Consider the following 114,551-nt stretch of genomic DNA (forward strand, 5'->3'; position numbering starts at 1 on the left):
CTGGAACGGGGCACCGGGAACCGACATGCCGGTCAGGGACTCGTTCACCAGGCCCTTGTCGCCGAGCATGATGATCCAGCCGTAGGTACGCACCAGGGCGCTGATGAAGTGCGGGACGACGACGATCAGCATGGCAAGGCCGGCCCACAGGGGCTTGAGCCGGGTGATCGCGTTGGCCAGGACGAAGCCGAGGACGAGACTGAACAGCGCTGTCTCTGCAGAGATCCGCAGCGTGGTGAACAGGACGGCGAGATTGACCCCCGTCAGCGCGTCGGCGTACCAGTGCAGCGTCAGCGATCCGTCGGGGTTCTTCAGGCTGAGGAGCAGCGTGCTGAAGATCGGGTAGACGAACAGCACCAGCAGATAGACGACGACCGGCAGCGCGTACAGGATCCCGACCCGGGTCTTGCGCGAAGCCAGGAGCTTGCGCGGACGGGCGGGGGCGGTGGCGGTGAGGGCGGCCATGGCTCACCCTCCCTGTTCGTCGGCGAAGAGGTTGACGTCGTCCGGGTCGGCGGTGATCCCGACCCGCTCGCCGGCGACGGGGCCCCGGCCGGCCGGTACTTCCAGGCGCAGCAGCGGTGCGTCACCGCCGTCGATCCGTACGCCCGCGCGGACCAGCGTGCCGACGTAGGTGGCGTTCTCCACCGTGCCGCTACAGAAGCCGTCGTCGGTGGCACAGGCCCGCAGTCGGCCCGGCTGGACCGCGACCTTGACCTGGGTGCCGGAGGCGAGGCCGTGGCGGCGCGCCTTCAGCAGGCCTCCACTGTTGTCGAGGCGGACCAGGGTGTGCTGGTCGGTGTGCTGCTCCACGCGGCCGGGCAGGAAGTTGGCCGCACCGAGGAAGTCCGCCACGAACGGCGTCTTCGGCCGCTCGAACAGCTCGCGGGGGGTGTCGAACTGCTCGATCAGGCCGTTGCGCATGACCGCGATGCGGTCGGACATGACGAGCGCCTCTTCCTGATCGTGCGTCACATAGATGACGGTCAGGCCGAGTTCCTGCTGGATGCTCTTGATCTCGACCTGGAGCTGGTCGCGGAGCTTCTTGTCCAGGGCGCCGAGCGGCTCGTCCATGAGGATGACCGGCGGGCGGTAGACCAGTGCCCGGCACAGGGCGACACGCTGCTGCTGACCGCCCGACAGCTCGCGCGGCTTGCGGTTGCCGAACCCGGACAGGCCGGCGATTTCCAGCGTCTCCCCGACCCGCCTGCGGATCTCGTTCTTCGGCACTCCGCGCAGGGTGAGCGGGAAGGCGACGTTCTCCTGCACGGTCATGTGCGGGAAGAGCAGGTACTGCTGGAAGACGAAACCCAGGCCCCGCTTCTGCGGCGCGAGCCGGGTGACGTCGCGGTCCCCGACGGTGATGGTGCCGGAGTCGGGTTCGCAGAAACCGGCGATCATCATCAGGGTCGTGGTCTTGCCCGACCCGGAGGAGCCGAGGAAGGTGACGAACTCCCCGGCCGCGATCTCCATGGACGCCTCGTCGACGGCGACGACGTCGCCGTAGGTCTTGCGCAATGCCACTACCGACAGCGATTTGCCGGTCGCGGTGGCCGGCTTGCCGCCGGCCACCCTGACGGACGGTGTGGCGACACCGAATTCAGCCACGAGCCCACTCCAACCAGCGCTTGGTGACGGCCGATTCGTTCTTCAGCCACCAGTCGACATCCGTGTCAAAGCCCTTGTCGTAGTACTTCGGCGCACCCGCGAGCGCGTTGCGCTCGTCCTCGGTGAGCTTGGCGTACGCCAGCGGAGAAGCCGGGTTCAACGGGAAGGCCTTCGCCAAGGCGGCCTGGCTCTCGGCACGCAGCGCGAAGTCCATGAGCTGGTAGGCGCCGTCCACGTTGGCCGCGCCCTTGGCGATGGCGTAGCCCGAGAACTGGCGGCGCATGCCGTTGAGCTGCCGCTCCACCGGAACGCCCTGCTTCTGCAGATCGGCGATCCGGCCGTCCCAGACGGTCGACATCGTCACCTCCTGGCGGCTGAGCAGCACACCGGGCAGCGGGCCGCTGTCCCAGAACTTCTTGATGTCGCCCCGCAGTCGGGTCAGCACCTTGAAGGCACGGTCCACGTCCAGCGGGTACAGCTTGTCCATCGGCACGCCGTCGGCCAGCAGCGCGAACTCAAGCTCCGGCAGGTCACCGTCCGGGCTGCACATCGAACGGCCACCCTGGAACCCCTTCGTGTCGAAGAAGTCCGCCCACGACTCGGGCTTCTTGCCCCCGAAGGCATCGGTGCGGTACGCGATGCACTGCCCGTAGAAGCCGTAGCCGATGGCATGGTCGGTGATCTGGGCCGCGGGGGTCTTCGCGCTCTTCACGCTCTTGACCCGGTCCAGGTCCAGCGCCTCCAGCGCGTCCTGCTTCACGTACTTGGTATGGGACATCATCGAGTTGTTGATGAGGTCGCACTGCGGGCGGCCCTGCTTGATCTGGGCAAGCAGCGGGGCGTCGTCGAGGTTGAGCACCTTGACGGAGATCCCGGTCTCCTGGGTGAACGGCGTGTAGATCGCCTTCTGGAGGGCCGCGCCGTAGGAACCTCCGCTGTCGCGGACGACCACCGTCTTGGAGCCCTTGCCGCCGCTGCCGGCGACGGACCGGCTGGTGCCGGTACCGCAGGCGCTGAGGGTGGTCGCGGCGGCGACGCCCGCCGTGACCCCGCCTATTCCTCGCAGGAACAGTCTGCGGTCTATTCGGGCATCTTTCATCGTGTGCCTCCTGGTGGTGCCGGCCGTGAGAAGGGGAGCGGCTGGGGATGTGAAGGGAAAGGGGGGCGGCTGCAAGGGGGGTCTAAGGGCGGGGGCTAGGGGCGAGGGCCCGCCTCGTCGGATCCGGCGCCCGCACCGGGGGTCCGGAGGGTGTCGGCTCGCGCGGCCGTGTCGGGGTCCCACGGGACGGCGAGGGCGGCGAGTTCGGTGCCGGGGGCGACGGTGAGGCCGTGCATGCCGTAGAAGATCCGTCCGTCGGCCGGGGCGTGGACGGTGTGTTCCGTGCCGTCGACCGGGTCGACGATGCGGCCGAGAAGGTCGCCCCCGGCGACTTCGCCGATGACGTCGGCGTCGAAGGAGAACTCCGGGTACCACAGGCCGGTGGCCTCGGCGGTGACGCCTGCGGACCAGACCCACTCGCGGATCGGTGCCGGGGCGGAACCGTCCTGGTCGAGGACGCCCAGATGGCGAAGTGCCTTCAGCAGGCCGTCGACACGGCGGAGGGCAGTGGCCTCGTCCCGCTGGCCGAGCTGGCCCACCTCGACAAGGACCGCCGAGACGCCCCGGCGGGCGGCGGCCGCGTGGCTGTTGCCGCCCTCGGGCGTCAGCCCGAGGATGACGTCCTCGATACCGAAGGCGCCTGCCAGTTCGGCCGTCGCCTTGTCCAGGTCCGGGTCACCGGTGAGGCGGTAGCCGACGAAGTCCCGCAGGACCTGGTCGATGCCGCCGCAGTGCAGGTCGATGTAGACGTCGGCGGCGTCGAGCAGGTGGGTGAAGAGCCAGGCGGCCAGCCGCTCGGTGGGTCCGCCGGCCGGGTCGCCGGGGAAGACGCGGTTGAGGTTCACGCCGTCGACCGGGGAGATGTTGAGCCGGCCCTGGTACACGGCGGGAGGGTTGGCGACCGGACAGATGATCAGCTGTCCGTGCACCTCGGCGGATTCCAGCCCGTCCGCCAGGCGCACGACGGCGTCGATGGGCGGGAACTCGCCGCCGTGCACACCCGCGGTGATGACGACCCGGGGGCCGGGGCGGGTCCCGTTCACGAGGGTCAGCGGGATGTCCGCGATGAGGGTGCCGAGGTCCGCCTGGACCGTGCCGCGGACCTTGGTGCCGGGCCGGGCCTGAAGGGAGCCGACGGAGAGGGTGGTGTCGTTCATGGTCATGCCTCCGTACGGCCGACGGTGGAGAGGAAGTCGATGGGTTGGGGCGAGGCGCCGTCCAGCGCGAGGTCCGCGGCGATGTCACCGAAGGCGGGCGAGAGCTTGAAGCCGTGGCCGGAGAAGCCGGCGAGGAGGATGACGTTCTCGGCACCGGGCAGCGGGCCGACCAGGGGGCGGCTGCTCTCGGTGTAGCCCTCCATGTAGACGGAGAGGCGTGTCGGGTCCGGGTGCAGGTCGGGCATGTGACGCCCGATCAACTCGGAGAAGACCTCCAGTTCGTCCGGCCGTACGGTGCGGTCCAGCTGGTTGGGGTCACCGGCGAGCCGGTGCAGCGCGCGGGACAGTCCGAGCTTGACCGAGATACCGTCCGGGGAGGGCAGGCCGTAGCAGTGGGTGGGTGCCGTTCGGATGAACGCCGGGCGCTCCTCGCCGAACCAGGCGTCGGGGTCGGTGGGCACGTACCAGGCGCTGACGAGGCGGCGGACTTCCACCTCCCACGGCAGGTCGGGCAGCAGGTCGTTGACCCAGGGGCCGGGCGTGACGACGGCGGTGTCGAAGCGCTCGCTGCCGGAGTCGGTGCGGATCTCCACGCCGTCGCCGACGGGGACGATCTCCCGGACCGTGCTGTAGCGGTGGATCACGGCGCCCAACTGCTCGGCGCGGCGGGCGGCGGTCTGGATCGTCAGCTCCGGGCGGATGAACCCGGCACGTCGGTCGAGCACGGCCGCGTCGCCGTCCTCGATGCGGTACTGCGGGAAGCGCTTGGCCAGGGCATCGGTGTCCAGCACCTCGTGGTCGAGGTCGTGCTCGGCGATGGACTGAAGGACGGTGGCCATCTGCTGGTGCTCGGTCGGCCCCATGAGCAGGCATCCGGTCAGGCGGCGCAGCTCGCGGCCGGTCTCCTGCTGGAGCTGCTCCCACAGGGCGTCGGCGTGCTTGAGGAGCGGGACGTACCGGGAGTCCTCGAAGTGCGCGCTGCGGAAGATCCGGGACTCGCCGCCGGCGGCGCTGCGGTCGTGGCCGGGTGCGTAGCGGTCGTATCCGACGACCTCGGCGCCGCGGGCCGCCAGCCGCCAGGCGGCCTGGCTGCCCATCGTTCCGACGCCGACCACCGCGACGCGCTTCCTGGCAGCTGACACAGGGCTTTCCTTTCGTATCACCGAGGCGCATGCTGAGCCCTCGGCGTGAGGCTGTTCGATTCGAGATGTTTTGGGCGGGAGTCAGGCCCTTCCTGTGGACCTTCGGCTCATGACCGCCGCGTCTCGCAGTCCGGCTCACTTCGTCGGGATCTCTTGAAGTGCCGTGCCACTATGTGGAATGCTGTGCTAGAATCTGGCACAGAGAATGACAGTGGCTCCAGAGGGGAGTCAAGAGGATGTCCAGTAGAAATTTGAAGGATTAACAGGGGGAAACCGGATGGAAATGAAGAGCGTCACCAGGTCACTGCGGGTCCTGGAGGCGGTCGCCCAGCATCAGCCCGTGACCGTAGGGGAGTTGACGAAGCTCTTCGGGCTGCCGAAGTCCACCCTGCAGCGCACCCTGGTCACACTGGCGGAGGCCGGCTGGCTGCGCGCCAACCGCAAGGACACCACCCGCTGGGAGATCGGCGCCCGCGTCCTGGCCGTACGACCGGCCGCCCTGCAGGGCTCCACCCTGTTCGCCGCCGCACGTGAACCCATGGTTCGCCTTCGGGACGCCGTGAACGAGACCATCCACCTGTCGGTGCCGGACGCCCTGCAGTGCATGGTCGTGGTGGACCGCGTCGACTCCGATCAGGCGGTACGCACCTTCCACACGATCGGTGACACCTCACCTCTGCACGCCACCGCCGTCGGACGGGCCATCCTCGCCCATCTTCCGAAGCGGGACGTCGAAGAACTCATCGCGGCGGGGCTGGAGCGGTTCAGCGACACCACCCCCGTCGAACCCGACGAGCTGCGCGCCGAGCTGGACCGGATCCGCACCGACGGCTACGCGGTCAACCGCAACCAGTACCGGCCGGGAGTCTGCGCCGTCGCCGCCGCCGTGCTCGACGAGGACGGCACCCCGCTGGCCGCCGTGGCCGTCTCCATGCCCGAGGCGCGGTACGACGGCGAACGCGCACCCGAGTGGGGTCGCCTCGTCGCCGACACAGCCGCGGAGATCTCACAGCGCCGCCTGGGCGCCTGAACGGCAGACGAAGGCCGCAACCGTCAGTCGAGGGCCGGCTCGCCAGCGCGCGAGCCGGCCCTCGGTTTTGCGCCAGCCCCTCCGTGCCGCATTGTGGAACACTATGCTAGAATCCGGCACGATCGTGCCGTGACTCCGTGCTGGAGTCAGTGAGAACCAGGAATCCAGGGGTCTGAGGGGGCATCGAATGGAAATGAAGAGCGTCACCAGATCGCTGCGGGTTCTGGAGGCGGTCGCCCGACATCAACCCGTCACCGTCGGGGAGTTGACGAAGATCTTCGGGCTGCCGAAGTCCACCCTGCAGCGCACGCTCGTCACACTCAACGAGGCGGGCTGGCTGCGGGCGAACCGCAAGGACACCACGCGCTGGGAGGTCGGCGCCCGCGTGCTGGCCGTACGACCCGCCGCCCTGCAGGGCTCCAGCCTGTTCGCCGCCGCACGTGAACCCATGATGCGGCTCCGCGACGCGCTGAACGAGACCATCCACCTGTCCGTGCCGGACGCCCTGCACGGCATGGTCGTCGTCGACCGCGTCGACTGCGACCACGCCGTACGCACCTTCCACGCCATCGGCGACACCTCACCCCTGCACGCCACCGCCACCGGGAACGCCGTCCTCGCCCATCTGGGGAAGTCCGAGATAGACGAGGTCACCGCGGGGACGCTGGAGGGCTACGGCGAGGAGACCATCACCGACCCGGGGCAACTGCGCGCGGAGCTCCACCGCGTGCGAGAGCGTGGCTACGCCGTCAACCACAACCAGTACCTTCAGGGTGTCTGCGCGATCGCGGCACCCGTGCTCGACGGTGAGGGCACACCGCTGGCCGCCGTGGCCGCCTCCCTGCCCGACTCCCGCTTCGAGCCCGGCCGGCTGCCCGAGCTGGGCCGGCTGGTGGCCGAGACGGCGGCAGAGATCACCGCCCGGCACCTGGCCTGACGACGGTCCCGGCGGCTCCGTGCGCGGTTGAGCGACGCGTCACTTCACGATCACGTAGATCTTGCGCACGGTTTCGACGGTCTTCCAGACACCGACGAAGCCCGGCTTCATGACGAAGCTGTCGCCTGCCCTGTAGACCACCGGCTCGCCACCTTCCGGCGTGAGTTCGACGATGCCGGCGAGGATATGGCAGAACTCGAAGGTCTCGCCCTTGATCGAGCGCGTCTCGCCGGGCGTCGCTTCCCAGACTCCCGTATGGATCATCTCCCCACGGGCGATGTCCTGAGGCCAGGTCATGAACGCGGGGTCGCCGGAAACCAGACGTTCCGGGAGCGGGCCGGACTCGTGCGGCGCGAAGGAGGGATGGGTGTCGATGGTCTTCAGGAACGACATGTTCTTCCTTTCCTGGGCGGGAGATGTGCCGGAGGCGCTGATGGGCATGACGACGGTCAACTCACGGGCACCGCGAGGTACTGGTACTCCAGGAACTCGTCGATTCCGACCCGGCCGCCCTCGCGGCCGAGCCCGGACTGCTTGACGCCGCCGAAGGGTGCGGCCGGGTTGGACACGAGACCCGTGTTCAGCCCCACCATGCCCACCTCCAGCCGCTCGCTGACGCGCAGGGCACGGTCGAGGCCCTCGGTGAAGACGTAGCCGACCAGGCCCCAGGGGGTGTCGTTGGCCCGGCGGATCACCTCGTCCTCGTCGTCGAAGGTGAGGATCGCGGCGACGGGACCGAAGATCTCCGTGTCCATCAGGCGACTTGTGGGATCGACGTCGGCCAGCACGGTCGGCGGGTAGAAGCAGCCGGGGCCTTCGGGGGTCCTGCCGCCGACGAGCACCCGCGCTCCGCGCTGCACCGCGTCGGCGACCAGCTCCTCGACCTTGGCGCGTCCCGTCCTGTCGATCAGCGGGCCGACATCGACGCCGTCCCGGGTGCCCGGGCCGACGACCAGCGCGTCCATCCGCTCGGCCAGCCGGCGCGCGAACTCCTCCGCCACCGACCGGTGCACGAAGAAGCGGTTGGCGGCCGTGCAGGCCTCACCCATGTTGCGCATCTTGGCGACCATCGCCCCGTCCACCGCCTTGTCCAGGTCGGCGTCCTCGAAGACGACGAACGGCGCGTTGCCGCCCAGCTCCATCGACGTACGGACCACCGCCTGAGCGCTCTGGGCGAGCAGCAGCTGCCCGACGCCCGTGGAACCGGTGAAGGAAAGCTTGCGAATCCGCCCGCCGCGCAGGAGCGGTTCGCACACCTCCCCCGCACGGGAGGTGGTGACGACGTTCAGCACGCCGTCCGGCAGCCCGGCCTCCTTGAGGATCGCGGCGAGAGCCAGGCTGGACAGAGGGGTCTGCGGGGCGGGCTTGAGCACCATCGTGCAGCCGGCGGCGACCGCCGGGCCGATCTTGCGGGTGCCCATCGCCAGCGGGAAGTTCCACGGGGTGATCAGCAGGCAGGGGCCGACCGGGCGACGCGAGAGCAGCATGCGGTTGCGGCCGTCGGGCAGGGTGGCGAGGCCGCCGTCGATGCGGACGGCCTCCTCGGAGAACCAGCGGAAGAACTCGGCCGCGTACGCCACCTCTCCCCTGGCCTCGGCCAGCGGCTTGCCCATCTCGGCCGTCATCAGGTGGGCGAGCTCGTCGGTGCGCTCGATGATGATCTCGTAGGCGCGGCGCAGGATCTCGCTGCGCACCCGGGGCGCCGTACGCGCCCACTCCTCCTGCGCCTGTACGGCCGCATCCTCGGCGAGCGCCGCGTCCTTCGGGCCCGCGTCGGCCACGTGACAGAGGACCTCGCCGGTGGCAGGGTCGTCGACGGGCATGGTGGCGCCGTCCGCGGCGTCCACCCAGGCGCCGCCGATGAACAACTGCGTGGGTGTGTCGGTCATGAGTTCTCTCCTGGTTGTCCGGGTCGGTCGGCGGCGGGGTCGAGCAGTTCCGCCAGGTGCAGGGCGCGGATGCCCCGGTCTCCGGCGAGATGGTCGATCTGCGTGGCGCAGCTGAAGCCGTCGGCCACGACGACGGCCGGTGTCCGCGGGTCGATGTCGTCGAGGCGTGGCCTCAGGGCGAGGTCTGCGACGGCCATCGAGGTGTCGTAGTGCTGTTCCTCGAAGCCGAAGTTGCCGGCGAGTCCGCAGCAGCCCTCGGCCTCGTCGACCTTCCGTACGCCGAGGCGGCCGAGCAGGTCGCGGGGGTGGCGGCCCTTGAAGGTGGCGTACTCGTGGCAGTGGGTCTGCAGCACGACGTTGTCCGGCAGCTCCGGTGGCACCCACCCGGGTGCGGCGAGGTCGCTCAGGGCCCCGGTGAGGGTGTGGACGCGGGCCGCGACGCGCCGGGCGGCGTCAGTGCCGAGGAGTTCAGGCACGTCACGCTTGAGCGCCGCGGCACAGCTGGGTTCGGCCACGACGATGGGCCGGTCGTCGCCGTTGTCCAGGCGGGCGACCGTGCGGGCCATGATGCGGCGCGCGAGTGACAGCTGGCCGGTGCTCACCCAGGTCAGGCCACAGCACAGGTCGTCCTGTGCCGTGCAGGGGATACCGGCGTCGGCGAGTACGCGGCTCGCGGCCCCGGCCACCTCGGGGCGGAAGGCACGGGTGAAGCTGTCGACGAAGAGCAGGGTCTTCGCCGGTTCACCGGTCCTTGCCATGCGCAGGGCCCTGCGCAGCGCTCGCCGAGAGGCGAAGGCAGGGATACGGCGTTGGGTGGTCACGCCGCCGAGGCGCGCGAGCAGCTTGCCGAGCGGTCCGCGCAGCAGCGCGTTCACCGGGCGGGCCGCGTATCCGACGAGCTTGGACGTCAGGGGCAGCCAGCCCAGGGAGTAGTGGGAGCGGGGTCTGACTCTGCCCTTGTAGTGCTGGTGCAGGAACTCCGCCTTGTACGTGGCCATGTCGACGCCGACCGGACAGTCACTGGAGCAGGCCTTGCAGGACAGGCACAGGTCGAGGGCGTCACGCACCTCGGTGGAGCGCCAGCCGTCCTGGACGGTTCCGCCCCGCACCATCTCCTGGAGCAGACGGGCCCGGCCCCGCGTCGAGTCGTTCTCCTCCCCCGTGGCCCGGTAGCTGGGACACATCACGCCGCCGGCGTCGCTGCGGCAGCGGCCGACACCGACGCAGCGGCGTACCGCTCCCGCGAAGCCGTCCTCGTCGTGGGGAAAGGTGAACGTCGTGTCCACGAGCGGGAGTTCACGCAGCGCGAGGTCGGCATCGAGGGGCGCCGGGTCGACGATGACGCCGGGGTTGAGCAGCCTCTCGGGGTCGAAGATCTCCTTGAAGTCGGCGAACGCCCGGATCAGCCGGTGGCTGTACATGACCTCCAGCAGCTCGCCCCGGGCCCGCCCGTCGCCGTGCTCGCCCGACAGGCTTCCGCCGTGCTGGACGACCAGGGCGGCGGCCTCCGTCAGGAACCGGCGGGTGGCGGCCCGCCCGGTGTCCGTGGCGAGGTCGAAGTCGATGCGCACGTGGACGCATCCGGCGCCGAAGTGCCCGTACAGCACGCCGGTCAGGCCGTGCGCGGCCAGCAGCTTGCGGAAGTCGCGCAGGTAGGCGGCCAGGTTCTCTGGTGCGACGGCCGCGTCCTCCCAGCCGGGCCAGGACTCCGAGCCGTCGACGAGCCGGGCGGCGAGCCCGGCCCCGTCTTCGCGGACCCGCCACAGCGATCGCCGTTCGGCCGGACTGTGCACGACCCGCCCACCGGTCATGCGGCCTTGTGCCTTGAGCACGTCGAGCAGTTCGGCGGCGCGGGCGTCGACGGCCGCCTGGTCGTCGCCGTCGAGTTCGACGTACAGCCAGGCACACCCCTCGGGGAGTCCGGTGACGGAGTCCGGGCCGCGCCGGGCACGCATGGTGGCGACGATCGCCTCGTCCATGCCCTCCACGGCGGTGGGGTTCCAGCGCAGGATCTCGGGGACGTCCTCGGCGGCGTCGACCACGTCGTCGTAGCCGAGGGTGAGGAGGGTGGAAGCCTGTGCGGTCGCCACCAGGCGGACCGTCGCTGCGGTGACGACCGCACAGGAGCCTTCGGTGCCCACGAGCGCGCGAGCCATGTCGAAGCCGTGCTCGGGCAGCAGGTGGTGCAGCTGGTAGCCGGAGACCTGGCGCGGTACCCGGCCCAGCTCGGTGCGGATCGGCGCCAGATTGCCGTCGATCAGACGGCGCACGTCCGCTTCCAGAGCGGCGATCCGCTGGACGGCGTCCGTGTCGTCCGGGTCGGCGGCCCGCAGTCCGGTGCGGTCGGCGACGGCCCGCGCGCCGTCGGCGGTCACGATCTCCAGCGCCTCGATGTGCCCGCTGGTGCGCCCGTGCCGCACGGACCGGTTGCCGCAGGCGTCGTTGCCGATCATGCCGCCGAGGGTGCAGCGGCTGTGCGAGGAGGGGTCGGGGCCGAAGGTGAGCCCGTGCGGGGTGGTCGCGGCGCGCAGCGCGTCCAGGATCACGCCGGCCTCGACGCGCGCGGTGCGGGCCACCGGGTCGATGTCCAGGATCCGGTTCATGTACCGGGAGAAGTCCAGCACGACGCCGGGCCCGACGGCGTTGCCCGCCATGCTGGTGCCGCCGCCGCGTGCGGTGACCGGGATGCTTGTCTCCCGGCAGGCCCGCAGCACCGCGACGACGTCGTCGGCGCTGCGGGGAAGCACCACGGCCCGCGGCGGGACCCGGTAGTTGGAGGCGTCGTAGGCGTAGAGGCCGGTGGAGCCGGGGCCGGTCTCCACCCGCAGGCCGGGAGCGGTCTCGGCGAGCCGTACGACCAGCGGCTCCAGGGCCGTGGTGGTGTCCGTCATCGCCGTGCCGCTCCCGATGTGCCGGCCTCGACCGCGGTCGCCCACGCCTGGAGGCCCTCGTCCACCGCCGACTCGTCAATGACGAGTGCCGGGATCATGCGGACGACCTGGTTCCAGGCGCCGCACAGCAGCAGGAGCAGGCCCTCGTCGACGGCGGCGCGCTGCACGCGGGCGGCTGTCTCGGGGTCGGGGCTGCCGTCCTCGGTGACGAACTCGGTGGCGAGCATGAGGCCGAGGCCGCGCACGTCGCCGATGCCGGGCGTCCGGTCTGCGACCGTCTCCAGGCCCTGGCGCAAGCGCTTGCCCATGGCCTCGGCGTTCTCGACGAGCTTCTCGTCGCGGACGACGTCGAGGGTGGCGCAGGCCGCGGCGCAGGCCACGGCGTTGGCACCGTACGTGCCGCCCTGCGAGCCGGGCCAGGCCTTGGTCATCAGCTCCTCGGAGGCGGCGATGCCGGACAGCGGGAAGCCGCTGGCCAGGCCCTTGGCGGTGACGAGGATGTCGGGTGTGACGCCGAAGTGGTCGTGGCCCCAGAAGCGGCCGGTGCGGCCGACGCCGGTCTGCACCTCGTCGGCGATCAGCAGGAAGCCGTGCCGGTCCGCCCGCTCCCGCAGCCCTTCCATGAACGCGCGGTTGGCGGGCACGTAGCCGCCCTCGCCGAGCACCGGCTCGACGATGATCGCGGCCGTGTCGGCGGGCGAGGAGATCGTCTGGAGCGTGTAGTCGAGCTCCTTCAGGGCGAAGCGGGTGGCGGTCTCCTCGTCCCAGCCGTACCGGTAGGCGGACGGGAAGGGGGTGACGACCACGCCGCTCATCAGCGGGGAGAAACCGGAGCGGAAGCGGGTGCCGGAGGTCGTCATGGAGGCGGCGGCGACGGTACGGCCGTGGAAGCCGCCGTGGCAGACGACGACGTTCGGCCGGCCGGTGGCCTGGCGGGCCAGGCGCAGTGCGGCCTCGACGGCCTCGCTGCCGGAGTTGGTGAAGAACAGGCTGTCCAGGCCGGTCGGCAGCACCTCGCCGAGCTTGTCGACGAGGCGGCGCAGCGGCTCGTGCATGACTGTCGTGTACTGGCCGTGGATCAGCGTGCCCACCTGCTCCTGGGCCGCCGCGACGACCTTGGGGTGGCAGTGCCCGGTGCTGGTGACGCCGATGCCGGCGGTGAAGTCGAGGTAGCGGCGGCCGTCCTGGTCGAAGAGGTGGACGCCTTCGCCCCGGGCCGCCACCACGGGTGTGGCCTGGCGAAGGTGCGGCGACAGTGCGGTCATGTTCGTCTCCCGGCCTCAGTGTTCGGTCTGCTGCGGTCTCCCGAGCATCTCCGCGGGCGAGAGGTGCGCCAATGCGCGATCTGTCCGGCCTGGAGGCGACATCCGGACGATGTGTCAGCCGCATCGGGGGCATCCCGGGTGATGCTCGCTCAAGGACCGCACTTGCGCTGGTCAGCGACGCTTGTCACAGTGGCCGGGCACTTCCGGGCGCTGGGCCGTGCTCGGCAGGGACCCCCTGGAGACATGTGAACGACAACCACCCGGCCGGCCATGGGCCCACCCGTGAGGTCACCGTGGCCGACGTCCTGGCCCTTCCGGTCCTGGCCGCGGGACAGCCCCAGGTCGTCATCGGTGTGCCGCACCTGGACCGGCCGGTCAGGTGGGTCCACATCACCGAACTGACCGACCCCGCGTCCTTCCTCAAGGGCGGCGAACTCGTCCTCACGACCGGCATGCCGCTTCCGGAGGACGCGGCCGGCGTGCGCCGCTACGTCGACGAACTGGCCGGCGTCGGGGCCGCGGCGCTGGTCATCGAACTCGTACGCCGTTACCACCGCCCGCCGGATGCGCTCGTCGACGCCTGCCGCGTGCGAGGTCTCCCCCTCGTCACGCTCGCCAAGGACGTCAACTTCCTGGAGGTCACCCAGGTCGTGCACGCCCTGCTGCTCGGCAACCAGGCGGACGCGATGCGCCGCACCCAGCGCATCCACGAGGCGTTCACCGCCCTGACCCTGCGCGGCGCAGGCCCGGAGGACGTTCTGCGTGCGGCGGCGGAGATGAGCGGCCGCACGGTCGTTTTGGAGAACCTGGTGCACCAGGCCCTGATCTGCGAACCGTCAGGGCTCACCGTCGAGGAGGCACTCGCCGACTGGGAACGGCGCTCCAGGGCGACCGGGTCCGGCGACAACACAGCGATACGCGGTCCGGAGAGCTGGCTCACCGCCTCCGTCGAGTACCAGGGTGAGCGCTGGGGTCGCGTGGCCATGCTCCCGGCGCGCACCGACGGACCGGCGTTCGGGCCGGAGGACGTCACCCTGCTGGAGAGGACCGCGATGGCACTGACCGTCGCGCGCCTCATCCACCCCACCCCATGGGAACGCACCGCACACCGCAACGCCCTGCTCGACCTCGTGGAACAGCGCCACCGCTCCGCGGAGGACGCCCGCGCCCGCTGCGCCGCACTGGGCCTGCCGACTGAACGCAGCCACTTCGTCGCCGCACTGGTGGACCTACGTGCAGGGAAGGGCGAAGGAGCCGAGACCGAGTCCCGTCTGGTGCAGGAGCTGACAACGGCAGGCGTGCCGGCCCTCGTCGGCGAACTGGCCCCCGACCGCCTCGGCATCCTGCTGGCTCTGCGCACCTCCCAGCCCTGGCGTCCCGTCGTCGAGCGCCTGTCCGGCACGGTACTGGGCCTGGCCCCGGAAGCAGTCGTGAGTGTCGGCTCCGAGGTCACGGACCTCACCGACACCGCCCGCTCCTTCCGTGCGGCGGCCCGCGTCGCCGAGGCCACCCCACCCGGCCAGCCCCTCCCCCCGGACCGCTCCTTCCACGAGCTGTCCGACATCGGCCTGCGCCGCCTGCTGTACGCACTCCGCGAGGACCCCCGTGTCCAGGAGTACACCGAACGGCAGCTCCGGCGCCTCATCGACCACGACGCCCAGCACGGCACCGACCTGCTGACGACCCTGCGCCACTACCTCGACGCGGCCGGCAACAAGACCACCGCCGCCCGCCGGGGCGGCCTCTCCCGCGAAACCCTGTACCAACGGCTACGCACCATCGAGCGCCTCCTCGCCCGCGACCTGGAATCGGGCGACCAGCGCACCGAACTCCACGTGGCCCTCACGGCCCTCGATGCGTTGCGAGCCGACTGACGCAGAATCCCGGTGCGGCTGACGGCAGGGACGCTCAGTCCTCGTAGCGCAACTCGGTCGTCGCCGGCCTCGCGGTGTGCACCGTGCCGCCGAGGCCGCCGATCCGCAGTCGCCAGGGGTACGGGCTGTCGGTCGTGACGCGGAGGTGGTCTCCCGCGCGGTGGACGTCGAAGCGGGCCGTCTCACCGGGGCCGTCCGTGTGCGGGATCACGACCGTGCGTCGGGCGCCGTCGGCGAAGGCGTGCACCATCAGTTCGACGTCGTCCGCCCAGGCCGACAACCTGGCCGACGGCCTCCGAGCCGACCTTGCCCGAGGTGGTTCACGAAGACGCCGTACCCACGGTTGGTCAAGTGGAACGGGATGTTCTTGTAGGCATGTTCGCTGCTGGTGCCGCCGTCGGCCTGCCAGATGTCCACCACTTGCCCGTTCGACGTAGCGCCCCTGGACGACAGTCGAGCCGAACTGTTCGCAGACCGTGGGGGCTCGTTGGTGCCCCAGCGGTTGTTCTGCTGCGGTTTTCCATGAGCTCGGCCCTCGTGGTCAGCACGCAACCAAGACAGGGCTGCCGGCGTGCCGACTCGATGCTGACTGACCTGCAACGTGGCCCTGGCCGTCGCACTCGGCGGAGACTGCCTGGCCGGCGAGAGCCAGTCCGGTCGCCGAGAGCAGCGGCATCGTCGGCTTCGGCGTTGTACTGGTGCTCGCCCACTCCGAGAAGCAGGAGGCCATCGCGACCTGGAAGAAGACCTTCGGCCATCACCCGCTCGTCGCCTTCCGCCGACCATGGCCGGACCCCTGGGGGAAAAGCAATAGCCCTCCTGCGGCCGGGCAACGCGGGTTCCGCTACCGCAGCCGTCCACATCGCGACCGCCCAACTCGCCCTGGCACGACTCCCAAGCGCCTGCGGCTGAGACGACCATCGCCGACATGGCCCACCGCGGCACCCACTTCCTTGACACACCGTCACTCGCCGGAGGCTCCGACGCGTGAGAACGGAAGCGCCGTAGCGCATCATGCTTTGCCGGTTGTTCTGCCGGGTGAAATACTGGCGCGCTGCGGAAACAGCGGAGCATACGGGGGCGTGATGGACCAGGCGGTGACCGCAGCCATGCTGCAGGTGGCGGATGTGCATAAGTCGTACGGTCGAGGCGCCAGCGCCGTTCATGCCCTGCGGGGCGTTTCCTTCGAGGTCCCTCGGGGGGAACTCGTCGCTCTCAAGGGACGCTCGGGCTCGGGCAAGACCACTTTGCTCAACATCGTGGGTGGTCTGGACGAACCGGACAGCGGACGCGTCACCATCGACGGGCTGCACCTTCGGGACCAGGGTGAGGACGCCCTCCTCGCGCTGCGCCGGGAGCGCATCGGCTTCGTCTTCCAGTCGTTCGGGCTCATCCCCATCCTCACGGCTGCCGAAAACGTGGGCGTACCACTGCGGTTGCGCAGGGCGGACCCGCGCGAGCGGCGGGAGCGCGTCGAACTGCTGCTCTCCCTCGTGGGGCTCGCGGACCATGCCGCGCAGCGCCCGGGTGAGTTGTCGGGCGGGCAGCGCCAGCGGGTCGCCATCGCCCGCGCCTTGGCCAACAGTCCCTCGATTCTCATCGCCGACGAGCCGACCGGCCAATTGGACGCGGAGACCGGGCACTCCGTGATGGAGCTGCTGCGCGCGGTCGTCCGCAGCGAGCGGATCACGGCTCTCGTGGCCACCCATGACACGACACTTCTCGACCTTGCCGATCGTGTGCTGGAGCTGAAGGACGGCCAGATCGCCGAATCCTAGCCCGGTCGTCTGCATCACACCGCAGACGCGGGGTCCGGCATCAGGCCACGTCGGAGTGGGCGGGCCGGATGTACTCGGTTCGTCTCAGAGCCCCGGCCGCTCCTCGGCTGAGCCCTGGCCGTGACGGTCGTTGCGGGCGTCGTCCGGGCGGACGGCGATGTGGTCGGGCTCCAGTTCCAAAGCGACGCGGTCGCGCATCCCCAGGGCCCGGGTGTACTCGGCGGGGAGTTGGAGGCGGCCGGCCCGGTCGAGCATGGCGTATTCGCGGGCAACCAGGTTCTCCTGGCCGGTGGCGGAGTCGACTTCGCTGTGGCGCAGGACTTCCGTCGCCGTGCGGCCGTCCCGGATGGCGACCGTACGGCGGACCTCTGCGGCAACGGACTGATCGTGCGTGACGATCACGATGGTGGTCCCCAACTCCTCGTTGGCGGTGCGGAACGCGGCGAAGACCTGTTCGGCGGTGTGGGAGTCGAGTTCGCCGGTGGGCTCATCGGCGAGCAGGACCGCGGGATCGTTGGCGAGGGCGACGGCAAGGGCGACGCGCTGCTGCTGGCCGCCGGACATCTGGTGCGGCCGACGGTCACGACATTCGACTACGTCCAGCAGGTCGAGGAGTTCCATGACGCGGTTGGCCCAGGTTCGGCGCCGGCCTCGGGCGCGAGCCAACTGCAGGGGCAGGGCGACGTTCTGTGCGGCGGTGAGATAGGGCAGGAGATTGTGGGAGGTCTGCTGCCGGACGAAGCCGACGGTCTTGCGACGGTAGGCGAGTCGTTCCTTGGAGGACATCGTGACCAGGTCGTGGTCGGCGACACGGGTCGCGCCGGCGGTGGGTTTGTCCAGTCCGGCCAGGATGTTCATGAGGGTGGACTTGCCGCTGCCGGAGGCGCCGACCAGGGCCATGAGCTCTCCCTTGCGGACGAGGAGATCGAGGCCTTGCAGTGCCTGGACCTCCACGCCGTCGGCGGAGAAGATCCGTACCAGCCGGTCGCAGGTGATCAGGGCGTCGTGACCGTAGGCAGCGGCGTTGCGCGCGGCGAGGGCACGGTCGGCGAGCTCGTGGAAGGTCGGGCTGCTGGTCATCGGCTGCTCCTGGGTGGTCGGAGGGGCACGGGCCGGTGCCGGAGGGCGCTTGGTCTCGAGGCTCTGCTCACTGTCTAGTTGTCACCCAGCCTCAGTTCGCGCACCGAGCCACGTCGGCTGGTCCACCAGGCCTGGCCGGCGGGCACACCGATGGCCAGGAGCAGCACGGTGAGCGCCGGAACCGCGAGCGAGAGCGGATCGGTGCGCAGCACGGCCCCCTCGAGAGCGGACGGCGAGGCCAGGGCGATGGTCGTGAGGTCGATACCGGGCGACAGCAGCTGAATGCCGACCCAGCCGGTCAGCATGCCGCCGGCCGCGGCCAGGAACGCCTGTGGGAGGGCCGTGAGGATCAGAAGTCGGCGGCCCTGGGCCCGGGTCATGCCCATCGTGCGCAACCGGGCGAGCAGGGCGCTGCGTTCGGGCGCGGTGCGCAGCACGGTCAGCACGAGCGCGAGGACCGCGTACCCGGCGCCCGCGGCGACCGCGACACCGTACAGGCGTTCCGCGCCGGACTGCAGCGGTGATTCGACGTGCCGCGCGCGTTCCTCGGCACGCAGCCGGACGGCCGCCGCCGTGCCGTCCGCCACCGAGCGCAGCGCCCGGCCGTTCAAGGCGTCACCGGTCAGCAGCAGGGTCGTCGTACGCGCCGAGCCGCGGGGAAGGCCGGCGCGGTCGACGATCAGGAAGTCGTCACCGAGCACTGCCGGGGTGCGGTCTCGGACCAGGACGATCCGGACGGTGACGGAGGTGCCGTCCGGGAGCAGGACGGAGTAGGGGTCGGTGCCATACTCGTCGGCCACGCGAGTTGAGGCCAGCGCGGGCAGGGGCCGGTCGGCGCTGCCCGTCGTACCGGCGTCCGCCTGCCGGAGGCTCGCCGCGTCGAACGGCCCCAGTCCCGTGTGGTGCGACAGGTGCGCATAGGCGTCAGGGTCCACACCGGCCAGCGGTACCGGCCGGCTGCCCAGTGAGGGTTTCGCCTCGTCGGTGACGCTTACTTCCGTCATGTCCCGTACGCCGGGCAGTCGGCGTACTCGGTCGGGCAGGGCACGAGGAAGTTCACCGGTGATGGTCTCGATGCGGCCGTCGGCGCCGACGTGGAGGAGCGCGGCCTGGTCGCGGGCCGCCGTGACCCCTGCCAGGACCGAGCCGCCGAACGCGGCCGTGGTCAGGGCGCTGAGCAGGGCGAGCAGGGGCAGCACGGCGAAGCCGGGGGCACGAGCCACATGGGCCAGCGAGAGCGGAATCACCAGGCCGCGCATGCGAGTGGTGGCCTTGCTCAGCGCACGGAGCGGCAGGGGGTGGAGGCGTGCCAGCAGCAGGGCCGCGACCATGCCCGTCAACAGTGGGGCGGCGGCCACCAGACCGGTGCTGCCGGATCCCTGTCGGCGCAGTGCGGCGACCGCCACCGACGCGATCACCAGGACGGTCAGTTCCGCCACCGTTCGGCGCCGCGACGGCCGGGCGGTGGTGAGGTCCTCCCGCCCGTCGTGCATCCGTACCGTGCGGTGCGCCACCACGGCGCGCAGCGGGAGCGCGCCACAGGCGAGCAGGGTGACGGCGAGAGCGGCGGCGACTGCGGGTGCAGTGCGGGCATCGGGCAGGACGAGCAGTGCGGCGATCAGTCCTAGGGCGCCGGCCGGCACGGCCACCACCGCCGTCTCCGCCAGCAGCCGAACGGCCAGGCCGGGCAGTGAGGCGCCGCGGGCACGCAGCAGGGCCAGCTCCGCGTGTCGGCGATCGGCTGCCACGCCGCCGGCCATGGCCAGGACGATCAGGGCGAGGCTGCCGGTCCCGACGGCGGCGAGGAGGAGCAACGAGTCGATCCCCGACCGTAGTCGGGCATGGTTCGCGAGGACCTCGTCGAGATGCGTCTGGGCATCCAGGTCCCCGTCGACAACCTCCCGCATCCGCTGCAGTCCAGGCCCCGTCTCCAGGGAGGCCACGGCGGACGCCAGACGGTCGAGATCGTGGCCGCGCAGGGTGGCGACGTCGGGGGCCACATGCCAGTACCGGTGCGGTTGGCCGGGGGTACCCAGGAGTGCCGGGCCGGCATCGGCGGCGAGAAGCAGGCCACCGAGCCAGTGGACGTCCGTCGGCGAAAGTTCGGGCTGGCGGCTCAACGAGGGGGTGCGCAGCACCGGCAGTGCCGACCAGTAGGCACCCTCGGGGGCGCGCGGGACGACGATTCCGGTGACCCGGACGGCGAGCGGGGCGCGCTCCGAGCCTGGTACGTGGATCACCGAGCCCACCCGGATGTGGAGCGTGCGGGCGGTGTCCACGGTGACGGCGGCCTCGACCTGCGCGGTTGCCGCGGTCACTGGTGCGCCCGTGGTGCGTGGCAACCGGCCCGCGCTGAGCCGGGCGTGGGAGGCCAGGTCCTGCTGGGCGGCGAGCACCAGTTGGGCGGGCAGGCCGGCGGGCCGGGGAAGCCAGGGATCGGGCGCCTCCAGGGGGACGGTCGTGCGCACGCCGTACGACGACTGCGCGGGGTCGGGCACCAGCGGCGCCTCGGCGGTGGCGAGAACCTTGGCCCGCGCCGCGGTCAGCGGACCGACGCGCAGGGCGGCCTCCATCTCCTCGACCGTGTCCATCCAGGGCAGCGGGACCTCCATCTGCACGGTCGTCCGGTCGGGTGGGGCCTGCTCGACCGCCTGGCGCAGCCCCGCGTCCCCGTACCGGTCGACGGCACGCGGGTACGCGGCGGCCAGCGCCGCGGTCACGGCCACCAGGAGCGCGAGGGCAACGGACGTACCGGCGAAGGCCCTCAGCCGGGTCCGCAATCCGGCACGTACATGCGGTGGCACCGCCTTCGTCCCCCCGTCCTGCGGGGGCACCGGCTGCGTGGTCACTGTGTCACCTCGTCCCTGAGAGCCATCACGGGCTTCGCCCGCCGAAGGGCGAGGGCCACGGCCACGAGGGCGGGGCCCGCCGCGAGGGCCGCCAGCAGGGCGGCCAGACGCAGGAGCGGGAGTTCGACCTGGACCGGCGGGAGCGGTCGGGTGGCCTGCCCGGTCAGGACGACAAGGGGAACCAGCGCGTGCGTCAGTACCATGCCCAGGACCGTGCCGACCAGCAGCGCCAGGGCCACGAGGACGCCGTGCTCCATGGCGACCAGCCGGGCCAGCCGACGGCGCGGTGTTCCCAGGGCGCGCAGCACGGCGAACTCACCGTCCCGGGCTCGCATCGCCCCTGCCGCGCTCACCGCGAAGCCGAGCGCGGCGAAGAGCACCGTCACCACTGCCGCCGCGATCAGCGCTGCTTCCGGGGCGGCCCCGAACGGGTCGGCGCGCAGCTCCGCCGCTATCTCGTCGCGCACCGTCACCTGCTGCGGATCGACGTCGGGCAGGGCGCGCACGGCCGCTGCGGTGGCGCCGGGTGCGGCCGTGCTCAGCCACCACTCGGTGGGCTCCAGGCTGGTTCCGTAGCGGGCCTGCAGCGCCCGGTTGACGGCCCGGAGATCGACCAGCAGGGCCCCGCCGTCGTGCGTGGTGGCTTCCGTCGTGGGCAGGGCGCTCGCAGTGCGGACGATGCGTACGGGCAGGGAACGGCCGCCGAAGGTCACCTCCACGCGCTGGCCTTGGCGCGCACCGGACGCGGCGAGGAACCGGTCGGTGGCGACCGCGACGATCTCAGGGGCCGCGGGCTGGGCGACCTTCAGCCGGACCTCCAGCGGCAGGGCGGGCGGCGAGAGGCCGGGCAGCTGGTACCCGGTGCTGTACGTCATGGTGACGGGTGCCGTCGACGCGAGCCGGGGACGGGTCGGCCGGGCATCGTCGTCGGGTGGGGCGGCGGCCGCGTCGGCCTCGACCGCGGTCGTCCACCTCGTCGGCAGGGTCAACTGCCGGACGTCACCGTCGCCGGCTGTCGCCGTGAGCGCGCCGAGGACCAGGCGGTGCCGGTGGGGGCGGCCGGCCGGCTGCTGCGTACTCAGTTGGAGCCCGGTCAACGCCAGCGGGCCCCGGGCGCCGTTCAGATCGGGGATCAGCCGGTGCGGGCGGCCGTCGGCGGCGAGGCTGCCGGACGGTATCTCGTAGGGGGTTCCGTGACGGTCCCGCACCGTGAGCGTGACGTCCGCCTCCGACCCTGGCGCGGTGCTGTGCAGGGCAACGGTCAGCGTGAGCCGGGTGGTCCCTTTCGGTATCCCGATGCCCGCGGGTGCCCCGCGCGGCGCGAGCCCGGCGAGTAACGGACCGTTCGTCAGATCGCGCCGCGCCAGCACCGTCCCAGCAGCCTCCGTCGTGTTCAGGGCCACAACGGTCGCCTCGCGGCTCCCGGAGAGCGACACCGTGTCACGGACGGCGGGGGCGACCGCGTCCACGTGTGGGAGGTCCGCGTAGACATCCGTACGGCCCACCCCGCCGCCCCCGGAGGACAGGACGCGCACCTCGGCACCCGCGCGGAAGTCGGCCTGGTCTGCCTGGGAACGGTGCCAGGACGCGTCCTGCCCGATCGCCACCACACCCAGCGCCACGCAGATGACCAGGAGCAGCACCGGACCCGCTCCCCGCATCGGTCGGCGACTGAACTGCCAGCCGACCATGGCCGCGGTCAGTCCGGGCTCGCGGGTCAGAAGTCGCTCGCCGGCACGCGCCAGCAAGGGCAGCAGCCGCAGCACCAGAACCGTTCCGGCGAGCAGCACCAGAGCGGGCGCCACCACCAGAAGCGGGTCGACGCCGAGAACCCCCTCACGGTCGGCGGTGACAGCACCGGACTGCTGGCTGCCGAGCAGCCAGAAAGCGACACCGGCCACAGCGAGCAACCCGACATCCGCCCCGGCACGCAGCGGTGCGGGTAGCGCTCCCGCCCGCACCGCGAACGTGCCCGCGAATGTCGCCCGCCACGCCGGGACAGCCACGGTCAGCGCACACAGCGCGGCCACGCCCGCGGCGACCGCCCACACCTCGAGTCGGCCCCCGGCCGGCACGTCGACGCGCACGCCGGTCCGGCCCAGGGCACCCTGCCCGGCCAGCAGCCGCGTCAACGGCCCCGACACCAGCGGCGCGACCACCACCGCCGGCACGGAGATCAGCAGGGCCTCCAGCGCGGCCAAGCTCGCCAGCCGTGCCCGGGTGGCGCCGCGCGCACGCAGCAGCCCGGTCTCGGCCATGCGCTCGGAGTCGAGCAACCGTGCGACGAGCAACAGGGCGCAGGCCGCGAGCAGTCCGAGCTGACCGGCGACGATCAGCATGCTGGAACGCGAGACGAGCAAGGAGCGTTCGATGCGGTCCAGTACCTCGGGCAACGCGGTGTCCGCTGTGGTCGCACTGCTGAGCGCCGGCCGCTCGCGCAGCTCCGCGGTCCCCGAGCGGGCAGCCTCGCGCAGCGGGCCGATCCGTTCCGTCGTCAGCGAGGAGTAGTCGGCCGAGACCAGCCAGCCCGACGCGCCGACACTCACCCGGCCCGACGCCGGCACGCCTGCGGCGGTGAGCAGGGGACCGTACGTCATGAAATTCGACGCCTGCACGCCGCGGCCGCCCAGGTCGTCCAACTGCCAGTAGGGTGCCCGGACGTCCACCGGTTGGTACACGCCGGTGATCAGCACGCGCACCGCCGGGCCGTCCAGCCGGTCGGTGACGGTCAGCCGGGAGCCGGGCGCCACACCGAGCCGCCGGGCGGCGCTCTGCGGCAGTGCGGCCTCGATGGACCCGGCGGTCACCGCCTCACGGGGGAGCCGCCCGGCGACGGTCCGCACCTGTGTGCGGTCCAGGGCCGCGAAGTACGTGAGGTTCGGGTTTCCGTCCCGCTCGGAGGGCGGCCGCAGCGCCCCCGGCAGGGCGTAAGGCCCCGACCGCAGCAGGGTACGCACCCGCACGGGCAGCCCGGCGAAGATGCTGCGGGCCCCCTCCCGCACGGCGTCGTCGGCCGCCTGCCGCTCGTCGGCCGGCACGTCGGCCTTGATCACCAGAGCGGCCTGGGCAGCATTGCGCTGCTCTGCGAGCGACCGCCGCAGTGCCGCATCGCCTATCGCGCCCGAGTAGGCGGTGAGCGCGGCCAGCACGACCGTGGTCAGCAGCACGGTCAGCAGCACGGCACCAAGAAGCGCGCGATACGCCCACGCTCGCAGCACGACTAACCGCAACACGCCCGCAGGCACGGCTCGTTGCCTCACCAAACCCCCCGTTTTCAACCACACGGACCGGAACGCGATGCGGCGTCGGTGGCGTGCGGGTGCAAGAGGGAATTGTAGGACGGACTTTGGTCGCTTGTGATCGAATGTCGGCGGTTTTTGAGGGTCCTGCCGTCGAACAGGCCTGCCTGATACAGATGGTCAGTCGGAAGCGGCGCGGGACCGGAGTTCGTTGAGCGGAAAATCGATCACAGGTGAAGCCCTGTCTGCTCGGTCGAGGCCCTCAGGGTCGGCTCCTGGAACGAAGCGCTTCGTGCCGCCGCAGCCGCTCTCGCCCCGATCCAAACGGTCCAGCCCCGCCGCCCGAGCACAATGATCTCGGCGGTCGGTGCCGTGGGCGGCGGACAGCAACAGGGGGATGCCTCAGGCGAGGGCCCCGTCGAAGTCGTCGATCACCCCGTCCCGGCCTGCCGCGGACAGGGACTTGTCGCTGACACTGGCGATCCAGCGCGTCTGCACGGCGACCTGGTTCAGGCTTCAAACAACCCTCCACGGCGCCGAGTCGGGCCACCATCATCCCTTCGGGATCCCTCGCCGCCCATGTCCTGCGCACGTAAAAGCCCACCCGTGGTTGCACAGACCAGGACATGCGCCCCCTCAGGTCGAGCGTCACCCCGGCGGGATTCGACGCGGCCGACTCCATACACGCAGCCTTACAACCTGGGGTCCGCGACGTGGGCGGACGAACGGGGTCTTGCGCGAACTGCGCAGCTAGGCCTGTCGGACACGCTTCCGACTGCCGCAGGATGCGGCCGTCTCCCGCCGGCTGTCCGTGCCCCGACGCGCACGCGGCACAAGGCCGGCCGCCTTCTCCGCAATGTCCCGGTCGACCTCCTCCAGCAGCTCGGTGTAGGTGTCGCCGGTGAGCTGGATCGAGGAGTGCCGGAGCACCTTCTTCACCGCGAAGATGTCGCCGCCGCCCACGTGGGTGAGCGTGGCCGCCAGGTGCCGGAGGTCGCGGAGGTTGATCGGCGGCAGCCCGGCCCGCTTGCAGATGCGGCGGAACTCTTCCGACACCTTCTCCGGATGAAGCCACGTCCCGTCAGGCTCGGTCCACACCTTGCCCATGTCGACCCAGTCGGCAACCTCCGTACCCTTCGCGCGTTCCTCCGCCACATGCCGGTTCCGCTCGTCCCGCTCGGCGAGTTGCTGCGCGCGCCGCTCCCGCAACACGCCGACGTCGAGGGAGTCGAGGGCGATCGTCGAGGACGACTCCTCCGTCTTCAGGGCTGGCCCTCGCCGAGGAGAACGCTTCGGCCACCTGGGCGGATCCAACGGGTGAGGCTGCCGCGACCGCCTTTCTCGTCGCCGCCGGCGTAACACCGCAGATGGCTGCGGTCCGCGTACGGGCCGTTCTGCTTGAGTCGTACAACAACTCATTCGATCGGGGCTAGGGCCTGCGGTTTTCCATGATTCCGGCCTTCGAAGTCAGCACGGAACCAGCACGGGGTTGGTGACGTGCTGAACTCGGTGCTGGCAGGCCTACGTCGCAGCACGCTCCATTGGCCCCGACTGCATCCACACATGGTTGCTCAGTGTCACCAACAGCCTGAGCCAACAGGGATAAACCAACCTCCCAACGGCACCGTGATGGCTCTGCGCGTGCTGCCGAAGAAGGACGACGAGGAGAGCCCTGAGGGAGCAGATGCCTCCCGGGCCCCCTTGAACTATGGACCGCAGGAGACCCGCACATGAGGACCGCACGCCGCCGCACCGGAGTCGCCGTCACCCTCGTCGGTGTGCTGATCGCCGCCATCGGCCTGATCATCTACATTCCGGCGAGCATCGATTCCGACGCCGCGGATGAGGCGCCATTCCGGGCCGACGCGGACAAGCGGATCGCGGAGGAAGACAAGACATTCGGGCTCGTACTGATCGGCCTCGGTGCCGCTGTCACTGTCGGGCGATGGGCCGTGCGGCCTCAGCGGTAGCGAGTGATCCGAGAGCGACCCGGCTCAAGGACCGGTGAGCCGAAGGGTTCGGTGGGCGAGCCCGCACACTCGACGACCGGGTCCAGGACGCCAGCCCCTACTTGGGGGGTGCACCGGCTGCGGCGGACCGCAGCCGGTGAGAGGGCTCCTTCGTCGAAGTTGGGGCGCAGCCGCGTAGCCCGGTTCACAGCGAGGCGGTCTCCGACGCGGTGGTCCACGCGAAGCCGTCCGGGTCGGTGAACGGCTCGGCATCGCTGCCGATCGTGAGCCGGTGCGATCCGGTGCCGTCGGGAGAGACACCGGCGACCTTGGCCAGGCCGCGGCGCTTGTACAGCGCGAGCTTGACGGGATCGGCCCCGGTGGCGAACTCGACGTACTTGCCGCCGAAGCTCTTCGCCACGGTGAGGCCGTGCTCGACGTAGAACTGCTTGCTGGCCTTCACGTCCTCGACGCCGAGCAGGAGAACGAGCTCGTCGAACTGCCGGGTGGCCGGGCCGGTGTCCTTCTTCGACGACGACGCGACCTGCCAGATCGTCCCGTCCGGTGCCTGTACGACGCCCCCATAGCCCCAGAGCGACTTGCTGGCGGGCTTCAGCGTCGCGGCACCGGCCCCGACGGCTGCGTCGATGAGGGCGTTGACGTTGGCCGGCTGGGACACCACGAGCGACAGCGTGAACCCGCGGAAACCGGTCGACGGTGTCTCCGACGCCCGCAGGCGTACCTGGCTGCCCAGCTGGAACGCGGTGGTGTAGAAGCGGTCGGCGGCTGTGGGGTCGGCCACCTCAAGGGTGACGGATGCGATGGAAGTCATGACAAAGACGCTAGCTACGACCACGAGAACGGCGCTTCTCGATTCCTGACCAGAACGGAACCCAGGCGCACGACCGAGGGGCCGAGTCCGGCGACGCGAGTGCCTCACGTGGTCAGATCGCCATCGCTTCCTTGCGCTCGCACGGGCCAGCCAATGCCCGGGTGCAGGACCAGGACCATGACGTGTGCGTACGGCGCGATCCCGCCGGGCTTGCTCGATTCGGTGACCGGGGTCCACCATCGGCAGGCTCGCGACAGACGACGCGTGGCGGCAGGGCGTACGGCTGACGACGGCGCCGCTGATCGCGCACGCGCTCCACGCGGCGCGATCAGGTCAGGTCAGGTCAGTGGGGGTAGCTCCCCGTCGGAGGTGCGGTCACGCTCGGAGGACAGCGACTCCTTGATCGCGCGGAAAAAGGACCGCCGCTCGACCAGCTGGGCACCCCGCACCTCGGCCAGGGGCTCGGGGCGATACCCGAAACCGACCGGAAGTGAGGGCAGCCCGAGCGTGGCGAACGCCTCGTCGAGGTGCTGTCGTGGATCACCGGTACCGCGCAGTACCGCGGTGAGGGGTCGGTGGTCCGTCATGCCGTATGCAGCCGCCAGCGCGGTCGCCCGGTCCTGTGCCTCCTCCTGCGTCGGCATCTCGGCGGGGTCGGCCCACCAGGCGTGAGCGGTCACCAGGCGGCCGTCGCGGTACAGGTGGAGGGTGTAGTCAGCGCCCTCCTTGGCCGCCACCAGGACCGGCCACTTCTCACCCCGGCTGAAGGTACGGGCCAGCCGGGGCAGCCTGCCCTCGCCGAGCAGGGTCGTGCGCGTGCCCTTGCGGCGGCCCGGAGGTTCCGCTGAGGGCGCGGTCTCGACGAAAGTGGCGTTGCCGGGTACCGGGACGAGACGCATGGTCGTGCCGGTGATCAGGATTGCCTCGCGGACGTCCCGCAGTGGTGCGCCGGCCAGAGCGATGGCCATGGCCGCGGGCGGTGGCGTCGCTCGGGCCGTATCCGCAGTATCCGTCGTGTCTGCGTCCGTTGTATCCGCCGTGCTCGCAGTGTCAGCCGCTCTCGACGGGCCGACGGCGGTCGGCGCTGGTGCGGAGCCGCCGAAGTACGGTGTCCGGCGGGCGACATGGGCGCGAACCCCCTGGCGCATGAGGAGGAAGATCTCCCGCGGATCGCCCAGGTACGCCCATGGGAATGTGCGCGCGTCGGTGCCGATGAGGCGGAAGACCTCCAGGGCTTCGGCCTCGCGCCCGGAGCGGATCAGCGCGAGCGCGAGGTGGTTGCGGAAGCCCGCCGCCCGCCGGTCGCCCGGCCCGAACACGGCGGACAGCTCCAGGCCCGACTCGACAAGCCCCTCGATCCTGGACCACGCCAGCGGCCCCTGTCCGATCCCCGCCTCGTGCTCCAGCGCGTACTCGGTGACCGCGTGCAGAGGCAGTCCGCGCAGCGGTGAACCCTCAGGGGACGCCGCGGCGGCCGACTCGGCGAACTCGAACATCTCCACGTGCGAGCCGTACCACTTCTGTGCCAGGTACTGAACCGCGCGGGCATGCAGCCCCACGTGATGCGGGTCGGCTTCGCGCCCCCGGGCCAGATACTCGTCGAACACCTCGCGGGGAGCTCCGAGCCCCATGGCGTGGGCGATGAGGATCCGCCAGGGAACGGGGTCTTCGGGGTTGAGGTCGGCGGCCGTCTGCAGCACCGGTTCCGCGTCGCGCAGGACGGCGTGGAACGCCCGGAACTGCTCCTGCGACACGTGGCGGGCGCGCGCGGCGGTACGTATCTGCCAGGCCCGGTCGATCTCCAACTCGGCCGCCACCAGGCCGAGATCGGGATCGCCGGGACGCTCCTGCCGCCAGTCCTCGAGCCATCCGGTGTGGTGCAGGGCGAGTTCGGCCAGGGCGGAGCTGTACTCACCGCGCCGTTCCCAGTCGCGGGCGATGCGCGCCTGTGCCAACAGTTCCGCCGCCGGTGCCCAGGCACCTGACCGGGCCGAGGAGAGCGCTGCCCGCAGAGCGGAATCCGGCGCGTCCACCTCCACTGTGCCGTCGGGCGGCAGTCCCTCGCCGGTGGCCGCGAAATGCCGCATCATCCGAGGCACCGCGAACACTTCAGGCAACCTGCCCACAACCCACCCCTCCCCCACTGCCCCCCGGCCGCGCACAGTCGATCATCGCCGAGGCGCAAACCTTACCGACCGCCCCGCCCGGACGTGCACGAGACCGACCACGCCGAGGGGCCGTCAGGAGTAGGCTCCGCGACCGCCGAACAGACGTCCCAAGGAAGCACCCACCAGCTCCCTCGCAACCGTCAGCTCCATACACTGCTCATAAGAGCCTCGCAGCAAGGTCTCCCGGGACGACCCCTTGCGCGTGGGCCGCCCCGAGTGCAGCTCCAGTTCAATCCCCATGACCCCTCCTTCGGCTTCGGACACCGAAGCTTCGCAGAGATCATTTGTCAGACACGACCTGGCCGGAGACGATGCCCGGCACCGGCAGGTGAGCCGGTATCGGGTCTTGTCTGCCTTGGAACGGACAGAAGCCGAGAGGAGCGGCAGACAGCAGGCAGACGGCCTACCGCACCCAGCGAGTGCCGGTGGTGCGGTGCACCCCGTTGCGGTCGGCCAGATCGCCGCCTGCCGCGGCCAAAGACCCCAAAGGATGCGGCGAGATCCATCCACGGCGTGGATGAGCCGGATACGGGATGCGGATCGCGCGGAGGATGGCAACCGGTCTCCCCTGCGCGGCGAGCAAGGCGGCAATCGTCAGACGGACCCGGACGCTGGCCGGCGCGCTCGGCCTGGACATCCGGGTGAACGCGGTCGCCCCCGGCTGGATGGAGGGCGAGTGGATGGAGCACGCGCTCGGCGACAACTACGAGGGCCTGATCGCCCGACGCGCCAAGCGCACTCCCCTGCGCCGCTGCGTCACCACCGACGAGGTGGCCGCGACGATCCTGAGCCTCGCCACGGGCAGCCCATTCGTCAACGGTGAGACCGTTGTGATCGACGGCGGCTACACGGCCACTACCTGAGGACGCCCGCGATGATCGACGGAGTCGTGGCCTTCCCGGCCGAATTCGCCGCGCGTTACCGGGAGTCGGGCTACTGGCAGGACCGCCCGCTGCGGGACGTTCTGGGAGCCGCCCTGCACGAGTACGTCGAGCGGATCGCCCTGATCGACGGAGACAAGCGTGTCACCTACCGTCAACTCGACGAGGGTTCCGGTCGCCTGGCCCGCCATCTGGCCGACCGGGGCATCGGCGTGGGTGCTTCGACTACGTCCGCGTGGTCCGCCGGATCGCCGAGGACCAGGACCGGCCGCTCCTCACCCTCACGGTGGAACTCCTGGAAGAGCTGCTCGTACGAGAACCGGCGACCCCCGAACGCGTGCTCGCCTCGATCGAGATCGACCCCGACGACCCGGCCGTTCTGCTGCTGTCCGGCGGAACGACCGGCATTCCCAAGCTGATCCCGCGCAGTCACAACGACTACGCGTGCAACACCCGCCTGGCGCTGCCGGTCTGCGACGTGCGCCCGTACGACGTCCTGCTGCTCGTCCTGCCGATCGAGCACAACCTGCCGCTGGCCTGTCGTCGGACGGCATCGCGTGACCCATATCCACCTGGTGCCCTCCCTCCTGATCAGGTGGATGAGCGATCCAGGCATCACGCGGTACGACCTGTCCTCCCTGCGCGTCCTGCAGAGCGGCGGACAGCGTCTGCAGCCCGAAGTCCGCGATCGCGCCGGACAGTTGATACCGACCGCCGCCGTCCAGGAGAACTTCGGGATGGCCGAGGGGCTGCTGATGTTCGTGCGCCTCGACGATCCGGAGGAGGTGCGCCGGCAGACGTGCGGCCGCCCTGTCTGCCCGGACGACGAGATACGGCTGGTCGACGAGGACGGCACCGACGTCCCCGAGGGCGGGGTCGGCGAGCTGTGCGTGCGGGGCCCGTACACCCTGCGCGGCTACTTCCGGGCGCCCGAGCACAACGCCCGGGCGTCCACCTCCGACGGGTTCTACCGCTCGGGTGATCTGATGCGCCGCCATCCTTCGGGCAACTACGTGGGCGAGGGCCGCCAGAAGGACCTGATCACCCGCGGCGGCGAGAAGATCAGCGCCGAGGAGATCGAGAACCTGATCCTCGCCCACGCCGATGTCGACAACGCCGCCTGCGTGCCCGTTCCTGACGAAGTGCTCGGGGAGCGGATGTGCGCCTGCGTACTGCTGCGCCGCGGCGCCCGGCTGGACCTGCCGGAACTGGTGGTGTTCCTGCTGGGCTTCGAGATCGCCAAGCACAAATTGCCCGAACAGTTGGCCGTGTTCGACGAGCTTCCCCTCTCCCCCATCGGCAAGGTGTCCAGGAAGGATCTCGTCGACCGGCTCACAGCCCGGCAAGGAGCAGCATGAACGAGCAGCAGCAGCCCCGCCCCCTCGTCCACCGGGAGATCCGGGACGGGGTGGCGGTGCTCCGCATGGACGACCCGGAGCGCCGCAACGTCCTGTCGCCGCGAATGGTGGGGGATCTGGTCGACGCCATCGACGCGTGCGAGCGGGACGTCGCCGTGAGCGCGATCGTGCTCACGGGCACGGGCCCGGCCTTCTGCGCGGGCGCCGAACTGGACAACCTGCTGGCCGCCGCGCAGGGCGAGGAGCACCGGCTGCGGGAGGTGTACGCGGGATTCCTGCGCGTGGCCTCCTGCCGGCTGCCGACCATTGCCGCCGTGAACGGCCCCGCGGTGGGGGCGGGTCTCAATCTCGCGCTGGCGTGCGACATCCGGCTCGCCTCTGAAGAGGCCCTGTTCGACTGCCGGTTCGCCCAGCTCGGACTGCACCCGGGCCACACCTGGATGCTGACCCGTGCGGTCGGCCACAAGCTTGACCCAAGAAGAGCGATCTGATTTGAGGGGGGCGGGCGCGGCTCGGCATCGGCCGATTCGGGGGCAGAGTGTCGGCTGACAGCGTGCGGCGCAGTTACAGGGTGTACGCCAGCAGGACGACGCCGATGGCGAGGCTCAGTGGTGCCGCCGCGAGGGGCACGGGAATCCACGCTGATGACCAGGTAGTCGGTGGTGCCGAGACCAAGCAGGATCGCGTCAACGCCGAACCGCGGTCCATCCCCATGCAGGGCCGCCACTCGTGGAAGCCTGAGCGTGCAGCCGTACGGAGGGCCGGAGCTGAGCCTGACGATCATGAGGCCGCCTTGTGGCATCAGCTGACGCCGGATTCTCGTCACCCGGACAGACCAGTACGGCCTGACCTCGTCCCCGACCCCGAGTCAGAGAATCCTGCCTCCGGCTCGCCGGGCGATCTTGGCGTGAGTCCCGCACGATGGTGCTGGTTGCCCGGACATGGGTCGCTCAGGGCAGACGCTTCGCAGGTGCGGCGGACTGCCGCCCCTTCCTCACGCGGGAGCACCCCCATGGCAGTGATGACGGAGGAACTCGTACCGGTGCTGGAGGACGCGCGCCAGGCTCATGCTGCGGTCCTCGACCGGTTCCGGGCGGATGCGACGGTCACGCCGCCGGGCGCGTACCGGCAGATGCTCGAACGCCAGGCTGCCGAGGTCCAGGTCAGCGTGCAGCGGATTCGCCGCCAGGAGCGCGCCCTGCGGCCCCGCGGCCTGCTGAGCACCGCGGTCGGTGTGACGCGGTCCGTCTCGCGCGGTGCGGTGCGCGCGGCGATACTGCCGCTGACGATCGGGACGGCGGTCGTGAGGGGAGTGCTGCCCGGCGCGGGCCCGGCCGATCCGCGACGGCTGCTGAGGAACGCGGAGGACGAGTACGCGGCCGCGGCGCGGGCGCTGGCAGCGTCCCGGGCCGGGGAGGTCCTGGCCGAGCAAGTGGACGACCAGGTCACTGCCGATCTGCTCAGCTCGCTACGCCGCCAGGACGAGGAACTGCTGCGGGAACTGCAGGCCACCCTCGCCGAACATGCCCGCACCATAGCGGCGTCCGCCAACGGCTTCGGTCCGGACGAGAGTCGGAACGGTGGCTTTGCCGAGATGGCGGCCCACACGGTGCGGACTTCTTGGACCGGGGTGCGTGACGTGGCCCAGCGCGGCGTCCGGCGGGCCTGGGGCGCGACCCAGGGCATGGTGCGGGATACACCCCGGACCGGGCCCATGGCCGAGGAAATCCTGGGAGCGGTCAGGCGGGAAGAGGACCTGCCGATTCCCGAGTTCAGCCGGCTCAGCATGCACCAGATCGAGAGGCGGCTGCGCATGCTGTCCCAGTTGGATCTAACCGTGGTCGAGGGCTATGAGCGCGCGCACGCGAACCGGGACCGAGTCCTGGACGCCATCGAGCAGCTGCGCGGTGAGCAGCCGTGGACCGGCTACGACGCCATGGACACGGAGGACATCAGCGCGAGCCTGCAGGACGCTCCATCCGGTCAGGCCCGTCAGGTGCTGGAGTACGAACGGCGCCATCGGCAGCGGCCAGAAGTCATCACCGCCGCCGAGGCGCGCATCTCCGGTTGACCGGGCGTCGCCACGGGCGGTGAATCATTCAGCTCTCAGCGTGGCTCGAGGAACTTGCTGTACACGTCTCGTCGCCACCGATAGTGATCGGCGGCGGCAGTTGGGGACAGGGAACCGACACTGTCGGCCTGCGCTTCACCGTGTTCGCCACCAACACCAGGAACACGCCGATTGCCGCAATCGAACTGCGGCGCCGCCGACGGGCCCGCGCCGAGGACCGTATCCGCGTCGGCCGCGCCACTGGCCTGCGCAACATCTGTCTCTCCATGATGCCGCACGGGACGAACCGGACGATCACGCCCTCTGCCGATCCCGAGGAGGCCTGACCACCAAAATCCACCTCGCCTGCGACGGTCGCGGGCGGCCTCTCGCGATCCTGGTGACACCGGGCCAACGCCACGACAGCATCTGCGCACGCCCCCTCCTGGAACGCATTCGGGTCCCGCGCACGGGCCTCGGCCGACCTCGCTGCGGACCCGACGAAGTCATCGCGGACAAGGCCTACGGCTCCCGAGGCTTCCGGCCTACCTGAGCCGACGCGGCATCGCGCAGACCATCCCGGAGAAGGCCGACCAGCATCGAGACAGACGAAGCCGTCGCCCGTAAGTGCAGCCACAAGGCGCTGATGAGCCTGGCCCGACCGGCACGGGTCGCAAGAGGCGCGTCGTACTCAACAGCCGGGAACAGCCGTTAAGTTGACATACCTGTAGCTTGCGGATGGTAAGGGCGAAGAGGGACGATTAGAAGCGGTCCCTGACAGGGGCGGTCGGTCGAACACACAAGGGGTGACGGTGATCGAGCGCAATCTCACGCAAGAGGAGGTGGACGCTCTCCCATTCGAACACAACCTGTCGGATGGCCACGCCTTCCGCTCCTGGACACACGCCGAATCTGCGATCATCGCCCAATCGGCGCGCTTCTTCGCCGAGTCCGACCGCAGGGGCGGGCAGCGGGCCGAGGCCGAGTACATACGCCGCTACCTCGCGCTCGGGGGGCAGTCATACATCCCGGACTACTTCACCGGGCTGATGTCATACTCCGCCTCGATGGCCGTCGAGATCGTAGCCAATCTGCTGCGCCTCCGGAGGCTTTCCGCGGCCCTGATCGAGCCCTGCTTCGACAACATCGCCGACATCCTGCGGCGCCACCGCGTACCCCTGCAGCCCTTTCCGGAGACCGTACTGACGGACGGAACGGCCGCGTTGGAGGCGCTGCTCGAGACGCTCACAGCGGACGTGATCTTCCTGGTGAGCCCGAACAATCCGACCGGTACCGTGGTGAGTGAGGCGGCGTTCACCCGGATCGTCGAGTACTGCGTGGCCGAGGGGAAGCTGCTCGTTCTGGACGGGTGCTTCCGGGTCTATCTGTCCGACGAGGAGGTCTACGACCACTACAGGATCCTCGCTGCTTCTGGAATCGACTGCGTGGTGATCGAGGACACGGGAAAGGTCTGGCCTGCGGCCGAGTTGAAGGCACCCTTCCTCAGCGTCTCGCCGAGGCTGGTTAGCGCCGTCATCGGAATGCACTCGGACTTCCTTCTGCACCTCTCGCCTTTCACCGTCCGACTGATCACAGAGTTCGTGTGTCTCGCGGAGGCCGATGGTGGCCGCTATCTACGCGAACTGGTCGTGGAGAACAGGACGCTCTTTCAGAGCAGGATCCCTGGTTCATTTCTGAGGACGGACGACACTCAGAAGCTGGGCCTGGCATGGCTGGAGGTGTCGGCCGGCGGACTGGATGGAGAGGGCGTCCGCAGGCTGCTCGCCGAGCGAGGCGTCCATGTCCTGTCCGGCGAGAGGTTTTACTGGTCGTCACCGCACCTGGGTCGACGGCACCTTCGCATGGCCCTGTTGCGCGACCCGGACATCATCGTCCATGCCTCGGCGGTGATTGCTGATCTCTGGGACGAGCTCGGTGTGGGCTGATCACGGAGATATCGGCACAGCGGCAAGGGCCCGGGCCGAGCGCTGGGTGTCCGGGTGGTTTTCGCCCAGCACCCGGCATCGCCGCATCCAGGTGTCGCGGTGCAGTTCGCGGGCGCGTGTGTAGTCCTCAAGGGCGCACAAATCGTCCGCGAAGCTGTAGGCGGAACGGAGCGTGTCGGGGTGGTCGTCACCGTGCAGCCGTCGCCGCCGGTCCCAGACGTCCTCGTTCAGCGCCCGCGCTTGGGGATACTCACCCCTCCGGTGGAGGGTGATGGCGAGGAAGTGTTCCGTACGCAGGGTGTCCGGGTGGTCCTGGCCCAGTCGGTGCCGCCGCTGCCCCAGCACCCACCGCTGCAGCTCCAAGGCTTGCTCCAGTTCACCCAGGTCGCAGAGGTCCGAGGCGAGATGGTGCGCGGAGTGCAGTGTGTCGGGATGGTCCTCGCCGAGGACCTGCCGGCGTCGCTTCCAGACGTCCGCGTTGATATCACGGGCCCGCTCGCGCTCGCCGAGCTCATACAGGTCGGAGCCGAGGTAGTGAGCCGACTGCAGTGTGTCGGGGTGGCTCTCGCCGAGCAAGCGGCGGCGATGCCGCCATCCCTCCTCGTCCAGGGCGCGCGCCCCGGCAAAGTCCCCCAGGTCGCAGAGGTCGGCAGCGAGCTGGTGCGCGGAACGGATGGTGTCCTGATGGTCCCTACCGAGGACCCGGCGCCGCCGATCCCAGACTTCCTGGTCAACATCCCGGGCTTGTGCGTATTCACCGAGCTCGAACAGGTTGGACGCGAGGTTGTAGCCGGAGTGGAGCGTGTCGGGATGGTCGGGGCCGAGCCGGGCCATCCATGAATCCCGGGTGATCCGGCAGATGTCGACCGCGGACCGGGATTGGCCGGAGAAGTACAGATACCGTTGCACCTTCAGGACCAGGGCACGGAACGCCTCTGCGTCCAGCTGGATTCCGGGTAGGGCTGCGGCGGACGACAGGAGCTCCCTGACGTGCGGGACGATCAGCCCGTACTCCGGCCAGGATTCGGGCGTGTCCGGGTCGCCCAGAGTGATCGTGGCGAGCAACTCCTCAGCGGCGTGGTGAATCCCCCCGTGCTCGGCGAGCGGAAGCCTCGCCCGGAGCAGAGTATGAACGAGGCGGTGCATCTGCAGGGCGTTGTCGGCGTGCCGGGCCAGTCCGAGGGTGACGATCTTGCGGACGGCCAGAGCGGCCGTCGCCGTGTCACCGAGCTGGACGCCGAACCGAGGTGGCCCGACAGTGGGATCGGAGCCCAGCGGAATCGGCTCCGGAGCGAGAAATGCGAGCCGGTCGAGCAGAGCAGCGGCAGCCGGCCCGGCAGTCGTCACCAGCCGGTCACGACTGGTGACGACCACTGACACCAGGCCGGGGTGGGCAGAGACCGTGCGGTCGTCCAGGCCGCTCGCCGTCGGCTGGGATTTGAGGAGCGTGAGGTAGTCGGCGGTCTCCAGGCCGGTCTCGTCCAGGAAGCAACCGACTTGCTCGACCGAGAGGGGCAGATCGCCCACTGCTGCGGCGACCCGGTCGGCGTCTTCGGGGGACAGGGACGGACAGCGGCGCGACAGAAGCGTGATCGACTCGTCTCGCTCGAACTCGGTAATGTCGATGCGCGTACCGATTCGTCCGATGCGGGGATCACGACCGGTGATGAGTAGCCTCCCTCCGTCGGGAGGGAGGAGATCGTTCATGCCGCCGAGATCGTCAAGGTTGTCGTACACCAGCAGCCAGTCCCTCCTGGCCGCCAGTTCCACCCAGAGGGCCCGTATCAACAGGGACGGCTGCACGGCGGTGAGCCCCAGCTGGGAGGCCAGGGCGGTGAGGCTCGCCATAACCGCGGCGGGCTGGTCGGCGCCCACCCACCACACCAGCCCGTAGTCATCGGCGTGGCGATGGGCGTATTCGAGGGCTAGTTGGGTCTTGCCGATACCGCCCATCCCGATGAGCGACACCCAGCCATGTTCCTCGGCGCCGCCTTCTCCTGCGCGCCGCATGTTGTTGCTGACGCGCTTAAGGAGGGCGATCCGCCCGGTGAAGGCCTGATTGCGCGACGGAAGCGCGTGGATGGGCCTCGAGCCGGTGATCGGTCCGTTCGACGGCGGGGGCGCCAGGTGCACGTGGTCGATGCGCGCGGCAACGACTCCGGCGGCGATCGCCGCCGTTCCGGCCGCGATCGTCGGGTGGGCGGGCGTCTCTCCGGAACCGCTTAGCCCTCGTGCGGTCCCGGGGGCGAAGGGTGGTGCCCGGTCGTCACTCCTTCCGCGACATTCCCTCCGACAACGACGCCACCAGTTTCGACCTGGAGGCCAAGCGTCAGGCTGCCGCCGCTCTGATGCGCCAGGCCGGCCTCGTGGCGTTGCAGGCGGTCGACGGATGCGGCCAACTCAGCGGCAAAGCCGGGATCTTCCTCCGCCACGTCGGCGATCGCGTCCGTCGCCCGCCGCGTCGTGCGCTCAGTCACCTCGCCGTCGACGGCCTGCACCAGCAGCCGCGTGACGGCGGGATCGTCGCCGACGACCCCACTGACCAGCTCGTGCAGGGCGTCCATGCTCTCGTCGAGGACCCGGTCGATCTCGGCATCGGGAGGGCTGCCCACTCTCCGAACGTTCCTGACGAGGTAGCCGACCGTCGCCCCGGCCACTAGTTCCAGTCCGGGTGTAGGCACTGTCCCTCCCCGCTGTCGCCTGAGACAAGTAAACACCCTGACGGCCCACTTGCTGTCAAATCGTTTCCGACAAGGTTCGGGCCGAAATACGCCAAGGTGTGTCCATCTGGTGGCCTTGTCTTGCTTTCGATGGTTGCTGTGGCCCCCTGACCATCAAGGACGCAGTCGAAGAGAGGGAACGGCCCGTCGCGCGGGCTCGGACGCCGTAGTACACGGCGCTGCGCTGTGCCTGCGGGCGCACCATCGAGGCGCATACATGACTGTCACCGGACCGGCCGTGGCGGACGGGCCGTTGGACGTACGGAGGGTGGTCCGGGCGAGGGTGCGGCGTAGGCGGGGTCGGCCCCGTTGAGTGGGAATGAAGGGGGAAGTGTGCTCACCTGTCCGGGGGCTTCCTCAGAGGCCCGGCGGCGGCCGCAACCAATGGCGGGTTTGGACTGTCTTCTGGGAATGTGAACACACACCTGCCCCGGCGCTGGGCCGAGCGGCGCGGACTGCGACTTTGGCCGGTGGGCACGGTCCTCGCCCTGACCTTCACCGCCGCGGTCCTTGTGGCGGTCGCGGTGTTCTACACCGGGTGGGAGCTCCTTGGTGCCCGGGGGCTCAAGGCCGAGCCCCGCATTGAGTCTCAGACGCTGTTCGATCTGGTGAAGCTGTCGTTCGGCGTGGTCGCTGGCGCCGGTGCCTTGGTGGCTCTGGTGGTGGCGTACCGGCGCCAGCGCGTCGACGAGGACGGTGCCCTGCGGGAGGCGACCCGCTTGCACACCGAGCGCTTCACCACTGCTGTCGCCCAGCTCGGCGAGGAGTCCGCCGCCGTCCGCCTCGGCGGGGTGCACGCTCTGGCCGGCCTCGCCGACGACGCTCCCACCCGTCGCCTGCGCCAGACCTGCATTGACGTTATGTGCGCTTACCTTCGCCTGCCGTACACCGTCGAGGCAGACCTGCCGGCAGACAACGCCCAGGCCCGGCACGCGTACTTGGCCCTACGGGAGGTGCGGCACACGATCATCCGCCTCATCCGCGACCATCTGCGGCTTGAAGAGCACCCGCACTCGTGGCGGGGGCACGACTTCGACCTCACAGCTGTCACGTTCGACGGTGGCGATCTCTCGAAAGTGCACTTCGGCGGCGGGACGGTCGACTTCAGCGACTCGGTCTTCTGCGGAAGCATGGTCGACTTCCGGGGCGCGCGGTTCTCCGGTAGCACGGTCGACTTCAGCAGGGTGGACTTCAGCGGCGGCACCGTCGACTTCAGTGGCTCGGACTTCTCCGCAGGCACCGTCTATTTTCGCGACGCGCGGTTCTCCAGAGGCACGGTTCACTTCAGCGGCAGTCGCCTCGGCGGTGGCACGCAGTTCTCGGGCAGCGCGATCGTTTTCAGTGGATCGGAGATCTCCGGCAGTACGGTCAGCTTCGATGGCGCGTGGTTCTCCGGCGGCCACTTTTTCTTCGACAGGGTGGACTTCTCCGGCGGCACGGTCGACTTCAATGGCTCACGCTTCTCCGGCGACGTTACCGTCGAGTTCGGCGCGTCGTTCTCCGGCAGTACGGTCAGCTTCTGCCGCGCGAGCTTCTTCGGAGGCATGGTCAACTTCAGCGACGCGGTCTTCTCCGGGGGTCTGGTCGACTTCCGCGCCGCGCAGTTTGCCGTCGCCCGGGTCGTATTCGGCGGCATGGTCAGCGGAGCGAGGTTCTCGGGTGGGCGCGTCGACTTCCGCGGCGCGGAGGGTGTCGCGCCGATCAACCTGGTCCCGACGGACGGGTCGCCACTACCGGCCGGGTTGAGTCTGCCGTCCACGTGGCATCCGTCACGGACGTAATCCTTCCGCCTCCCCGGGACAGTTGCGGGCTTGGTCCTCCACGATCTCGGCTCGTACGACGTCATGGACTGGCACCGCGACCTTTCGCGGGGACGCGGGCTACCTGCCGGTCTCGGCGGACCCGGCATGTCGGGGAGACCGCGCCCTTCGCGCCCGGGGGCGCGTCCCGGGAAACGGCCCCATGGAAGAGAATCGCCCTCACAACAGGGTTGAGCGCATGCCGCATCGGCAGGGGGAAGTGTTGTGCCGCGAAGAATTAACGAAGCAGAAGCCGTCGAGGCGATGACAAGTCGCGGAACGCGCCCCATCGAACCTTTCCCTGGGACACAACTTCCTTGGAAATGCCGGTGCCTGACCTGCCACGAGGTGAGCGCTCCGCGCTACAACGACGTCGTCAATAAGGGCACCGGAGTCTGCAACAAGACCTGCCGGTCACTCAAGATCGCTGGAAAGCTGACCCGCGACGGGGCGCAGGCTTGTGCCGTCATGCTCACGTGGGGCTGGGAACCCCTTGAGGACTACCCCGGGGCAGGCAAGCCGTGGCCGGCCCGATGCATCCACTGCGGAGCCATCAAGCCGAAGAAGCTGTCGCATGTCCAGAACGGCCGAGGCGGCTGCACAAACTGCGCCGGACGCGATGTCACCGGGGAATCCGCGCGAGAACTGATGATTGGGGCCGACCTAGAACCCCTCATCGGCTATCCGGGGTCACTACAGCCTTGGCTCTGTCGCTGCTCGCGCTGCGGTCATATCGGAACTCCCACCTACGCGAAGGTTCGCGCTCGCGGTCACCAATGCTGGTCATGCCGCTCGGAGAAGATCGCTGACGCGCTGCGGCTCGAGGACGAGGTGGCCATTGCCAGCATGCTGGAGAAGGCACTCGAACCGCTCGTACCCTACCCAGGCAGCACGGAACGTCCCTGGAAAGCACGCTGTGCGGCCTGCGAGACGGTCCTGGACCCGGGACCGACACTGCACAACATCCGTGGTCAGCAGGGAGGCTGTCCGACCTGCGCAGCACGTGGGATCAACCCGGCTCGGCCGGGCTATCTCTACCTTGTAGTCCACAACGGCTACCAGGCTTTGAAGTGGGGCATCGCCAATATCGAACAACGCATCACCCAACACCTCTCCCAGGGCTGGCAGTTGGTCGCCCGCTGGAACTTCGATCTCACCGGTGACGCATGGGCGTTCGAACGCCAGGTCAAGACGTGGGTCCGGGCCCAGGGGATCCCTCGGGCACTGACCGCCGACCAGATGAAGTACGGCGGCCATACAGAGACCGCCTCTCTTGCCGATATCAACCCTGAACTGGTCTGCCAGTACGTCGAATCCCTGATGGGCGGCACCTCACCGCAGTCGCCTCCTGGTGCACGGCCCTGAGGCTGCGAGACACCTGTCGATCGGTTGGCGTCGCCGCCACAGTGAGGCCGAAAGGCCCCACCGCGACGGCCGGATGGCCTCTGCGCCCGCAGGTTCGGATCGAGGCACCCTCCCGGAGGGATGCACACATGCTGAAGCAGGGCAGTAGGGCGCTGTTGTGGCGGTGGCGGCGCAATGCACTCAAGCGCCGTTCCGATGTCGTCGAAGCCTGGCTCGGCGTGGCAGCGGTGGCAATGTTGTTGCTCTCAGCGCCGACGGTGAGCGTGGTGGCAGCGGGGAGCAAGGCCGGTGCATCCACCACCGTGTGTCTCGACGACGTCGGCCTTGTGCAGCCTGCGCCGCCCACGCCGGCTCAGGCCAACTCGCAGGGTGTTGCGTTCGGTGCAGCCGCCGCCGCGGGCACCGGCGTGCTGGTTGTGGGCGGCTGGTGGGCCGCCCGAGCACGGCTGGATAGGCGCCGCAGAGCGCAGTGGGAGCTTGCCTGGGCCGAGCCCGACGCGCACCAGGGCCACCGGCACGCATAGACCATCAGACTGCTCGAACATGCCAGACACCCAGCAGACCCATCCGCCGCGCCCTGGCGGCTGTGACCTCGTTCAGCGGGTCCTGGCGCGCATCTCATGAACCAGATCACGCTTCTGCGTGCCGGTGACAGAGCGGTTGTGCGAATGAGGACTGCACTGCCAGCTCGTCGGCGACGCACCCACAACATGCCTCGGCTGAATCCCGGGCGAGGCTGGCCCGGTGAGGACGCGTCGCCTCCCAGTGCTCCCGGAAACTCGGGTTCCGAAAGAAGATTCGTAGGTTCCCGTACAACTCCTCCAGAGTCATGCCTCCGACACGCCACTCCAGCAGATATGTCCTGTACACGGCCTCGACGAAGAGGAACAGCTGGCGCTTTGCGGCGGGGATCGCGGATCCATACACATCCAGCGCGGCAGCAAGATCTGGGTTGTTGATCGCCTCGCCAAGTAGACCAAGACGCATGTCGTGCACCGATACCAGGCTGGTTACGTGGTCGTCCTGATGCCGCCACCACTCTTTGGCCAGATGTCTGACCGCACCGCGAGAGGCTCGTCCTCGGCGGGCTTCGGCAAGCCCCTCTGAGAAACCGGTCAGGAACCGGCTCGCGCTCATGCCGAACCGTCGGCCGCGAGTCTTCCCACCCCATATTTGTCCCGCCTCGCACGCTCAACAGCCGACGCAATTCGTCTATGTCCGCGCCGGTGGGGTTACGCCGCATACCAACGTCCACGATCATGGAGGCAACCCCGCCTCCAACTGAGCTCCCGTTCGTCTCCCCGCAGGACCGTCATGGCAGCGGCGCCAACCTCACTCCGCACCACCGCGGGCAATCTCTGCCTGGGCCCGACCCGGCCGCCCTCGCCGAGGAGCTCGCGGTACGCGGCCTCAAGGTCTCCGGCGGCACCGCGTTCGGCGCCCTGCACCGCCCCGAGGCCTGGGACGAGATGCTCGCCCACGTCCGCCAAGTCGCGGAGCTGACCGCCGCTGGCGGGCCATCACCGGTGTGCTGGCCGAGGCCCTGATCTACAGCGGGCCCGGAGTGATCACCCTGCGGTCGAACGTCGTGCAACCGACCCGGGCCTGGTTCGCCCGGCACCGAGGCTGGAGCCGATCCGACCCGAGGCAGTGCCGGACACGGCGACAACGGAAAGCAGGACGAGCGCGCACGCAGGGCCGAGTACCGTCCAGGGCGCCAGTTCCACGTAGGGCTGGTTCTCCGACAGCAGCCGCCCCCACTCCGGCGTGGGCGGCTGCTCGCCCAGACCGAGGAAGCCGAGGGAGGCCAGCACCAGGACCGTGGTGGGCAGCCGCAGCAGGGCGTTGCGCAGGACGGTGGGCAGAACCGCCGGCAGGTAGTGGTGGCGCAGCAGATACCCCGGCCCGGCGCCGAACGAGACCGACGCGAGCATGTGCCCACTGGCCCGTTCCTCTTCGATCAGCGCCGCGGCCTGGGCGGCGTACGGCGTCCAGCCGACCAGGCACACCGCGAGCGCGGCACCCCACACGGACGGCCCGGTCACCGCTGTGGTCAACAGTCCGGCGAGAACGGCCGGGAGCGTGGACGCGACCTCCACCAGTCCCGCGCTCACCCGTGCCGCGCTGCCGAGCAGCAGCCCGACCAGCATGCTGACCGCCGTCACCGCAAGGGCCACGCCCGCAGTGCGCAGTGCGCCGTGACCGAGCCGGGCCAGCAGATCACGGCCGAGCGAGTCCGTGCCCAGCGGGTGCGCGGCCGAGGGCGGGAGCAGCCGGGCCGACGTTTCCACGTGGAGGGGATCGCGCAGCAGTCCGGCGATGACCAGGACGAGCAGGGCGACGGCGCAGGCTCCGGCGGTCCAGCGCGTGGAGCGCCCTCGAAGGAGGGCCGGCGCGTGCAGGGCGGGCAGAGCTCCGGCCCGCAGAGCCGGGCCGAGCAGGGTGCGACGCAGGGCCTGGATGAGGAGGCCGGCGGCGATGCCCAGCAGGATGAGGGCCAGTGTCGCGGTCTGCAGGGGCGGGAGGTCCTGGGCGATGGCGGCGTCCAGGGCCAGGCGGCCGAGCCCGGGAATGTTGAAGATCTTCTCCACCGCGACGGCACCGCCGACCAAGCCCACGACGGTCGGCAGGAGTTGCGGGAGCACACCGGCCAGCGTGCGACGCAGCGCATGGCGGGCGATGTGGCCGGGCGCGAACCCGAAGGCGTGCCAGGTCCGGGCCCACGGCTCGTTGAAGGCGGCGGGCAGCGACTGGTCGAGCAGACCGCCGATCATCGCCCCGGACGGCACACCGAGGGCGAGCGCGGGCAGCACCATCGACGCCGGCCCCTCCCAGCCGCTGGACGGGAACCAGCCCAGCCACACCCCGCACACCGTGGCGAGGAGCGAGGCGAGCAGGAACTTGGGCAGCGCGGCGAGGACGGCCGCCGCGATGCCCGCCCGCGCCCGCCGCAGCCGTCGCCGGGAGCCGAGGTACAGAGTGCGGGTGCAGACCAGCGCGGCGACCGCGACCGTGACCAGGAGCGCCCCGAGCATCAGCGTCACCGACACCGCGAAGGCGGTCGTCAGCTGGGGCAGGACAGGTTCGCCCGACACCCAGGACGTGCCCGCGTCACCGTGCAACAGCCCGCCCAGCCAGTGCGCGAGATGCGTGAACGGCCCCTCGTCCAGGCCCAGTTGCTCCCGTACTGTTGCCAGCTGCGCGGGGGTCGGGTCCTGGTCGGCGGAGCGGGCACGCAGGACGGTCAGCGCGGGGTCGGTGCCGGACAGCCAGGGCAGCAGGGCCACGGCCGTCAGCAGAGCGGCCCCCGCGGTGAGGCGGCCAATGCCCGTGCCCCATGGGAAGCGACGGGCATCGGCGCCGGCCGATGTCACGCTCATCTACTTCAGACGCGTGTCGACGTCGATCAGCGACCGCTCGCGGGGGTCGAGGAGCACGTCCTCGACATCGGTGCTGATGCCCTGCACGACCCTCTCGTGGACCAGCGGCACGACGGCGTCCGTGCGCAGGATCTCGGCCTCGGCCCGCATGGTCTTCTGCTGCCGCTGCGTGGTGTCGCCTTCCTCGGCGGCGGCCTTGATGGCCTGGTCGACTTTGGCGTCCTTCAGACCCGCGATGTTGTAGACGCCGTCGCTGGTGAAGTCGCTCGCGAGGTAGGCGACCGCGTCGCCGGTGTCGAGGAGCGTCACCCGGGAAAAGACGAGCGCGTCGTACTTGCCCGCGAGGAGGTCGGCCTCCATCTGCGTGTACTCGCGTACGTCCTGCTTCACGGTGAACCCGGCCTTCTCCAGCTGCTGCTGCAGCACGGTCGCGGCCTCGGGCAGTTCGGCGCGGTTGGTGTAGGTGGCCAGCCGCAGGGTCTTGCCCTTGGCCCTCACCTGCGCGGTGGTCGCGGCCTTCGCGCGGCCGGTCACCATGACGCGCTTGTCGGCCGCCCAGGAGACCGCCGGCCCGAACAGGCCCTGCGCGGGGTCGGCGTACCCGCCGAAGACCGAGTCGACGAGGGCGGAACCGTCCACGGCCTCGCGGGCGGCCGCCCGGAGCGGGGCGTCGGTGAAGATGCCGCTTCGGGTGTTGAGGATCAGGCTGTCGGTCCGCACGGACGGGACTTCGTGGCGGGTGTCCTTCTCCAGCAGCTTCGCCTGGGCGGTGGGAATCCACTCGGCGATGTCGACGTCGCCGCTGCGCAGGGCGTTGGCGCGGGCGGTGCCGTCGGCGATCCACGTGACGTCTATGCCGGACGCCTTGGCCTTGCCACCCCAGTAGCCGTCGTAGCGGTCGAGCGTGGCCTTGGACTTCCCGGTGAGCTTGGTGATCTCGAAGGGACCGGTGCCGGTGCCGACCGGGCTGACGGTGCCGTCCTTGCCGTACGCCTTGGGGGCGAGGATGCCCAGCGCGGGGCTGGCGAGCCGCAGCGGGAGTACGGGATCGGCGGTCTTGGTCGTGATGGTGACGGTATCGGCGTCGTCGGCCTTCGCGGTGAGGGTCACGTCGCTCAGGACACGGGGCTTGGTCTCGGCGGCGCCCGCCTGGTCGAGCGCGTTGACCACGGACTCGGCGGTGACCTCGGTGCCGTCCTGGAAGGTGGCCTTGCGCAGCTCGAAGGTCCAGGCGGTGTCGTTCTTCTGCTTCCAGGACTTCGCCAGCGCGGGCGCGGCGGCGCCGTCCTTGTCCAGCGCGGTGAGGCCTTCGGCCACGGAGAGTTTGCTCAGCACGGTGGCGTCGTTGCTGTACGGCGACAGCGCCTGCACGGGCGGTACGGCGAGGGCCACCCGCAGCCGACCGCCCGAACCGCCCTTGTCGCCCGTACCCGAGCCTTCTTCCCCTGACACGAAACAGCCGGCCAGCAACGGAGTGAGAGCAAGCGCCGTGACGAGACGGCGGGGGGTCGTACGCATGGAGGTCCTGTCGCGCGGAAAAGGGGGATCTGGCCCCCTTGCACGCCAGGCGGATCGAGAGGGCCACGTCAGCATATAAGGCGAGCCTTACTTGATCTACATCGGTAGGTGAATTCTCAACCAATGGAACTCGTGAAGGGCCGTTCGGCATACCTGCGGCCGTCAGGCCCGGGCTTGGCGGGCTCCCGCGACCGCCTCGGGCCGGAGCAGGTCGGCGCCCGCACGGGGCCGGTGCGCCGGAGCGCGCTGGGCCGTGGCCCGGGCCGTGAGACCAGGACGGCTCCCTTTGGGAGGGAGGCGAGCCTGATCACCTCACACCGCACGCGGATGGCGTGGCCAACTATCACCGAGCACAGTGGCCATCAGGGTTTCGGCCAACTACGGCTGGAGGTCACAGTTCTACTGCTGAAACGGGGTAGGCCCCGCCGGCACGGAAGCGCCCCACTGATCGCTGGCGTCACCCGACGCTGATCCGGCCTGGTGGCGGCTACGGCACCTCAGCCACGTTCGCCCGAGTCCAGCTGCGGCAACTGATCGAACACCTCGTCCGCGAGGGCGGTGAGCTGGTTGCTCTCGAGTGGGCCGGTATCGGGGTGGTCTCGCATGACGGCTCTGACGTAGCGAAGAATCCTGATGCTGTCCCGCATGAGCGGCAGGCTGCTCCTGCGCAGGAGCGGCAGTGCGAACTGGCGGATGCTGTGCCATCGACTGGCCTGGTGAATCCAGACCGGTGCGTTGTGAACCGCATCCCGTATGACCTCGTCGTCGCGCCGGTAGTGCCGCCGCAGGACGTCGAACAGGCGGTCGGCCAATTCCCGTGCGTAGGGCGCGTGCCTGCTCCATTCGTGCGCGGCACGGCTGAGAGCTTCGTGGGCCTCGGTGGGGCGCTGCAGCCACAGCAGTGTCAAGGCGAGGCCAAGTTGTGCCCACTCATAGTCGGGTTCCAGGAGAACCGCACGTTCCAGATCGGGCAGGGCCTGCGCCGGCTTGCCGGCTGCCCAGTACAGCCAGCCGCGGGCGGCGCTCGGCCATGAGTCGTTGGGCGCCATGGCAACGGCCCGATTGAGATCATCGAGGGCTGCGTCGGCGTGGCCCAATCGCCCAGTGGCCCAGCCCCGCCATGTGAGGGCCCAGACGTTTTCCGGCTCGGCGTCCAGCGCACGGTTGAGAGCGGCTACGCCGTCGGTGAGTCTCCCCAGCCGACACAGCACAAAGCCATGATTGGCGTGCACATAGGCTGTGTTGTCCTCAAGTTCGAGCGCACGCTCAATGGCGTCCAGAGCCTCCACGGCACGGTCGGCGTGGTACAGGCATGCGGCTCGTTCCACCATGGCCCACGCCGATTCGGGATGCTGCTCGACAGCGTGGTCGAAGTCCGCCAGGGCCTGGGCAAGGTGTCCCTTGCGACGCAGAAGTCGTCCTCGGTGCACGCGCGCTCCGAGATGTTCGTCGGCAGTCTCGACCGCATGGTTGAAGTCCTGGAGCGCAGCTTCGTCTCTGCCCAGTGTTTCGAACGTCAGCCCTCGGAAAACGAGTGCCTGGACATGGTCTGGTTCGGCGGCAAGAACCTGGTGGAAGTCGTCCAGGGCGTCGTGGTGCCGTCGCATCAGTCGGTAGACGTAGCCGCGTCGTGTCAGAGTGTCCGCGTTGTCCGGCTGGAGCTGCAGCATGCGATCGACGTCCGCCAGACACGACTCCAGTCGGTTGGCGAGTTGGTGCAGCCAGGCTCGTTCGGCGAGCGCTGCGATCCGATGACTCTGGTCCAGGCGACTGTCGCCCAGCAGCATGGAGAGGAAGTCGGTGCAGTCCCTCGCGTCGTCGCCCACGGTGGCGGCAAGTGCTCCGCCGAGCCTTGCCAGTCGAGCGGCGGCGGAGTTCTCGCCCGCTTGGGCGATCGCGTCGGCCAGTCGCCGTGCCATGACCGTACCGACTTCGGCTGCCCGCACCGCCGCGCACAACGCACTGGCCAGGGCGCCTTCCGGATACGCGCACAGGAGATGGTAGGTCTCCTCCACCGCGCAGTCCTGCCAGTTCGGATCCCACCAGCCGTCCCGCTCGTCCATCCGCAGGCCCTCGCGCCAGCTGCGCCATGCGCCTGCCAGGTCATGATGCCGCTGTCGCCAGCGCTGGGGTGAGCGGCTGCGTTCCAGCCGTAGCATCGCGGCGCGCACCACGTCGTGGAATCGGACCTGCCCGGCATCGTCTTGGACGAAAGGCAACGTGCGCAGCCATGGGTACAGCTCGTGGCTGACAGGGTCACCGAGCAGGACATCCATCACATCCTGGTTGACCACACGGGGCAACGCGCAGGCCAGGGCCGCCGCATGGCGCTCCGGCGGCTCCCACTTCAAGAACCGGTCGACGGCGTCGCCCGCGTGATCAGTCACCGCGGTGATGTCGGTCGGCCGACTCTCGGCCAGCATGGCCACCAGTACGGGGAGGCACCCGGTCATCCCGAGGATCGCCTCCACGACGGGCTCTGTCGTCATGCCCTTGGCGGCCAGCAGCAGGCGTGCTTCTTCGTCCGTGAACGGCTGCAACGGCAGATAGGCGATGGCATCCAGGTAGGGCGCCCAGGTTCCGGGATGCAAGCGGCGCTGTCCCGCGACGGTCAGCACCAGGTTCGCCGGCAAATCCCCGTAACGGCCGTTCACCAGGTCGAGCAGCCACTTGCCGAGGAACACCTCGGTGCGCTCGTAAGTGTCAAAGAACAAGGCCAGCCAGGGGGAATCCCCGGCGAGCCGGCGCAGGAGATCCACGAACGGTCCGCTGAGAGCCGCCGCGGGAGAGAGCGGCAAACTGTCGGCGGTCCGGGCCCGCTCCGCCAACGCCGCTCCCACCCGACTCGCGGCCTGGCTCACCTCCTCCGCGGTCACGGCGCTGGCCAGCGGCCCGACGACGGGTAAGCTTTGCGCCACCGCCAGTCCGACCCCAGCCGCAACCCGTCCCGTTGCTGAGGGGCCTTCCGCAGCAAGGTCCGGTACGTTCTGGGCTTCCCGCAGTTGTTGACGGTGTGCCGCGAGTGCCTTGTCGAAAGCCTTCGATGTGCCCTTCGGCGCCAACTGGCCGACCAGCGACTCCAGAGTGTCAGCCAAGCTGTCTGACGTCTCGTCCGCTCGCGCGGTCAGCGCTCCCGCCTCTTCCCTCGCCACGCGCTGGAACTGCTCCATCAGCAGCGTCTTCCCAACGCCTGCGTCACCGTAAATGCAGAACAGGAAACGTCGTTGCTCCTCAGCAGCCGCGAAGTTCCCACGGAAACCGCCGAGTTCACTCTGCCGACCCACAAAGCCGGCCTGCCGTCGGCGCCGGATCAGCTCTTGCATGCTCGGGGTCTGAGCCACCGCGCCACCCCCCTTGGTGCTGGACACTTCCCTTACTGTGACAGCGGCCGGGACGGTGCGCACCGAAAAGCGCAAGCCGGCGAACCGGCGGGGTTCCGCCGGCCGACGGACGGGGGCGCAACATCCTCGGTGGGGTGTCGGCCCCATCGTGGCCGTCGATCCGGCGTACACCTCGAAGAGGGGCGCCGAGCACTGGCAGAATCCCCTCGCCAGCAAGAACCGTAAGACCACTCGCCACGACAGCGCATCGGACACCGCCCAGGCCACACCCGGCACCCGAGGACGTAAGGGACCCCGCCCCCGCATTCCCGGACCACGCACACGATGCATGCCGCCGGACGCGAAGCGAACGCGGGCGATCAGGACATCACAACCGTTCGGGACGTCCGCAGTGCACAGGTTTGGGTCCAACACCCACTCCCCTGCTCACCGCTCAGGAACGGTGAAGCCGGTGCATCAGCCGGCCATGGCGGCAACCGGGGCATGGTGCGGCGGCGGTCAGGCCGCGGCCTTCTTGCGGCTTCCGGCCCGGGCGAGTGCGTCGACCAGCTCTTCTCGGCTCATCTTGGAGCGGCCCGCGATGTTCTGATCGGTGGCCCTCTGGTACAGCTCCGTCTTGCTCAACTGTTGAAGCTCGTTCTTGCCGCCCTGGCCACGCTTCGACGAAGTGCGCGATTTCGACGGTGCCTTCTCGGCGGTGGCTTTCCCCTTCGCTCCCGGTCTGCGCACCGCCTTGCGAGCGGTCTTCTTCTGCCGAGGCGCCGTCGGCTTCTTGGCTCTGGTGCCCTGAGCTTGGTCAAGGCTGCCTTGCAAGGCGGTCATCAGATCGACGACGTTGGTGGCCTGCGGTGCTTCCTCCGCCGCCGCGGTCTCCTGGCCCTCGGCCTTCGCCCGTACGAGCTCCCGGACTTTTTCCTGGTAGGTGTCGTGATACCGGCCCGGATCCCACGGCATGTCCAGGGCGTTGATCAGCTGGATCGCCATGTCCAGCTCCTTGCCTTTGCCTGCCCGGCGCGAGGGCAGTTCGGGCAGTTCCTGGGCGGGATCGCGGACCTCGTCCGCCCAGTGGAGGGTCTGGAGCACCAGGACCTGGTCCTCGGCACGCAGCGCGGTCAGATACTGCTTGCCGCGCATCACGAACGTGGCGATGCCTACCTTGCCGGATTCCTCCAGCGCCGCACACAACAGCTGGTAGACCTTGGTGTACTCCTTACTGCGGGGCGCGATGTAGTACGTGCGCTCGAAATAGACCGGCTCGATGTCGGCCAGGTCGACGAAGTCGCTGATGTCGATGGTCCGGGAGCGGCCCGGCGCGATTTCGTCGAGTTCGTCCGGCTCGACGATGACGTACTCGCCCTCGGTCACTTCGAAGCCCTTGACGATGTCCTCGGCCTTCACTTCCTTGCCGGTGCGTTCATTGACCCGCCGGTTGCGGATTCGGTCTGCGGTGCCGCGCTGCAGCTGGTGGAAGTGGACGGTGTGATCCTCGATCGCGGTGTACAGGCCGACCGGCACGCTGACCATCCCGAAGGTGATCACGCCGGTCCAGATCGCGCGTGCCATGACCGTCCACTCCCATCCGTGCGCAATTTCGCGCCCGGCACAGATGCCCCTGCTGACTACGCTGGCATTCCTGCACGCCCGGCGCGCGCTGGGAACAGGGCGGCCGTGCGGCCCCCCGGCTTTCCGTCCCGCCGCAGGCCACGTGGTGACGCGGCGGCATTCGCGACGGTTATCGCGCCCATCCGAGTGCCGCGACCGTCGCATTCCCCGCCGGCAGGGAATCCGCGCGGTCACCCCCCGATTGGCTGACCAGATCGGGCCCCTTCTGCAGCGCGGCAGTCACGGCGGCGGTGGGCGAACTGGTCCTTTGTCAGGGTTTCCAGACCTCTGGCCCGCCCTCATGCCATTCGATCAGACCCGACTCGGCGACATCCAACTCGTCCCATCCGGTCAGGCCGGCGTTCTGCAGGAACACGGTGAGCTCGTGAAGGCTGTACGCGGTGCCGACCGTCTCGTCCCCGACACGCACCTTGCGGCCACCGCTCTCGGCCGGCGGGTAGACGATCACGCGGGGCTCGGACATGGCACCAGCCTCACCCCTGGCCCGCGGTCCCGCATCCCCAGCGCATGGGCAGGCCGGCGTAGGACGTGGCCCAGAGCAGTCGGCCGACCCTATTGGCCCGGCCTGGCTCAAGGTGCCCGGCGGGCGAGTACCAGTTCGGTGCCCAACTTGAAGCGGGTCGCCCGCCGGGCAGATCGGTCGGAGACCAGTCCGGCAATGCCCTGGTGGGTCTCGGCATAGGTTTCGCCCGGGCCGGTGGACGGCTGCAGGGGCCGCCACTGCTTGGAATCGGCGTTGGTGTGCTCCACACAGATCCGCGGGGAGGACTGCCGGCGCCGTCGCTCACGCCGGGCACGGCGCTCGCCCGGCGGCGCGTCGTTCCTGGGCTTCTTCGGCGGGGCGCAGACTTGCGCAGGGAACTCGTCGGCCAGGCCCCGGTAGCCCTCGTCGACCTCCGCCTTGACCATCGAGTGCCAGCGAAACTGTTCAGCGATGCCCTCGGTACGAACGGCCGTCTGGTCGTGCATCCGGCCAGGCCGGACCACACCGCTGAACACGGTGCGGCCCTGCGCGTCGCGCGCCGACGGCGGACCTGTACTTCGGTCCCGTCGATCTGCAGGTCGACGCCTTCTGCCTCGGCGTAGGCGAATACGTCCTCCAGTGTGCGCAGCCGCAGCCGCAGCCCGGGCCGGTCAGGCACGGCGCAGCCGCGGGCCGCCAGCAGCGGGCGGACCGCTCGGACCGCCGCGGAGACGGTGGAGCGGTCCACGCCGGACAACTGCGCCAGAGCGGCGTGCGGAGCCCCAGCCGCAGGTGCACCAGCGCAACCAGAAGCCGGTCGACGAAAACCAGGCCTTGCTTGGGCCCGGCGCCAACAGCCCGCCTGCGGTCCCCGCCCCACCGCTCACGCAAGGCCGACTCACGGGCGCCCTGCCACTTGGGGCGAGTTCTTCGAGCAACTCGCCGAAATCTGCGCGGAGACCCCGGACAGGACAGGGTGGGAACAAGCCGCACGGACCCAGGATCACGTCACAACTGCCCAACCCGTGCGGCCCTTCGCCTGTGACGGCGAGGGCGCCTGCCATGATCGTCACTATGGGGATACACATCGCACCGGCCGGGGTGACAGACTTCCACCAGATCCTGACTGATCACCCCCGTTACTGGGGCGAACGCGACCTTCGGTCGCTGCACCTTCTGGCAGTGGTCCAGGAGTTCGGTTCCACCTGCTTGGTTGCCCGAGCCGAGGACGGCATCCGTGGGTACATTTTCGGGTTCGTCACCCCAGACGGCACCGGGTACGTGCACCTGATCGCCACGCGGGACGACGCCCGTGGGATCGGTCTCGGCCGTCGTCTGTATACGGCGTTCGCTGACGCAGCGGAAGGTCACGGTGCACGGCAGTTGAAGGCGATCACGTCCATCGAGAACACCGGCTCGATCGCCTTCCATCGCAGCCTCGGCTTCGACACGAAGATCGTTGACGACTACAACGGCCCCGGTCTTGCCATGGCCGTCTTCCACCGAGATCTGCCGCTCAACATCTCACGGACCTGACCAACCAGCCGTCACTGGTAATCGCTCTCCATGCAGTAACCGCCGTGGTCCCCGTGCCGGAGCATGCGCAGGACGGCCCGCTCGGCGAGTCCCCCGGTCGTGGGAATGCCTTCTGCGCCCCCGTCGCCGCGGTGCGGCACTGCCTCGGCAATCGTCACCCCCTTTTTCCGAAGAGCTCGATCACTCGCGGGCTGATGTAGGAGACACGGCAGACCTGGGGTGTTGCCGAGGTAGCCGGCCACCTCACGTGCCACACGGGCGATGGCAGACGGCGGGCGGTCTCACTGCGCGCGGCGGGAAGTACCCGAAACGCGGTACGCCAGCCATCAAGGCTTCCCGGACGGTACCCGACGGTCGCCTGCGGGTACTCGGTGGCCGCACGGCGGTGAACGGGAAGCCCCGCTCCCACGGAGGGATGTTGCCATGACTCAACATGTCCGCGACGTCATGACGACCGACCCGGTGACCGTCGAACCGCAGACCTCGGTGACGGCGGTGGCCCGGATGATGCGAGACGAGAACATCGGTGCTGTTCTGGTCACCGAGGGCGATCAGCTACGCGGGCTGGTCAGCGACCGTGACCTGGTGGTTCGCGCGGTGGCCGAGGGTGGCGACCCGGGCCGGACGACCGTGGCCAACGCATGCAGCGAGGACCTGGTCACGGTCGGGCCCGACGACGACCTGGCCCTCGCGGTGCACGTGATGCGTGAGCATTCCGTGCGGCGTGTACCGGTCGTCGACGAAGGACATCACGCGGTGGGCATCGTCGCCATCGGTGACCTGGCCATCGAGCGCGATCCCGAATCGGCTCTCGGCGACATCAGCGCCGCCGAACCCAACCGCTGAACGACCAACGCGCCCCGCGGCGAGCGCCAGATCGCACCGGGCGGCGCGACGACAACAATCGACTGGTGGTGTGGTTCGCAGCGGTGGCGGTCCGCACCCGGGCGCGGCATATCGAGGAGAACGTCGTCGCCGCTACGTCGCCCTGACCGAGACCGACCTGGCGATTGACGAGGCGCTGCCTCACGGCGGACCCGCGCGCGGTTCCGCCGAGCCAGTCGATTGGTTGGCTGCCGCCGGACTGGGAACGCATGGCCCGCAAGCACGGCGCAGCCCGATCAGGCACGGCCCGCCGTGAACAACTCCGGCCAAGGCGTTACCGGGCGAGTCGATACCGCGCCAGCGGAAAGCTGGAGGACAAGGTCGCACTGATCACCAGCGGTGACTCCGGCATCGGACGCGCGGTCGCGCTGCAGTACGCGAGGGAAGACGCCGATGTTGCCATCGTCCAGATTCCCGACGGCGAGAGGGTGATACCAAGGCTGCCTATTGCTGGGCGGGCAGTCCGTCTCTGGTGGACGATCTGTATCGGATGGCAATCCCCCCCGCGCCGCCCAGCTCAGCCCACGACGCGACGTCGCCCTCGACACGCGCTGGTAGGCGCGATCGGTCGGCGGAGGCCGCGCAGCCCGTGGCGGCGGCAGAGGGTCCAGTTGCTACATGATCAGGGTCTCGTGCTCATGCGTGCCATGCTCACGGTGAGCGCGGTACCGCTCCAACAGCGCATCCGCCGCTAGCAGGGCCTCATCGGAGGTACGGGTCCCGGTCATCACACAGAGCTTGTACGTGACGTCTTCAAGAGCGCAGCCGGTGCGAGCTGTGGGGAGCGCCTCGTGTTCGATGCTCGCCTGAGTGAACTTGGCCAGCACGGCACGCAGCTCCTTCTCCGCCGGAACGATCATGACGATGTCCCCTCTCACGCATCGCAGCGCACGACGGCAGACGCCACCGTCGGGAGCAAACTGCACGCTGGGCTTCTCACGCCACCTCTCGTCACCGAGCAGCGGCGAGCGGAACTCCAAGTGCCCAGGGCAATTGAGACTATTCCTGCCTCACCGGCTCCGCGGCGGTCACGCGGTACATCCGCACGGGTGTACCGGTGTCGATCGGCGCACAGCGCACGCCGTGCGAGCGGCCCGCGTTGGACACCAAGCACCGCGTCAAGGCTCCGATGAGTCGAGGTCCGGTCCTGCCGTTACTGGGCGGCGGAGACGCCGAGCAGGAGATGGACATCGAGCGCGCGCATCGCCCACGAACTCATCGCCGTAGTCCGCGGGACACCCCCGTCCGACGTCCCCGAAGCGCCGGGCCCCGCCTGTCTCTCACTGCCCCCGGCAGCCTCGGGACTGTCCGTGCCGGTCCTGGGCAACGGCTCAGACATAGGAGTCGGCGAAGGCCCTGCATGGCGGCCGCCCGACTGCGAGCCCTCGTATTCGCCACGGACTTCACCCGCCTCCCGGCCAGCCGCCGCTGGCCGCTGTTCGCCGTCCAGGCGGCCATAGCCGGAGCGAAAGCGGACTTTCCCCTGCCGCTGACCGGAGCAGCAAGCCCGCTGGGCACCCTCGACCTCTACCGCGAGAACGCGGGATCCCTCAACGGCGAACTCGGCCCTTTCGCGCCGGCCCCGCAGCAGTGGCGTTCCCAGGCATCCTCGGGTGCCTGGGTGATGGCGAAGTCGATGCGGCCGATGGCGTGCAGGTGCTGGGACTTCGGCACGGCCAGGACGTAGCCGACGCCGGCCTCCTCCAGCATGCGGCGCAGCCGCCACTCCTGGCCGTAGGCCGAGTCTGCGGTCACCCAGGCGATCGGCAGCGGCGAGGCCAGGGCCCGCATGATGACACTCTTCGCGAGATCGCCCTTGGTGGCGAACGCACGCTCGTCGGGAATCTTCGCCTCTGCGCAGCGGTCCGGATCGGAGGTCCAGGACTTCGGCAGATACAGCTCCCGGTCCACCAGCGCGCGGCCCCTGGAGGAGGCGTAGGCGGCGAACACGCCGATCTGGCAGTTCTCCGTGCGGCCCGCCGTGCCGGAGTACTGCCGCTGCACCCCGGCTGAGACGGTGCCCTTCTTGATGGACCCGGTGTCGTCGATGATCAGCACCCCGGCCGTGTCCCCGAGCTTCTCAGCGACGTATTCCTGCAGGTCATCGCGGACCTCGTCGGGGTTCCAACAAGCCCGGCTCAGCAGATGCTGCAACCCTGCGGGGGTGTGGTGACCGGCATGCTCGGCCAGCTGCCAGCTGTTCTTCCGGCCCACTGGTCCGAGCAGGCCGTGCACATAGGCCCGCATCCGCCGCCGAAGATCCACCCGCCCGAAGCGGTGACCGATCCGTACCAGCAGCTCTTCCAGTTCCGCCGACCAGACATCGGGCCGCTCATCATCTTGCACGACAAACCCAACGGCCCACCGCACGCGAAGTCACGAACTCCCGCCACCTGACGGCACATCAGCCAAGCACACTCACAAACACGCCCCTGACCAGCAGGAATAGCGAACTGCGACTGGAGTACTAACCCGGGTGTTTCGAGACCGGCCTCGGGACTGGTGAGGTCGCATGTTCAGGGAAACGCCGATCCAGCCCAGGGTGAGGGGCAGGGCGAACGCGCGGACATCCCTGCCCGCGCTGCGGAGTCCAGCCGGGGCTCGCCGTGCTGCTCGCACAGCGGTGCGGTCATCGGTGCCCATCACACCGGACGGTTCGCAAGGTGCCCCGTCTCGCGAAGCTGCTGCGGGTGCAGCCCCCGGCTGACCACGCACCCGGGCAGTCGTGGCGACCCGGCGCCCCGCCCACAGTCGGTGGCAGCGGCTTAAAAGTCGTCCCGGCCTACAAAGTACGGGATCCCGATCGCTCGCGCCCGGGCTGCCTCACCTTGGACTGTCCCCTGTCCCGGGAACGACACGCCCGCCTCGATGTCAATCCTCGCCACCGCATCCACTTTGTCATAATTTTCCGGGTATTCACCGTGCCCTCTCGCAGGAATGCCGAGGCCTGCCCCACCATGTCCGACGGACAGCCCAACCGGACGCACACGACGCGCGGCCTGCGCGCACACCTGCTGAGGGTCTGCGCCGCTTGCGCTGCCACCGCGATCGTGGCGTCGCTCGCCGCCTGCTCCGCCGCCGGCACGCCCCACAAGACGCAAGCCCCGCCACGGACGGGTGCGCCGGCCCCCGGCCCACCGGCGCCACCGCGCGAGAAACGGGGCGCGACTCTCGCGCGGGCACTCAAGCCGCTCCTGCCGGGCGGCGACACTCGGCTGGCGGTGGCGGTGCTCGACCTCGACAGCGCCGACCAGGAGATCGCGTCGTACGGGGAGGACTCGAAGTTCGCCACGGCGAGCATCGTCAAGGTGAACATCCTCGCGGCGCTGCTGCTCCAGGCGGAGGACGAGGACCGCGAGCTGACAGCCGCGGAGCGTCGGCACGCCGAGGAGATGATCCGGTCGAGCGACAACGCCGCGGCGCACGTCCTGTGGCGGGCGATCGGCGAGGCGGAGGGCCTTGACGCGGCCAACGAGCGGCTGGGACTCTCCTCGGCACAGGGCGGCCCCGACAACCGCTGGGGCCTCACCCAGACCACAGCGACGGACCAGGTCAGGCTGTTGCGCGCTGTCTTCGCCCGAGGGCCGGTGGCCTCCGCCTCGTCGCCCGACGGGCTGAGCTCGGCGTCCCGTGCCTACATCCGGGAACTGATGGGCCAGATCGTGGAGGAACAGGACTGGGGAGTGTCCGCGGCCGGCTCCCGAGATTCCCGATGGGCCCTCAAGAACGGCTGGCTGCAGCGGAACACAACCGGCCTGTGGGTCATCAACAGTGTCGGTCAGGTCACGGTGCACGGACATCGGTATCTGGTATCGGTCCTCAGCGGCGGCAACGCTTCGATGAGAAGCGGGATCACCCTGGTCGAGCGGGCCGCAAGAGCGGCGATCGGCGCGGCCAGCGCACACGTCCGCCCCTGGCCGCAGTGAGCGGTCCCTCGGGCCCGGTGCGGCGCCGAATCTGAGGAACAGCCGCGTCAGATCGCGTGCCGGCCCTCCGACATGGCTGATCGGCGCTTTGTCCCCGGGTGATCGAGCGGCGGGCCACGATGTCGGTCAGCTATCGGGAGCTGTCGGTCCGATGTCGGTGGCTTGTAAGCGGGGTCTTGCACCTTTCCGGAGACGGCCGGCCGGAGCTCACCGGGCGGCCCCGATCCCGAAGGAGCCACCATGCGCACCCCTGTCACGATCATCGGCGCCGGACTCGGCGGACTCACGCTGGCCCGTGTCCTGCACGTCCACGGTATCCCGGTCACGGTCTACGAGGCCGAGTCCTCGCCGTCGGCGCGCATGCAGGGCGGGATGCTCGACATCCACGACTACAACGGCCAACTGGCTGTGCAAGCGGCAGGCCTGATGGACGAGTTCCACGCCATCGTCCTGGAGGGCCGCCAGGCGATGCGGGTCCTCGACCGGGACGGGACCGTCCTGCTGGACCAGCCCGACGACGGGACGGGCGGGCGCCCCGAGGTGCAGCGCGGCGAGCTGAGGCATATCCTGCTCGACTCACTCCCGGCCGGCACCGTCCGGTGGGGGCACAAGGCGAGCGGCACCCGTGCCCTCGGTGAGGGGCGCTGCGAGGTGACGTTCGCCGACGGCACCACCGTCGTCACAAGCCTGCTGGTCGGCGCGGACGGCGCGTGGTCACGGGTGAGGCCGCTGCTGTCCACCGCCACACCGGAGTACACCGGTACCTCGTTCGTCGAGACCTACCTGTTCGACGCCGACACCCGGCACCCAGCGGCCGCGAAGGCCGTCGGCGGCGGGTCGATGATCGCGCCCTCACCGGGCAAGGAGATCTTCGCTCACCGGGAGAGCGGCGACACCCTGCACACCTACGTGGCCCTCTCCCAGCCGCAAGACTGGTTCGCCGCCATCGACTTCACCGATGCCGCCGCGGCCACCGCGCGGATCGCAGCGGAGTTCGAGGGCTGGGCGCCGGAACTCACCGCGCTGATCACCGACGGCGACACCGCACCGGTCCTGCGCCCCCACTACGCTCTGCCGTTCGGGCACCGGTGGGACCGAGTGCCGGGGGTGACCCTGCTCGGCGACGCCGCCCACCTCGCGGCACCGAACGGCGAGGGCGCCAACCTGGCCATGCTCGACGGCGCCGAACTCGGCAAGGCCCTCCCCACGCACCCCGACGACATCGAGGCCGCGCTCACCGAGTACGAGCAGGCCATGTTCCCGCGCAGCGCCGAGGTCGCCGCCTTTGAAGGGGCCGGGGTCCACAGGATCGACTCCGACGACAACACAGCCCACGGCCTGATGGCCGCTGTCCTGTCTCAGGTGAGTCCGGGCAGGAACATGCATTGACCTGCGGTGCCCGGACTTGAGTGCGACGGGATCTTTCGTTGCGTCTCACTCAAGTCCGGGCATGCGGATCAGGCCTTCGGATCCTCCACGGGTGGGTAGGTCACTCGTGCTGCGATGGGTCCGTTTCCGCTGCTGTCGCGTCAAGGGTTGCGAGGTCGAAGCCGGTGTCGGTCAGGACAGCGGCAGCTACTCCGCGGCCGACCTGGGCGAGGCCGATCAGGAGGTCGTCGCAGTCGATGCGATCGGAGCCGTTCTGCTGGGATCGTGCCTCCGCGATATCGATTGCCTTGCGGGAGTAGGGAGTCCAGGCGATCCGTTCGGCCGCTTGGGAGGCGCCCATGCTCAGCCGCGCTCCGACGGACTTGTGGACCGCCTCGGGAGAGACTCCGGCGGCCTGCAGGAGGCGTGTGGCGCTGTTGTCCTCCGCGGTAAGGCCCCGCAGCAGGTGCTCTGTACCGATGTAGTTGTTGCGGTGCTGCACGGCCGCTTGCTTGACGTGGACCATCGCTTGGCGAAGGTCGCCGGTCATCATCTCGGGGCTATAGCGCTTATGCGGAGCGTGGAAGCGCTGCTGGACTGCTTGCCGGGTCACTCCTAGGGCGGTGCCGATGTCCGTCCATGAGGAGCCGTGCATCCGGCAGTGCTCGACGTAGTCCTCGACCAAGTCGTCTGCCAGGGCCTGCAGATGGCCTGCGAGTTGCGCGGCAACCGTCAGCAGCGCGAGCCAGTCGGGCTGTTCCTGTCCGCCGGGGTGGTGTGCGGTGTCGCATCTCCGGTCGACTTCCGCGATGAGATCGTCCAGGTCTGGAAGAGCCATGAGGCAAGTACGCCTTGACAGTTCAGGATTGTCAAGGCGTACTTGCCTATCTCACCTGTGGGGGGCGAGTGCCCGGACTTGCTTGAGATGTCAGCAGACCCCATGAGCCGTCGGCACACCATGACTTCCGTCCGCGGAACGGTCACCGTGACCGGTCTACGGACGCAGGTTGATGACCCGGTCCGACTGGCCCCACCCCTTTATGTCGCCGAAGCTTGATGCCCAGTAGGTTTGTGCCGCCGAAGCTCAAGTGGCTGGAGGCCTCCAAGTGTCAGAGCGCGGCGGTGTGGCGGAGACTGATCTTGAGCTGGGAGACGGCCGTAGATTGCACGTCTACGACACCGGCACGGAAGATTCCGACAGCCGTCCCGTAGTCTTCTGGCACCACGGCACGCCGAACATCGGGGCCCCTCCCGAGCCCCTCTTCCCGTCCGCCGACCGGCTCGGCATCCGCTGGGTGTCCTACGATCGGCCGGGCTACGGCGGGTCCACACCCCGCCCCCGGCCGGGACATAGCGTCAGCCGCCGGAGATGTGGCCGCCGTCGCCGACACGCTGGGCATCCAGCGATTCGCGGTCATGGGTCATTCGGGTGGCGGTCCGCACGCCCTCGCCTGCGGCGCCCTACTGCCCGATCGTGTCCTCGCGGTGGTCAGCGTGGCGGGGCCGGCCCCGTTCGGAGCCGAGGGGCTGGACTGGTTCGCGGGCATGTCGGACTCCGGCACGGCATCCTTGCTTGCCGCCACCAAGGGGCGCGCGGCGAAGGAGACCCACGAGGCGTCCGCCAAGTATGACCCGCAGATGTTCACCCCAGCCGATCACGCCGCGCTCACCGGTGAATGGTCCTGGTTCGGCGATGTCGTCGGTCCAGCCGTGGAGGCCGGCCCGGGCCCGCTGATCGACGACGACCTGGCGTACGTCAACCCATGGGGATTCGACCCCTGGCAGGTCACGCCACCCGTCCTCTTTTTGCACGGCGGCAGGGACCGTGTCGTGCCCAGCTCCCACAGCCAGTGGCTCGCGAACCACTGCCCCACGGCAGAGATGCGGCTGAGCCCGACCGCCGGCCACATCTCCATCCTCAACGCCGGCGCAGCGGCCCTGGAATGGCTCGCAGATCGCTCCCATTCCTGATCATCTCGACGCTCGATCACTCAGGACAGTTGATCGCCCGGCAGTTCGGAAGTTCTCCGCAATCGGATCGCCCCCGCCCGGAATTCCTCTTTGAACGACGGTGTCCGCTGACGCACGTCCATAACTCATGCGTTCTTGGTGAAATTTGGTGTGCAGATATGTTGACCTCTGTTCGAGGTCTCTTCTACGTTGCGGAAGCCCACCAAGCCGCCCAACCCGCATGCGAGGTTGCGCGGTCGCAGCTACCCAGAAAGGGATGTCGTGCCACGAGAGAACCATCGCGGGACAGCTTGCCTGGCGGCAGTGCTGGCCGGCGTCACGGCATTCGGCGCAGCCCTCGCCTCCCCCGCCTCCGCGGCTCCCGCGGACGCCTCCCGCCCCGCCTCGCCGCCGCCCGTCAGCGACTTCCGCGGGGTCAACTGGGCCGACCCGCGCGACAACTACGCCGACGACGCGGTCGTACCCTCGGGTCTGTCCACCTCCGACAGCTACGCCACGACCTACGCCAAGTCCAAGGCGATCATCGGCGGGTTCTCCGAACTCGGCGCCAACACGGTCCGCCTCCCGGTCAACCCGACCTCCGTGAACGGCCCCTTCTGGAAGGCGTACCGGGGCGCGATCGACGCCGCCACCGCCAAGGGCTTCAAGGTCATCCTGGGCTACTGGGAGGCCGACAACGCCAAGGACGGCAAGATCGACGACCAGGCCTCCTGGGACCAGATGTGGGCACGGATCACGTCCGCCTACGCCCGCAACTCCCAGGTGTACTTCGAGCCGATGAACGAGCCGTTCGGCTACACCTCCCAGGAGTGGCGCGACGTGGCCGCTCGTTGGGTGACCACGCACCGCTTCATCCCCCGCGACCGGATCCTCATCGGAGGCATCAAGTACAGCGAGGACGTCAAGCCCGTGTGCGCCGACAGCCGGCTCGACGGCACTCGCATCGCCCTGCACAACTACGGTTTCTGGCACACCGACTGGACCAGCGTCGACCAGTGGAAGCAGGACTTCAAGGAGCGCATAGGCACCTGTGCCTCGCGCACCGTCCTCGACGAGTTCGGCGCCACCATGACCTCCGGCCTCGACTACAACGGCCCGGTCAACGGCTCCAGCGAGATCGCCTACATCCAGGCCGCGACCGACACCATCCGGGAGTTGGGCCTGGGCTCTGTCTACTGGCCCGGCCTGCGCAACGGTGACACCTACTCCCTCACCACCCTCCAGGGCACCGGTACGCGCCTCAGCCTGAAGGTGAACAACTCCAGCGGGCTCGACCGCCTCCACTGGGCCTGGAAGCAGTAGCACCACCCAAGCGCGGCCCCGACCGGCGAGGAAACCGGTCGGGGCCGCGGGCGAAGCGCGTGGCCGAACGGCGGTCCGGCCCACGGTCGAGGCGCTCCAGCCAAACGATCCCCCGGGCCCGCAAGAGGCCAAGCCCGGGGACACCGTCCCCTCCCCCACAGCGAGCCACGCGGTGCCTGGCCGGCGGCCCACCCGCGTGTGTGGTGGCCGAGCCTGGGCATTCGGACTGCGGGAGGTCTCCATGAACACGGGTGGGTTGGCATGGACCGGACGATTCCGGGCGCGGCGGACGGCGGCACGGGGTTCGGTCACCGAGGGGGCGGCGCGGGCGGGTCTCGCCGCCCGGGGCGTGATCTACCTGCTCGTCGGTGCGCTGGCGCTGCAGATCGCCTTCGGCGACACGAACGAGGAGGCCGACCGCGGCGGGGCACTGGCGGAACTGTCGCAGCAGCCGTTCGGCGCGGTGCTGCTGTGGGCGCTGGGCGTCGGACTCGTCGGCATGGCTCTGTGGCGGCTGTCCGAGGCGGTCTTCGGCTCGGTCGGGAAGGACGGCCGCAGCGTGCGCAAGCGGCTGCTGGCGGCCGTCCGCTGCGCGTTCTACGTCTTCGTCGCCTACTCCGTGCTGTCGTTCGCGGCAAGCCGGAACCAGAGCGGCGGCGGATCCAGCGACCAGCAGTCACGGGACGCCACCGCCCGGGCACTGGAGATACCCGCCGGGCAGTGGCTGGTCGGCGCGGCCGGGCTCGCCATCGTCGTGGCCGGTGGCTGGATCGGCGTACGGGCCATCCTGCGCAAGTACCACGACAAGCTCAGGCTCGGGCAGATGAGCCACCGGACACGACAGCTGGTGGACGTCACGGGCGTGGCCGGCGGCGCCGCTCGCGGGCTGGTGTTCGCCGTGGCGGGTGTCTTCGCCGTCCGTGCCGCCATCGACTACGAACCCGATCGGGCGAAAGGGCTCGACGACACCCTGCGTACCTTCGCCGACACTCCGCTCGGCCCCTGGCTGCTGGCCTGCGTCGCGGCCGGGCTGGTGCTGTTCGGTGTGTTCTCCTTCGCCATGGCCCGCTGGCGACGGGTGTGAGCCGCGTCCCCGCCGGTGACATGTGTGGGCGGCGTTCTGTGGGAAACACGAAGCGAATGAGCGAATCCGAGATTCCGTATGGCGACGGCCGGCCCGTGGACGTGTACCTGGACCTCCTGCGCATCCGGATGGACACGGAGGATTACCGCCTTCTGCTGCGCATGGTGGAACCGGTCCTCCGGGCGATCGAAGAGGAGCGCCTGTCCAGCCTCGACCTCGCGCTCGACTCAGGGCCCGGCGAAGAGCTGCCCCAGGAGGTCCGTGACGAGGCCGCTCTCGTCATCGCCACCGCCGTCACCGGTCGCATGGACAACGAACTGATCGAGATCGACGTCGACGAGACCGGCCCGGTCCGGATCGTCACGGACGCGACCACCGCTTCCGACCCCGTCCGCCTCGGCGAGATCGCCGACTACATCAGGGAACGGCACAAGGAGACCGAGGAGCTGCGCGGTATCGCGGAGGTCAGTGGGCTGCCCACGGACTTCTGACCGGCAGCGGCAGCGATGTCACGGCCGGGGATGCCGATTCCTCGGCCTGTGCGGCGTGCGTCGCCACGCCCGGCCGACATCACGTCGCGCAGCGACGCAGTCACAAGGAGTCGGCAGGGGGATGCTCCGGTGCGGTGAGCACAGGGGTCCCGCTGCGGCCCAAATCGGAGTGCTGGAGACCCTGGGGCTCGCTCCGGAGGGCTGAGCCAGTGCGCACCTCGGCAGGAAGCGGCCGGCTGACAGGATGTCCACATGACGAGCAGCCAGTCGATAACTTACGTACGGATTGCCGAAGTTCTCACAGAACTCGGGATGATCACTGAACAGACGGCCCAACGAGTCCTGGACGAGTTCGCCGACTTCGCGGCCAAGCCGATCGAGGATCGCTATGAGGTCGCCAGTGCCCTCGAATCCTTCGACGTGGCTGTTTCCATTCACTCCGACGACGTCGACTTCGCGGACGAGCACTACGAATGGCTCCTGAACGAGGCGGCGAATCTCACCGGAGGAAAGGTCACCGTCTCCAACTACCGCTTCGACAAGGCCTACCCGGACGACGAGGACTGCGGTCTGGGGACGATGCACTTCGAATGCAACGGCAAGCCGCTGTCCTTCGGCATCGAGCAGGAGTCGAACGACTACCTCGACATGGGAGCAGCGCAGGAGGCCATCGAGGCGCTCGACCTCGGTGACGACCCCCGGGAATTCCGCCGCGTCGAGCAGGAAGGCCCACACCTCAGCGACGACATCATGGTCCTGGCCTCAGCCGAGCAGCGGGAAGGTCTTCTCCGCCTTCTGGGCCTCACGTTCGAGGCTCGGTGGTATCAAGGCTGACTGCGGATCGAGCCGTTACCGGTCAAACAGCCTGAACGTCATTTCGCGAAGCAACGCCGTTCACACCCGACGACGCGGCTCCCGGGCATCGGCGCCGGTGCCCCGTCGTCGGGATGCCACCGCTTCCAGGGACAGCGCGAGGACCGCCCGGTCGTCGTCGTCCGACTGGGCCGACTGGGCCGACCAGCGTTCCGCGTCGGCCCGTACGAACGACACGACCGTCTCCGGGTCGGGTGCGGGCTCGCCGCAGAACCGTTCGCCGAGGCGTTCGAGGACCGGGTAGAAGACGCCGTCCGCGTCGCGTGCCTCGCTCACCCCGTCCGTGTGCAGGACGAGGACCTCCGCCGGTTCGAGGCGGTGCACCGTCGTGCCCTCCCCGTCCGGCGCCAGTGCGCCGAGCCCCAGTGGCAGTCCGGGCGCCGTGACCAGCCGCCGGGCGCCCTGCGGGCCGACCGCCAGCGGGGCGGGGTGGCCGCGGTCGACGATACGTACCTCGCCGCGGCCCGGCGGGAACTCCAGCACCAGTGCGGTCACGAACAGCTCGGGGTCGCCGTCGTCGCCGGCCGGGCTGTTGCGGGCGATGCTCAGCTCCAGCCGCCCGGCCAGGGCGCTCAGGCTCTGCCACTCGTGGGCCGACACCCGGAAGCTGCCCAGCACCGCCGCGACCGTCTGGACCGCGTCCAGCCCCTTGCCGCGGACGTCACCGATGATCGCCCGTATCCCGAAGGGCGTCTCGCATACGTCGTACAGATCCCCGCCGACGAGCGTGCCGCCCTCCCCGGCCTCGTAGAACCCGGCGGCGCGTACCGGCCCGAGCCTGCGCGGCACGGGACGCAGCAGGGTCCGCTGCATCGCCTCGGCGACCGAGTTGGCCCGGATCAGGTGTTGCCGGGTGCGCTCCCGCTGCCGGGCCAGCGCGACGGCGGCTATGCCGATGAGGGTCGTGGCGATGTAGACGGCGACATGGTGCTGTTCGTCGAAGTGGCCGGGGCGGCGGGCGGCCATCCACATCTGCAGCCCCAGGCACACCAGCGTCGACAGGGCGGTGCCCCGCGGGCCGCGGGTCGCGGCGGCCAGCGGCGGGACCGCGATGAGCATGAAGCTCACCGGTTCGCGGCCTCTGACGATCAGTTCGGCCGCCACGTCGACGAGTACCGCGGCCAACGGCAGCCACCACACCCACCCGCGCGGGGAGGGAGGTCGGAGGTCGGAGCGGAGGTTGCGGTCGGACACGGCGCGCCCTACCTTCCGGGCCCGGTGGGGCGGGACGTCGAGCCCGCGGTGCCGTTGGCCGTCGTACCGCGGGCCGGCCCTCGGATCGCCTCGGGCATCCCGGCCTCGATACGGGCCAGCTGATGGGTGAGGCTGCGCAGCCACATGTCGAGGTCGACCAGCACGGGCAGCGCCGGACCGGTCGGTTCCGCGGGTGCCTGCTCTGTCCGCGGCGGCTGTGGGCGCTCGCCGTCGCACAGGGCGGCGAGCCGATCGGTGGTCTCGGCGAGCGTGCGGGCGCCGGTCCGAGCGCGGTCGGCCGCATTCGGGGGCAGGGCGGTCGTGGACAAGTCGAAACGGGGCAGCCACTGGGCGCCGAGCAGGATGTGGTTGGCCGTGATGAGCACGGCGTGCCAGTCGGCGCGCACGGATGCGCTGCTCCCCGGTTCGCTGCGGAACTGGGCGTAGGCGGATTCCGCGAGGCGCAGCCGGTGCACAGCGGGCAGCGTCGGCGGGGCGGGGGCCGAGCCCGGCGGTACGGCGGTCAGCATCTCGACGGTGCCCTTGATCAGCGGGCCGCACTCCCGCAGCAGCCCCGCCATGGTTCTGCGTACCTCTTTGCGGGCGCCGGCCGGCCAGGCGAGCATCGCGCACAGCAGCCCGATGGCGCTGCCGGTCACCACGTCGACGATCCGCGCCTCGGCCAGTCGCCATGAGGACGGGGCGATCTGGGCGAACGCGGTGGCCACCACGAGGGTGAACAGGCCCTGCGCCCAGGCGATGCCGAGCAGCGGGCCGAGCGCGAAGGCGATCAGCATGGCCGGTGCCAGGATCGCGGCGTACGCCTCGGTGTGCCGTCCGAGGCCGATGAGCAGGGCGCCCGCGGCGACCGCGCCCACGAGGTTGCCGGTGACGGCCTGGCGGATGGCGGTCCAGGTCTCCCCGACGGTGGTCCGGCTCAGCGTCAGCACCGCCAGCAGCACCCAGAAGCCGTGGGTCAGGTCGAGCGAGCCGGCCACCAGGCGTGCGGCGGCCAGGGCCACGGCGATCCGTACGGCGTTCTGGAACTGCACCGAGCGCAGCGTCATGTTGCCGGTGATCCGGCGCAGCCACAGCTGGGGCGTGGCGGCCTCGGTGTACCAGAAGAGTTCGCGCGGCTCGGTCGGCGGGGTGCGCCGCCCGTCGAGGCCGACCCGTACGGAGATCTCCAGGATGCGCACCGACTCGGCGACGGCCAGCAGCGCCGCCTGCCGACGCAGCACCGCTACCGGCGGTACCTCGTCGGCGGACCCGGTCGCCTGCCGCAGGCGCACCCGCTGGAAGTCGTCGATGGCCTGGTCCATCCGCTGCGGGCCGGGAGCGGCCCGGCCCGTGCGCAGGGCGGCGGCGGTGTCGTCGCACAGGGACACGACCTGCGGCAGCAGTGACCCGGACGCCGTGTCGGTACGGCCCCTGCCCGGCTCGGCGCCGTACCGGACGAGTTCGCCGAGTTCGCCGGTCTCGGTCAGATGGGCGAGCTGCTCGAGCAGCCGACGGGTGGCGGAGCCCGCCTGGGAGAGGCCGCGTACCGCGCGGCCCGGACCCGCGGGGCGTTCCGCGGGCGGGACGCTCGACAGCCGCAGCCGCGCACCTGCCTTCCGCAGGGCCTCCGGGGGCAGGCCGCCGCGCCCCGCGATGGTGTCGCCCGCCGTGGCCAGGGCCTCGGCGAGGGTCGTCCGGTACGTCGGCGCAGGCGGTTGCGGCAGCAGGAACAGCTCGCACAGCGCCAGCACCGCCACGCCGAAGGTCAGTCCCGCCAGCCGCAGCCACAGGGTCTCGGGTTCGTACGGCGGGAAGCACGCGAGGATGTAGAAGAGCTGGAGTCCCGGCGCCGCCCCGGCCGGACGCGGGCCCGCGATCGCCGCGAAGGCGAGGAGGAATCCCACGACGAGCATGCCGAGCACCGCCGCCCAGGTCCGCACCGCCAGCACGGTCCCCAGCGCCACCAGCAGCAGGCCCACGGGCAGCGCCTTCAGCATCACCTCGGCGCGTTGCCGCCCGGACCCCGGGATCGGGGACAGCAGGCCGAGGGAGATGGGCGCGAACAGGGCGTACAGCGCCAGCACCGGCTCGTCCAGCCCGTACACGAAGGTGTAGAAGCCCGTGGCCGCGGCGAGGGTCACCCGCACCGACCGGTGCAGGATCAACGTCCGCTCCGCCGTGCCCTTCACGGCAGGCGCCCGCCGCGTGGCGCCCGCGAGCCGACCGGCGGGACCCCGCCGAGGACCACGAGCCGATGGCGTACGGCCATGACGGCGACGGAAGCCACGAGGATCACCGCGCCTCCGAAGCGCAGGATCGCGTCGTACGCGGCCTCGGGCGTTCGCTCCGGCACCATCACCGTGATCGCGGCCGCGGCACCCGCCGGCGCGACGCCATCCAGCGTGACCAGGAACGTCAGCAACACGCCCGATGCCTCGCCGGCCCGTTCGGGGGCCACGACCTGCTGGGGGGCGACACCGGCGAAGGCCCGGCCGAGACCCAGGCCCAGCCCGCACCAGGCGAACACCGGGACGTAGGGCCACCAGCCCATGACATGGCTGAGCGCGATCATGCCCGTACCGGCGACGGCCCCGGCCAACGCCATCACCGACATCGGCCCCGGGTGCGCGGACAGTCTGGCGCCGAGCGGCCCGCTGAGCGCGACGAGCACGGCGGCCGCCAGGAACACCACGCCCGCGTCGAGCGCGAAGAAGTCGAGCTGGATGCAGAACAGAGCGACCGCCACCGCGATGAAGGCTCCCGTCCGCGCGGCCGGCGAAGACTCAGCGCGCATGAGCACGTTCCTCTCGGGCCGACGCGCCGCACCGGCGTCGTGGCCGGGCCGGACATGCGATCCACAGCCCATTGTCGGCCGACCCGGTAGGGACCGCAGCCCGACGGTTCCACGCCGGAACGCCCCCACATCGGAACCCGAGCCAAGGCAATGTTGCCGAATCGGCAAACAGGCTCGTCTTTTCGGCGCGGCCGTCCGGATGATCGGCGTCGGGGCAACGAACGACGATAGGGGCGGCCGCGCGCGCAAGGGCGCGGGGTGTCCCGGAGGAGGGCGCATGTCGCAGCACATCGGGGAGATCACTCACCGGTCGGTGTCATCGCCGGCCGGGCGGGCAGGTCACGGCCGGATTCACCTCGTGGAGCAGGGAAGCGGGCCGCTGGTGCTGCTCGTCCACGGATTCCCGGAATCCTGGTACTCCTGGCGCCACCAGCTACCGGTGCTCGCGGCGGCGGGATACCGCGCGGTCGCCATCGATGTCCGCGGCTACGGCCGTTCCTCCAGGCCGGTCGCAACGGAGGCGTACCGGATGCTCGACCTGGTGGCGGACAACGTCACGGTGGTGCAGGCCCTGGGCGAGGAATCGGCGGTGGTCGTCGGCCACGACTGGGGCGCGGCCATCGCCGCGAACTCCGCCCTGCTCAGGCCGGACGTCTTCAGGGCGGTGGGGCTGCTCAGCGTCCCCTACACGCCGCGTGGCGGACCCCGCCCCACGGACGCCTTCGCCCGGATGGGCGGCGACGAGGAGTTCTACGTCTCCTACTTCCAGGAGCCCGGCCGCGCCGAGGCCGAGATCGAACCCGACGTACGCGGCTGGCTCACGGGCTTCTACGCGGCCCTGTCCGCCGACACCATGCCCGCACCCGGCGCCCCCGATCCGCACTTCGTCAGCCGGGGCGGAACGCTGCGAGACCGGTTCCCCACCGGCCGGCTGCCCGCCTGGCTCAGCGAGGGGGACCTCGACGTCTACGCCGGGGAGTTCGAACGGACCGGCATGACCGGAGCGCTCAACCGGTACCGGAACATGGACCGCGACTGGGAGGACCTCGCCGCCCTCGACGGCGCCCCCATCCCCCAGCCGTCCCTGTTCATCGGTGGCAAACTGGACACGTCCACGACATGGCTGGCCGACGCGATCACCGCGTATCCGGTGACGCTGCCGGGCCTGACCTCCTCCCACCTCCTCGACGGCTGCGGCCACTGGATCCAGCAGGAACGACCCGACGAGGTCAACCGCCTCCTGACCGACTGGCTCGCCGCCCTGCCCGCGTGACGCGTCATCGCACCGATGAGGTCTGCGGGTCCGAGCGGTCACCACCACGTACGGCTCTCGCACCAGAGCGTGCAGAAGGACGTGATGACAGTGCCGACCAGCTCCGACTACGCCAAGGTCAACGGCCTGGACATGTACTACGAGGTGCACGGCGCCCACCACGAGGGCCGGCGACCGCTGGTGCTGCTGCACGGCGGCGTCACCACCATCGGCCTGTCCTTCGCCGCCGTGCTCCCCGCTCTGGCGGCCGACCGGCACATCGTGGCTCCCGAACTCCAGGGCCACGGACACACCGCCGACACCGACCGCGACCTGACAGTGCCGAACCTTGCCTCCGACGTGGTGGCGCTGCTCGATGAACTCGGCATCCAGCAGGCCGACTTCCTCGGGTACAGCCTCGGCGGGCTGACCGCGCTCGAGATCGCGGTCAGGCATCCCGGACGCGTGGGACGGCTCGTGCTCGCCGCCACTCAGTACAGCCAGGACGGCGTCCACGACGAGGTACGCGCCGCCGACTTCGACTCCCAGCGGCTGCCCAGCCAGGCGGACTTCCAGGAGATGGCCGACGCGTACGCGGCCTGCGCACCGTATCCCGAGCACTTCGAGGACTTCCTCGCCAAGGTCTCCGCGTCGGCCCACGCCCCGCTGCCCTGGACCGCCGACGACCTGCGCGGAGTGCGGGCACCCACGCTGCTGGTCATCGGCGACACCGACTTCGTACGCGTCGAGCACGCGGCCGCCATGCAGCGACTGATTCCCCGGGCCCAGCTCGCCGTCCTGCCCGCCACCACGCACATGACGCTCATGCGGCGCACTTCTCTGCTCCTGCCGCTGGTGAGTGAGTTCCTTGTTGAGTGACGGGTGTGGCACGCATGCCAGTGGAACGGTCAGCAGCGAGAACGACGCCCTCACAGTCACCGGAGCCGATGCCGTCACCCTGCTGATCTCCGTCGGCACGAGCTACACCGACTACCGGAACCCGACCGCGGCAGCGAGGGTGAACACCCCCGTGAGCGCCCCGCCGCCGATCGCGGCCCCGGCGGCGACCAGCGCCGTCACCACGGCCTCGGTCACGTCAGGCGCCCAGCGCCGCGAGCACCACGGACCTGGCCTCCTCCTGGACCTGTCGCAGATGGTCGGTGCCGAGGAAGGACTCCCCGTAGATCTTGTAGACGTCCTCGGTGCCCGAAGGACGGGCCGCGAACCAGGCGTTGGCGGTGGCGACCTTGATGCCGCCGAGGGCCGCGCCGTTGCCGGGGGCCTCGGTGAGCACGGTGGTGACCGGCTCGCCGGCGAGGGTGTCGGCGGTGACCTGGCGCGGGGACAACTTGGCGAGCAGCGCCTTCTCCTCGCGGGAGGCCGGGGCGTCGACGCGCGCGTAGGCGGGGGCGCCGAAGCGGTCGGTGAGCCCGCCGTAGTGCTGCGAGGGGGTCTTGCCGGTGACCGCCGTGATCTCGGAGGCGAGCAGGGCCAGGATGATGCCGTCCTTGTCGGTGGTCCACACCGAGCCGTCGCGGCGCAGGAAGGACGCGCCCGCCGACTCCTCGCCGCCGAAGCCGAGGCTGCCGTCGGACAGGCCGTCCACGAACCACTTGAATCCGACCGGGACTTCGACCAGCTGCCGGCCGACGTCCGCCGCGACCCGGTCGATCATGCTGGACGACACCAGGGTCTTGCCGATGCCGGCGCCCGCGGGCCACTGCTCCCGGTGCGAGAACAGGTACGAGATCGCCACGGCCAAGTAGTGGTTGGGGTTCATCAGGCCGCCGTCCGGCGTGACGATGCCGTGCCGGTCGGCGTCGGCGTCGTTGCCGGTGGCGATGTCGAACCGGTCGCGCTGCTCGATGAGCGAGGCCATGGCGTACGGCGAGGAGCAGTCCATACGGATCTTGCCGTCCCAGTCCAGCGTCATGAAGCGCCAGGTGGGATCGGTGAGCGGGTTCACCACCGTCAGGTCGAGGCGGTGCTGTTCGGCGATCCGGCCCCAGTAGGCGACCGAGGCGCCGCCCAGCGGATCGGCACCGATACGCACGCCGGCGGCCCGGATCGCCTCCAGGTCCAGCACATTCGGCAGGTCCGACACATAGCTGCCGAGGAAGTCGTGGCGGCCTGTGCCGGGCGCGGCCAGGGCGCGAGCGTAGGGGATGCGCCGTACGTCCTTCAGGCCGCCGGTGATGATCTCGTTGGCCCGGTCCTGGATCCACGAGGTCGCCTCGGAACCGGCGGGGCCGCCGCTCGGCGGGTTGTACTTGAAGCCGCCGTCGGCGGGCGGGTTGTGCGAGGGAGTGACGACGACTCCGTCGGCGAGCGCCGAGGTGCGGTTCCGGTTGTGGGTGAGGATGGCGTGCGAGACCGCCGGGGTGGGCGTGTAGCCGTCGGCCTGGTCGATGAGGACGGTCACGTCGTTGGCGGCGAACACCTCCAGCGCCGTGATCCGCGCCGGCTCGGACAGGGCGTGGGTGTCGGCGCCGAGGAAGAGGGGGCCGTCGGTGCCCTGGGCGGTCCGGTACTCGCAGATGGCCTGGCTGGTGGCCGCGATGTGGTCCTCGTTGAACGCCGCCGCGAGGGACGAGCCGCGGTGTCCGGAGGTCCCGAACGCCACCCGTTGCCCAGGCTCGGCCGGGTCGGGGTGCAGCGCGTAGTACGCCGTGACCAGGCGGGCCACATCGATGAGGTCCTCGGGCCCGGCGACCTGCCCCGCTCGCGCGTCCTGCATTTCCCCACTCCTCCGCAAGGGTCGACCGTTGGGTACGGCCCTCATTCTCCCCTGCCCGGCCCACCGGGACGCGCACTCGGGCGGCCGTTGCGGCACGCGCACGGCGGATACGACGCCGCAGCTCGCCTGCCCGACCGGACCCGGACAGTGCCTGCCGAGACTCCAACTCGCGGCGCTGGGCGGCGAGTTGTCCCTCCATGGCGCGCTACTGGCCGCACGTGGCCTCGGTGCCCGGCCCGCACCGGAGCCCGCGCGCCGGCCTCGACTCACCGCAGCCACACCACCAGCGGTCCACTGTCGACGGCGATCCGCAGCGGCTTCGCCAACTTGTCGACAACCTTCTGACCAACGCCCGCCGTCACACGCTGTCCGGCACCACAACCACGCTGGGACTGGGCACCGAAGACGGGTGCCGGATCATCGAAGTGATGGACGACGGGCCGGGCGTGGAGCCCGGACTACGGGACAGGATCTTCGTGCCCTTCGTCAGGGGCGAACAAGCCGCAGCCGTCGGCAGCGGCCTGGGACTCAGCGTCGTCGCCGCCGTCGCCGCGGCGCACGGAGGTACGGCCTCCCTGGAACCGTCCCGGCGAGGGGCCTGGTTCCGGGTCAGGCTCCCCGCGTCCCCCGGAAGGTCTGGCGCGCCCATGGCGGTACCGCGGCCCCGATCCTCCGGTGCCCGAAGTCTCCATGGCATGCGCTCAGCCGCTCCTGGGCCGTTCACATAGCCCTGTCCCACAGCACATGGAGGGTGGGGGGCTTGCGGAAGACCAGGCCGTATGGGGCCGCAGGGCGGTCGGGGTCGAGGCGCAGGGCGGGGAGGCGGTCGAGGAGGTGCTGGAGGGCGATGCGGGTTTCCAGTCGGGCCAGGTGTGCGGCGAGGCAGTAGTGCGGGCCGTGTGCGAAGGCCAGTTGGAGGCGGGCGTTCTCGCGGCGCACGTCGAATCGGTCGGGGTCGGGGAAGACGGCCGGGTCACGGTTGGCTCCCGTCAGGGAGACGGTGACGAGGTCACCGCGGTGGATCGCGGCCGTGCCGAGGACGGTGTCCCGGGTGGCGTAGCGGTCCACGACCGCGGCGCCGGGTTCGAGGCGCAGTGATTCCTCGATCGCGGCGTCCAGCAGATCGACGTCGGCCCTGACCAGTGCGAGTTGGTCAGGGTGTCGTAGCAGGTGCAGCAGCGCGTTGGTGATCATCGCCTCGGTGGTCTCTATGCCGCCGAACATCAGCACCGCGGCATTGGATGCCACCTCGGGCACTGTCAGTTGCCCGGCGGCCGAGGCGAGGAGGGACGAAGCGTTCCGGTCGGCGACGGTGGCTTCCACCGCACGTCGCAGCTGCGTGTACGCCGCGACGCCCGCGGGTCCTGCCTCGTGGCCGGCGGTGATGTCCGAGACCGACTGCACGATGGAGTCGTACCAGGCGAGCACCATGTCCCCGGTGGTGCCGACCAGCCCCAGTGCCTCGGTCACGACCGCGACTGCGAGGGGTCCGGCGAAGGCACGTCGCAGTTCGGCGGCGCCTGCCGGCTCCAGCGTGGTGATGAGTCGGTCGGTCTCCCGCTCGATGAACGCGGCGAACCCCTCCCGCACGGCACGGGGGCGGAAGGGGTCGGTGAAGGGCTCGCGGTGCCGGGTGTGGTGGTCGCCGTCGAGGGACAGCATGCTGGGGCCGACTACTTGCGCCGTGGAGAACCGGGGGTCGTCGACGGTGAAGGTCTCTGCGTCCCGCATCACGCTCAGCGCAAGATCACGACGGGTCACCAGCCAGCCGTCCAGCTCGGGGAGCCAGGAGACCGGCTCCTGCGCACGGAGCAGCGCCAGGCGCGGATGCGGATCCCGCGCGAGTTCGGCGAGCGTGGTCGCGGCACCGAGCGGACAGGAGTCGACGACGCTCATGGTGTGCCGTGGCCGGGCAGGGATGAATCGATCACGTTGCTGAGGCTAACAAGCGCTCCGAAGCGGAGGAGGCTGAAGGATCTGCACAAGGCCGGTCAAGGTCCGTCACGACGACTGGGTGCGGCACCCGTCCAGCGCTCGCAGCGCTTCCTCGGCCGCCGCGCGGGTCCGCTCCCCCGAGGCGTCGGAGGCGGCCGAGGAATCCTCGGCGATCGCGGTGAGCCGGGCGCGCAACCGTCCCGCGTCCTGCGGCAGTCTCCCGGTGGCGGTCAGCCAGTGAGCCAGGCCCTGTGCCGCGTGGTAGCGGACCGTCTCGAACGGGTCGTCCAGGGCGTGCACGAAGCGGGGCAGGTCCTGGCCGGTGTTCTCGTCGGTGGCGTTGTCCGTGTCGAGGAGCGAGAGCGCCGCGGCCCGCACCTCGGGCGAAGGGGTCCGGTCCACGATCTGCCGTAGGCCTGGCAGCGCCTCCGCCAGGCCGATGAGCGCGTTGTGCGTCTGCCAGGTCGTGTTCGGGTCGGCGGTCAGGTGGTCCACCAACGCCCGGGCGACGGAGCGGCGTTCCCAAGGGCGGAGCCCCTCGTCCACCAGCGACTCCAGGCCGTCGACCGCGCCCGCGCGCACATCGCGGTCGGGGTCGTCCAGCAGCGGGAGCAGGAGCCAGACGGCATCCCATCGCCCGGCCTGCCCGATGCCCTTCGCGGCGGCGGCACGCGTACGTCCGGGCAGGCCGGAGTCGGTCACGGCCGTGCGCAACACCCTGGCGGCGGCCCGGGTCCCCACGGCACCCAGTGCGTACGCGGCCGAGGGGCCTGCGACGGCGTCGCCGAGCCAGCGCATCGCCGGCCCGGTCACCCGTTCGTCGCCCCGTCGGCTCAGCCGGCGCAGGAGCGAGGCCGCGGCGCCCCCGTCCCGCTCGGCTTCCAGAGCCGCGGCCAACGCGTCCCGCGTCCGTGCGTCCTCCATGTCCAGCAGCCGACCCGCCACCGCGATGCGTACCTCGGCGGAATCGTCGCGGAGCCCTGCCAGCAGGGAATCGACGAGGCGCGCGGTCCAGTGCCGGGGAAGTAGTTCGAGAGCCCGTACCCGAGCCTCTCCCCCGTCCTGTTCGGCCGTACGGAGCACCTCGGCGCTGACGGCCGGGTCGTCCCGGAAGCGGTACAGCAGGCTTCGGGCGCGTCCCCGGACAGCGCCTTCCGGGTCGCCCAGGAGCGCAACGAGTCCCGCCGCATCGCTCGGCGCACCGAGGGCCGCCAGGCCGTCCAGGGCATTGATCCGCAGGTGGTGGTCCGGATCGTGGAGCAGGCGCGAGAAGGCTTCCACGAGTATCGGGCCGTCGAGGCCGAGCCGGATCGCGGCGCGCGAGGCCCGGCGCCGTACCCACGGGTCCTCGTCGCCCATCAGGGCGGGCAGCGGCACACGGCCCGCCTCGGCGACACCGAGCCGGCCCAGCCCGGCCGCCACGGCCTCACGTACCTCGGGCGCGGGGTCGTCCACCGACCCGGCGAGCACCCACGCGTGCTCGTCCCGACCGACTCTGCTCAGTCCTTTCGCGGCGGCCGCACGCCGCCAGGTGTCGCCGTCCTTCAACTCCCGTAGAAAGAAGGCGATTTGCTGGTCCGCTCCCATGAACACCCCGATCAGTCGGACCAGCGAGCCGGGCGCAGGTTGTGCGGGTACGCGGAGAAATTCGGGTGCGAGGCATCCCTGCCCGTGACCATGATGTCGATCATGACTGTGTACGCCGACAGGCCTGTCCGGCTCGGTCGGAGTCGTATGTCCGACGGGCGGTTGCTGGGCTGGGCCGAGTGGGGGCCGTCGGACGGGGTGCCCGTCCTGTTGTGTCCGGGTGCGGCGACGAGCCGGTGGCTCGGTTTCGGCGCGGGGGTCGTCGAGGCCCTCGGCGTTCGTCTTGTCTCGGTGGATCGCCCGGGGCTGGGGGCGTCGACGCCCGCACCGGGCCGCACCTTCTCCGATTTCGCCGGTGATATGCGTGAACTCTGTGTGATGCGAGGGCTGGGGCGCCCGGCAGTGGTCGGGAACTCGCAAGGCGCGCCGTTCGCTCTCGCCTGCGCGGAGGGGGGCGTCGCCTCGGCGCTGGCTGTCGTCTCCGGCGCGGACGAGGTCGCCGCACCGGAGTTCGCGTCCGTGCTGCCGGTGGATCTGCGTGGGTTGGTCGAGCGGACCGCGCGCGATCCGGGCGGTGCCGAGGAGTTCTTCGCCGGCTTCACCGCGGATGCGATGTGGGGCATGGTCATGGCCGCGAGCCCCGCGTGCGATCTGGCCGTGTACCAGGACCCTGGCTTCGGCGCCGCGTACGGGAGGGCCTTGGCCGAGGGGTTCGTTCAGGGTGGTGCCGGCTACGCCCGCGACACGGTGCTGGCCATGGGGCGATGGCCGTTCGCCCTCGACCGGATCGCCGTCCCGGTCGACATCTGGTACGGCGAGCGGGACACCGGCCACTCCCCCGACAACGGGGCGCTGCTCGCCTCCCGTGTGCCCGGTGCTGATCGCCGTGTCGTCCCGGGGATCGGCGGCGCCCTGCTGTGGACACATGCCGAGCCGGTCCTCACTTCCCTCCTCGAGAAGGCCGCCGCCGGCGCTTGAGCGACGCGCTCCTCCCGTGGCCCTCGTCAGGGTTCCAGGACGCGGTCCGGTCCCAGCGGCACCTCGTGCAGCAGCAGTCGGCTGCGCAGTTCCCGCACCCCGAAGTCGGCCTTGAGGCGGTCGATGACCGTTTCGAACTCGCGGGCGTCGGTGCAGGCCATACGCAGTTGGTAGTCGTAGTCCCCGGTCAGCCGCATCGCACCGACGACCTGCGGCACTTGGTGCAACTGCCCCTCGAACGCCGTACGGTCCACGCCCTCGCGCAGGCGGACGTCGCTGAGCAGTTCGAGCCCTCGCCCGAGCGCCGCGAGGTTCAGCTCTGCCCGGTACCCGCGGACGATTCCGGACGCCTGGAGGCGACGTACCCGGTCGGCGACGGTGTTGGCCGACAACCGGACCTGGCGACCCAACTCCTGATAGGTCGCCCGGCCGTCGCCGAGGAGGATCGTGAGGATCTGCCGATCGATGCGGTCCATGGCACCCATGCTACAAATGCTCGGCCCTGCAGGGGAACAGCCGATTTTTCCTCGGCGAAACAGCCACCTGTGCCGAGAAGTCCGAGCCAAAATCGGCATCGTCGGTGCCAGGCTCGCAGGTATGGAAATCCTGCTCCTGCGGACCGCCCTGGCCCCCTCCCTCATCCTTCTCGTCTCCGTCGTAGCCAGGCGTTCGGGCCCGCGTCTGGGCGGGCTGTTGCTGGGCGCGCCGACTACATCGGGGCCGTTTCTGGCGCTCATGTGGCTGGACGGCGGGAGCGAGGCGGCCGCGCGGGCCGCGCACGGCAACATCGCGGCTCAACTGGCCGTCGTGTCCTTCTGTCTCGCCTACGGGCGGCTGGCGCCCGCCCTGCGTCCGGCGCGGTCACTGACAGCGGCGCTGGCCTGCGCGTCCGGCGCCGGTCTGGTCGCGGCGGTGTGCGCGAGCGTCTGGCTGACGGCGGCCCTGACCCTGGTCGTCATCTGCCTGGGGATGTGGACCTGGCCCGCTCCGGCACCCACGGAGCCGGCGCCGGGCCGTGCCCTGAGCCGGGAGATACCGGTGCGGATGGCGGTGTCCGCCACGACGGTCCTGCTCGCCGTGAGCGCCGCGGACACCCTCGGCTCCTTCACCGGCGGCATCCTCGCCGCGTTCCCGGTGCTGCTGGCCGTGACAGCTCCTTCGATCCACCGTTCGACCGGCGCGGATGCCGCCGCCGCGATGATGCGCGCCGCCCTGACCGTCGCACCGGCCACCCTCGCCTTCCTACTGGTGCTCCATACGGCCTTCGCCGCTGCCGGGACTCAGTAGCAGGGGCGTACGTCGGCACACCGACCACAGGATGCGCCGAACACAATGGAAATGCCGCGCCTGCCGGACCTCGCTAGCCTCCTCCGCATGCCCGACAACAGCACGCAGGCACCACGCGACGACAGGCCCGAGGAGTCCCGGCGGGCGCGCCTGAGCCGGACCTTCGACGAGGACGCGGAGCTGTACGACCGTGCCAGGCCCGGATATCCGCCGGGGCTGTACGACGACCTGGAGGAACTCGCGGGTGCCCGCGCGGGCAGTCGGGTCCTGGAGGTGGGTTGCGGGACGGGCCAGGCGACGGTGCCGCTGGCCGGGCGGGGCTGTCGGATCACGGCCGTCGAGGCGGGGCCGCGCATGGCCGAGGTCGCCCGCCGCAACCTGGCCGGGGCCGCGGCGGTGGAGGTGGTGACAGCGCGGTTCGAGAGCTGGCCGCTGCCGGAGGAGCCGTTCGACGCGGTCGTCTCGGCGACGGCGTTCCACTGGATCGACCCGGCGGTACGGATGGTCAGGGCCGCCGACGCGCTGCGTCCGGGTGGGGCGCTCGCCGTGGTGCGCACCCAGCATGTGTGGGGCGGCACCGAGGAGTTCTTCGTCGAGGTCCAACGCTGCTACGAACGCTTCGACCCGGACACGACGCCCGGGCTGCGGCCTCCCGCGGCCGCCGAGGTCCACGGATCGGACCATGCGCGGGAGGTGGCGCGTAGCGGCCGGTTCGGCCCGACGGTCTTCCGCCGCTACGAGAAGGACCTCACGTACACCACGTCGGAATATCTCGACGTGCTGCGGACCTACTCCGGCCACCGGGCTCTTCCGGAAGCCGCCCGGAACGGGTTGTTCGAGTGCGTCGCGGGCCTGATCGACAGGCGGTACGGCGGGCGGGTGACGAAGCGACATCTCATCGAGCTCGGGGTGTCGCGGCGACGGTGACGCCGTCCGTCAGTGGGATTCGCGGCTGACCTCGGAACCGCTGGAACCTACGAGGAAGTCGAGGTCGGCGCCGGTGTCGGCCTGGCGGACGTGGTCGACGTAGAGGCGTTCCCAGCCGCGCCGGGGGTTGGCGAAGCCGGTGAGCGTGGCCTCGTTGGGGTGTCTGCGGGCGAGTTCGTCGGCGGGCAGGTCGACGTCGATGCGGCGGGCCTCGACGTCCAGGGTGATGACGTCCCCGGTCCGGACGAGCGCCAAGGGGCCCCCGGCTGCGGCCTCGGGTGCCACGTGCAGGACGACCGTGCCGTACGCCGTGCCGCTCATCCGGCCGTCGCAGACGCGGACCATGTCGCGGACGCCCTGTTCGAGCAGCTTCTTCGGCAGGGGCATGTTCGAGACCTCGGGCATGCCCGGGTAGCCCTTGGGGCCGCAACCGCGCAGGACGAGGACGGAGTCGGCGTCGACGTCGAGTCCCGGGTCGTCGATCCGGGCGTGGAAGTCCTCGATGGAGTCGAAGACGACGGCCCTGCCGCGGTGGCGCAGTAGATGCGGTGAGGCCGCGGCCGGTTTGACGAGGGCGCCGTCGGGTGCGAGGTTGCCGCGCAGGACGGCGATGCCGCCCTCGGCGACCAGGGGTTCGGCGCGGGTGCGGATGACCTCGCCGTCCCAGATCCCGGCGTCGTCGAGCGCGTCGACCAACGGCTTGCCGGTGACGGTCAGGGCGTCGGGGTCTAGCAGGTCGCGGACCTCGCGCAGGACGGCGAGAAGGCCTCCGGCGCGGTGGAGGTCCTCCATGAGGAATCGGCCCGCGGGCTGGAGGTCGACCAGGACCGGGACACGGGAGCCGATGCGGTCGAAGTCGTCGAGGGTGAGGTCGATGCCCAGGCGGCCCGCGATGGCGAGGAGGTGGACGACGGCGTTGGTGGAGCCGCCGATGGCGGCCAGCGCGACGATCGCGTTGTGGAAGGACGCCTCGGTGAGGAAGGAGCCCGGCCGGCGGTCTGCGGCGACCATGTCCACCGCCAGGCGGCCGGTGGTGTGCGCGGCCTCCAGCAGACGGCTGTCGGGCGCCGGGGTTCCCGCCACGCCGGGGACGACCGTGCCCAGCGCCTCGGCGACCAGCGCCATGGTGGAGGCGGTGCCCATGGTGTTGCAGTGGCCGCGGCTGCGGATCATCGCCGACTCCGAGCGGGTGAACTGCTCCTGCGAGAGCGTGCCCGCGCGGACCTCCTCCGACAGCCGCCACACATCGGTGCCGCACCCCAGCGGCCTGCCCCGGAAGGTCCCGGTGAGCATCGGGCCGCCGGGCACGACCACGGCCGGCAGGTCCACGGACGCGGCGGCCATCAGCAGCGAGGGGATCGTCTTGTCGCAGCCGCCCAACAGCACGACGCCGTCGATGGGGTTGGCCCGCAGCATCTCCTCCGTGGCCATGGCGGCCATGTTGCGCCACAGCATGGCGGTGGGCCGTACCTGGGTCTCGCCGAGCGACACCACGGGCAGGTCCAGCGGGATGCCGCCCGCCTCGTACACGCCGTCACGCACCGAGGCGGCGACCTCGTCGAGGTGCGCGTTGCACGGGGTCAGGTCCGAGGCGGTGTTGGCGATGGCGATCTGCGGCCGGCCGGTGAAGGCGTCGGCCGGCACGCCCCTGCGCATCCACGCCCGGTGGATGTAGGCGTTCCGGTCCTGTCCCTCGTACCACTGTGCGCTGCGCAGCCTCACCCTGGACCTCTTCCAGCAGTCGGTACGGTGGTCTACAGTCCGGAACGCCATGGAGCATACGCAGACGTACGTCGTCTCGACAGACCACGGAAACGGCGGCCGCCGATGCGCGCGTTCGTACTGACCGCCCCCGGCGCGTACGAGGTCCAGGACCTCCCGGCGCCCGTGGCCGCACCCGGCGAGGTCGTCGTCGACGTCGAGCGGGTCGGCGTGTGCGGCACCGACATGGAGTTCTTCACCGGTGCCATGGCCTATCTCCATCAGGGGCACTCCAGGTACCCGATGCGGCCGGGCCACGAGTGGGCCGGGCGGGTGGCGGTGGTCGGTGACGGTGTCGATCCGGGGTGGATCGGCCGCCGTGTCATGGGCGACACGATGCTGGGGTGCGGCAGTTGCCGCCGCTGCCTCCGGGGCCGTCAGCATGTGTGCGAGAAGCGCCAGGAGGTCGGCATCCGCGGAGCGCGGGCCGGGGCGCTGGCGGAGCAACTCGCCGTACCGGCATCCTCGTTGCACGCCCTGCCCGACTCGGTCGACGCCGAGCTCGGCGCGCTCGTGGAGCCGGGCGGCAATGCCCTGCGCGCGGCGCGGGCGGCCGGGCTGCGTGCCGGGGACCGCGCTCTCGTCCTGGGGCCCGGGACCATCGGGTTGCTGGTCGCGCTGTTCCTGCGGGCGGCCGGCGCGGAGGTCCACCTGCTGGACCGTGCCGACAATTCGCCGGCGTTCGCCCACGCCCTGGGCTTCGAGCACGTATGGGACGAGGACTCCCTCCCGGAGCTGCCCTTCGACGCGGTCGTCGACGCCTCGAACGCGGCGCATCTGCCGTCCAGGGCAGTGGAGTTGGTCGAACCAGGGGGCCGGCTGGTGTACATCGGGCTGGCCGGCGAGCCCAGCAGGATCGACACCCGCGCGCTGGTGCTGAAGGACGTGGCGGCGGTGGGCATCCTGTCCGCCTCTCCCGGCCTGGACGCCACCATCCGGGCGTACGCGTCCGGCGAGGTCGACCCCAGGCCGCTGGTCGCGGCCACCGTGGGCCTGGATGAGGTCGGCGCGGTGCTCGCGGGTGAGCGGCCGGAGGGTGCCGGACCTGGCCCCAAGATCCATGTCGACCCTCGGTCGAATCGGACGGGCAGGCCTTCGAGGACGACTTGAAGGGTCACCGCGGGCATGACCGGCGGTTTCGTGGCTGCCGGCGTACGACGACCTGGGCGTCGTCGACGACCTCGACCTGGTCGGACGCGGTCGTTCACCCCGCCAGACGTGGTGGCGGCAGTGGTCCGCCGGCGTCGTGCCGGGTGTCGCCGGCTGATCGGGAGGCGACGACAGCTCAGCTGACGTGTGCGGAAATGGTTCGCGCGCACTCCAGGGACTCTGTGTGGGTGGTGTCCACCTCCAGGTCGTAAGAGACCCCCTGGTGCACCACGTCCGCCTGCAACGCGGCCATCCCCGGGACGCGATCGCCCCGTGCGATCTCGCGGCCTGCGGCGACCGTGCTGTCGCAGCGGACGCCCACCCACAGCACGGTCAGCCCGGCCACGGCCTTCTGCCACCGCTGCTGGGACCCCGCTCCGCCGAGGAAGACGTCGTCGATGATGATCCTGGCTCCGGCCCGGGCCATCGCGACCACGCCCTCCTGCCAGGCCGTCTGCAGGACCATGAAGTCCTTCCCGACGTTCACCCGGCCGTCCGCCGCGAACTCGATCCCGTCGTTCGACGCCTGCATCCTCGCGGGCATGGCATCGACCAGCGAGTCACATCCGAAGGCCAGCCAGGGATCCGGCAGCGCATCCTGCAGACACCGCACGATCCCGGACTTCCCCGAGCTGGAACCGCCGTTGAGAATGATCAACTGAGTCGTCACGGGGGTCACGGTAGGACGTCTCCCAGGGGGAACGTAAACGAATATTGAACGGCCGTCCTCGTGTCGTCTCTGCCGGCTAGGAGACATCCAGAGCCGCAGCCGCGGTCTGCAGGAAGCGGTGCCGCTGAGGGGCCACGTCGATCGCCTCGTCCCAGGACCCCTTGTAGAGAATTTCCTCCGCGATTCTGATCAGACGTTCCTGCATCCGAGGGTCGTCGCTCTCGCGGAATCGGCAGAGAACAGCGTCCCATTCGGCTTGCACCTCGTGCGGTATCGCCATGGCCGTGAGGTTGCTCAGGACCTGATCGGCGAGGGTGGTGACGCTTTCGGGACCGACGACCTTTATGCGGAAGGCAGCCGTGTGGAGACTGCCGCCCAGTTCCTGAACCATCCGAAAGTTGTCGTATGTGGGGGGCCGCTCGAAGTGGAACCGTCCACGGGCCAGGACGTATGCGTCCCAAGCACTGAGGAACTGTTCATAGGCTGCGGCACGTTGGTCGCGAATCCACTGTGTGCGCTCGGTGTGCGCCTGGCGAGATACCTGCTCCAGTACGGAGGCCGCGCTCTTCTCCGCCCCGATCCTGGCTCCGATGATCGCGGCCATTCCGCCTACCGAGGCTCCCAGCAGACTGACCGCCCCGGCCGCAATCGCTGCCCACCGCTCGTCCATAGGCCATTCCTGCCCGACTCGCGTCGGAGTTCACCCTGCCGGCAGGGCAAGTCGGGGCGGGGCTACCACCGCGCCCGGTTGTGCGGCGGCAGCCCGCGCCCTCAGCGCCTGAAGTCCGCACCGACCGCCGCGGCGACGACCCGGTCGCGTTCCGCCCGCGTGAGGAGCCCCTCGGACAGCCAACCGTCGGCGAGGGCGCGTACCGATTGGACGAAGTGGGCGGAGGTGTCGAAGGGGCCTGGTTCCAGAGGGCGTCGAGGAAGGTCAGGCCGTCGCCGCGGGGGTGGTTCGGTACGCCGGAGTCGGTTGTGCTGAAGACGATGAAGGGTTCGGAGCGCTTGAAGTAGGCGTGGTAGCGGGTGTCGTCCGCGATGTGGAACGGGGCCAGGGTGAGACCGTGTGCCGTGAAGTGGAGCGGGCGGCCCTCGGGGGCGATCGCGTCGGCCAGATCGCCGCGGAGCGTGAAGTCCTTGTAGAAGGAGAACGCGCGGAAGTCCGGGTCGGGGGTGCGGGCGACCAGGAGGACCGGGCCGTAGAACAGTGACTGGACGGTGGGATCGTCCAGGGCCCTTTCGAACGGCGTATACGGCCCCGGCCACAACGGCTTCTTCAAGTCACCGGACGGAACCGAGGACTGGATGGTCTATCACGCCAACAGCTCCGCGAGCGGCGGCTGCGACATGAACCGCTCCACCAGGGCGCAGAAGTTCACATGGAACGCCGACGGCACGCCAAACTTCGGTACGCCGGTGGCGCTGGGTGTCCCGCTGACCGCGCCGTCCGGAGAGTAGCCGGACGAGTGGGACCCGGGTCATTCCGGAGAGTGACAGAGCCCAAGCGGACGGCGACCAACTGGCGCCTGCTCCCGTACAGTTCGCGGCATGGACGCCGAAGCCAGTCTCGACTCACTCCCGCAGGTGCCCGGAACCGAGCGACCGGTCCCCACCGTCGATCCCGAACTCGTGAAGCGGTGGCATTCGGAGGGAGGCGAACTGGTCGAACTGCTGTCCCAGGTGCGGGAGCGGGCCGGCGGCGTCGCCGGGGTCCGTCTCGGGCCGGCCCTCACCGTTCTCGTCACCGACCCGCAGGCGGTCCAGCATGTGCTCGCCCTCCGGCCGGACCGGTACGTCAAGCGCTCCCACCGCGCCCGTCTGCTGATCGGCGACGGTCTCCTGGCCGCCACCGGTGAGGCGTGGAAGCGGCAACGCCGCTTGCTGCAGTCCCAGTTCACCGGCACCGGGATGCGCCGCTACGAACATCGGATCACCCAGGCGGCCCGGACCACCGCCGAGCGCTGGGAGGCGTACGCCCGTACCGGACAGAGCCTCGATGTGGGGAAGGAGATGCACCGCTTCGCCCTGGACACCATCTGGCGCTCCCTCACCGGGCACCCCCTCGACGACGAGACCGCACACGAGTTGGAGGCCGTGGAAGCAGTGGGGGCCGCCCTGCCGACGCTGCCCGCGGATGCCGACAAGGCGCGGGACGCGGTCGCGGCCGATCTTGCCAGGATCGACGCGGTCGCCCTGCGCGCCATCGAGGCCGTCCGCGGCGGGGATGCCGGACCCGACGGCCCCGGCCTGCTGCACATCCTGACCGACGCCGCCACCGAACGCCCCGAGTACACCGACCAGTTGATCCGCGACGAGCTGGTCACGCTGCTCGCGGCCGGGCACGAGACGACGGCCACCACCCTGACCTGGCTCTACCTGCTGCTCGACCAGCACCCCGCCGCCCGCGAGGCGGCGCTGGCCGCCGGCGACGCGGGCTCGGAGGAACGCCGCCGGGCCGTCCAGGCCCTCGTCCACGAGACGCTCCGCCTCTACCCGGCCGCCTGGCTCCTGCCCCGCCACGCCGCCGAGGACGACACCCTCGTCGGCCACACCGTCGAAGCGGGCACCGACCTCCTGGTCTGCCCGTACCTCACGCACCGCGATCCGCGGCTGTGGCCGGACCCGGAGCGCTTCGACCCGCAGCGCTTCCTCACCCCGGGCGGCCGCCCCACCCATCCGGGCGCCTACCTCCCCTTCGGCATCGGTCCCCGCGCCTGCCTGGGTCTGCAGTTCGCACTCCGCGAGTCGACCATCCTGCTCGAACACCTGCTGCCGGCCCACACCGTGGCGTTCTCCGCCACGCCCACGAAGGCGCAGTACGGCATCACAGTCCGCCCGGACGGTCCCACGCCGGCGACCTTGGAGCCTGCGCTCGTCTGAAGGCGGTCCGTGCAGGGCCGAGGCCAGGCGCGGTGCGGCGCTGTCCCCCTGCTCCTGGCCCTGTCGGCGCTCGGGTACGGTGCCGCCATGGAGTTGGACGAAGACGGGGTGCGCCTGCCGCGGCTGCGGATGCGCGATGTGCTGGCGCGTGGGGTGCTGTTCGGTCTGGGGGCGGTCGTCCTGGTCGCCGTCGTCGCCTTGTTCGTCCCCCGCCACAGCGCACGCCTGGAGTTCCTCGCCGTCGCCGGCGGGCTGTCCGGCGTGGGCGCCCTCGTCTTCCTCCTGACCGGCTTCGCCTTCTGGGGAGCCTGCGCCGGCGACGTGCGGCGCTTCCGTGACTGGCGGACCATCACCGGCCAGACCGAAGCCGTCACCGTCTTCGCCCCGTTCAGCCTGCGCGTCGGCGCCATGGCGGCCGTCCTGGCGCCTGCAGCGATCGGCCTGTACACCGTGGTCGACGCAGCCGCCTACGACAGCTGGCTGCACAGCCACTGATCGCCTGGCGACGTCAGAGTGCGCCACTTCCGTTCGGTCCCGCAGCCGGGACCGGTCCCGCGTGGGCGGCGGTAGTAGTGACACGTTGCACCGTCAACTGATCACGCACTCACTCTCCTCCGGGGGCGCGCATGCCGGTCAACGCCATGCCATTCCGCATAGCCGCAGGTCAGGAGCCTTCCAGCCCCGCTCAGTGGATGCTCGTCGTCGCGATCATTCTCTTGGGGCTCTGCTGTGTCCTGGTGTTCATAGGAGGGATGGGCTTTGGATGCCTCGGCGTCGTCACAGCCGCACTTGTGCTTCCGCTCGGCCTTTACGTGGCCACTTCTCTGGGCGCCGGTGAGTTGACGGCCGGGCTGGTTGGTGCGCTCGTCGCGGAAGTCGCATTCCTGGCTTCGAGCCTGACTCTTGCCGGCGTACTCGGTCGTCGGAAGTACCGAGCGCACCAGGCCAAGTTGAACGAATGGAATCAAATTCGCAGTCGGCCACGATCGGTTGCGGAGATGCGGGACTACTGGGACAGAGGGGAGTGAGCTGCGGTCGGCCATGCCTTCCCACGCGGGCCGACCGAGTCCGACCGGCCCGCCTGTCACGGAAGTTCAGACGGTGGACAGGTCGATCGCCCGGTCGACGTCCTGTGGCTGGAGCACGCGCAGGATGCCTTCCAGAAGGTAGTAGTCGGCGTACGGGAGGGAGATCTCGACCCCGTCCTCGCTCGGCCGGTTGCGGGTGCAGCGGGCCACGGCCGCGTCCGCGCGGCTCGAGTTCCTCGTCAGGCAGGTCTCCGACAGTGCGGTGAGCAGCCTCAGCGCCACCTCGCGGTATGCGTGGCGGCCGGTGGCCACGGACAGGTCGAGCAGGCCGCACGCCATGATCGCTCCGGCCGAGGCGTCCTTGATGTCGTACGGCTGTTGCGGGGCGCGGTAGTCCCACACGGGTACGTGGTCCGGGGTGAGCGCGCCCACCGCGAAATCCGCGAGGCTGCGGGCGGTGGCCAGGAACTCGGGGCTCTTGGTGCGCCGGTACATCGTGGTGAATCCGTACAGGCCCCATGCCTGGCCGCGCGACCAGCACGACGTGGGGCTGTACCCCTGCACGGTGTTCGGGCCGATCGGGGCGCCACTGGCCGGGTCGAAGTCGTACACGTGCGGGGTCGATCCGTCCGGGCGGGGGAAGACGCGCCGGGTCGTTCTCGCGTGCTCCACGGCGATGTTCAGGTACTTGTCGTCGCCGGTCTGGCTGCTCGCGAACGCCAGCAGGTCGAGGTTCATCATCGTGTCGATGATGACCCGGCCGGCGTTGCGCTCGTCGTTCAGCGCGCCCCACGCCCTGATGAAGCGTCCGCGCGGGTTGTACCGCTGAATCAGGGAGGCGGCCGCCCGCAGGGCTCCGGTCCGCCATGCGTCGTCGCCCGTCAGCCGCCAGGCCGTGACCCATGACGGGTAGAAGAGGAAGCCGAGGTCGTGCGTGCCGGTGTCGTACTGGCGAGGGGCCAGTTTCTCGGCGGACGCCAGGGCCCACCCGCGGAAGTCGTCGTCCTTGCTGTGGAGCCATGCCATCCACAGCGTGCCCGGCCAGAACCCGCCGACCCAGTCGCCGTTCTGCGAGTAGACCCACTTCTCGAACTTCGTGCCGACGGGGAAAGCGGTCACGGACGGTGCGACGGTACGGACCTTCTCGACGGCGTAGTCGGCCGCCGCGCGGAGCTTGTGCAAGGTCGGTGCCGGTGGTCTGCCGACGGTCGTAGCCGCGGCCGGTGTCGACGCGGCGCCAACCGCCGCGACACCGGCCGCCGAAGCCAGCACAGTACGCCGGGAAACACTCATGCTGGTCCCTCCAACTGGTCATCGGGGGAAAGGAGTTGACCGAGCCTTGCACGGCGGGCACATCGCTGTACACCCACGTGAGCAATGTTCATGTACGTGAACCCCTGCAGCACGTGCCGGTTCTGGACGAGCCCTTCGGCACCGTCCCGGACGGTCTCGCCGAGCCAGTGCTGTATCGGAGGAGCTACCGTCCCCGCCCGGCCCACTCCCGCGCCGAGAGAACCAGCAGCGCCTCCGTCTGCCGCGGGTCGGGCAGGGGGCCGTGGTCTCCTGTGACCCGGAGGGCGGAGGCTGCGGTGATGTGGCCCAGGCGCAGGGCCTGGGTCGTGGTCGTGCCCCGTAGCAGGCCCGCGAGGAAACCGGCCGCGAAGGCGTCGCCGGCGCCGACGGCTTCCACCACGGTCACGCGCGGCGTCGGCACGGTGTGGGCGCCCTCCTCGGTGAACGCCGTCGCGTCGTTCGCGCCGTCCTTGACGACGAGGATGTGGGGACGCGGCAGAAGTGCCCGCACGTCTTCCGGCGTCAGCTTCTCGCCCCACAGCGCCTGTGCCTCGTCCAGTCCGACGAAGACGATGTCGGCCCGGTCGGCCAGCTCGCGCAGCACGGCCGGGGCGAAACCGTCGGGCCACAGGGCGGCGCGGTGGTTGACGTCGAAGCTCACCGCGTACGGTCGTGCGCCGGGCTCGGCGGCGAGCGCACGGATGACCAGCTGACGGCACGAGTCGGACAGGGCCGGGGTGATGCCGGTCAGATGCAGCAGCGCGGCTGTGCGCACGGGCGGGCCGTCCAGCACCTCGGGGCCGAGGGCCGAGGCCGCCGAGCCGCGCCGGTAGTAGTGCACGCGTGTTCCGGCCGGGCCCGGGTCCTTGACCAGCAGGCCGGTCGGGCGGTGGGGGTCGGTGCGCACATGCGACACATCGACTCCTGAGGCGGCCACGGTCGCGCGTACCCGGTGCCCCAGAGGGTCGTCGCCGAGCGCGGAGAGCCAGGCGACGGGGACACCGTGGTCGGCGAGGTACATGGCGACGTTCGACTCGGCTCCCGCCACCGACAACCGCAGCTCGGCCGCGTCCAGCAGAGGGCTCGGCGGATCGGGGGCCAGCGCCGCCATGGTCTCGCCGATGCAGACGACGGGGCCGGTTGCGGGGCGCCACGGGCCGGTCATGCCTGGCTCCCGGTGGCCGAAGGAAGCCGGGCGGCGTCGACCCGGCAGGCGGGCGTCGGGGTGCCGGGCACGTCCACGCGCACGCTGAACAGGGCGCCGTCGTCGTCACCCGGTACGGCCAGGCCCACGCGGGCCGTTGTGATGTGCGGGACGTCCCGGGCGAGGCACACGCCGGCCGGCTGCCGCGCCGGCAGCCGCAGCGTACGGTCGAGCGTGCCGTCCAGCAGGTGGCGGCGCACGGCGCCGGAGCCCCAGACGGCGATCCACACGGCGCCTTCGACGTCGACCACCATGCCGTCGGGACTGCCCTCACGGACCGTCAGGAACTCCTCCGGTGTGCCGAGGTCGGCCGTCACCGGGTCCACCGGGTAGCGCCGGACGACGCCCCGAGCGCTGTCGGCGAGGTACATGACGCTGCCGTCGGGAGTGAACGCCGGTCCGTTGGGCACGGTGATGCCCTCCAGGACCCGGACGACCGTGCCGTCCCGGTCGAGCCGGTACAGCGAACCGGCGGCCTCGTCGGCGTCGTACGCCATGCTCCCGGCCCAGAACCGGCCGAACGGGTCGGCGACGGCGTCGTTCATGCGCATGGGTGTCCCGGTGTTCTCCTCCGGGCGTGCCAGCCAGTCGACCGTGCCGTCGGGGTACAGCAGGCAGCGGCCGGTGCCCGCGGCGGCGATCCAGGCGCCGTGGTGACCGGCCACGGGTGCCACGGCGCCCAGGGGGACGGGGAGTTGGGCCACGATGTGCAGGGGGGCCGTGGGATCGTTCGGGGCCGTCAGCAGACCTCCGGCGAGGATGTCGACGAGGACGACGCCCGTGCCGGTCCAGCGGATGCCCTCGCCCAGTTCGAGACGGTCGGGGCGGGTGGGCCGCGGGGCCGCGGTCACGGGGCCGTCTCTTCCACGACCTTGCGGAAGGCGCGGGCGCGTTCCCTCAGCGCGGTGAGGCTGCCGCCGTCGGCGGCGTCGCCGACAAGGGGTGAGCCGACGCCGACCGCGAGGGCCCCGGCCGCGAGACAGGCGCGGGCGACGGCCTCGTCGACCCCGCCCACCGGGACGAACGACGCCTCGGGGAACGGGCCGCGCAGGGCCTTCAGATAGGCCGCTCCCCCGGCCTGGCCGATCGGGAAGATCTTCAGCGCGGCCACTCCCATGGCCTGGGCGGCGATGACCTCGGTCGGGGTCAGCACGCCCGCGAGGACGGGCATGCCCAGCTGCTGTGCCGCGCCGACGCCGTCGCCCAGTCCCGGGGTGACCGCGAAGTCGGCTCCCGCTCGGTGTGCGGCGCGGGCGTCCTCGGCGGTCAGGACGGTGCCCGCGCCGAGGGGGCGGTCGGGGCCGAGGACGTGCCGGGCGCGTTCGATGACGGAGAGGGCGTCCCTGCCGGACAGCGAGACCTCGACCAGTTCGACGCCCTCCTCGACCAGGGTCAACACGGTGTGCAGCGCGGCGTCGGCGTCGTCGCCCCGCACGATGGCGACCAGGCGGTGCGTGGCCAGCGCGGCGGTCAGGTCCACGGACAGTGCTCCTTGTGGGTGGGAGGCGAGGGGCATCGGCAGGCCGCGGTCAGCGTAAGGCGCCGGCGGAGCTCGCCCGATGCCGGTACGCGGGCCGCTTCCGCGGGACCCGCGCCGGCGAGGTCGAAGACGCGGCCGAGCATGGGCTCCACGCCCGTGCTCCGGGAGGGGTGCGGCTGGGGGTAGCCGGCGAGGTTGCGCCACGGGGCGATGGACACGGGCCGGCTTTCCGCCCCTCCGTTCGCCTCTCCGTCCGCCCGTAGTTCCAGGGCCAGTCGGTCGTGGCCGTCGTGGACGCAGCCCAGCGGTGTCTCGACGACGGCTCCGACCGCCGTGCCGTCGTCGGGGCCGAGCCGGTCGAGGGGCAGTCCGTGGGGTGTCGGCCATCGGCCGGTGATCCAGGGTGCGCCGGCGGGCCAGGTCTCGCCGAGCAGCGGGGCGGCCTCGGGGAAGAGGCGGGCGCTCGCGCCGGCGGGCATGTGCAGGGACGCCTGCCGGGAGAGGTCCAGCAGGGCGTGCGCCGCCCAGATGAAGCGGAAGCCGGGCTGTGCGGTGAGGGTGTAGTCGACGTGGGCGCCGTCGGCCGTGGCGCGGATGGACCGGGCGAGGGCGAAGGAATCGCCCTGTACGTGTTCGGTGTCGCCGGTCCGGGTCCACGGGCGCGACCAGGCGTCTCCGTGGTCGGGAAGGCCGCGGACGGTGGGGATGCACTCCTCCAGTCCACCCGCGTCGACGAACGCGTCGCCCGGTGCCACCTTGTCGCGTTCCGGCACCGGGCGGTGCCAGAGCCATTCGCGGCCGGGAGAGCGCAGGGACGTCCAACGGCCGCCGTGCGCGGGGTCGGTGGTGATGGCCGGCACGGCCGTCACCACTCGGCGAACGAGTCGTCGGCGTGCCGCCAGACCGGGTTGCGCCAGGCGTGTCCGGTGCCGTCGGCGGCACGTACGGCCGCCTCGTCGACGGTGATGCCCAGGCCGGGGGCGTCGTTGCGGGGTGCGTGTCCGTCGACGAAGCGGAACGGGGCGGGGTCGGCGAGGTAGGAGAGATTACTAATTTAAAGAAACATGGGCTCGCCATCGACCGCTTCCCTGCTGCGGCCGCACCGGGTGGAACGATGCCCCGATGACCCACCTCGCGGATCCCGACCGCTACAACGGCACCATGCTCTACCGGCGCACCGGACGCTCAGGACTCGACCTCCCCCTGCTGTCCCTGGGGTACTGGCACAACTTCGGTGACGACCGCCCCTTCGAGAGCCAGCGCGAGATCGCAGTGCGCGCGTTCGACCTGGGGATCACCCACCACGACCTCGCCAACAACTACGGCCCGCCCTACGGCGCCGCGGAGATCAACTTCGGTCGCCTGCTGAAGCAGGACCTCGCGCCGTACCGGGACGAGCTGGTGATCTCCACCAAGGCGGGCTGGGACATGTGGCCCGGCCCATACGGCCAGGGCGGCGGCTCCCGCAAGTACGTGCTCGCCTCGCTCGACCAGTCGCTGCGGCGGACGGGACTGGAGTACGTGGACATCTTCTACTCCCACCGCCTCGACGCCGGCACCCCGCTGGAGGAGACGATGGGCGCGCTCGACACGGCCGTACGCCAGGGCAAGGCCCTGTACGTCGGCATCTCCTCGTACGACGCGGAGCGCACCCGGCAGGCGGCCGCCATCCTCCGCGAGCTGGGCACACCGCTGCTCATCCACCAGCCGTCGTACAGCATGCTCAACCGCTGGATCGAGACCGAGGGGCTGCTCGACACCGCCGAACAGGAGGGGTTCGGGGTCATCGGCTTCACGGCGCTCGCGCAGGGGCTGCTGACCGGGCGCTACCTCGACGGTGTCCCCGCGGACTCCCGGGCCACGCAGGGCAAGTCGTTCGACGAGACATGGCTCTCGGGCGACATGCTGCGCAGGCTCCGCGCGCTCAACGACATCGCGGCCCGGCGCGACCAGACCCTCGCCCAGATGGCGCTCGCCTGGGCCCTCCGCGACCGGCGGGTGACTTCGCTGGTGATCGGCGCCTCCCGTGCCGAGCAACTGGAGCAGAACGTCGCCGCGTTGGAGAACCTCGACTTCGCGGCCGAGGAACTGGCCGAGATCGACAAGTACGCCACCGAGGGCGGCGTCGACCTGTGGCGGGACGCCCGCACCGGCAACCTCGACTGAGGCATGGACGGCCATGGAGGACGGTCATGGAGGACGGTCATGGCGGACGGCCATACCGGAATTCAGGCCTGCATTGGTATGGACCTGACACGCCGTCATCGCTAGGCTCTGCCCGACCCTGAATGAGAGCGCTCTCACATTGCGGTTGTTCCACCCCACCTTGCTGGAACGACGAAGGGCAACTCCCTTGAGACGCATCAGACTCACGTACGCAGGCCTGGCCGTACTCCTCGTGCTCGGCGGCTGGACCGCGTCCGGCACCGGGCCCGCCTCGGCGAACGACGCCCCCGCGGCGACCGACGACGCACCCGCCTCCGCCGGCCTGCTGCAGGCGATGCAGCGCGACCTCGGCCTGTCGAAGCAGCAGGCCGAGGCGCGGCTGGCCGCCGAACGCACCGCGATGGACCGCACGCCGCAGGCGCGGAAGGCCGCCGGGTCCGCCTACGGCGGCGCGTGGTTCGACGCGGAGAGCGAGCGGCTGACCGTGGCCGTCACCTCGGACGCCCCGCCCGCGACCGTGCGGAAGGTCCGGGCCACCGGAGCGACGGTGCGCACCGTCGCGCACAGCGCGCGCGTTCTCGACGCGGCCAAGGCCCGTATCGACCGCATCTCCGCGCCGACGGGCGTCAGCAGCTGGCACGTCGATCCGGTGGCCAACACGGTCGTGGTGAACGTCGTACGCGACAGGCAGGCCGACAACGATGTCCGGCGCTTCGTCTCCCGCGCCCGGGCAGCCGGACCCGTCACCGTCGAGACGGTCGCCGCGGCTCCGCGCACCTTCGCGGCGGGAACGGTCGGCGGCGATCCCTACTACACGGGCAACGTCCGCTGTTCCATAGGCTTCTCGGTGCACGGCGGATTCGTCACCGCGGGGCACTGCGGCCAGGCGGGGGCCGGGGTCAGGGGCTGGGACGGAAGCTACATCGGCTCGTTCCAGGGGTCGTCGTTCCCGGACAACGACTACGCCTGGGTGAGCGTCGGCAGCGGCTGGTGGACCGTGCCGGTGGTCCTCGGCTGGGGCACGGTCCCGGACCGGCTGGTGCGCGGCTCGGCCGAGGCGCCCGTCGGCACCTCCATATGCCGCTCCGGCTCCACGACACACTGGCACTGCGGGACGGTGCTGGCCAAGAACGAGACGGTCAACTACAGCCAGGGCGCGGTGCACCAGATGACCAAGACCAGCGTCTGCGCCGAACCCGGGGACTCCGGAGGCTCCTTCATCAGCGGTGACCAGGCGCAGGGCGTCACCTCGGGTGGCTGGGGCAACTGCTCCGGCGGCGGGGAGACCTGGTTCCAGCCTGTCAACGAGATCCTCAACCGCTATGGGCTGACGCTGCACACGGCCTGATCCGGCCGGATCGGGCAGGTGTGGGCCGAGTCGCTGTCCGGCTGCCGGCGGGCGTGCGGCAGGATGAGGACATGAGCGTAGTCAAGATCAACGTACTGACCGTCCCCGCCGAGCAGCGCGAGACGCTCGAGAAGCGGTTCGCCTCGCGTGCGCACGCCGTGGAGAGCTCCGACGGGTTCGAGTGGTTCGAACTCCTGCGGCCGGTCGAAGGCACCGACCAGTATCTCGTCTACACCCGGTGGCGTGACGAGGAGTCCTTCCAGGCCTGGATGGAGGGCCCGATGAAGTCGGCCCACCAGGGCGGCGGCGCGGAGGGCGGCGAGCGCCCCAAGCCCGCGGCCAGTGGGTCCACGCTGTGGTCCTTCGAGGTCGTGCAGCAGGCGGCGCCGACGAGCAAGTAGCGGTTGCCGGCCGGGGGTGCCTGCCCAGGTGCCCCCGGCCTGTCGGCCTCATCCCGCGGGCGCTGCGGTCAGGCGGCGGAGGCTCGACGTCCCAGGAGCAGCTCGGCGATCGCGGGCTGCTCGGCGTTCGGGTTCTGTCCCGCCTCCACCCGCCACAAGGAGCCCTGCAGCACCCGCCCCAACGTCCAGGCCCGGGCCCGCTCGCGGTCCACGCCCAACGCCTCCGTCAGCAGATCGAAGCGACGCGTCAACCGGCCCTCGCCGAAGCGGCTCCACAGTGCGGGCAGCACCTCGAAGCACGGGTCCCCCGCCAGCGGCTTCGGATCGATGGCCGGCCAGGGTTCACGGTCGGCGGCGAGGACGTTCTCGAAGTGCAGGTCCCAGTGCAGCAACCGGTCCCCGGTCTCGTCCACGACCTCGCGCACGGCCGCCGCGCAGTCCCTCAGCAGGCGCGCGTCCGCGTCGGCGCCTCCTCCCCAGCTCCGCGAGTACCGGCGGCAGCCGCTCGAACAGGCCTGCGGTGACCGCATCGAGCGGCCGCAGCCCGGCCGGTCCCGGTACGGCCGTCAGCCGCGCGAGCAACTCCGCGAGGATCCGGGTCGCCTCCATCACCTCGGGCACGGTGAACAACGGCCGGACCTCGTCGAGCCGTTCGAGCAGCAGCGTGCCGGTCTCCGGGTCCTCCGCCAGCCGTTGTACGGCCCCGTCGCCACCCCAGGTCCGTAGTGCGAGCCCCTCCCCGGCCGTCTCGTCGTCGACGTCCTGGAGTTTCAGCGCGGCCGGACTCCCCGTCGCCGCACACCACGGGCAGCACGACCGAGGCACGCCCGCGCATCGGCGCCCCCTCCTGGCGAAGCCCCCACCGCTCCAGAAAGACCGCGCCCCGTTCCACCGGTCCCCCGCTCACGATCCTCCCGGTGTCGGGCCGTGCGTGCCATCGGCCTCCCGGCGGCGGGACGGTCGGGTCACCGCCGCCAGGACGAAGGTGACGCTGATCAGCAGGGACCAGGCGCCGATCTTGTCCACACCCACGGGCTCCCAGCCGTCGAGCTGGTAGGGGTAGCGCCAGGCACCGAGGTAGGTGGCTAGGTTCTCCGCGACCCAGAGGAAGAAGCCGATCAGGACAAAGGACAGCGCCAGTGGCATCCGGCGGCGGACTCCGCGGACCGTGTAGCGCACCGAGGTGCCCGCGGTGACGGCCAGGAGCAGGCCGGCCAGGAGCCAGCGCGCGTCGGGCAGCCAGTGGTGGCTGAAGAAGTTGACGTAGACGGCCGCGGCCACGACCGCTGTCGCACGGGGCCGGTAGCGGACCAGCTCCAGGTCGAACAGGTGCCAGGCGCGGCAGACGTAGCTACCGACGGCCGCGTAGAGGAACCCTCCGTAGAGCGGGACGCCCGCGAACTTCAGGACGGCCGGTTCCGGATAGCTCCAGGATCCGAGCGACACCTTGACCAGTTCGAAGGCCAGGCCGATGACATGACACAGGGCGATCACGGCGATGTCCCGGCCGTTCTCCCAGCCACGCAGCCAGAACAGGAGCGTGAGCAGCACGCCGTAGGCGACGAGCAGGTCGTAGCGGGCCACGGGCAGGCCGGGCAGCAAGGTCGACGCGGCCACGCCGGAGAGCAGGGCGATGGCGAACGCGCAGGACCGGGTCTGGTTCCAGGCGAAGTCGAGCAGGTGACGGACCGAGGCGGCCAGGGGGCCGGTGTTGATGGTGGTGAGCATGATGCCTTGAAGGACGGCTCCCCGGCGTGCTCGGTTCGTCAGCACCAGTTCGTGTTCGTCAGGGCGTGGCCGTCGCACGCCGGCAGGGCGCGCGAGACACGTCCGTTGAGGTTGCTGCCGATCTTCATGTAGGCGTGGTCGATGCCTTGGTCGGCCCGACCTGGCGGAACGTACCGGCGCAGCCGCCGACGGTGGGGTACTGGCCCTCGAAGGCGTAGGCGCCGTAGTTACCGCCCGAGTGCGGTGCGGCGTGCGCGGTGAGCGGCGTGAGCGCCGGCATCGGCGGCGCCTCCTGTGGCCAGCAGGGTCTGGAGCGGTCGGCGGCGCATGCGGGCCCTTTTTCGTGGGTCGGTGGTGTCCTGGGTCGGTGGTGTCCTGCTCGTCATCAGGACCGTAGGGGCGGCGCGCCGTGCGGGCGGTACCTGAGAAGTCTCAGGGTGTTCATGACCTCGGGTTTCCCTAGAGTTCCCGGCTACGGTCAACGTCCGCTCCGGACCGGCGCGTTCGTACGCCAAGGTCGGCAGCGTCGCGGCGAACCAGCCGCGCGGCGCGCACTGCTGGGTGCGCGGCGAGACCATCAGCGACAACGGCTACACCAACGACGTGTGGGTCAAGCTCGTCGAGGGTTATGTAAGCGCCGTCTACCTCAAGGGCAACGAGTACGGCGACCTGCCGTCTTCCGCGACCTGCTGACAGCCGGCACAGGGGAAGGGGCCGAGGGAGGGGGGACACGCGGAGCGCCGCCGCAGGGTGAAAATCCGTTGCGGCCCCCCTCCCCTCCCCCGATCCTGAGCCCATGCCTTACACCCTCCGTCCCGCCGGCCTCACCGACGCGGCCGCCATCACCGACCTGCTCAACGACATCGATCGGATGGAGATAGGCCGCCCCGAGACCGACCTGCACACCGTCGAGGCCGATCTGAAGCGGTCCGACGTCACTCTGGAGCTCGACTCGTGGCTGGCCTTCGACGGCGACCGGCTGGTGGCCTACGGCCTGCTGTGGGACGAGTCGGGAGGTGAGCGCGTCGACATCGATCACTACGTGCTGCCCGACCACCAGCGGGCGGGCGAACTCCTGCTGGACGCGATGGAGGTCCGCGCCCTGGACAAGGCCCGCGCGAACGGTGCGTCGAGGGCGGTGGTGCATCTGCACCTCAACACGGAGCCGACGATCGACACAAGGCTGATCGAGCAGCGGGGCTGGTTCGCCGTACGGCGGTATCACGTCCTGCACCGGCCGCTGGACGCCGCCGAAGACCTCGTCCCGCAGGCTCCGCCCGGCGTACGGCTGCGGGCGTGCACCGACGAGGCGGATCGTGCGCGGGTGCACGCGCTGTACCAGTCGAGCTTCGCCCAGCACTTCGACTTCCAGTCGCGTACGTACGACCAGTGGCTGGAGGACGTCGACGCCGACGTGCTCGACTGGTCGCTGGTGTGGATCGTCGGCACCGAGGAGCTGGGGGACGCCGGGTTCCTCATCGCCCGCGACGACCGTGAGGCGATGGGCTGGATCCGGAGCATCGGAGTACTGCGTGAAGCCCGTGGTCAGGGTCTCGGTGGCCTGCTGCTGCGGCACGCCTTCGGCGCCTTCGCCGCGCGGGGACGGGAAACGGTGGGGCTCGGCGTGGACACCGCCAACGCCACCGGGGCTCCCGCCCTGTACGCGCGGCACGGACTGACCGTACATTTCGCCGTCGACACCTGGGAGGCGGTCCTGAAGTGACCCTGCCCGCCTCCGACGAGGGCGGCGGGCAGGGATCAGTCCGCTGCCGTCAACGCGGATGCACGTAGGGTCGCTGCAGCCCGACGCTCCCGCGAACGCCGTCGGCGTGCCCGCCGCCGGCAGCGACACCGCGCCGGCCGCGCTCACCGCGGGGATCTTGAGATGGCGTGACGACCGCCCAATGCCTCCCAACTCCCGGTCTCAGGCGGCGGCCGGACCCTCGGCGTCCGCGAGGGCCTCGCGCTGCTTCGCAAGGGCCTTGCGCCGCCTCTCGTGGCGGAGAGCCGCGGCCGTGGCCAGTGCGCCGAGTCCCTCCCACAGGCCCACGCCGAGGAAGCCGGACGGGGCACGGCCGCCGAGCACCGCCAGTGTGAAGACCGTGCAGGTCAGCAGGCGGAAGGGGACGGTCCAGCGGAAGAACGCCCGCCAGTCGGAGAGGGCGGCCAGCACGTAGTGCACGCCCATGTTGAGTGCGGCCATGGAGGACGCGGTCAGGAAGACCGGTGTGTGATCGCCCTCCGCACGCCCGGCGTCCCCTACACGGGTGAACCCCATGACGGCGAGGAGGGCGTCCGGGGCGATGAGCCCGACCCCGCCCATGGCGGCGGCGAGGATGCCGAACACGGCCATGGTCCAGCCGGACGGGGAGCGGGGCAGGAGTCGCACGAAGTCCTCCGTGGGCCTGGGGAGTTGGGGCTGTGGAGTCCCTGCATACCCTGCGGGTCCCGTGCGGTGAGGACAGGGGTCGGGGACCGGTGACCGGGGCCGTGCCGGCCTGCTCCCGAGGGCCGTTTCCCGACCGGAAAACACTTGGACTGCGCGGTCGTCGTCGCGGGACACTTCCGCACTCGAACCCAAGCTCACACGGCCGTTGCCGGCGATGACCCCTGCCCGCGTGACGCGTGGCAGGCCGCCGCAGAACAACACAGGGTTGGGATGGAAACCCCTCAAGCACGCAAGGTCCAGCCGGGCAAGCGCTCGGTACTTCTCGCACTTCGCTACTACGGACGGGAGTTGGCCAGGCTCCGCCGGCTGACGCTCCCCACGATGCTGCTCTCGGCGCTGGGCAACATCGGAATCAACTACGTCGCGCCGCTGATCGTCGCCAAGCTCGTGGGTGACATCGCCGACGACAAGGACATCACCGTCGACTCGGCGCTGCCGTACGTCCTCGGCTTCGTCGGTGTCCTGCTGCTCGCGGAGACGCTGTGGCGCATCGCCCTGCACTGCCTGAACCGCCTCGACGCCCTCGGCATCGAGCACCTGTACGTGATCGGGATGGACGAGCTGTTCGCCAAGGACGCCGCGTTCTTCCACGACAACTTCGCCGGATCGCTGACCAAGCGCGTCCTGAGTTTCGCCTCCCGTTTCGAGCAGTTCGTCGACACGCTGACGTTCCAGATCGTGGGCAGCTTCGTGCCGCTGGCGTTCGGGGCGGTGGTGCTGTGGCGGTACGAACCGCTGCTCGTGGTCGGGCTGCTGGTGATGATCGCTGTGACGGCGGTGTGCGTGGTGCCCCTCATCCGGCGCCGCCAGGCGCTCGTCGACGAGCGTGAGGAGGCGATCGCCCGGGTGTCGGGCCATGTCGCCGACAGCCTGATGAACATGGACACGGTACGAGCGTTCGCCGCCGAGGGGCGCGAGGCGGCCGAGCACCGCGCCCGCGTCGCCGCGTCGCGCCGGCTCACGCTGCGCTCGTGGGACTACGGCAATCTGCGCATCGACACGCTGGTCGCGCCGATGTCGGTGCTGACCAACGCGCTGGGGCTGCTGCTCGCGGTCACGCTCGGCGGGGGCGCGCATGGCGTGGAGGCGATCGTGGTGGCCTTCACCTACTACAACAACGCGACGCGGATCATGTTCGAGTTCAACCAGATCTACCGCCGGCTGGAGAGCTCGATGACGGAGGCCGCGCAGTTCACGGAGCTGCTGCTGACACCGCCGACTGTGCTCGATCCGCCGTCGCCGGAGCCGCTGGTGCGCGGGGCCGCCGATGTCCGCTTCGAGCGGGTGGTGTTCGCCCACTCCGGGGGCCGGCCGCTGTTCGAGGGCCTCGACCTGGACGTACCCGCCGGGTCGAAGATCGGCCTCGTGGGGCGGTCCGGTGGCGGCAAGACCACGCTCACCAGGTTGCTGTTACGGATGACGGACGTCGACTCCGGCCGGATCCTGATCGGCGGTCAGGACATCAGCCGGCTGCGCCAGGCCGACCTGCGCGGTCTGATGGCCTATGTGCCGCAGGATCCGGCGATGTTCCACCGCACGCTGCGGGACAACATCGCGTTCGCCCGGCCGGACGCCACCGACGCCGAGATCCGCCGCGCGGCGGAGGCGGCGCACGTCACGGAGTTCGCCGACGCGCTGCCGTACGGCTTCGACACCATGGTGGGCGAGCGCGGCGTCAAGCTGTCCGGCGGTCAGCGCCAGCGGGTCGCCCTCGCCCGGGCGATCCTGCGCGACGCACCGATCCTGCTGCTCGACGAGGCGACCAGCGCGTTGGACTCCGAGAGCGAGATCCTCGTGCAGGAGGCGCTGTGGCGACTCATGGACGGGCGGACGGCACTCGTGGTGGCACACCGGCTGAGCACGGTCGCCGGCATGGACCGGCTCGTCGTCCTGGACCGCGGACAGATCGTCGAGCAGGGTACCCACGACGAACTGCTCACGGCGGAGGGCGCCTACGCGAAGCTGTGGCAGCACCAGTCGGGCGGCTTCCTCGACGACTCTCCGGCGCGGGCCGAGTTGCCCTGAACGGAGACGGCTTGCGGCGGGCGGCCGGCGGATGCGTTCCGCCGCCCGCCCGCCGCTTCGGTGGTCGGCCGGTCCGGCTTCTCGGGACCCGTCACGGGGAGAGTCCGGCGCGGGCGCAGGCGGGGCGGAGCTTTCGGGTGCAGATCTGGTCGACGGTGTACACGCCGCCGTCGACGAGGGTCTGCTTGATGGTGTCGGCCGTCACCGCTTTCGGAGTGAGCAGTACGGCCGGGATGTCCTGGGTGGTGGCGCTGTCCAACGTCGTCGTGGCCATGTCCCGGACGTCCTCGCCACGCCCCAGCGCCACGGCCATGTCGGCGGCTGCGGCGGCTTCCGTCCTGAACGGTTTGTACACCGTCATGTACTGCTCGCCCTTGACGATGCGCTGCACGGCGTCGAGGTCGGCGTCCTGGCCGGTGACGGGGGGAAGCTTCCTGACACCGGCCGTCTTGAGAGCGGCAATGACTCCTGCGGCGATGGAGTCGTTGGCCGCCAGGACGCCGCCGATCCGGTCCGAGCCCAGGGCCGTGATGGCGGCGGACATGTTGGCGTGGGCGTTGTCGGTGCTCCACGCCGCGGTGTCGTAGGACCTTGCGATCTTCAGCTTGCCCGTGATGACGGACAGCGCGCCGCTGCGGAACCACGCCGCGTTGGCGCTGGTGGGGTCGCCGTTCATCATGACGATGTTCCCGCCGCCCTTCATGGCCGCCAGGAGCGCCTCGCCCTGGAGCCTGCCGACCTGCGCGCCGTCGAAACTGACAAAGCCCGAGATCGGTCCTTCGGTGAGCCGGTCATAGGAGATGACCGAGGCACCCGCCTTGCGTGCCTCCTGGACCGAGGAGCGCATCGCCTTGCTGTCGGCAGGGTCGAGGATCAGGACCTTGGCCCCTTTGGTGATCATGGAGATCATCTGTTGCTGTTGTCTCGCCACGTCTCCCCCGGCGTTGGCGTACGCCACGGTGCAGCGAGGACACAGCTCCTTCAGCCGCTGCTCGATCAGCGGCTTGTCCCATTTCTCCCAGCGAGGGGTCACTCGGTTCGGGAACAGAAGGCCGATCGTGAAGCTGTCCGTGCCCGCCTCGTCCTCTCCCCCGCAGGCGGCCAGGGACATCGTCATGAGCCCGGCGACGAGCGCCGCGGCGATCTGCCGCGCACGGATACGGGTACGGGTACGGGTACGGGTATGAGCCCTCAGGGCAGGCCCCGTCGGTCCCCTCATGGCACGCCCCCCAGGTCCCCTGGCGGCACCGAGCCCGCGAGGGCCGGTTCGGGTCGCGGCACGCGGATCTCGCTCCACACCTGTTTGCCGCCGGCCACCGGCACGGAGCCGAAGGTCTCCGACATCGCCTCGACCAGCAGCAGGCCCCGGCCGCCGGTCGACTCCCAGTCCACGATCACCGGTTTGGCCGGCGCCCGCGGCGAGCCGTCGGTCACGCTCACGCGCACATGGTCGCCGCGGAGGATCAGGTCGAGGCGGACCGAGCCCTGGGTGTGCACCAGGGCGTTGGTGACCAGTTCGGACACGACCAGCAGCACCCCGTCGGCCGCTTCCGCCACCTTCCACCGGCGCAGGGTGCGCGAGGTGAAACGGCGGGCGTGCATGACGGCGTCGGGCAGCCGCCACACTTCCCAGCCGGCCCGGATCGGCCGGGCGGTCATGCCGTCGTAGCGCAGCAGCAGCAGCGCGACGTCGTCCTCGCGGCGGCCCTCGTCGCCGAGCAGTTCGTCGGCCATCCGCCCGGTGTCGGACGGGTCGGCCGCGGCGAGCGCGGCGCGGGTCCGGTCCATCCCCTCGTCCAGGGGCAGGTCGGCGGCCTCGACCAGGCCGTCGGTGACCAGGGCGAGCACCGTGCCCGGGGTCAGTGCCACCGCGGTCATGGGGAACTCCGCCTCGGCGAGCACGCCCAGCGGGAGCCCTCCCTCGACCTGCACCTCCTCGGTGGTGCCGTCGGGGTGACGGACCAGCGGGGAGAGGTGCCCGGCACGGACGAACAGCGCGTTGCCCTCCTCCATGTCCAGTTCGACATAGCAGCAGGTGGCGAAGAGGTCGGTCTCCATGCCGACGAGCAGCCGGTTGGCGTGCGAGACGACCACGTCCGGCGGGTGGCCCTCCACCGCGTAGGCCCGGACGGCAGTGCGCATCTGGCCCATGATCGTCGCCGCTCCGGCGCTGTGTCCCTGCACGTCACCGATGACCAGGGCCACCCGGTCCTCGGAGATCACGATCACGTCGTACCAGTCGCCGCCGACCTGAAGACCGCGCCGGGCGGGCAGATAGCGGGCGACGGCCGTCCCGCCGGGCAGTTCGGGCAGGCGCCGGGGCAGCAGGCTGCGCTGGAGCAGCGTCGCGAGTTCCTGCTCGGCGTCGTAGGCGTGCGCCCGCTCGAGGGCCTGCCCGACCAGCCCGGCGGTCGCGGTCAGGACGGACCGCTCCTCGGTGGCGAACTCGTGCGGCTGGTCCCAGCCGACCAGGCACACGCCGACGACCCCGCCCCTGGCGGGCAGCGGCAGGACGGCCAGCCCTCCGGCGCCGATCCCCGCGAGGCCCGGTTCGAGAGCCGTGCCGGCGGGCCACAGGTCCATCCGACCGTCCCGCAGGGCCAGTTGGAGGGTGGGGAGGGCCCGCACCGGGGCGTCGGGCCACTCCGAGCGCCACTCGGAACGCCAGATCTCCGGCCAGGCGGCGGGCTGCGGCGGGTCGAGCACGATGACCACCAGCCGGTCCTCCCGCAGCTCGGCCAGCGCCACCCGGTCGGCGCCCAGCGGTTCGCGCAGTGCGGTGACGACCACACGGCCGACGTCCTGGACCGTCACGGCGTCGTCGAGTGCGGCGGTCAGCCACTGGATCCGGGACACGTCGTCGGCGCTGCGGCGCTGCACCGAGGTCGCCGTCACCACGCCCAGCACCTGCTGCGGCCGGTCGTCGGAGCTCACCGCCATCCGGCACCGCAGACTCAGCCAGCGCACCTCGCCCGTGGGGTGGCGGACCCGGAACTCCAGCTCGCGCCGGGCGGACTCGGGGGTGGTCGGCTCCAGGACCGACATGAGCGCGTGCATGTCCTCCGGGAGGGCGTTCGCGAGCAGTGTGTCCGCCTTGCCGTCGAAGTCGGCCGGGGTGATGCCGACCAGTCCGAGCAGCGTCTCGTCCGCGTCGACCACGCCGGTGTCCGGCTCCAGAACGAAGGAGCCGACGCGCAGCGCGCGCAGGGCGAGGCCCAGCAGGGGCGGCGCCCCGGTCCGGTCGGCGCCGGTCCGCAGCAGATCGGCGACGGCGTCGGCGTACCGCTCCAGGAAGCGGCGTTGCTCGGCGTCGAACCCGTCGGCGGACGTCCCCACGACGACGAGGCAGCCCGCCCGTCCGCCCTCCGCCCTGAGGGGCAGTGCGCCCAGTGACGTCCCCCCTCGTGGCGGTGTCGGTCCGCCCTGGTCGTCGTAGGAGGCGAGGGCCGCGGGGTTCAGCCACAGCGGTCGGTCGGCGCGGACGGCCCGCGCGGCGGGTGAGTCGCCGGACCGGGGCAGCAGCTTCGGCATGCCGTACTGGGCGGCGCCGACTCCGGTCATCTGGGCGGTGCCGACTCCGGCGGTCCGTGCGGTGCGGTCTTCGGCCGTCTCCAGCAACCGGAGCTCCTCCTCCCCGGCGCCGGGCACATAGACGGCCGCCATCGCCACTCCGGCGAACGCCAGGGCACGCTCCACCGGCGCGGCCTGGCGCTCCGGAGGCGTTGGACCGGTGCCCGCGGCCCCGGCCTCCGATGCCCGCAGCTGCGAGACGCCGGTCCGGGCAGGGCCGTCATGAGGCATGTCCGCACCTTCCTCCCGCCCCAAGGCCACAGGTGCCGACAGACTGAGATCGGGGCGTTCAGCTTCCAGCGTCTCATATGGGGGTCAAACAGACAGATCAGAATGAATTCTCCGTCGCGGATGATTCCGCCCTCGACTTTCCGCCATCGGTCGGGCTCCAAGCCGGCCGGGTTCGCCATCGCGTTCGCAGTTCATCTCGGCCGGTGCCACACTTACGGCATAGCCGCTTTGCCCCTGTTTGACACAGCATGTTCCCCGATCTCACGCAGTACGTTCGCCGTGACGCCCGGCGTCGGCAATGCGGCTGTTCGTCCTGGGCGCCCTCTTCACCCCGCGAGGTGAAGGAAAGGGAGGTCTCTCGCATGAAGGGCTGCGCACGGGGGGCGGTCGTCGCGGTGGCCGCGGCCGCGACGGCCGCCGCGCTCGCGGCCTGTGGGGAGAGCGGCGGGAGCGACTCCGGCGGGGGGAACGGGCCGAAGATCGGCGTGCTGCTGCCGGACGCCACCACCGCACGCTGGGAGACCAACGACCGGCCGCTGCTCGACCGGCACATCAAGGAGCTGTGCGAGGACTGTGAGGTCGAGCATGCCAACGCCAAGAGCGACGTGGCGATCCAGCAGGCCCAGATGGAATCGATGATCGCCGAGGGGGTCGACGCCATCCTGCTGGTGGCCGTCGACTCCAAGTCCCTGCGCCCCACGGTCACCAAGGCGGACGAGGCGGGTATCCCCGTCATCGCCTACGACCGTCTCGCCGAGGGCCCCATCGCCGCCTACGCCTCCTTCGACGGCGAGGAGGTCGGCAGGCTCCAGGGCAGGGCGCTGGTGCGGGCCATGGACGACGACGGGGTCGGCGACCGGATCGTCATGATGAACGGCGATCCCAGCGACCCCAACGCGGTGTTGTTCAAGAAGGGCGCCCTGTCCGAACTGGAGGGCAAGGTCGAGATCTCCAAGGAGTACGACACCCGCCAGTGGCGGACCGAGATCGCCCACATGAACATGTCCGGCGCCATCTCCGCCCTCGGCGCCGGCAACATCGACGGGGTCTACGCCGCCAACGACGGCCTCGCGGCCGGCAGCATCTCCGCCCTCAAGGCCAACAAGGTCGACCCGCTGCCCCCCGTCACGGGACAGGACGCCGAACTCGGAGCCCTGCGGCGCATCGTGGCCGGCGAGCAGTACATGACCGTCTACAAGCCCTTCGAGCCCGAGGCCTCCGCCGGCGCCGCGCTGGCCGTGGCCGCGGCCCGCGACGAGAGCCTCGACCGGGTCGCCCAGGACACGGTGCGGACCAGCACGGGCAGCACGGTTCCGGCCGTCCTGCTCACCCCTGTGTCCGTGACCGTCGACACCATCGAGGACACCGTGGTGAAGGACGGCGTGTACACGATCCAGCAGATCTGCACCCCGCAACTCGACGCCGCCTGCGCCAGGGCCGGACTCACCTGACCGACCGGCTGCGGAGCCGGACCGGCCACGGGAAGGAGATGGTGTTCGTGCCGAGTCCCCCCTTGCTGGCGCTGCGCGGTGTGTGCAAGCGCTTCGGGGTCGTCGAGGTCCTCACCGACATCGAGTTGGAGATCCGCGCGGGGCAGGTCGTCGCGCTGCTGGGCGACAACGGAGCCGGCAAGTCGACCCTGGTCAAGGTGATCTCCGGAGTCACACCGGCGGACCGGGGCGTCATCGAGTGGGAGGGCCGGCCGGTCCAGATCAGGCGCCCGCACGACGCCCGGGACCTGGGCATCGCCACCGTCTACCAGGACCTCGCGCTGTGCGGGAACCTCGACGTGGTGGGCAATCTCTTCCTCGGCCAGGAGGTACGCCGGTACGGGTTCCTCGACGAGGTCGAGATGGAGCGTCGCACCAGTCTGCTGCTGGAGCGTCTGACCAGAGGGGTCCCCGATCTGCGCGCACCGGTCGTCTCCCTGTCCAGCGGTCAGCGGCAGACGGTCGCCATCGCCCGCTCACTCCTGGGCGACCCGCGGATCCTCCTCCTGGACGAACCGACCGCGGCGCTGGGATTCGAGCAGACCAGCGAGGTCCTGGACCTGGTGGACCAGCTGCGCGACCGGGGCCTCGGGGTGCTGCTGATCAGCCACAACATGGGCGATGTCAAGGCTCTCGCGGACCGGGCCGCCGTGCTGCGGCTCGGTCGCAACAACGGCTTCTTCGACGTGAACACCGCGCCCCAGGAACAGATCATCGCCTCCATCACCGGCGCCACGGAGAACGTGCCGCGCCGGATGGCCCATCGGGAGGCAGGGTGGTGAAAGGGATGCACAGCGGGGCGGAGGCGCCGGCGCCCTCCGCACCCACCGCCAAGACCGGCCGACCGCCCCGTGGTGCGGCCCTCGCCCAGCTGCTCGACAGCGGCGTCGCGGTCCTGCGGCGCAAGCTGAGCGCCGGCGAGCTGGGCTCGCTCCCGGTCGTCCTGGTCCTCGCCGCCGTCTGGATCACCTTCCAGTCCCTCAACGCCAGCTTCCTGTCCCCCCGGAACCTGTCCAACCTCAGCGTGGACATCGTGGGTACGGGCCTGATCGCCGTCGGCATCGTCTTCGTCCTGCTGATCGGTGAGCTGGATCTGTCGGTCGGCTCGATCAGCGGTCTCGCCGCCGCCGTCTTCGCCGTGCTGAACGTGAACAACGGCGTGCCGGAATGGCTGGCCCTCATCCTCGCGGTACTCGCCGGCACCCTGGCGGGAACCGTGCAGGGCTACTCCGTCGCCAAGACGCGGGTGCCGGCCTTCGTCGTCACCCTCGCGGGGCTGCTGACGTTCAACGGCCTCATGCTGTACATCCTGGGGACCAGCGGCACCGTCAACCTTGACGAGAACGGGCTTGTCGCCGAGCTGACGAGCCACTACTTCACCCACGACGCCGCCGCCTACGGCCTGGCCGCGGTCGGCACGGGCCTGGTCTTCCTCGTGTCCCACCAGGACCGGCGGCGGCGGATGGCGATGGGCATGCCGCACCGCTCGTTCCGGGGAGTCGTCACGCGTACGGCGTTCCTCGCGGCGGTGGCGTTCACCGCCGCGTATCTGCTCAACCGGTTCCAGGGACTGCCGCTCGCCCTGCTGATCTTCCTCGTGGTGGTGGCCGGCCTCGACATCGTGCTGCGCCGCACGCACTACGGGCGGCAGGTGTACGCCCTCGGCGGCAGCATCGAGGCGGCCCGCCGCGCCAGCCTCAACGTGACGGGCGTGCAGACCGCCGTGCTCGCCGTCTCCGGCACCATGGCCGCGATCGGCGGTCTGTTCCTGGCCTCGCGCATCACCTCGGTGAGCCAGGGGGCGGGCTCGGGCCTGCTGCTGCTCAACGCCATCGCGGCGGCCGTCATCGGCGGCACCAGCCTCTTCGGCGGCCGCGGTACGACCTGGTCCGCCGTGCTCGGCATGCTGGTCATCCAGTCGATCGCCTCGGGCATGGTGATCACGGACACCCCGACCGCCGTCCAGTTCATGATCACGGGCGGGGTGCTCTTCGCCGCCGTGGTCATCGACGCCCTGGCACGACGGTCGCAGGAGGCGCATGGGCGGGCGTGAGGGAGCAGCGTCATGCCGTCGTCAACGGCAGCTCCGCGAACGTGTGCCCCTCCCAGAGGCGGCGCGAGGCCTCCTCCGGGTACGCGGCGACCGTGGGTTCGGCGTCGAGGAGCCGGACGAGGCGGTTCTCGGTGTCGTAGGCGGGCCAGCCCGGGTCGCCTGTGCGGGCGAACCCGGTCCAGGCGGAACGGATGAGGGCCGAGAGCGCCTCGGTCTCCGACGTGGGCTCGGGGCCGATCAGCAGCGCGCCGAGCCCGTCGTACCTGCCGAAGGTCAGGGGCACGTCGAGGCCGTGGCACGCGCCGAGGAGGCCGCCGTTCGCCGGGGCGGGCCAGGTGAGCTCGTACAGGTGAGCCCGGCCGCCGCCCGCCACCTGGGCCTCGGCCAGATGGAGCGAGGGCATGCGGAAGAGCCAGTCGGACTGCACCAGTTCGAAGAGGTGCTCCGCGGAGGCGTCCGGGAACGCCGCACGATAGGCCCGCTCGGCGTCCGGAACCGGCCCGAACATGCCCAGCGCCATCGACGCCGGCCCCTCCTCCACCCGGCCGAGCAGCCCACCGAGCAGCAGGAAGAGGCGGTACTCGTCCCGGTTGTGCCCGGCGATCAGCTCCACGTCGCGTCCGGCGCCGTCGGCGAGGCCCTCCCACGGCGTCGCGGGCAGCACCTCACCGTCGACGACCGGAGAGTACGGCGTCGGGGTGAGGGCGACGGCGCCCCACCGGTGGACGTACTCACGCATCCGGGCGCCGAGCGCGGCGCTCGCTTCGGGCAGCTTGCGCGGGTCCACGCCGGACAGGTCCGCCACTGTCGGACGCAGCCCCAGCTCACCGGCCACGGCCTCGGCGATGTCGGCGGCCAGCGCGTCGGAGAAGAAGGTGCCGGGAACGCTCTGCGCGATGGCGCGGCGGAACAGGCCGCGGGCCCTCGGCATGACCATCAGTGCGGCGGCGGAACCGGCCCCGGCCGACTCACCGAAGACGGTGACCTGGTCGGGGTCGCCGCCGAAGGCGGTGACGTTCTCGCGCACCCACTCCAGGGCGGCGACCTGGTCGAGCAGTCCGCGGTTGGCTGGAGCGCCCTCGATCCGCAGGAACCCCTCGACGCCGACGCGGTAGTTGAGGGTGACGACGACCAGGTCGCCGTCGCGGGCGAGGCGGGCCGCGTCGTAGGCGGGGTCGTCGGCGGAGCCGAACTTGTAGGCACCGCCGTAGAGCCACACCATCACCGGGCGGCGGGCCGCCGGGTCCGCCTCGGGCGTCCAGACGTTGACGGATAGCCAGTCGTCGCCGGTCGGGCCGGGACCGGGAGGAGCGCCTTCGGGACCGAACGGCTCCTGCGGAGGCGGCGGGCCGAACGCGAGGGCCTCCCGGACGCCGTCCCAGCGCTCCACCGGCCGCGGCGCGGCGAAGCGCGCCTCGCCCACGGGCGGCTGCGCGTACGGGATGCCGCGGAACACCGCGAGGCCGCCCTCCAGGCGACCGCGGACCGTACCGGCCGGCGTACCGACCTCCGGGAACTCGCCACTGCTCATCGATCACTCCTCGGAGATCGGGACCTCTGTGAAACTGAGTTCACCCGACGAACATACCGGTCCCGTCCCGATTGCGCATGCCCCTCGCCCACGCTGAACGGCGTCGTCGCGAGCGTGCGGCCGGCCGCCTCCCCGTCAGTCGGCGCAGCAACCGTCCGCGGTGCCGGCGCCCTGGTGGGTGTCGAGTCGGCAGAAGCAGGACGCCTCGATCGGTACGTCCGCCAGTGCGACGGCGAGACGCAGTTGCTGGGCCACCATCTGGGCCTCCTCCACCTTGCCCCGGCGCATCAGGCACTCGTGGAGGCCGTGCAGGGACCAGACGTTGCCCGGATGCTGCAGGGCGCGCGGAAGGGTGCCGTCGAGGCCGAGGTCGGCACGGTAGACCGCCTCGGCCTCCTCGACCCGCCCCTGTTCGAGGAGGAGCGCGCCGTAGGCGTGCCGGGTGGGCTGCATCCAGCCCCACGGCTCGTCGTAGGGGAGGTTGTCGTCCAGCTCGATGGAGCGTTCCAGCGCGGCGAAGGCGGCGTCGTGATCGCCCTTGCGGTATTCGAGTTCGCCGTCGAGCATCGCCGAGGCGATCGCGAGGATGTCGGCGCAGGTGTTGTTGAAGAGCATGCGGGTCTCGGGGACCCGGGCCACCGCCTCACGGAAGAGCCTGCGCTCCGCCTCCGCCTCCGGGACGCGGTGGGTCGAGGAGAGCGCGACGCCGCGGGCGTAGTGGATCATCGCGGTCGTCACGCAGTACAGCTCGGAGTCGGCGGGCAGCGGCAGGTCCAGGATCTCGTCCCAGCGGCCGAAGCGGATCAGGGCGTGGACGCGCATGGCGAGGAAGCTCTCCAGCCAGTCCGCCATGGGCGGGCTCGGCACCCGCAGCAGGTCCTCCGGGATGGACGCCTCGAGCTGCGCCGCGGTCTCGAGGGCGACCCGGGACTGGCCGAGGAACATCGCGCCGTAGATCTTGAAGTGGTAGTTGTGCGAGCGGTACAGCGTGTAGAAGTTCATCGCCCCGGCTCGGGCGTGGTACTTCTCGTCGGCCGCGATCGCCGTGGTGTTGTCCGAGACCACCCGCCGGTAGTCGCCGCAGAGCACCTCCAGGTGGGAGGGCATGTGGAGGAGGTGCCCGGCGTCGGGCACCAGGCCGCGCAGCCGGTCCGCGACGGGCAGCGCCACCTCGGGTGTCGGGGACATCTCCATCAGGTGGATGTACAGGTGCACCACCCCCAGATGGTCGCGTCCCGCGTCGGTGGCGAGGGCACGGTCGAGGACGGCCTTGGCCTCCAGCGTGCGCGCGCCCTCGGCCGGTTCGCCCGTCCTGAGGTCCCACAGCTGCCAGGGCGTGAGGTTCATCAGCGCGTCGGCGAACAGGGTGGCGATGTCCAGGTCGTCGGGGGCGAGTTCGTAGACCGCGCGCATGCTGTCGGCGTACGGGGCGTTCCAGACCGAGCAGTCCTCCACGGCCTTCGCCTGCGGGTAGCGGGCGCGCAGGGCGGCGATCAGCGCCCGTTCGACGGGGGTCGCGGTCGCCGCCTTCTCTTGGGCCAGCTCCACGGCGGCGTGGGTACGGTCCACGGTGCGGGCCAGGTCCTGGTCGTCGAAGAACTCCCAGGGTTTGTTGTAGTTCGGTCCGAGCGCGTAGGCGATGCCCCAGTGCGCCATGGCGCAGTCGGGGTCCGCCGCGACGGCGGCCTCGAAGCAGGCGACGGCCTCCTCGTGATGGAAGGCGTACGTCCATGTCAGCCCTCTGTCGAACCAGAGCTGGGCCTGCGCGGAGGACGTGGTCACGGAGCGGGTGTGGGTACCGAGGTCGTAGTACTCCATGGGGCTGTCTCCTGCCTGTGCCGCGTCACCGGTCACGTATCCGAGTCTTCCCGAGAGCGTCCGCCTTGCCGACCCCTGTGCCGCCGGGTCGGTGCTGTGCGGACCCCGCAGCGACAACGGGGCGGGCTGCCGCGCGGTTGCGGGTTTCCGGCACATCCGGTCGAGGCCGGTGGCATGGCTCGGGCTGTGTCCGGCCCCCTGCTTCACTCCGGTCCCGCAGACCTCTGGTCAAGCCGCCCAGGTGCGGGCAAGGTGCGTCGTGGCGCATTCTTGCTGTGTCGCACGCGTGAGGGCGTACGAACGAGGTAGGGCCGATGACTGGGAGCGCCGAGGGCGCAGAGCGGACGCCCGGCAGGCTGGCGGCGCTGCTGATCGATGCCTCCGCGGAGGCGATCAGCGCGGCCGGCGGCCACGCGGGTGGGGTCTATCTGCGCTCAAGCACGCCCGGACTGCTGCGTCTGGCAGTCCTGGAGGGTTTGCCGGGGCCGCTGTTCCGGCCGTGGTGGCGGCTGCACGTGGACCGGCCGTTCCCCGTCGCGGACGCCTATCGGCTCGGCGTCGAGGTGGTGCTGCCGAACGCGACGGAGACGATGCGCCGCTATCCGCAGTTCGCGGCCGGCCTGCCCTTCCAGTTCGGGTCCGTGCACGTGCCCGTCATGAGCGGCTCGACCGTCTTCGGAGTACTCACCGTGCTGCGGCCCTCGGCGACGGACGCCACGGAGCTGCTGCCCGCACGCGAGCGCATGGCGCACCTGGCCGAGGAGCTGGGGAGGGCGCTGGAGAAAATGGAGGACGGGGACGCGTCGGCGGTGTCCTGGGAGGCCGGGCCGGTATGTGTCCGCCCGCCGTCCGGCCGCTCTCCCTCGGGGCGCCTGGGCCGGTTCGCGTGGGATCCGTTGACGGACGTCGTGACGGCGGACGACCGGCTGAACCTCGTACTGGGCCGGGCCGCGGGGGAAGCCGACGGCACCGCGGAGGCGTTCGCGCGGGACGTCGCGCCCGGTGACGCCGAGCGGATCCTGGCGGCTCTGCGGGAGGCGGCCGGGGGCCGGCCACCGGCGCTGCCGCTGTACGCGCGTGCGGCGGACGGTGCGCTGCGGCTCGTCGAGGTCTGGGGGCCGTACGACGACCCGGCGCGCTCCGGGGCGCGGGGCGTCCGGGGTGTCGTCCTCGATCCGGGGCCGGGCACGGTGGCGGACGCGGCGGCCGATCTGCTGCCGGACGGGGTGTTCTGCCTGGACCGGGTCGGAACGGTCGTCTACGCGAATCCGCGGGCGGCTGCGCTGCTGCGCCGGCCGCGCACCGAGCTGCTGGGGCGGCCGCTGTGGGAGGGCGTGCCATGGCTGAACCAGCCCACCGTCGAGGATCATCTGCGCGGAGCGCTGCTGTCTCCGGATCCGGTGCACTTCCACATCCGAAGACCGTCCGCCCATGGGCGTGAGACCGCCGCCCGCCCGTTCGGCGGCGACTGGCTCGCCCTGTCCCTCTACCCCGGCCCGGACCTGCTGACCTGCACGCTCCGCCCGGGACACCGGATGACCGACAGCCCGTCCGGCCCGCCGGAGGCGCACGGCACGCCGGAGACCGCCGGCACGCCGTCGCTCGCTCCCCTGTACCGCCCCATCGTCCTCGCCATCGCGCTGACGGAGGCGGTCACGGCACGGCAGGTGTCCGCCGTGGTGATGCGGGAGCTGCTGCCCGCGTTCGGCGGCCGGCGGCTGGCCATCTACCTGCTGCAGGAGCGGCATCTGTTCCTGGCCTGGGAGGCCGGCTTCCCCAAGGGGTTCCTCGCCCCGTTCGACGGTGTGGGCCTGGACGAGCGGCTGCCCGGGGTCGAGACGCTGACCAGTGGGCGCCCGCTGTTCTTCGACTCGATGCAGGACCTCGCCGACGCCTATCCGGGCATCGCGCTGGACGCGACGGAGGGCGCCCGCGCCTTCCTGCCGCTGATCGCCTCCGGGCGCCCCGTCGGCTCCTGCATCCTCGGCTTCGACCGGCCGCGCAGCTTCAGCACCGAGGAACGTACGGTGCTGACCGCGATGGCGGGGCTGATCGCGCACGCCATGGAGAAGGCGCGGCGCTACGAGAGCGAGGCGGCGCTGGCCCGGGGGCTGCAGCAGGCGCTGCTCCCGCGGAGGCTGTCGCAGCACCCGCTGATGGAGACCGCCGGACGCTATCTGCCCGGCACCCAGGGCATGGAGGTGGGCGGGGACTGGTACGACGTCATCTCCGCCGGCGACGGGATCGCCCTGGTGATCGGCGATGTGCAGGGACACGGGGTGCAGGCCGCGGCGACCATGGGCCAGCTACGCACCGCCGTGCGGGCCTTCGCCTTCGGGGACCGGCCGCCCGACGAGGTCATGAGCGGCACCAATCGGCTGCTCATCGACCTCGACTCCGGCCTGTTCGCGAGCTGCTGCTACATCCGGCTGGATCCCGTGACCGGCGTCGCGCGGGCGGCCGTGGCCGGGCACCCCCGGCCGCTGCTGCGCCGCCCGGACGGCCGTACCCACGTCCTTGACCTGCCCGGCGGTGTGGTGCTCGGCGTGGATCCCCTGGCCCACTATCCGGTGACGGAGCTGCAGATGGAGCCCGGTGCCGTGCTGGCGCTGTACACGGACGGGCTGGTCGAGCGGCCCGGTGTCGACATCGACGAGGGGATCAGCGCGCTGCGGGTGGCGCTGGCCCGGGCCGGTGCCCCGGCCGCGCGCGGGGGCGGACGCTCGCTGGGGGGCGTCGCCGACAGGCTCACCGCGAAGGCCCGGCACACGGCGGACCGCCCCGACGACATCGCGCTGCTGCTCGCCACGCGGCGGATCGCCCCGCTGCCCCGGAAGTGAGGGCGCAGGGGCCTCGCCACAGCCGAGCGCCGGCGGTGCCCGCGTCCGCGTATCCCTGTGACGGGGACGGGAGTT

Annotated in this window: 89 protein-coding genes and 14 pseudogenes; 50 read left to right on the forward strand and 53 right to left on the reverse strand. The window is 70.6% G+C overall.

Annotated elements, in window-relative coordinates; translation table 11 throughout:
- From ABD932_RS34380 to solA, 5 genes and pseudogenes are all read right to left on the reverse strand, one after another.
- A pseudogene (locus tag ABD932_RS34380) lies at positions 1 to 465 on the reverse strand (ABC transporter permease); the annotation flags it as partial.
- A gap of 3 nt (positions 466 to 468) precedes the next feature.
- The gene (locus tag ABD932_RS34385) at positions 469 to 1,608 is read right to left on the reverse strand and encodes an ABC transporter ATP-binding protein (RefSeq protein ID WP_345018985.1); all 1,140 of its coding nucleotides are present in this window, start codon (positions 1,606 to 1,608) and stop codon (positions 469 to 471) included.
- Entirely contained in the window at positions 1,601 to 2,707 is a 1,107-nt protein-coding gene (locus tag ABD932_RS34390) for an ABC transporter substrate-binding protein (RefSeq protein WP_345018987.1), read from the reverse strand. The genes ABD932_RS34385 and ABD932_RS34390 overlap by 8 nt, the downstream gene beginning before the upstream one ends.
- 95 nt (positions 2,708 to 2,802) lie before the next feature.
- Complete coding sequence (locus ABD932_RS34395) at positions 2,803 to 3,864, reverse strand: succinylglutamate desuccinylase/aspartoacylase family protein (RefSeq protein ID WP_345018989.1); 1,062 nt, start codon at positions 3,862 to 3,864, stop codon at positions 2,803 to 2,805.
- Between the two features lie 2 nt (positions 3,865 to 3,866).
- Complete coding sequence (gene solA / locus ABD932_RS34400; RefSeq protein WP_345018991.1) at positions 3,867 to 5,006, reverse strand: N-methyl-L-tryptophan oxidase; 1,140 nt, start codon at positions 5,004 to 5,006, stop codon at positions 3,867 to 3,869.
- 283 nt (positions 5,007 to 5,289) lie between these two features.
- Here solA and ABD932_RS34405 point away from each other — a divergent pair, with 283 nt between their 5' ends.
- Both ABD932_RS34405 and ABD932_RS34410 read left to right on the forward strand, forming a co-directional pair.
- A complete protein-coding gene (locus ABD932_RS34405; RefSeq protein WP_345019788.1) occupies positions 5,290 to 6,036 on the forward strand; it encodes an IclR family transcriptional regulator in 747 nt (248 codons plus the stop codon).
- A 193-nt stretch (positions 6,037 to 6,229) separates the two neighbouring features.
- On the forward strand, positions 6,230 to 6,973 hold the full coding sequence (locus ABD932_RS34410; RefSeq protein ID WP_345019790.1) for an IclR family transcriptional regulator: 744 nt from the start codon (positions 6,230 to 6,232) through the stop codon (positions 6,971 to 6,973).
- Between the two features lie 39 nt (positions 6,974 to 7,012).
- Here ABD932_RS34410 and ABD932_RS34415 read toward each other — a convergent pair whose 3' ends face one another.
- The 4 genes from ABD932_RS34415 to ABD932_RS34430 are packed head-to-tail and all read right to left on the reverse strand — an operon-like array spanning position 7,013 to position 13,018.
- Complete coding sequence (locus tag ABD932_RS34415; protein ID WP_345018993.1) at positions 7,013 to 7,366, reverse strand: cupin domain-containing protein; 354 nt, start codon at positions 7,364 to 7,366, stop codon at positions 7,013 to 7,015.
- A 56-nt stretch (positions 7,367 to 7,422) separates the two neighbouring features.
- Entirely contained in the window at positions 7,423 to 8,862 is a 1,440-nt protein-coding gene (locus ABD932_RS34420) for an NAD-dependent succinate-semialdehyde dehydrogenase (protein WP_345018995.1), read from the reverse strand.
- Complete coding sequence (locus ABD932_RS34425; protein ID WP_345018997.1) at positions 8,859 to 11,753, reverse strand: FAD-binding and (Fe-S)-binding domain-containing protein; 2,895 nt, start codon at positions 11,751 to 11,753, stop codon at positions 8,859 to 8,861. The genes ABD932_RS34420 and ABD932_RS34425 overlap by 4 nt, the downstream gene beginning before the upstream one ends.
- The gene (locus tag ABD932_RS34430) at positions 11,750 to 13,018 is read right to left on the reverse strand and encodes an aspartate aminotransferase family protein (protein ID WP_345018999.1); all 1,269 of its coding nucleotides are present in this window, start codon (positions 13,016 to 13,018) and stop codon (positions 11,750 to 11,752) included. Before ABD932_RS34430 ends, ABD932_RS34425 begins: the two co-directional genes overlap by 4 nt.
- A 245-nt stretch (positions 13,019 to 13,263) precedes the next feature.
- On the opposite strand from ABD932_RS34430, the gene ABD932_RS34435 reads away from it, so the two are divergent.
- Positions 13,264 to 14,892, forward strand: coding sequence for a PucR family transcriptional regulator (locus ABD932_RS34435; protein ID WP_345019001.1), 1,629 nt, complete (start codon positions 13,264 to 13,266; stop codon positions 14,890 to 14,892).
- A 34-nt stretch (positions 14,893 to 14,926) separates the two neighbouring features.
- Here the strand turns inward: ABD932_RS34435 and ABD932_RS34440 are convergent, their stop codons facing one another.
- Entirely contained in the window at positions 14,927 to 15,172 is a 246-nt protein-coding gene (locus ABD932_RS34440; RefSeq protein WP_345019844.1) for a hypothetical protein, read from the reverse strand.
- A 26-nt stretch (positions 15,173 to 15,198) separates the two neighbouring features.
- Positions 15,199 to 15,321, reverse strand: a pseudogene (locus tag ABD932_RS34445) (hypothetical protein); the annotation flags it as partial.
- 257 nt (positions 15,322 to 15,578) lie between these two features.
- Here ABD932_RS34445 and ABD932_RS34450 point away from each other — a divergent pair.
- Both ABD932_RS34450 and ABD932_RS34455 read left to right on the forward strand, forming a co-directional pair.
- Positions 15,579 to 15,789: pseudogene (locus ABD932_RS34450) on the forward strand (IS1380 family transposase); the annotation flags it as partial.
- Between the two features lie 188 nt (positions 15,790 to 15,977).
- Complete coding sequence (locus tag ABD932_RS34455) at positions 15,978 to 16,670, forward strand: ABC transporter ATP-binding protein (RefSeq protein WP_345019792.1); 693 nt, start codon at positions 15,978 to 15,980, stop codon at positions 16,668 to 16,670.
- Between the two features lie 84 nt (positions 16,671 to 16,754).
- On the opposite strand, the gene ABD932_RS34460 is transcribed toward ABD932_RS34455, so the two are convergent.
- From ABD932_RS34460 to ABD932_RS34475, 4 genes are all read right to left on the reverse strand, one after another.
- On the reverse strand, positions 16,755 to 17,750 hold the full coding sequence (locus ABD932_RS34460) for an ABC transporter ATP-binding protein (RefSeq protein WP_345019003.1): 996 nt from the start codon (positions 17,748 to 17,750) through the stop codon (positions 16,755 to 16,757).
- 74 nt (positions 17,751 to 17,824) lie between these two features.
- A complete protein-coding gene (locus ABD932_RS34465; protein ID WP_345019005.1) occupies positions 17,825 to 20,599 on the reverse strand; it encodes an ABC transporter permease in 2,775 nt (924 codons plus the stop codon).
- The gene (locus ABD932_RS34470; RefSeq protein ID WP_345019007.1) at positions 20,596 to 23,778 is read right to left on the reverse strand and encodes an FtsX-like permease family protein; all 3,183 of its coding nucleotides are present in this window, start codon (positions 23,776 to 23,778) and stop codon (positions 20,596 to 20,598) included. Before ABD932_RS34470 ends, ABD932_RS34465 begins: the two co-directional genes overlap by 4 nt.
- A gap of 810 nt (positions 23,779 to 24,588) precedes the next feature.
- Positions 24,589 to 25,152 (reverse strand): tyrosine-type recombinase/integrase, encoded by a 564-nt coding sequence (locus ABD932_RS34475; protein ID WP_345019009.1) that lies wholly within the window; start codon positions 25,150 to 25,152, stop codon positions 24,589 to 24,591.
- Between the two features lie 416 nt (positions 25,153 to 25,568).
- On the opposite strand from ABD932_RS34475, the gene ABD932_RS34480 reads away from it, so the two are divergent.
- Positions 25,569 to 25,808: a hypothetical protein gene (locus tag ABD932_RS34480; RefSeq protein ID WP_345019011.1), complete on the forward strand. Its 240-nt coding sequence runs from the start codon at positions 25,569 to 25,571 to the stop codon at positions 25,806 to 25,808.
- A gap of 184 nt (positions 25,809 to 25,992) precedes the next feature.
- On the opposite strand, the gene ABD932_RS34485 is transcribed toward ABD932_RS34480, so the two are convergent.
- Positions 25,993 to 26,619, reverse strand: coding sequence for a glyoxalase (locus tag ABD932_RS34485; protein ID WP_345019013.1), 627 nt, complete (start codon positions 26,617 to 26,619; stop codon positions 25,993 to 25,995).
- A gap of 338 nt (positions 26,620 to 26,957) precedes the next feature.
- Positions 26,958 to 28,709: a hypothetical protein gene (locus ABD932_RS34490; RefSeq protein WP_345019015.1), complete on the reverse strand. Its 1,752-nt coding sequence runs from the start codon at positions 28,707 to 28,709 to the stop codon at positions 26,958 to 26,960.
- A gap of 629 nt (positions 28,710 to 29,338) precedes the next feature.
- On the opposite strand from ABD932_RS34490, the gene ABD932_RS34495 reads away from it, so the two are divergent.
- The 9 genes and pseudogenes from ABD932_RS34495 (at position 29,339) to ABD932_RS34535 (ending at position 35,022) form a co-directional block, all read left to right on the forward strand.
- Positions 29,339 to 29,650: an SDR family oxidoreductase gene (locus ABD932_RS34495; RefSeq protein ID WP_345019017.1), complete on the forward strand. Its 312-nt coding sequence runs from the start codon at positions 29,339 to 29,341 to the stop codon at positions 29,648 to 29,650.
- Positions 29,651 to 30,005: 355 nt separating this feature from the next.
- Positions 30,006 to 30,140 (forward strand): annotated as a pseudogene (locus ABD932_RS44115) (hypothetical protein); the annotation flags it as partial.
- A 73-nt stretch (positions 30,141 to 30,213) separates the two neighbouring features.
- Positions 30,214 to 30,579 (forward strand): annotated as a pseudogene (locus tag ABD932_RS44120) (AMP-binding protein); the annotation flags it as partial.
- A 75-nt stretch (positions 30,580 to 30,654) separates the two neighbouring features.
- On the forward strand, positions 30,655 to 31,026 hold the full coding sequence (locus ABD932_RS34510) for an AMP-binding enzyme (RefSeq protein ID WP_345019794.1): 372 nt from the start codon (positions 30,655 to 30,657) through the stop codon (positions 31,024 to 31,026).
- A complete protein-coding gene (locus tag ABD932_RS34515; protein WP_345019019.1) occupies positions 31,023 to 31,517 on the forward strand; it encodes an enoyl-CoA hydratase-related protein in 495 nt (164 codons plus the stop codon). The genes ABD932_RS34510 and ABD932_RS34515 overlap by 4 nt, the downstream gene beginning before the upstream one ends.
- A gap of 521 nt (positions 31,518 to 32,038) precedes the next feature.
- The gene (locus ABD932_RS34520; protein ID WP_345019021.1) at positions 32,039 to 33,097 is read left to right on the forward strand and encodes a hypothetical protein; all 1,059 of its coding nucleotides are present in this window, start codon (positions 32,039 to 32,041) and stop codon (positions 33,095 to 33,097) included.
- 113 nt (positions 33,098 to 33,210) lie between these two features.
- A pseudogene (locus ABD932_RS34525) lies at positions 33,211 to 33,360 on the forward strand (IS1380 family transposase); the annotation flags it as partial.
- Between the two features lie 35 nt (positions 33,361 to 33,395).
- Positions 33,396 to 33,694 (forward strand): annotated as a pseudogene (locus tag ABD932_RS34530) (transposase); the annotation flags it as partial.
- A gap of 194 nt (positions 33,695 to 33,888) precedes the next feature.
- Positions 33,889 to 35,022: an aminotransferase class I/II-fold pyridoxal phosphate-dependent enzyme gene (locus ABD932_RS34535; protein WP_345019023.1), complete on the forward strand. Its 1,134-nt coding sequence runs from the start codon at positions 33,889 to 33,891 to the stop codon at positions 35,020 to 35,022.
- Here ABD932_RS34535 and fxsT read toward each other — a convergent pair whose 3' ends face one another.
- Both fxsT and ABD932_RS34545 read right to left on the reverse strand, forming a co-directional pair.
- Complete coding sequence (gene fxsT / locus ABD932_RS34540) at positions 35,023 to 37,155, reverse strand: FxSxx-COOH system tetratricopeptide repeat protein (protein ID WP_345019025.1); 2,133 nt, start codon at positions 37,153 to 37,155, stop codon at positions 35,023 to 35,025. It lies immediately after the preceding gene.
- Positions 37,156 to 37,244: 89 nt separating this feature from the next.
- The gene (locus ABD932_RS34545; protein WP_345019027.1) at positions 37,245 to 37,634 is read right to left on the reverse strand and encodes a hypothetical protein; all 390 of its coding nucleotides are present in this window, start codon (positions 37,632 to 37,634) and stop codon (positions 37,245 to 37,247) included.
- A gap of 521 nt (positions 37,635 to 38,155) precedes the next feature.
- On the opposite strand from ABD932_RS34545, the gene ABD932_RS34550 reads away from it, so the two are divergent.
- From ABD932_RS34550 to ABD932_RS34560, 3 genes are all read left to right on the forward strand, one after another.
- Positions 38,156 to 39,523 (forward strand): pentapeptide repeat-containing protein, encoded by a 1,368-nt coding sequence (locus ABD932_RS34550; RefSeq protein ID WP_345019029.1) that lies wholly within the window; start codon positions 38,156 to 38,158, stop codon positions 39,521 to 39,523.
- Positions 39,524 to 39,889: 366 nt separating this feature from the next.
- Positions 39,890 to 40,906, forward strand: coding sequence for a hypothetical protein (locus tag ABD932_RS34555; RefSeq protein WP_345019031.1), 1,017 nt, complete (start codon positions 39,890 to 39,892; stop codon positions 40,904 to 40,906).
- 128 nt (positions 40,907 to 41,034) lie between these two features.
- Positions 41,035 to 41,430: a hypothetical protein gene (locus ABD932_RS34560; RefSeq protein WP_345019032.1), complete on the forward strand. Its 396-nt coding sequence runs from the start codon at positions 41,035 to 41,037 to the stop codon at positions 41,428 to 41,430.
- 106 nt (positions 41,431 to 41,536) lie between these two features.
- On the opposite strand, the gene ABD932_RS34565 is transcribed toward ABD932_RS34560, so the two are convergent.
- Complete coding sequence (locus ABD932_RS34565; protein WP_345019034.1) at positions 41,537 to 42,043, reverse strand: DUF6082 family protein; 507 nt, start codon at positions 42,041 to 42,043, stop codon at positions 41,537 to 41,539.
- A 233-nt stretch (positions 42,044 to 42,276) separates the two neighbouring features.
- Between ABD932_RS34565 and ABD932_RS34570 the strand changes: the two are divergent.
- Positions 42,277 to 42,423, forward strand: a pseudogene (locus ABD932_RS34570) (2-keto-myo-inositol dehydratase); the annotation flags it as partial.
- A 51-nt stretch (positions 42,424 to 42,474) separates the two neighbouring features.
- On the opposite strand, the gene ABD932_RS34575 reads toward ABD932_RS34570, so the two are convergent.
- The 3 genes from ABD932_RS34575 to ABD932_RS34585 form a co-directional block, all read right to left on the reverse strand.
- Positions 42,475 to 44,286, reverse strand: coding sequence for an ABC transporter permease subunit (locus tag ABD932_RS34575; protein WP_345019036.1), 1,812 nt, complete (start codon positions 44,284 to 44,286; stop codon positions 42,475 to 42,477).
- On the reverse strand, positions 44,287 to 45,804 hold the full coding sequence (locus tag ABD932_RS34580) for an ABC transporter substrate-binding protein (RefSeq protein WP_345019038.1): 1,518 nt from the start codon (positions 45,802 to 45,804) through the stop codon (positions 44,287 to 44,289).
- 497 nt (positions 45,805 to 46,301) lie between these two features.
- Entirely contained in the window at positions 46,302 to 49,172 is a 2,871-nt protein-coding gene (locus ABD932_RS34585; protein ID WP_345019040.1) for a tetratricopeptide repeat protein, read from the reverse strand.
- A 118-nt stretch (positions 49,173 to 49,290) separates the two neighbouring features.
- Here ABD932_RS34585 and ABD932_RS34590 point away from each other — a divergent pair.
- Positions 49,291 to 49,565 (forward strand): annotated as a pseudogene (locus ABD932_RS34590) (IS200/IS605 family accessory protein TnpB-related protein); the annotation flags it as partial.
- A gap of 78 nt (positions 49,566 to 49,643) precedes the next feature.
- On the opposite strand, the gene ku reads toward ABD932_RS34590, so the two are convergent.
- The 3 genes from ku to ABD932_RS34605 form a co-directional block, all read right to left on the reverse strand.
- Complete coding sequence (gene ku, locus ABD932_RS34595; protein ID WP_345019796.1) at positions 49,644 to 50,708, reverse strand: non-homologous end joining protein Ku; 1,065 nt, start codon at positions 50,706 to 50,708, stop codon at positions 49,644 to 49,646.
- Positions 50,709 to 51,018: 310 nt separating this feature from the next.
- Positions 51,019 to 51,231, reverse strand: a complete 213-nt coding sequence (locus ABD932_RS34600) for a hypothetical protein (protein ID WP_250089829.1) — start codon at positions 51,229 to 51,231, stop codon at positions 51,019 to 51,021.
- Positions 51,232 to 51,338: 107 nt separating this feature from the next.
- A complete protein-coding gene (locus ABD932_RS34605; protein ID WP_345019044.1) occupies positions 51,339 to 51,737 on the reverse strand; it encodes a transposase in 399 nt (132 codons plus the stop codon).
- Between the two features lie 556 nt (positions 51,738 to 52,293).
- Between ABD932_RS34605 and ABD932_RS34610 the strand changes: the two genes are divergently transcribed.
- The gene (locus tag ABD932_RS34610; RefSeq protein WP_345019046.1) at positions 52,294 to 52,767 is read left to right on the forward strand and encodes a GNAT family N-acetyltransferase; all 474 of its coding nucleotides are present in this window, start codon (positions 52,294 to 52,296) and stop codon (positions 52,765 to 52,767) included.
- Between the two features lie 423 nt (positions 52,768 to 53,190).
- Positions 53,191 to 53,613 (forward strand): CBS domain-containing protein, encoded by a 423-nt coding sequence (locus tag ABD932_RS34615; RefSeq protein ID WP_345019048.1) that lies wholly within the window; start codon positions 53,191 to 53,193, stop codon positions 53,611 to 53,613.
- 653 nt (positions 53,614 to 54,266) lie between these two features.
- Here ABD932_RS34615 and ABD932_RS34625 read toward each other — a convergent pair.
- Positions 54,267 to 54,512, reverse strand: coding sequence for a DUF5133 domain-containing protein (locus tag ABD932_RS34625; RefSeq protein ID WP_345019798.1), 246 nt, complete (start codon positions 54,510 to 54,512; stop codon positions 54,267 to 54,269).
- Positions 54,513 to 55,215: 703 nt separating this feature from the next.
- Positions 55,216 to 55,998: pseudogene (locus ABD932_RS34630) on the reverse strand (IS701 family transposase); the annotation flags it as partial.
- Positions 55,999 to 56,609: 611 nt separating this feature from the next.
- On the opposite strand from ABD932_RS34630, the gene ABD932_RS34635 reads away from it, so the two are divergent.
- Complete coding sequence (locus ABD932_RS34635) at positions 56,610 to 57,578, forward strand: serine hydrolase (RefSeq protein ID WP_345019052.1); 969 nt, start codon at positions 56,610 to 56,612, stop codon at positions 57,576 to 57,578.
- Between the two features lie 240 nt (positions 57,579 to 57,818).
- Positions 57,819 to 58,967 carry an FAD-dependent oxidoreductase gene (locus tag ABD932_RS34640; protein ID WP_345019055.1) on the forward strand — a complete coding sequence of 383 codons (1,149 nt, stop codon included), beginning with the start codon at positions 57,819 to 57,821 and terminating at the stop codon, positions 58,965 to 58,967.
- A gap of 100 nt (positions 58,968 to 59,067) precedes the next feature.
- Here ABD932_RS34640 and ABD932_RS34645 read toward each other — a convergent pair whose 3' ends face one another.
- Positions 59,068 to 59,784, reverse strand: a complete 717-nt coding sequence (locus ABD932_RS34645; RefSeq protein WP_345019057.1) for a Clp protease N-terminal domain-containing protein — start codon at positions 59,782 to 59,784, stop codon at positions 59,068 to 59,070.
- Between the two features lie 286 nt (positions 59,785 to 60,070).
- Between ABD932_RS34645 and ABD932_RS34650 the strand changes: the two are divergent.
- The 5 genes and pseudogenes from ABD932_RS34650 (at position 60,071) to ABD932_RS34670 (ending at position 64,628) form a co-directional block, all read left to right on the forward strand.
- Positions 60,071 to 60,917, forward strand: a pseudogene (locus tag ABD932_RS34650) (alpha/beta fold hydrolase).
- A gap of 261 nt (positions 60,918 to 61,178) precedes the next feature.
- On the forward strand, positions 61,179 to 62,219 hold the full coding sequence (locus ABD932_RS34655) for a cellulase family glycosylhydrolase (RefSeq protein ID WP_345019059.1): 1,041 nt from the start codon (positions 61,179 to 61,181) through the stop codon (positions 62,217 to 62,219).
- Positions 62,220 to 62,460: 241 nt separating this feature from the next.
- Positions 62,461 to 63,303, forward strand: a complete 843-nt coding sequence (locus ABD932_RS34660) for a DUF1206 domain-containing protein (protein WP_345019061.1) — start codon at positions 62,461 to 62,463, stop codon at positions 63,301 to 63,303.
- Positions 63,304 to 63,359: 56 nt separating this feature from the next.
- Positions 63,360 to 63,794 (forward strand): hypothetical protein, encoded by a 435-nt coding sequence (locus tag ABD932_RS34665; protein WP_345019063.1) that lies wholly within the window; start codon positions 63,360 to 63,362, stop codon positions 63,792 to 63,794.
- Positions 63,795 to 64,046: 252 nt separating this feature from the next.
- The gene (locus tag ABD932_RS34670; protein ID WP_345019065.1) at positions 64,047 to 64,628 is read left to right on the forward strand and encodes a hypothetical protein; all 582 of its coding nucleotides are present in this window, start codon (positions 64,047 to 64,049) and stop codon (positions 64,626 to 64,628) included.
- A gap of 60 nt (positions 64,629 to 64,688) precedes the next feature.
- On the opposite strand, the gene ABD932_RS34675 is transcribed toward ABD932_RS34670, so the two are convergent.
- The 3 genes from ABD932_RS34675 to ABD932_RS34685 are packed head-to-tail and all read right to left on the reverse strand — an operon-like array spanning position 64,689 to position 68,655.
- Entirely contained in the window at positions 64,689 to 65,861 is a 1,173-nt protein-coding gene (locus tag ABD932_RS34675; RefSeq protein WP_345019067.1) for a PP2C family protein-serine/threonine phosphatase, read from the reverse strand.
- A gap of 8 nt (positions 65,862 to 65,869) precedes the next feature.
- Complete coding sequence (locus ABD932_RS34680; RefSeq protein ID WP_345019069.1) at positions 65,870 to 68,050, reverse strand: FUSC family protein; 2,181 nt, start codon at positions 68,048 to 68,050, stop codon at positions 65,870 to 65,872.
- On the reverse strand, positions 68,047 to 68,655 hold the full coding sequence (locus tag ABD932_RS34685) for an MFS transporter (RefSeq protein ID WP_345019072.1): 609 nt from the start codon (positions 68,653 to 68,655) through the stop codon (positions 68,047 to 68,049). Before ABD932_RS34685 ends, ABD932_RS34680 begins: the two co-directional genes overlap by 4 nt.
- 277 nt (positions 68,656 to 68,932) lie before the next feature.
- Here ABD932_RS34685 and ABD932_RS34690 point away from each other — a divergent pair, with 277 nt between their 5' ends.
- Together ABD932_RS34690 and ABD932_RS34695 are read left to right on the forward strand one after the other, a co-directional pair.
- The gene (locus ABD932_RS34690) at positions 68,933 to 69,928 is read left to right on the forward strand and encodes an alpha/beta fold hydrolase (RefSeq protein WP_345019074.1); all 996 of its coding nucleotides are present in this window, start codon (positions 68,933 to 68,935) and stop codon (positions 69,926 to 69,928) included.
- A gap of 15 nt (positions 69,929 to 69,943) precedes the next feature.
- On the forward strand, positions 69,944 to 70,786 hold the full coding sequence (locus ABD932_RS34695; RefSeq protein WP_345019076.1) for an alpha/beta fold hydrolase: 843 nt from the start codon (positions 69,944 to 69,946) through the stop codon (positions 70,784 to 70,786).
- A gap of 217 nt (positions 70,787 to 71,003) precedes the next feature.
- Here the strand turns inward: ABD932_RS34695 and pgm are convergent, their stop codons facing one another.
- Positions 71,004 to 72,644 carry a phosphoglucomutase (alpha-D-glucose-1,6-bisphosphate-dependent) gene (gene pgm / locus ABD932_RS34700; protein ID WP_345019077.1) on the reverse strand — a complete coding sequence of 547 codons (1,641 nt, stop codon included), beginning with the start codon at positions 72,642 to 72,644 and terminating at the stop codon, positions 71,004 to 71,006.
- Positions 72,645 to 72,985: 341 nt separating this feature from the next.
- Between pgm and ABD932_RS34705 the strand changes: the two genes are divergently transcribed.
- Positions 72,986 to 73,372, forward strand: a complete 387-nt coding sequence (locus ABD932_RS34705; RefSeq protein WP_345019800.1) for an ATP-binding protein — start codon at positions 72,986 to 72,988, stop codon at positions 73,370 to 73,372.
- Here the strand turns inward: ABD932_RS34705 and ABD932_RS34710 are convergent.
- Together ABD932_RS34710 and ABD932_RS34715 are read right to left on the reverse strand one after the other, a co-directional pair.
- Positions 73,365 to 74,540: a cytochrome P450 gene (locus ABD932_RS34710; protein ID WP_345019080.1), complete on the reverse strand. Its 1,176-nt coding sequence runs from the start codon at positions 74,538 to 74,540 to the stop codon at positions 73,365 to 73,367. The two genes, ABD932_RS34705 and ABD932_RS34710, sit on opposite strands and share 8 nt — an antisense overlap.
- A 105-nt stretch (positions 74,541 to 74,645) precedes the next feature.
- Entirely contained in the window at positions 74,646 to 76,166 is a 1,521-nt protein-coding gene (locus tag ABD932_RS34715; protein WP_345019082.1) for a HEAT repeat domain-containing protein, read from the reverse strand.
- Between the two features lie 102 nt (positions 76,167 to 76,268).
- On the opposite strand from ABD932_RS34715, the gene ABD932_RS34720 reads away from it, so the two are divergent.
- Positions 76,269 to 77,144, forward strand: a complete 876-nt coding sequence (locus ABD932_RS34720; RefSeq protein WP_345019084.1) for an alpha/beta fold hydrolase — start codon at positions 76,269 to 76,271, stop codon at positions 77,142 to 77,144.
- 26 nt (positions 77,145 to 77,170) lie between these two features.
- Here ABD932_RS34720 and ABD932_RS34725 read toward each other — a convergent pair whose 3' ends face one another.
- Positions 77,171 to 77,620 (reverse strand): Lrp/AsnC family transcriptional regulator, encoded by a 450-nt coding sequence (locus ABD932_RS34725; protein ID WP_345019086.1) that lies wholly within the window; start codon positions 77,618 to 77,620, stop codon positions 77,171 to 77,173.
- A gap of 121 nt (positions 77,621 to 77,741) precedes the next feature.
- Here ABD932_RS34725 and ABD932_RS34730 point away from each other — a divergent pair, with 121 nt between their 5' ends.
- Both ABD932_RS34730 and ABD932_RS34735 read left to right on the forward strand, forming a co-directional pair.
- Positions 77,742 to 78,431: a hypothetical protein gene (locus tag ABD932_RS34730; RefSeq protein WP_345019088.1), complete on the forward strand. Its 690-nt coding sequence runs from the start codon at positions 77,742 to 77,744 to the stop codon at positions 78,429 to 78,431.
- An 87-nt stretch (positions 78,432 to 78,518) separates the two neighbouring features.
- Positions 78,519 to 79,358, forward strand: coding sequence for a class I SAM-dependent methyltransferase (locus ABD932_RS34735; protein WP_345019090.1), 840 nt, complete (start codon positions 78,519 to 78,521; stop codon positions 79,356 to 79,358).
- Positions 79,359 to 79,367: 9 nt separating this feature from the next.
- Here the strand turns inward: ABD932_RS34735 and ABD932_RS34740 are convergent, their stop codons facing one another.
- On the reverse strand, positions 79,368 to 81,080 hold the full coding sequence (locus ABD932_RS34740) for an IlvD/Edd family dehydratase (RefSeq protein ID WP_345019092.1): 1,713 nt from the start codon (positions 81,078 to 81,080) through the stop codon (positions 79,368 to 79,370).
- Positions 81,081 to 81,185: 105 nt separating this feature from the next.
- Between ABD932_RS34740 and ABD932_RS34745 the strand changes: the two genes are divergently transcribed.
- Entirely contained in the window at positions 81,186 to 82,229 is a 1,044-nt protein-coding gene (locus ABD932_RS34745) for a zinc-dependent alcohol dehydrogenase (protein WP_345019094.1), read from the forward strand.
- Between the two features lie 175 nt (positions 82,230 to 82,404).
- Here the strand turns inward: ABD932_RS34745 and cpt are convergent, their stop codons facing one another.
- Both cpt and ABD932_RS34755 read right to left on the reverse strand, forming a co-directional pair.
- On the reverse strand, positions 82,405 to 82,938 hold the full coding sequence (cpt, locus tag ABD932_RS34750) for a chloramphenicol phosphotransferase CPT (RefSeq protein ID WP_345019096.1): 534 nt from the start codon (positions 82,936 to 82,938) through the stop codon (positions 82,405 to 82,407).
- A gap of 76 nt (positions 82,939 to 83,014) precedes the next feature.
- A complete protein-coding gene (locus tag ABD932_RS34755) occupies positions 83,015 to 83,608 on the reverse strand; it encodes a hypothetical protein (RefSeq protein WP_345019097.1) in 594 nt (197 codons plus the stop codon).
- Between the two features lie 563 nt (positions 83,609 to 84,171).
- On the opposite strand from ABD932_RS34755, the pseudogene ABD932_RS34760 reads away from it, so the two are divergent.
- The 4 genes and pseudogenes from ABD932_RS34760 to ABD932_RS34775 all read left to right on the forward strand — a co-directional run.
- Positions 84,172 to 84,399 (forward strand): annotated as a pseudogene (locus ABD932_RS34760) (family 43 glycosylhydrolase); the annotation flags it as partial.
- 90 nt (positions 84,400 to 84,489) lie between these two features.
- The gene (locus ABD932_RS34765) at positions 84,490 to 85,821 is read left to right on the forward strand and encodes a cytochrome P450 (RefSeq protein WP_345019099.1); all 1,332 of its coding nucleotides are present in this window, start codon (positions 84,490 to 84,492) and stop codon (positions 85,819 to 85,821) included.
- 87 nt (positions 85,822 to 85,908) lie between these two features.
- Positions 85,909 to 86,316 (forward strand): DUF6336 family protein, encoded by a 408-nt coding sequence (locus ABD932_RS34770; protein WP_345019101.1) that lies wholly within the window; start codon positions 85,909 to 85,911, stop codon positions 86,314 to 86,316.
- Positions 86,317 to 86,447: 131 nt separating this feature from the next.
- A complete protein-coding gene (locus ABD932_RS34775; protein ID WP_345019103.1) occupies positions 86,448 to 86,849 on the forward strand; it encodes a hypothetical protein in 402 nt (133 codons plus the stop codon).
- 66 nt (positions 86,850 to 86,915) lie between these two features.
- Here ABD932_RS34775 and ABD932_RS34780 read toward each other — a convergent pair whose 3' ends face one another.
- The 6 genes and pseudogenes from ABD932_RS34780 to ABD932_RS34805 form a co-directional block, all read right to left on the reverse strand.
- Positions 86,916 to 88,142, reverse strand: a complete 1,227-nt coding sequence (locus ABD932_RS34780; RefSeq protein ID WP_345019107.1) for a glycoside hydrolase family 88 protein — start codon at positions 88,140 to 88,142, stop codon at positions 86,916 to 86,918.
- A gap of 184 nt (positions 88,143 to 88,326) precedes the next feature.
- Complete coding sequence (locus ABD932_RS34785) at positions 88,327 to 89,307, reverse strand: sugar kinase (protein WP_345019109.1); 981 nt, start codon at positions 89,305 to 89,307, stop codon at positions 88,327 to 88,329.
- Positions 89,304 to 90,197, reverse strand: a complete 894-nt coding sequence (locus tag ABD932_RS34790) for an SMP-30/gluconolactonase/LRE family protein (RefSeq protein ID WP_345019110.1) — start codon at positions 90,195 to 90,197, stop codon at positions 89,304 to 89,306. Before ABD932_RS34790 ends, ABD932_RS34785 begins: the two co-directional genes overlap by 4 nt.
- Positions 90,194 to 90,826: a bifunctional 4-hydroxy-2-oxoglutarate aldolase/2-dehydro-3-deoxy-phosphogluconate aldolase gene (locus ABD932_RS34795; protein ID WP_345019111.1), complete on the reverse strand. Its 633-nt coding sequence runs from the start codon at positions 90,824 to 90,826 to the stop codon at positions 90,194 to 90,196. The genes ABD932_RS34790 and ABD932_RS34795 overlap by 4 nt, the downstream gene beginning before the upstream one ends.
- Entirely contained in the window at positions 90,817 to 91,695 is an 879-nt protein-coding gene (locus tag ABD932_RS34800; protein WP_425587573.1) for a hypothetical protein, read from the reverse strand. Before ABD932_RS34800 ends, ABD932_RS34795 begins: the two co-directional genes overlap by 10 nt.
- A pseudogene (locus tag ABD932_RS34805) lies at positions 91,692 to 91,871 on the reverse strand (galactonate dehydratase); the annotation flags it as partial. The pseudogene ABD932_RS34805 and the gene ABD932_RS34800, both read right to left, overlap by 4 nt.
- A gap of 77 nt (positions 91,872 to 91,948) precedes the next feature.
- Here ABD932_RS34805 and mgrA point away from each other — a divergent pair.
- The 3 genes from mgrA to ABD932_RS34820 all read left to right on the forward strand — a co-directional run bounded on the left by mgrA (position 91,949) and on the right by ABD932_RS34820 (position 94,741).
- The gene (mgrA, locus tag ABD932_RS34810) at positions 91,949 to 92,992 is read left to right on the forward strand and encodes an L-glyceraldehyde 3-phosphate reductase (protein WP_345019114.1); all 1,044 of its coding nucleotides are present in this window, start codon (positions 91,949 to 91,951) and stop codon (positions 92,990 to 92,992) included.
- Positions 92,993 to 93,179: 187 nt separating this feature from the next.
- Complete coding sequence (locus ABD932_RS34815) at positions 93,180 to 94,340, forward strand: S1 family peptidase (protein WP_345019116.1); 1,161 nt, start codon at positions 93,180 to 93,182, stop codon at positions 94,338 to 94,340.
- Between the two features lie 71 nt (positions 94,341 to 94,411).
- The gene (locus tag ABD932_RS34820; protein WP_126388063.1) at positions 94,412 to 94,741 is read left to right on the forward strand and encodes an antibiotic biosynthesis monooxygenase family protein; all 330 of its coding nucleotides are present in this window, start codon (positions 94,412 to 94,414) and stop codon (positions 94,739 to 94,741) included.
- A gap of 68 nt (positions 94,742 to 94,809) precedes the next feature.
- On the opposite strand, the pseudogene ABD932_RS44125 reads toward ABD932_RS34820, so the two are convergent.
- The 3 genes and pseudogenes from ABD932_RS44125 to ABD932_RS34840 form a co-directional block, all read right to left on the reverse strand.
- Positions 94,810 to 95,651 (reverse strand): annotated as a pseudogene (locus ABD932_RS44125) (aminoglycoside phosphotransferase family protein).
- Entirely contained in the window at positions 95,645 to 96,469 is an 825-nt protein-coding gene (locus ABD932_RS34835; protein WP_345019123.1) for a DUF817 domain-containing protein, read from the reverse strand. Before ABD932_RS34835 ends, ABD932_RS44125 begins: the two are co-directional and overlap by 7 nt.
- A 124-nt stretch (positions 96,470 to 96,593) precedes the next feature.
- Positions 96,594 to 96,749: a hypothetical protein gene (locus ABD932_RS34840; protein ID WP_345019125.1), complete on the reverse strand. Its 156-nt coding sequence runs from the start codon at positions 96,747 to 96,749 to the stop codon at positions 96,594 to 96,596.
- Positions 96,750 to 97,030: 281 nt separating this feature from the next.
- On the opposite strand from ABD932_RS34840, the gene ABD932_RS34845 reads away from it, so the two are divergent.
- A complete protein-coding gene (locus tag ABD932_RS34845) occupies positions 97,031 to 97,162 on the forward strand; it encodes a hypothetical protein (protein ID WP_345019126.1) in 132 nt (43 codons plus the stop codon).
- A 103-nt stretch (positions 97,163 to 97,265) separates the two neighbouring features.
- Entirely contained in the window at positions 97,266 to 98,192 is a 927-nt protein-coding gene (locus ABD932_RS34850; RefSeq protein ID WP_345019128.1) for a GNAT family N-acetyltransferase, read from the forward strand.
- 201 nt (positions 98,193 to 98,393) lie between these two features.
- Here ABD932_RS34850 and ABD932_RS34855 read toward each other — a convergent pair whose 3' ends face one another.
- Complete coding sequence (locus ABD932_RS34855) at positions 98,394 to 98,858, reverse strand: hypothetical protein (protein WP_425587561.1); 465 nt, start codon at positions 98,856 to 98,858, stop codon at positions 98,394 to 98,396.
- 270 nt (positions 98,859 to 99,128) lie between these two features.
- Here ABD932_RS34855 and ABD932_RS34860 point away from each other — a divergent pair, with 270 nt between their 5' ends.
- Entirely contained in the window at positions 99,129 to 100,943 is a 1,815-nt protein-coding gene (locus ABD932_RS34860) for an ABC transporter ATP-binding protein (protein WP_345019130.1), read from the forward strand.
- Between the two features lie 91 nt (positions 100,944 to 101,034).
- On the opposite strand, the gene ABD932_RS34865 is transcribed toward ABD932_RS34860, so the two are convergent.
- Positions 101,035 to 102,162, reverse strand: coding sequence for a sugar ABC transporter substrate-binding protein (locus ABD932_RS34865; RefSeq protein WP_425587562.1), 1,128 nt, complete (start codon positions 102,160 to 102,162; stop codon positions 101,035 to 101,037).
- A complete protein-coding gene (locus tag ABD932_RS34870) occupies positions 102,159 to 104,744 on the reverse strand; it encodes a SpoIIE family protein phosphatase (protein ID WP_345019133.1) in 2,586 nt (861 codons plus the stop codon). The genes ABD932_RS34865 and ABD932_RS34870 overlap by 4 nt, the downstream gene beginning before the upstream one ends.
- A 362-nt stretch (positions 104,745 to 105,106) precedes the next feature.
- Between ABD932_RS34870 and ABD932_RS34875 the strand changes: the two genes are divergently transcribed.
- The 3 genes from ABD932_RS34875 to ABD932_RS34885 are packed head-to-tail and all read left to right on the forward strand — an operon-like array spanning position 105,107 to position 108,287.
- Positions 105,107 to 106,195 carry a substrate-binding domain-containing protein gene (locus ABD932_RS34875; RefSeq protein ID WP_345019134.1) on the forward strand — a complete coding sequence of 363 codons (1,089 nt, stop codon included), beginning with the start codon at positions 105,107 to 105,109 and terminating at the stop codon, positions 106,193 to 106,195.
- A gap of 38 nt (positions 106,196 to 106,233) precedes the next feature.
- Complete coding sequence (locus tag ABD932_RS34880; protein ID WP_345019136.1) at positions 106,234 to 107,016, forward strand: ATP-binding cassette domain-containing protein; 783 nt, start codon at positions 106,234 to 106,236, stop codon at positions 107,014 to 107,016.
- Between the two features lie 5 nt (positions 107,017 to 107,021).
- Positions 107,022 to 108,287, forward strand: coding sequence for a sugar ABC transporter permease (locus ABD932_RS34885; protein ID WP_345019137.1), 1,266 nt, complete (start codon positions 107,022 to 107,024; stop codon positions 108,285 to 108,287).
- A 10-nt stretch (positions 108,288 to 108,297) separates the two neighbouring features.
- Here the strand turns inward: ABD932_RS34885 and ABD932_RS34890 are convergent, their stop codons facing one another.
- Both ABD932_RS34890 and ABD932_RS34895 read right to left on the reverse strand, forming a co-directional pair.
- The gene (locus ABD932_RS34890) at positions 108,298 to 109,818 is read right to left on the reverse strand and encodes a carboxylesterase/lipase family protein (protein WP_345019139.1); all 1,521 of its coding nucleotides are present in this window, start codon (positions 109,816 to 109,818) and stop codon (positions 108,298 to 108,300) included.
- Positions 109,819 to 109,953: 135 nt separating this feature from the next.
- Positions 109,954 to 111,636, reverse strand: coding sequence for a tetratricopeptide repeat protein (locus tag ABD932_RS34895; RefSeq protein ID WP_345019140.1), 1,683 nt, complete (start codon positions 111,634 to 111,636; stop codon positions 109,954 to 109,956).
- 314 nt (positions 111,637 to 111,950) lie between these two features.
- On the opposite strand from ABD932_RS34895, the gene ABD932_RS34900 reads away from it, so the two are divergent.
- Positions 111,951 to 114,476 carry a SpoIIE family protein phosphatase gene (locus tag ABD932_RS34900; RefSeq protein ID WP_345019142.1) on the forward strand — a complete coding sequence of 842 codons (2,526 nt, stop codon included), beginning with the start codon at positions 111,951 to 111,953 and terminating at the stop codon, positions 114,474 to 114,476.
- The last annotated feature ends 75 nt before the right edge of the window (positions 114,477 to 114,551 follow it).

The sequence above is a fragment of the Streptomyces shaanxiensis genome, assembly GCF_039537145.1.
Taxonomy (GTDB): Bacteria; Actinomycetota; Actinomycetes; order Streptomycetales; family Streptomycetaceae; genus Streptomyces; species Streptomyces shaanxiensis.

Excerpts from the sequence above, each read along its gene's own strand:
- ABD932_RS34390 (WP_345018987.1), bottom strand. The coding sequence starts at position 2,707 with ATGAAAGATGCCCGAATAGACCGCAGACTGTTCCTGCGAGGAATAGGC.
- ABD932_RS34395 (WP_345018989.1), bottom strand. The coding sequence starts at position 3,864 with ATGAACGACACCACCCTCTCCGTCGGCTCCCTTCAGGCCCGGCCCGGC.
- ABD932_RS34405 (WP_345019788.1), top strand. The coding sequence starts at position 5,290 with ATGAAGAGCGTCACCAGGTCACTGCGGGTCCTGGAGGCGGTCGCCCAG.
- ABD932_RS34410 (WP_345019790.1), top strand. The coding sequence starts at position 6,230 with ATGAAGAGCGTCACCAGATCGCTGCGGGTTCTGGAGGCGGTCGCCCGA.
- ABD932_RS34415 (WP_345018993.1), bottom strand. The coding sequence starts at position 7,366 with ATGTCGTTCCTGAAGACCATCGACACCCATCCCTCCTTCGCGCCGCAC.
- ABD932_RS34420 (WP_345018995.1), bottom strand. The coding sequence starts at position 8,862 with ATGACCGACACACCCACGCAGTTGTTCATCGGCGGCGCCTGGGTGGAC.
- ABD932_RS34425 (WP_345018997.1), bottom strand. The coding sequence starts at position 11,753 with ATGACGGACACCACCACGGCCCTGGAGCCGCTGGTCGTACGGCTCGCC.
- ABD932_RS34430 (WP_345018999.1), bottom strand. The coding sequence starts at position 13,018 with ATGACCGCACTGTCGCCGCACCTTCGCCAGGCCACACCCGTGGTGGCG.
- ABD932_RS34455 (WP_345019792.1), top strand. The coding sequence starts at position 15,978 with ATGGACCAGGCGGTGACCGCAGCCATGCTGCAGGTGGCGGATGTGCAT.
- ABD932_RS34460 (WP_345019003.1), bottom strand. The coding sequence starts at position 17,750 with ATGACCAGCAGCCCGACCTTCCACGAGCTCGCCGACCGTGCCCTCGCC.
- ABD932_RS34480 (WP_345019011.1), top strand. The coding sequence starts at position 25,569 with ATGAGGACCGCACGCCGCCGCACCGGAGTCGCCGTCACCCTCGTCGGT.
- ABD932_RS34485 (WP_345019013.1), bottom strand. The coding sequence starts at position 26,619 with ATGACTTCCATCGCATCCGTCACCCTTGAGGTGGCCGACCCCACAGCC.
- ABD932_RS34490 (WP_345019015.1), bottom strand. The coding sequence starts at position 28,709 with ATGATGCGGCATTTCGCGGCCACCGGCGAGGGACTGCCGCCCGACGGC.
- ABD932_RS34495 (WP_345019017.1), top strand. The coding sequence starts at position 29,339 with ATGGCAACCGGTCTCCCCTGCGCGGCGAGCAAGGCGGCAATCGTCAGA.
- ABD932_RS34510 (WP_345019794.1), top strand. The coding sequence starts at position 30,655 with ATGCGCCGCCATCCTTCGGGCAACTACGTGGGCGAGGGCCGCCAGAAG.
- ABD932_RS34515 (WP_345019019.1), top strand. The coding sequence starts at position 31,023 with ATGAACGAGCAGCAGCAGCCCCGCCCCCTCGTCCACCGGGAGATCCGG.
- ABD932_RS34520 (WP_345019021.1), top strand. The coding sequence starts at position 32,039 with ATGGCAGTGATGACGGAGGAACTCGTACCGGTGCTGGAGGACGCGCGC.
- ABD932_RS34560 (WP_345019032.1), top strand. The coding sequence starts at position 41,035 with ATGCTGAAGCAGGGCAGTAGGGCGCTGTTGTGGCGGTGGCGGCGCAAT.
- ABD932_RS34565 (WP_345019034.1), bottom strand. The coding sequence starts at position 42,043 with ATGAGCGCGAGCCGGTTCCTGACCGGTTTCTCAGAGGGGCTTGCCGAA.
- ABD932_RS34575 (WP_345019036.1), bottom strand. The coding sequence starts at position 44,286 with ATGAGCGTGACATCGGCCGGCGCCGATGCCCGTCGCTTCCCATGGGGC.
- ABD932_RS34580 (WP_345019038.1), bottom strand. The coding sequence starts at position 45,804 with ATGCGTACGACCCCCCGCCGTCTCGTCACGGCGCTTGCTCTCACTCCG.
- ku (WP_345019796.1), bottom strand. The coding sequence starts at position 50,708 with ATGGCACGCGCGATCTGGACCGGCGTGATCACCTTCGGGATGGTCAGC.
- ABD932_RS34600 (WP_250089829.1), bottom strand. The coding sequence starts at position 51,231 with ATGTCCGAGCCCCGCGTGATCGTCTACCCGCCGGCCGAGAGCGGTGGC.
- ABD932_RS34605 (WP_345019044.1), bottom strand. The coding sequence starts at position 51,737 with ATGCACGACCAGACGGCCGTTCGTACCGAGGGCATCGCTGAACAGTTT.
- ABD932_RS34610 (WP_345019046.1), top strand. The coding sequence starts at position 52,294 with ATGATCGTCACTATGGGGATACACATCGCACCGGCCGGGGTGACAGAC.
- ABD932_RS34615 (WP_345019048.1), top strand. The coding sequence starts at position 53,191 with ATGACTCAACATGTCCGCGACGTCATGACGACCGACCCGGTGACCGTC.
- ABD932_RS34625 (WP_345019798.1), bottom strand. The coding sequence starts at position 54,512 with ATGATCGTTCCGGCGGAGAAGGAGCTGCGTGCCGTGCTGGCCAAGTTC.
- ABD932_RS34635 (WP_345019052.1), top strand. The coding sequence starts at position 56,610 with ATGTCCGACGGACAGCCCAACCGGACGCACACGACGCGCGGCCTGCGC.
- ABD932_RS34640 (WP_345019055.1), top strand. The coding sequence starts at position 57,819 with ATGCGCACCCCTGTCACGATCATCGGCGCCGGACTCGGCGGACTCACG.
- ABD932_RS34645 (WP_345019057.1), bottom strand. The coding sequence starts at position 59,784 with ATGGCTCTTCCAGACCTGGACGATCTCATCGCGGAAGTCGACCGGAGA.
- ABD932_RS34660 (WP_345019061.1), top strand. The coding sequence starts at position 62,461 with ATGAACACGGGTGGGTTGGCATGGACCGGACGATTCCGGGCGCGGCGG.
- ABD932_RS34665 (WP_345019063.1), top strand. The coding sequence starts at position 63,360 with ATGAGCGAATCCGAGATTCCGTATGGCGACGGCCGGCCCGTGGACGTG.
- ABD932_RS34670 (WP_345019065.1), top strand. The coding sequence starts at position 64,047 with ATGACGAGCAGCCAGTCGATAACTTACGTACGGATTGCCGAAGTTCTC.
- ABD932_RS34685 (WP_345019072.1), bottom strand. The coding sequence starts at position 68,655 with ATGCGCGCTGAGTCTTCGCCGGCCGCGCGGACGGGAGCCTTCATCGCG.
- ABD932_RS34690 (WP_345019074.1), top strand. The coding sequence starts at position 68,933 with ATGTCGCAGCACATCGGGGAGATCACTCACCGGTCGGTGTCATCGCCG.
- ABD932_RS34695 (WP_345019076.1), top strand. The coding sequence starts at position 69,944 with ATGAGGTCTGCGGGTCCGAGCGGTCACCACCACGTACGGCTCTCGCAC.
- pgm (WP_345019077.1), bottom strand. The coding sequence starts at position 72,644 with ATGCAGGACGCGCGAGCGGGGCAGGTCGCCGGGCCCGAGGACCTCATC.
- ABD932_RS34710 (WP_345019080.1), bottom strand. The coding sequence starts at position 74,540 with ATGAGCGTCGTCGACTCCTGTCCGCTCGGTGCCGCGACCACGCTCGCC.
- ABD932_RS34715 (WP_345019082.1), bottom strand. The coding sequence starts at position 76,166 with ATGGGAGCGGACCAGCAAATCGCCTTCTTTCTACGGGAGTTGAAGGAC.
- ABD932_RS34720 (WP_345019084.1), top strand. The coding sequence starts at position 76,269 with ATGACTGTGTACGCCGACAGGCCTGTCCGGCTCGGTCGGAGTCGTATG.
- ABD932_RS34725 (WP_345019086.1), bottom strand. The coding sequence starts at position 77,620 with ATGGACCGCATCGATCGGCAGATCCTCACGATCCTCCTCGGCGACGGC.
- ABD932_RS34730 (WP_345019088.1), top strand. The coding sequence starts at position 77,742 with ATGGAAATCCTGCTCCTGCGGACCGCCCTGGCCCCCTCCCTCATCCTT.
- ABD932_RS34735 (WP_345019090.1), top strand. The coding sequence starts at position 78,519 with ATGCCCGACAACAGCACGCAGGCACCACGCGACGACAGGCCCGAGGAG.
- ABD932_RS34745 (WP_345019094.1), top strand. The coding sequence starts at position 81,186 with ATGCGCGCGTTCGTACTGACCGCCCCCGGCGCGTACGAGGTCCAGGAC.
- ABD932_RS34755 (WP_345019097.1), bottom strand. The coding sequence starts at position 83,608 with ATGGACGAGCGGTGGGCAGCGATTGCGGCCGGGGCGGTCAGTCTGCTG.
- ABD932_RS34765 (WP_345019099.1), top strand. The coding sequence starts at position 84,490 with ATGGACGCCGAAGCCAGTCTCGACTCACTCCCGCAGGTGCCCGGAACC.
- ABD932_RS34770 (WP_345019101.1), top strand. The coding sequence starts at position 85,909 with ATGGAGTTGGACGAAGACGGGGTGCGCCTGCCGCGGCTGCGGATGCGC.
- ABD932_RS34775 (WP_345019103.1), top strand. The coding sequence starts at position 86,448 with ATGCCGGTCAACGCCATGCCATTCCGCATAGCCGCAGGTCAGGAGCCT.
- ABD932_RS34780 (WP_345019107.1), bottom strand. The coding sequence starts at position 88,142 with ATGAGTGTTTCCCGGCGTACTGTGCTGGCTTCGGCGGCCGGTGTCGCG.
- ABD932_RS34785 (WP_345019109.1), bottom strand. The coding sequence starts at position 89,307 with ATGACCGGCCCGTGGCGCCCCGCAACCGGCCCCGTCGTCTGCATCGGC.
- mgrA (WP_345019114.1), top strand. The coding sequence starts at position 91,949 with ATGACCCACCTCGCGGATCCCGACCGCTACAACGGCACCATGCTCTAC.
- ABD932_RS34820 (WP_126388063.1), top strand. The coding sequence starts at position 94,412 with ATGAGCGTAGTCAAGATCAACGTACTGACCGTCCCCGCCGAGCAGCGC.
- ABD932_RS34835 (WP_345019123.1), bottom strand. The coding sequence starts at position 96,469 with ATGCTCACCACCATCAACACCGGCCCCCTGGCCGCCTCGGTCCGTCAC.
- ABD932_RS34840 (WP_345019125.1), bottom strand. The coding sequence starts at position 96,749 with ATGCCGGCGCTCACGCCGCTCACCGCGCACGCCGCACCGCACTCGGGC.
- ABD932_RS34850 (WP_345019128.1), top strand. The coding sequence starts at position 97,266 with ATGCCTTACACCCTCCGTCCCGCCGGCCTCACCGACGCGGCCGCCATC.
- ABD932_RS34860 (WP_345019130.1), top strand. The coding sequence starts at position 99,129 with ATGGAAACCCCTCAAGCACGCAAGGTCCAGCCGGGCAAGCGCTCGGTA.
- ABD932_RS34865 (WP_425587562.1), bottom strand. The coding sequence starts at position 102,162 with ATGAGGGGACCGACGGGGCCTGCCCTGAGGGCTCATACCCGTACCCGT.
- ABD932_RS34870 (WP_345019133.1), bottom strand. The coding sequence starts at position 104,744 with ATGCCTCATGACGGCCCTGCCCGGACCGGCGTCTCGCAGCTGCGGGCA.
- ABD932_RS34875 (WP_345019134.1), top strand. The coding sequence starts at position 105,107 with ATGAAGGGCTGCGCACGGGGGGCGGTCGTCGCGGTGGCCGCGGCCGCG.
- ABD932_RS34880 (WP_345019136.1), top strand. The coding sequence starts at position 106,234 with ATGGTGTTCGTGCCGAGTCCCCCCTTGCTGGCGCTGCGCGGTGTGTGC.
- ABD932_RS34885 (WP_345019137.1), top strand. The coding sequence starts at position 107,022 with ATGCACAGCGGGGCGGAGGCGCCGGCGCCCTCCGCACCCACCGCCAAG.
- ABD932_RS34890 (WP_345019139.1), bottom strand. The coding sequence starts at position 109,818 with ATGAGCAGTGGCGAGTTCCCGGAGGTCGGTACGCCGGCCGGTACGGTC.
- ABD932_RS34895 (WP_345019140.1), bottom strand. The coding sequence starts at position 111,636 with ATGGAGTACTACGACCTCGGTACCCACACCCGCTCCGTGACCACGTCC.
- ABD932_RS34900 (WP_345019142.1), top strand. The coding sequence starts at position 111,951 with ATGACTGGGAGCGCCGAGGGCGCAGAGCGGACGCCCGGCAGGCTGGCG.